Source organism: Aliirhizobium sp. YIM B11859, assembly GCF_057163345.1.
On record NZ_JBXHAY010000002.1, the window covers coordinates 729,595 to 843,477 of the forward strand.

Sequence of the window (113,883 nt, forward strand, 5' to 3'; positions counted from 1 at the left end):
TCCCCCGGCCTACCGCCTTCGGCGGCAGCCAACTACCGCACAATTCCCGTCATCGGAACCGAATACATTCCCAGGCACCCATGTCGATCAGCGCAGTGATCGATCAGGGCAAAACGGCCTAAAGGCCGAAAACGGCGCCGCCAGAGGCGGCGCCGTGTCGTTCATTACATGGTCTTGCCAGCTGCGAAGTCCTTGCGGACCTTTTCGCGCTGATCGTCCGGAGCGGCAACCAGGCCGTATTCAGCCAGCGGGCTTTCCGGGCCAACCATGTCGTCAGAGATGAAGAACTCGACATATTCCTTCATGCCCGGGACAACGCCGAGATGGGACTTCTTGACGTAGAAGAACAGCGGACGGGAAACCGGGTAGGTGCCGTTCGAGATGGTTTCCGTGGAAGCCGTGATCCCGTTGACGGTCGCGACCTTCAGCTTGTCCTTGTTGTTTTCATAGAAAGCGAGACCGAAAACGCCGAGACCGGTCTTGTTGGCGGCGATACGGGCAAGCGTCTCAGGATAGTCGCCGTCGATGTCGACAGCAGCGCCGTCCTTACGGATGGCAACGCACTTGGCAGCAGCCTGCTTGGCATCGGTGATTGCAGCCTTGATGACGTCAACAGCACCGGCTTCCTTGCAGCCTTCAGCCATGACCTTCTCTTCGAAGACTTCGCGGGTGCCGTGCTTGGTGCCCGGGATATAGGCAGCAATCGGGCCCTTCGGCAGAGTCGGGTTGATGTCCGACCAGTTCTTGTAAGGGTTGGCAACAAGCTTGCCGTCAACGACGACTTCAGCTGCGAGAGCCTTGTAAATGTCCTTCGGCTCGATCTTCATTTCGCCGTTGCTGGAGTCGGTTGCGAATACGATACCATCGTAGCCGATACGGATTTCCTGAACTTCGGTAACGCCAGCGGCCTTGCAGGCCTCAAGCTCGCTCTTGCTCATCGGACGCGATGCATTGGCGATGTCGATGGTGTCTTCGCCTGCGCCCTTGCAGAGTTCCTTGATGCCGGCGCCGGAGCCGCCCGATTCAACGACCGGCGTCTTGAAGTTAGGGAAGGTCTCGCCGAAGGTTTCGGCAACGATCTTTGCATACGGCAGAACCGTGGAGGAGCCAGCAACCTGAACCTGGTCACGTGCAGCGGCAGCGCCGGCAAATGCGACAGAGGCCACGAGGGCAGCTGCGGAAAGTTTCAACATGTTCATCAATATTCTCCCATGATGGGTTTTGTGAAAGCGTCTGTCGCCGGCTTTCGCGCTTGCCGGCTTCTGGCCCGCTGGTATTAGCGGCCCTTGACCTCAGCTTTTATGTCACTTCGATGAAACATTTGTGACAAATTAAAATATTGATTTTACTTACAAAAATCATCGCACAGCTGTGCAGTGCGAATTTAATATGTCAGAATCTGACGGTAAAGTCGGAACCCTTGCCAAGTTCGGACTTCACGACAAGCCGGGCACGGTGGCGCGTGAGGATATGCTTGACGATGGCGAGCCCCAGACCGGTCCCCTTTTTCGATCGGCTGTCGGCGACGCTAACCCGATAGAAACGCTCGGTAAGTCGCGGGACATGCTCAGCCGGAATGCCCGGGCCGCGATCGACGACGCTGACTTCGACCGGTTGCGAAGGCGCGTCGCGCAGGAAGACATCGACGAATTTACCCTCCTGGCCGTATTTGCAGGCATTCTCGATGAGATTTTCGAACACTTCGACCAGTTCGTCACGATCGCCCAACACCTCGACCTTTTCTTCCGGCAGGTGGAGACGGATTTCCACACCAAGCTCTTCGGCAAGCGGCATCAGCGCGTCGCGGACATGGCCGATGACCGGGCGCAGATCGACGGACTGGTCAGGGGCGATATGAGACTTCAGCTCCAATCGCGACAGCGACAAGAGATCGTCGACAAGGCGGCTCATCCTTGTCGCCTGATCAAACATGATGGCGAGAAACCGTTCGTGGGCGGCGGGGTCGGACTTGGCCGGCCCCTGAAGGGTCTCGATGAAGCCGCGCAGCGAGGCAAGCGGCGTGCGCAATTCGTGGCTGGCATTGGCGACGAAATCGGAGCGCATGCGATCGAGGCGGCGCAGCTCTGAAATATCGCGAAAAGACAGAAGGAAAAGCTCATCGGCCGGTTCCTGATCATCTGCGATCGGCGCGATGCGCAGGAGATAGACCCGCTCGGAGGGTAACCGCTCGGAATATTCGATCTGGTTAGGCTCTCCCGTTGCCATCGTCTCCTTGACCATATCAAGGATGCCGGGCGAGCGCAGGCGTGCGGAAAGATGCGAGCCGATGGGCAGCAGGCCAAGCGCCCTTTCAGCCGCCTTGTTTTCCCACAGGACCACCGCTTCGGCATTAAGAACCAGAACGGGGATATCCAGGGCAGACAAGGTGGCGGCGATGCGCGGCAGCGGATCCGGCGGCAATTCTTCGTCTTCGGCTTCTTCGGGCAGTTGAACGACTGCGCCGGCAGGTCGCCTTGCAAGCGTTGCGATCACCAGGATCAGCCAGCATGGCAGGACGGCAAACCACACGCCGCCGACAGCCACCGCAACAAGCGCCACGAGCGTCAACAGAAAAAGCAGAAGCCATTCCCGCCTCATCGCAGCGATGAGACCTCCTTCTACCTGCTCTGCGCTCGACGCCATGACAACCCCAACTGAAACCCCCGGCGAAATCGCCGGTATCTGCCTGATAAACACGTGGTCATATAAGCCTTGCATGACACTTGTGCATCAAGGCCTATGGAAAACCTATGGCGGAATGCCACCTTTCGGATAGCGTGACCCCGACGTGGATCGCGATATCGTCATAGGCACCAAAGGCAAGAAGGAGAACAAGCATGTCAACAGGCGAAAGCAGGACGGTCGATCTCAAGATCGGGGGCAAGAAGCGCCAGTTCGACATCGATGACCCAAAGCTGCCGGACTGGATCGACGACCAAGCGCTGGCATCGGGCAACTTTCCCTATGACGACAAGCTGAACCGGGACAAATACGAGAAGCAACTGGAAAAGCTGCAGGTCGAACTCGTCAAGATGCAGTTCTGGATGCAGGCGACGGGCAAGCGGCTGATGGCTCTGTTCGAGGGACGGGATGCCGCCGGCAAGGGCGGCACGATCTTCTCCATCAGGTCCTATCTCAATCCACGCACGGCGCGTGTGGTGGCACTGACCAAACCCACCGAAACAGAGGCCGGGCAATGGTATTACCAGCGTTACGCAACACATTTTCCGACCAATGGCGAAATCGTGCTCTACGACCGGTCCTGGTATAACCGTGCCGTGGTGGAGCCGGTGATGGGGTTCTGCACGCCGGCGCAATACGACAGCTTCATGAAGGCGACGCCGCGTTTTGAAAAGCTGCTCGTCGAGGACGGCATTCACTTCTTCAAGTTCTGGCTCGACATCGGGCAGGAAATGCAGCTGAAGCGCTTTCATGACAGACGCCATGATCCGTTGAAGATCTGGAAGCTGTCGCCGATGGATATCGCCGCACTGTCAAAATGGGATCAATATACGGACAAGCGCGACCGGATGCTGGAAGAGACCCACACAAAGGACGCACCGTGGGCGATCCTGCTTGCCAATGACAAGCGGCGCTCGCGGTTGAACGCGATCCGCCACATCCTGCTATCGCTCGATTACGAGGGAAAGGACAAGGAAGCGATTGGTGAGATCGACGACAAGATCCTCGGCTTCGGACCGAAATTTCTGAAATAGATGTGTTGCGGCAAGACGGTTTCGCACTCTTGCCGGAATTGCTTTCGGGGCCGGCGGCAGAAATGCTGCCGTCCCGCCAGTCGCTTATTGACCCGGCAATGCCCGGACGGAATAGATGAAGACCGGATTGGCGCCACCGCCGACGCCGGTATTGACGATCAGCCGGCCCGGCGCATTGGGCGCCATGGTGCGGTCGAAGCTGACCCTGAACAGGGCGTCCTGCAGTTCCTGTGTCGCGGTGAAGCGATGGCGCGAGCAACTGCCGAGGCTGCCGAAATCGCAGCGGACCGAAAGCTGCGAATGCTGGTTGCCCGCCGACTGGACGGTGATTGCCAGCGTCGAACTTTTGCCGGCGAGTTCCCGCAGGATTTCAACAGGCACCTCGATCGTCACGTCACCCGCCGCAGTCGGACTGGCGGAAGTGACCTTGAGCGCCTGCCCTTCGGAACCGGCGGAAATCTGGGCCTGAGCCTGGGTGCCGGCCTTGAACGCGGTGCCATCCTTGGGTTCGAATATATCGGCCCACTCTTCCGAGAACCCACCCCGGGATGACAGCGCCGACGGCCCCTGGCCCGAAGACTGCAGTGCTGAGGACCGGCTTGCGCTGCGCATCGCCTCGTCGATGATCGACTGAACCAGGCCGGACTGGTAGAAAATCCAGCAACCCACCGCGACAACGCCGAGCGTGATGATCCAGGTGATCAGGCGGGAGAGAAGGCTGCGCTTGCTGCGGCCTCTCCTGCTGCGCTTCACAGGCGCTTCCGGCGAAACCTTGCCTCTCTTCCCGTCCGCCTTGAGCTTGCCGTTTCGAGCCGGCTTGCCTACCTCGGGCGCGTCCGGCAGAGGAACGGCGACCGGCACGTCACGATAGGCTGCCGGAATATCCGTCGGCATGACGGACGGCGTGGCCGGATGCTGTTCGACAGCGCCGGACCGGGTTACGCCGCCGATCGCCAGGGAACCGGCCGGGGCGGCGGCAGTCGATGCCGTCGGCGGTTCGACTGCCATGGTGTCTTCAGCTGCTACACGAGACGTTGAAGGCCCGGCGTTCGGGCCGGGGCCTGCAGAGCGATCGGACCGGACCACCGGATCGAGCAGAAACGGATCGACCTGCGTCCCAAGAGGCGGGTGGGCATGCTGCGCCAACCGGTCGATTTCCTCGTCCTCGATCTCGCGGATCTTTTCTTCCAGGCGCTTACGCTGCTGCATGATGACGAGATTGTCGCTAACGCCCTGCTTGCGCAGACCGGCATCGAGTGCCTGGCGAGCCGACTGATAGATGCGGGCCCGCACCTGGCCGTCGCCCCTTTCGGCACGATCCAACGCGTTTCTTATGGCTGTCTCAAGGCCGCTCACTGCCGGTCCTTCCGGTTCATTTCACTTTCGGCACGCTCTTGTCACGCAGCCAGATTTTAACCTCTCGGTAACGTCTCCACCGCCGAACTGCAAGAAGGCGTCGCCGTTCTTCCCCTGTCCATCCCCTCGCCTGCCTCTGTCTTATCGTGCCGAGACGGCCGGAACATGGTGGCAAATCCATGACAATCAGGAAGCGCCAGGCACAATCGCGGCGGCTTCCCCCGGAGAAATTCATCTGTTACACCATCTTACGTAAAGGTAATTCGAGAGGTTCCCTCATGCTTCCAGCGATCCTCAAGGACGGGATGCGGCTGCCGGTCGTGGCATCGCCGCTGTTCATCATCTCGCATCCCGAACTGACGCTCGCCCAGTGCAAGGCGGGTATTGTCGGTGCGTTTCCGGCGCTCAATGCGAGGCCGGAAAGCCAGCTGGACGAATGGCTGGCGCAGATCACGGAAGAACTCGCCGCCCACGATGCGGCAAACCCAGACCTGCCGGCCGCCCCGTTTGCCGTGAACCAGATCGTCCACACGTCCAACAGGCGGCTGGAACACGACCTGATGATGTGCGTGAAATACAAGGTGCCGATCGTCATCTCCTCGCTCGGCGCCGTGCCGGAGGTGAATGCCGCCGTGCATTCCTATGGCGGCATAGTGCTGCATGACGTGATCAACAACCGCCACGCCAAATCCGCCATCGCCAAGGGCGCAGACGGGCTGATCGCGGTGGCGACGGGTGCCGGCGGCCATGCGGGCACGCTGTCTCCGTTCGCTCTCGTTCAGGAAATCCGCGAATGGTTCGACGGGCCGCTGCTGCTGGCCGGCGCGATCGCCACAGGCGGCGGCATTCTTGCCGCGCAGGCGATGGGCGCGGACATGGCCTATATCGGCTCGCCCTTCATCGCGACCCATGAGGCACGCGCCGCAGAAGACTACAAGCAGATGATTGTCAGCTCCAATGCGGCCGATATCGTCTATTCCAATTATTTCACCGGCATTCACGGCAATTACCTGAAGGGCTCGATTGCGGCCATGGGCCTTGATCCGGCTGCACTGCCGGACGCCGATCCATCGAAGATGGATTTCGGCAATGCTACCGCAGGGGCGACAACGGGAGCGAAAGCCTGGAAAGAAATATGGGGGGCCGGCCAGGGCGTCGGTGCGGTGAAAAACGTCTTGTCGGTTGCAGAACTGGTCGACCGCCTGACCGGCGAATATGCGCAGGCCAAGCGAAGGCTTGCACTCTAGCGGCGAAATGCCGGCCTTGTCGGGAAAAACGAAACTATCGTCAAAACCGGCTTGAAATCGGGATTGGTTGCCTGTATCAGCGCATCACTCGCAGCTTGGCGCCTGTCGCCGCTGCCGGGCCGCTTTAGCTCAGGTGGTAGAGCACATCATTCGTAATGATGGGGTCGCAGGTTCGAGTCCTGCAAGCGGCACCACTATTTCTCAATCTCACAGCTGAAAGCTCAGTCGGTAACCCTTTCGCGGACAGACTTACGCGCGACAAATTTTCGAGTAATTTGGCTCGACTGAAAATTCGACGGCAATACTCCGTCTTCTGGACGGAGGAGTACCATCCAGCACCACTCGAATGGCGCTCTCACGGATTTCAGGTGAAAAACCTGTCCGTCGTCTTGCTGATATCGGGCTCCACTTTTTCAGAAGCCAGAGCCTCGGGCGAACCGGATGCGGTTGAGGTCGATAAAACGGCGACCCGTTCTCGGGCCAAGCCCACCATTTAAAACCGGGAACTATCGGCCCTACAGTCTGTATTCCTTCGGGCCTGCCTTGCTCGGCGCAACGCAAGCATTTCCTTCGGAAACAACTTTGCTCGAAATGGTCAATGCGGGATCCCTTCGACGCGAGAACATTCCGCGGACAAAGCCGACTGAATAAACCATCCAGGAGCACACGGAAAATACCCCGCCGGCAATCGACCTGCGTTTAATCGACATTGATATGAATGGAATCAGCAGCGCCAACAAAGATACGAAAAAGTTGTCGAACAATTCCAGAGATACAACGGCGGACAGCCAGAGGATCAAAAACAGCAATACGCGGAGAATTTTCAGCTCCCTCAAAAGAGCAAAAAAATGCGGTTTGCCGATAGCGGCGCGGAAAACTTCGCCCGCACCGTTCGCGTATCTCGACAGCAACCGCCGCCATAAGAGTGCGTATGATCCGACCATTCGATGGTGATGATCGACCGCTACGCTGCCAAGCCGCCACAGCGTGAAACCGTTGGCGCGAAGCCGAAGGCCCAGATCCAGCTCTTCGTAACTGTGAAGGTTTCGATCCGAGAAATAACCCAATGGCTCGATGGCGGAACGGCGATACAACCCTCCGCAATCCAACTTGAGGACGCGCCCAGCGCTGTAAATGTCCTGCTCGCGCTGCCGTCGATGGTGAAATTCCAAGTTGCCGGCGGATATATCGTTGATTATTCCTCCGACGCTGGCAACGTTTTTATTTTCCTCAAGATACGAGATTGCCTCCGCCAGAAACCCTGGTCGGATAATCATGTCTCCATCGATGAGATATATGTATTCGCCGGACGAATGCTGAAATGCCAACTGCGCGCCCGCACCGCAACTGCGTTCCTGGGCGTCGACGAACGATACGATTCGAACTGGAAAACGCTTGGCCAGGGCTACGGTCTGATCACTCGAGCAACTGTCGGCCAGAATTACTTCCGCGCAAATTCCTTCAAGCTCAGCGAAACAGGCCATCAGCGCTGCTTCGATGTTCAGTTCCTCGTTGTAAGCCTTCATCAAAATGCTGAGCTTCATGCGTTACAGTTCCAACAGGCCGCACTGACGATGACTTGAATTCCGCGTTGCAGACGGGGATTACTCATAACAGGTCATACAGAAAATTTTCCCAACTCCAATTCAAACGACCTCCCGCCTCCGACAATTGTACATCGTAGTTAAATTAACGGCGCGGCAACACGAGATGAGACCGCATATCTCCAAGGATTTCGAAGCGTCGCTCAAACACAAATCACGGCAATAGAACCCTCTGATCAAAATATCCATCCAATCGAAAAATCAGAAAATTATTCGGATATGCGTAATTAAGTAATATTTACTGCAATGGATCACAGGATTCTCATTATTCTCTCTATTGGCAGGTTTATGATGATGAGATGCAGGGACGCATAGATGATGGCCAGGTAACTTGTTTCCCCACCTACCTGCGCAAGAAACGATACCAGAGAAAAACAGGGCGGTCGTGAAACCCCGGCACCTCGGTTTGCAAGGATCCCGAGCAAGGCGCGCACGAGCCGCCAGCATCCGTTCGAAACCTCATGAGCGTCGGGTTATCCTCCGACTGACCGTCGTCACAGACCTGCGGCCCGGATACCGGCTTTACCGGCCCGCAACTCGAGTTCGGATCTCTTCTTCGCTCAACGCTTTCAGCGGATCAGCGCGGAGAATCGCTCTTTACCCGACACTCTCAGGACGGGCAAAGCTGACCTGAGATTTCATCTTGAGAAAGCGCGCTTCGACTACCGGGGAACCGAACTCAGCTCACTCGTTTCGGTGCCGATCGTCATGGCGTTACCACGCCAGTCGAAGGAGCCGCTCAGCCAGCTTCTGGCCCAGACCATGGGCAGCATCACATCCCGCACCAGCATGGCCGGCAGCGTCCAGAATGAAAAGCGCCAGTTCTTGGTCCAAATCAAAGCGAGTTCCGGCAGATAGATGGCGGCCGCGACCGCGAATGCGACCGCCGTAAAGGACATTTCCGTCGTCGACATTGCTGCAGCCGCAAGCGCAAGACCAAGTGGCGGTGCGCAACCGAGCAGAATTTCCGGGGCAAAGTAGGCGGGGAAAGTAACCCGGCGCAGGCGAGCCCAACGCGCCTGCCGCGACCAGATCTGGCCGAGCTCACGCCTGCCGAGCGGCTGCTCGAAGGGGGATGCCACGAGATGGACCTTGCGGCCAAGACGGCGGACAAGCTTGGTCGCGGCCGCATCCTCGGCAATTTCGGCGCCGAGTGCGGCAATCCCGCCCTCGGCATCCAGCATCGGCTTCAACCACAACATGCTTTTGCCCTGGGCAAAACCGAGGCCGATGGCCTCGCCGGCATATTGCCAGCGCGCCTGCTGGGAATTCAGGAAGGCGCATTCGACTTCAGCCCAGAAGCCATCCGGGCGAGAGCCGAGCGGTGTCGAGCAGACAAGGCCGGTATTCTTGCGCCGGGCAATCATGAGATGGGCAATGTAATCGCTCGGCATCAGGACGTTGGAATCGGCCAAGATCACCCAGTCATTGGCCGCGGCGCGCCAGCCCTTGATGCAGTTGTTGAGCTTGGGATTGGCGCTGACACGATCATCGCCAACGAGCAGGCTTGCCGTTACGCCGGGGTGGCAGGCCATTGCCTGTTCGATTGCCGGGATAACGGGATCCTTGGCGTCAGCCACGCAGAAGATCAGTTCATAATGCGGCCAATCCAGAGTAAATGCGCGCTCCAGTGTCAGACTGGTAAAGTTTTCAATGCCGCATACCGGAATAACGACCGAAACCGGCGGCTTCTCGGCCGGTTCCGGCGCCCGTGCACCATTGCGCGCGAGACGTCCCATCGCGATGCCGATGCTCACCCCGTTGGCGACGATAAGAGCCCCGGCAGCGGCGGCGAGGAAAAGCGACATCGGCAGTCTCCGTTGAGCCCGGCATAGTCAGCTTTGGCAACCGCCTGCGACGGCGCAGCTCGTAGGGCTTGGCGCAGGAGGACATCACGCAGAGATGTCAGACGCATGACAGGCCATCGGACAGCTCATGCGAGCCCAACGCCGTCCACCGCTTTATGCTCCGGCCAGCCGCCAGACTTCATCTGCGATTGCCAGGGACGAGGTCAGTCCCGGCGATTCGATACCGTAGAGCGCGACGTAGCCCTGATGCCCGGTTGTCTCCGGCCCCTGGATGATGAAGTCTCCGCCGCCACCGCCATCCGGCCCGACGGTTTTCGGCCTGACGCCGGCATAGGCCGGCTGAAGGGCAGCGTCCTTCAGATGCGGCCAATATTTGCGAATGGCGGCATAGAATTTTTCCGAACGGGCCTGATCGACGTCGTAGTTCGGCGTGTCTACCCACTCGACATCCGGGCCAAAACGCGCCTGACCGGCAAGATCGAGCGTCAGGTGGGTGCCGAGGCCGCCCGGCTCGGGGACCGGGTAGATCAGTCGCGTGGCCGGCGCCCTGCCGACAAGCGTGAAATAGTTACCCTTGGCATAGGAGCGATGCGGGATCGTTGCGGGATCGAGCCCCTGCAGGTTTTCGGATACCGACCAGGCTTCGAGGCCGGCCGAGTTGACAACCAGCCGGGCTGTCGCATCGAAGGGATCGCCCCCTCCGACGGAGAGCTGCAGGCCAGTGGCCGTGAATGCACCCGATAGAACAGGCGAATTAACGACAACAGTGCCGCCATGGAGTTCAATATCGGCAATATAGGCGTCCATCAGGCCGTGGCTGTCGATAATGCCGGTCGAGGGCGAAACGAGCGCTGCATGGCCTGCAATCTGCGGCTCCAGTGCATGGAGTTGCTTGGCGTCGATCAGATAACAATCGTCCACGCCATTGGCCACGGCCTGTTTCAGCAGCTTTTCGAGATAGGCGACCTCTGCCGGATTGGAGGCGATCACGAGCTTGCCGCATTGCCGGTGCGGGACGTGGCGCTCGCGGCAATAGGCGTAAAGCGCCTCCTTGCCCCTGACGCAGAGTTGCGCCTTGTGGCTGCCGGTCGCGTAATAGAGGCCCGCATGGATGACCTCGCTATTGCGCGAGGACGTGATGCTGCCGGTCAGCGGCTCGCTTTCGAGGACGACGACTTCACGGCCGGCAATCGCCAGCCGGCGGGCAATCGCCAGGCCCACCACACCGCCACCGATCACGACGCAATCGAGGTCGAGAATTTCCCCCATGCAAGTTCCCCCACCCTGTTCTCGGGCTTTCGCGATGATGCGATTGATGCAGGACTACATTCCTCAAACAGCTTCGTTTTGAAATCAAGCGGCAACTAATTGTCCAAGGGCAGCAGGCTGCTAATCACTTTCTCCATCGCGACATGATCGGGCCGTTCGTCTTGCCTCGCCGGAGATGCCTATTCGGCGATATCTCGAAGTGGAAAACCGGGTTTAGCGAAAGATTCAGGTCTTTGGTGCAAGGTCGGTCCATGGGTGATGGTGGCCCCGCGTCTTGAGTTCGCATGATCGGCCGCCCTATGGGGAAGGCCTGTTCTATGACCGAAAAGCTCAAAGCTGCCGTGCGCGAATTCGTTGCCGAGAACTTTCTGTTCCGCGCCGATGCCGAACTGGATGACGACCAGTCGCTTCTGGAAAGCGGCGTGATCGATTCCACCGGGGTGCTCGAAGTCATCGCATTTCTGGAGCAGACATTCGGCATCTCGATCGCCGACGAAGATATCGTTCCGGAAAACCTCGACAGCATCAACAACATGACGCGGTATCTGGCGGGCAAGCTGCCGGCCGCAGCGGCCTGACCGGCCCGGAGGCCGCGCCGTGCGTATCGAGGATCATCTTCGCCACAATGCCGGCCGGTTCGGATCGAAGACGGCACTGATCGCGGGCGAAGCCAGCCTCAGCTACGCGGAACTGGATCAGCTGTCGGATCGACTGGCGATCGGCCTGATCGCGCAAGGGGTCGGCGAAGGCGACCGGATCCTGATGATTTCGGAAAATTCCGCCGAAGCGGTCGTCGCATTTTTTGCCGCCTGGAAGGTGGGTGCCGTGCCTTGCCCGCTCCATGCGTCCATCAAGCCGGACAAGCTGCGTACCGTCATCGACAGTACGGCGCCTTTAATGGTCATGGCACAGGCGCGGTTCACGCCGGTGGTCGAGGCGAGCTTAACCGGCGCAAATTACGTGCCCGCGAAGATCCTGTTCGGCGGATCGCCAGCGACAAGCGCGGATGGCTGGCTTGCCTACGAAGAGATGATGAGCCACGCCTGCGAAGCATTGTCGCTGCGTTTGCAGAGTGACGAGGCACTCGCACTGTTGATCCACACATCAGGCTCGACGGGTGTGCCGAAGGGCGTGATGCACAGCCATGCCAGTCTGCTTTTCGCCTGCAGCTCGGTCATCGACTATCTGGAAAATACCGCAGACGACGTGGTGCTCAGCGTGCTGCCCATCTCCTTCGGTTATGGCATTACCCAGATCCTGACGATGATGATGGTCGGTGGCACCCTGGTGCTGGACAAAAGCTTTGCCTTCCCGCGCAGGACGTTGCAGCGGCTGGCCGAGATGAAGGCGACCGGTTTTCCACTCGTACCACCGATGGCGGCACTGATTGCCGGCATGCAGGATCTTCAGCCCGGCTTCCTGCCGGATATGCGCTACATCACCAGCGCGGCGGCTGCAATGCCACCCTCCCTCACTACGCGACTGCTTACACTGCTTCCAGATTCCCGGCTGTTTCTGATGTATGGCCAGACGGAATGCATTCGCGCCACCTATCTGCCGCCTGATGAAGCCGCCCGCCGCCCGCTTTCGGTCGGCCGGGCCATCGGTGGCACACTTGCCTTCGTGATCGACAGCGGGGGGCGCACCGTTCCACCCGGAGAAATAGGCGAACTGGTGGTCGAAGGACCTCATGTGATGCGTGGGTACTGGGGCGACCCGTTGACCTCAGCAGCTGCGCTGTTTCCGGCCACTGGCGGGCGCCGCTTGCATACCGGCGACCTGTTCAAGGCCGACGACGAGGGTTTTCTCTATTTCGTCAGCCGGCGCGATGATATCATCAAGACACGCGGAGAGAAGGTCAGCCCGCAGGAAGTCGAGCGGGTACTCTATGCCCTCACCGGCATTCGCGAGGCGGCCGTGGCAGGGATTGACGATCCGGTGTTCGGCCAGATGATCCGTGCCTATGTGGCTTTGGAACCGGGTGCCGCGCTTTCCGAAAAAGACATCCTGCGCCACTGCGCAGCGAGGCTCGAAGACTACATGGTGCCGAAAAGCGTCGAGTTTCGCGATGCCTTGCCGAAAACAAGCACCGGCAAGATACGGCTGAATGCCGAGATCTCCACCCCTTCCCCGTTTGCCCCCGAAATCGAGGACAATGTTGCATGACCCACGCCCGCACCCCGTCAGAGAAACATGCCGTTTTTTCCGCAAAGGACCTTGTGCTCGATGCCGAGGCGGAAATCGAGCGGATCTGCGACTGGTTGCGCGCCACGGTGCTGAAGGACCTGCGCAAGCGCGGCGCCGTGCTTGGCCTTTCCGGCGGGATCGATTCCAGCGTCACGGCAGCACTTTGCGCCCGCGCGCTCGGCAAGGCCAAAGTTACCGGCGTCTTCATGCCCGAGCATGACAGCGATCCCGACAGCCTGCGGCTCGGCACGGCGCTGGCGGAAGCGGTGGGCATCGAGACCGTGCTAGAGGATATAGGACCTTCGCTCGCCGCCCAGGGCTGCTATCTGCGCCGCGACGGCTTCATCCGCCAGGTCGTGCCGGATTTTTCCGAAGGTTGGGGCTGCAAGGTGGTGCTGGAAAATGCGCTGACCGGACGCGGCTACAATATTTCCTGGCTGGTCGTTGCCAATCCCGACGGTGAGCAGAGCCGTCACCGCATGCCGCTCGACGTCTATCTCGGGATGATCGCTGCCGCCAACATGAAGCAGCGGACACGCAAGCAGATCGAGTATTACCATGCCGACCGGCTGAACTTGGCGGTTGCGGGTACGCCGAACCGGCTGGAATACGATCAGGGCTTTTTCGTCAAGAACGGCGACGGGGCCGCCGATTTCAAGCCGATTGCACATCTCTACAAGACCCAGGTCTATCAGCTGGCAGAGGCGCTCGGCGTGCCGGAAGAGATCCGCCGACGACCGCCGACGACCGATACGTGGTCGTTGCCGCAGGGGCAGGATGAATATTACTTCTCGCTACCCTATGACCGGATGGACCTCTGCCTTTATGCGCTGGACAACAACATCTCGCGTGAGGAAACAGCGGCTGCCGCAGATCTCACGCCGGATCAGGTGGATGCAGTGTGGCGCAATATCGCCTCGAAGCGGAAGGTAGCAGACTATCTGCATGCCCAACCTATGACGATGCTCGGCTGAGAACACTCGAGGAATTCAGTCGAAATCGTCGCCGATCAGGCGCGTCCAGTTTTCACCGGCCAGGCCGCTGATCAGCCCCTGGCCGGACCTGATCGGCTCCAGCAGGCTTTTGTCCTTGGCATGGGCGACGAAAAAGGCGCGGCCGTAAAACAACGTCTTGCGGCTGATGAGTTCGGGCGTCAGCCAGGGATGGCCGGCGCCACGGATTGCGACACAGCCGGCAGCATCCGCATGCGCAAACAGGTCGTCGACCAATTCGCCGGCAACAGCCGGTGCACAGAGTGCCTGCAACAGCCAGCCGATACCGCCCGGGCGACCGTAATAGACGTAACAGCCCGCCAGTTCGCCACTTCTTGATTCAGCGATACGCCAGGAAGGCTTGCCGAACTGACGCTTGGCCTGCGCCTGATCCATGAACCATTCAAGCGAGGCGCGATCCCATTGCGGGCGCATGGGAAACAATTCCGCAAGTTTCAGCATCGCATCAGCGAAATCGTCCCGCGACGCATCCCAGAAATTCACCCGTCCAGCCCCTTGGATCGGCGGCGCGCGGAAGGACTTCAGGCCGGCGCGCTCGATCACGCCGTCGCCGAGTGAGGCCACGGGGCGCAGGAACCGAGCCGCCTTCAGTCCGCGTTCGGCGATCTGAACCGCGGTGCCGGCCGGGCGAAGTATGCGCAGCCAGTTGAGACTGTAAGCAATATCGAGCGGCAAAGCGAGTTTTTGCCACATGCCGAGCGCGAGGGCATTTGCGGTCTCGGTCAGCGATATATCCTGCGGCCCAGAGAGAAAAGAGCGCAAAAGGCGTGCACCGGCCAGCGGATTTTGCTCGTGCCGATCAACCATCATCGAACCGGCAAAAGCGGCGCGGAGAGGGCGTCCATCGATCTCAAGGCGAGATGGGAAAACGCCGATGAAACCTTCTATCGTGCCCACGGTGCCAACGAAGACCTTGGAGCGAATTTCCTCGTCATACCAAGGGTGATCGAAGAGCGTTTCGCGGAGATAGTGGATCATCGAGGGCCGCACGGGTTCGGATCGACGAAAGGTCTTCTGGAAAAGTGCAGCGACAGAGGGAAGATCCTCCCGCTCCAGATTGCGCACTCCACCTGCCACGTTCTGCACCATCAAACACGCCCCACCGGCTCAAAACGCCGCGTCGGAACCGTGCCAGAAGAGGCTTAATCAAACGAAAAGAGGCCCCGATCGGGGCCTCCGCCAGTCTTTCCGGTTCGGACTACATCCAATAAGGCGGGACGCCGTAATAGTCGTAGATCGTCCTGTCCTTACCTCGATAAAAGCTGTCGTCATCGAGATCATGATATTTCGGCGCACCGGTGATCTGGTCCTTGGTCATATCGATCCGGTAGCCGTCGAGTTGGTCATCGTAACGCAGCTTTTCCCAAGGCAACGGGTAATAGTCGTCGCCGATTCCAAGAAAGCCGCCGAAGCTCAGGACAGCATAACCTACCCGGCCACCGCGCTTTTCCAGAAGAATGCGCTCGATGGAGCCGATCCGCTTGCCGTCCGCGCCATAGACTGCGGTACCTTCGACCTTGTCGCTGGCGATCAGCGACGATGTCTCTTTCACATAGGGATCCTGCCCTGCACGCGGTTCCTGATGCAACATAATGCACCTCCTTCGCTTGTTATTCATGTCACACAAATAGAACTCGTTAAATTCGATATCGTTCCACTTTTGCCGCTGTCTGGAGGCCAAACCGCGACAATTGACGCTTACGTTAATGTAAGATAGCTGTTCGAGAATGGGGCGGTCTTTCCGTTCTCATGCGAATAGCCTAATGTAGGTCATGGAAAAGTGGAGGACTTTTCCGTGACCTTGCGATACTGCAACGAGCATGGAGGATGCTCTCATGAACGAACAGGCGGCGAGAGCCCCGACCAATCCGCACAAGATCTGGTTCGCATCCTACCCGCCCGGCGTGCCGGAAGAACTGCCGCCCATGGCGCATCGTTCGCTGGGGGATCTGTTTGAAGACAGTTGCTCGCGTTATGCCGACCGCCCGGCCTTTACCAGCATGGGCAAGACGCTGACATTCCGGCAACTGGAAGCGGCGAGTGACCACGTCACCGCCTGGCTGCTGGACAAAGGCTTGACGAAGGGCGACCGTGTTGCGGTGATGCTGCCGAACATCCTGCAGAACCCGGTGATCGTTTACGGCATCCTTCGTGCCGGACTGGTGGTGGTCAATGTCAACCCGCTCTACACGCCGCGCGAGCTCGAATACCAGCTGAAGGATTCCGGCGCCAAGGCGCTTTTCATTCTCGAGAATTTCGCAGCAACGGCACAGAAGGTGCTGCCAGCCACGGACGTGAAGCATGTGGTCGTTGCGACGATGGGCGACATGCTGGGCATCAAGGGCCATATCGTCAATCTGGTCGTCCGCAAAATAAAGAAACTGGTGCCGGCATGGTCCCTGCCGGGACATACGAGCTTCACGGCAATGCTCTCAGATGGCGCCGGCAAGAGGGCCAAGGCACGGACGCCGTTCGATGTCGGACCTCACGATATTGCCTTCCTGCAATATACCGGCGGCACGACCGGCATTTCCAAAGGCGCCATGCTGACCCATGCGAACCTGCTCGCCAACAAGGAGCAGATGGGGACGTGGCTGGAGACGGCGTTCCTGACAAAACCGCGCCCGCACCAGCTGCAGTTTCTCTGCGCGCTGCCGCTCTACCATATCTTCGCGCTGACGGTGAATTCGCTGATGGGGGTTGCGACCGGCAGCCACAATCTGCTGATCGCCAATCCGCGCGACATTCCCGCCTTCGTCAAGGAAGTGCAGAAACACCCGGTTCATATCTTTCCGGGGCTGAACACGCTTTTCAATGCGCTGATGAACAATGCCGACTTCCAGAAGCTCGATCATTCATCTCTGATGCTTGTATTCGGCGGCGGCATGTCGGTCCAACGTCCTGTGGCCGAGCGTTGGCTGGCGATGACCGGTTGCCCGATCACGGAGGGTTACGGCCTGTCCGAAACCTCGCCGGTTGCGACCGCCAACAGGCTCGACACCAAGGAGTTTTCAGGAATGATCGGTCTGCCGATCTCTTCGACCGAGGTCTCCATCCGTGACGACGATGGCCATGAGGTCGATCTGGGCGATGTCGGGGAAATCTGCATCCGCGGCCCGCAGGTCATGGCCGGCTACTGGAACCGCCCCGACGAAACCGCAAGGGCAATGACCTCCGACGGTTTCTTCCGCACCGGCGACATGGGCTATATGGACGCCCGCGGTTACACCAAGATCGTCGATCGCAAGAAGGACATGATCCTGGTTTCGGGCTTCAACGTCTATCCGAACGAGGTCGAGGAAGTGGCCGTCATGCATCCCGGCATTCTCGAATGTGCGGCGATCGGCGTTGCCGATGCGCATTCCGGTGAGGCCGTGAAGCTGTTCGTAGTCAAGAAGAATCCGAGCCTGACGGAGGCGGATGTCAAAGCCCATTGTGCGGCCAACCTGACCAATTACAAACGGCCACGTTTCGTCGAATTTCTTGATCAGCTGCCGAAATCCAATGTCGGGAAAATATTGCGGCGCGAACTGCGGTGACGCGGGCCTGATCGGCGCGGCGTTGCATCATGGCGACAGGTGGCGACCAAGCGCGATACTATCTGTGCGAGAAGCGGGTTTAGCGGTGGACGCCACCGGCTGGCTCCGTTAGCGCTTCTGACGGAGCCGGGGAAAGCTGTTGGAGTTCGCTTGCAAGACCGTGCCGGATTTTCGTTTCGCCTGATTGCTGTCGTTATCATGCTCGCCGCGCTTTCGAGCTGCGCCGGAAGGCCAGAGGGTGTGCTGATCCCAAGTAAACTTGCCGACGCCAAGGGCGCGACCAAGGTCGACGTTCTGGTGGCAACGACACGACGACCGAGCAACGTGCCCGGCATCCTGTTTTCCGGCGAACGCGGGCCGGAGCCTTCTGTTACGGAAATCTCGGTCTCCATCCCGCCTGACGCCAACCGCAAGATCGGTCAGGTGCAGTGGCCGAAAAGGCTTCCGGCCGATCCAGCCAAGGATTTCGCCACGCTCTCGGTGACGCCGATGAAGACGAGCGATGCGCGGACATGGCTGCACCGCAACCTGACGAAGAGCCGGCGGGTGATGGTTTTCGTCCACGGCTTCAACAACCGCTACGAGGACGCCGTTTATCGGTTTGCCCAGATCGCTCATGATTCCAAAGCGGATGTGGCGCCGGTCCTGTTCACCTGGCCGTCGCGCGGCAGCATCTTTGCCTATAATTACGACAAAGAAAGCACCAACTATTCGCGAGACGCGCTGGAAAACATGCTGAGGCGGCTCTCCACCGACCCGAGTGTTGGCGAAGTGACGATCATGGCCCACTCGATGGGATCGTGGCTGACCGTCGAGGCGCTTCGGCAGATGGCGATCCGCGACGGGCGCGTGGCGCCGAAGATTACCAATGTCATCCTCGCCTCCCCCGATCTCGATGTTGATGTGTTCGGCCGCCAGTTTGCCGAACTTGGCCCCAAACATCCGCATTTCACCCTGTTCGTGTCGCAGGACGACCGGGCACTCAGCCTGTCTCGGCGGATTTCGGGCAATATCGATCGCCTGGGCCAGGTTGACCCGACCGTGGAACCCTATCGCAGCGAATTCGAGAAGGCGGGCATCGTCGTCCTCGATCTCACCAAGCTTCGCGGCGGCGACAGCCTCAACCATGGTAAATTCGCCGAAAGCCCGGAAGTGGTGAAGCTGATAGGGAACCGGCTGATCGACGGGCAGACCGTGACCGACAGCGATGTCGGCATCGGCGAGCGGCTGGGAGCCGTCGCACTCGGCACGGCACAGACGGTCGGCGGCGCGGCAAGCGTCGCGGTCAGCGCCCCGATCGCGGTGTTCGATCCGACGACACGGCGCAATTACAACGAACAGGTCGGCCGGTTCGGCCAGGCGCTCGGCAATACGGTGGAGACTGCGACAGGACAATAGGGCGAACAATTGTTTTGCCAGTCACGCAAAAGACGCATGATCGCCGCTTGATTTGGACAAGAAAGCGAATACGTTCCCGTACATCATTCTGCAGAATGCGAGGAAATCATGCAGACCATCGTCAAAGAGCTCAAGGCCACCGCAGACGCTACCAAGGCGACGGACATCCGTGCCGCTTTCGCCAAGGATACCAGCCGCTTCGAAAAATTCAGCGCCCGCCTCGACGACCTCACCATGGACTATTCGAAGACCGCAGTGAACGAGGAGATCGTCGCGCTCTTTGAAAAGCTGGCCGAGGCCGGCGGCGTGGCGAAAAAGCGCGAGGAAATGTTCTCCGGCGTTGCCATCAACTTTACCGAGGACCGAGCCGTGCTGCATACGGCGCTGCGCAACCGGTCGAACACGCCGGTTCTCGTCGACGGCCGCGACGTGATGCCGGATGTGAATGCCGTGCTCGCCGCAATGGGCAAATTTTCCGATGGCATCCGCTCGGGTACGCTCAAGGGCGCGACCGGCAAGAAGATCACCGATGTCGTCAATATCGGCATCGGCGGCTCCGATCTCGGACCCGTCATGGCGACGCTGGCGTTGGCGCCTTTCCATGACGGGCCACGCGCGCATTTCGTCTCCAATGTCGACGGCGCCCATATCGCCGACACGCTGAAGCTGCTGGATGCGGAGACGACGCTGTTCATCATCGCGTCGAAGACGTTCACGACGATCGAGACGATGACCAATGCCGCCTCGGCACGCAGGTTCATCGCCGACGCGCTGGGCGACGCGGCGGTGAAACACCATTTCTGCGCCGTCTCGACCGCGCTCGACAAGGTCGCCGCCTTCGGCATCGATACCGACCGCGTGTTCGGCTTCTGGGACTGGGTCGGCGGCCGTTATTCTATCTGGTCGGCGATCGGCTTGCCGCTGATGATCGCCGTCGGACCAGAGAATTTCGGTTATTTCCTCGACGGCGCGCATGCGATGGACAACCATTTCCGTACCGCACCGGTGCGTGAAAACCTGCCGATGCTGCTCGGCCTGATCGGCTTCTACCATCGCAACGTGCTGGATTATCCGACCCGCGCTATCCTGCCATACGACCAGCGGCTCCTACGCTTCCCGGCCTATCTGCAGCAACTCGACATGGAATCGAACGGCAAGGGTGTGACGATCGACGGCACGCCAGTCGAGGGCAATTCCGGTCCTGTCGTCTGGGGCGAGCCCGGCACCAACGGCCAGCACGCCTTTTACCAGCTGATCCACCAGGGCACGAGCATCATCCCGGCCGAATTCATGATCGCGGCGAACGGTTTCGAACCCGAGCTTCGGCACCAGCATGATCTTCTGATCGCCAATTGCCTGGCGCAGTCGGAAGCATTGATGAAGGGCCGCACCTTCGAGGAAGCCAAGGCGCAGCTCACCTCAAAGGGCATGGAGGACAAAAAGGCCGACTTCATCGCGCCGCATCGGGTCTTCACCGGCAATCGCCCGTCGATCACCTTCGTGCATGACAAGCTGACGCCGTTCGCCTTCGGCCGGCTCGTAGCGCTTTACGAGCACCGCGTCTTCGTCGAGGGCGTGCTGTTCCGCATCAATTCCTTCGACCAGTGGGGCGTCGAGCTCGGCAAGGAACTGGCAACCGGCCTGCTCCCGGTCGTCGAAGGCAAGGAAAGCGCGGCGAGCCACGACAGCTCTACCCAGGGTCTGGTGAAGACGCTGGCCGGACTGAAGAAATAAATTTGAGGGGGCTTCGGCCTCCCCTATTTCACCTGGAGGGCGATCGCGCCCTTCATCCGCCTGCCGGCACCTTCTCCCCGTAAACGGGGCGAAGGACCAAGCGTTGCGAGTTCTCCGTCCCTCTCATGCCTATCGCGTGGCACGTCCCCTCGCCCCGGTTACGGGGAGAGGGCTAGGGTGAGGGGCAATTTTTCGGAAAACCGGCTCTTACAGCCCGATCTCATACGCAAACGGCGGATTTGCGCCGGCCCGCGAGACCGTGACGGCTGCGGCCTTGGCGCCGAGAGCCAAAGCCGTGGCGATCTGGTCCTCGGTAAGGTTTGCCACCTGCGCCTTGGTGAGCAGGTTCTGCATCTTCAACGAGGCCAGGATGCCAGCATCGAATGTGTCGCCGGCGCCGACCGTATCGACCACCGTCACCTTCTCGCTCGGCACCGTGACCTTGTGGCTCGCGGTATAACCAACAGCGCCATCCGCGCCGCGGGTGACGACGACGAGCTTTGCGCCATGATGCAACCAGTGGCGGGCGAGCGTATCTTCGTCGCCCTCCAGCCCGAACCAGGCCAGGTCCTCATCGGAGAATTTGACGATATCGGACATGGCCGCCATGCGACGGATGCGGGCGAGATGGGACGCCTTGTCCTTGATGAAGCCGGGGCGGATGTTCGGATCAAGCGAGATGACACGCTTTTCATGTTCGCGGACCATCAGCGCCTCGTAGGTAGAGCCGCAAGGTTCGGGGATGAGGCTGATCGCACCGAAATGCAGTGCTTCACACTCGTCGCCAAGCGCCGGTAGATCGGCCTCGGTAATCATCCGGCCAGCCGTGCCCTCGTCGTAGAAGGCATAGGTCGCGTGGCCGTCCACCAGCTTGACGAAGGCGATGGTCGAAGGCCGCGACGCCATGGCGCAATAGCTGAAATCGACATGGCTCTGGCGCAGCGTGTCGCGCAGGATGTCGCCCATCATGTCATCGGCCAAGCCGGTGAAAAAGGCGGCTGGGGCGCCAAGGCGTCCCAGCGCAATCGCGGTGTTGAAGACGGCGCCACCGGCATAGGGAGCAAAGCCCGGTTCGCCGAGTGTCGTCTCACGCGGAAGCATGTCAATCAGGGCTTCGCCGCAGCACAGGATCATCGATTTCCTCCCGAAATCATTGTTTCGCTCATCGATACCTGAGCTTTTATATCAATGCTAGAGCGAAAGCTCAGTGATGCCACCATGACGGCCGGACCACGCGAGCGGCGCGTCGAGGAAGGATTCTACTTCCGACAGGGTGTTCTCATCGAACAGCTTTTGCTCTCGGGCAACGGCCAGAACGTTGCGCCAGGTGGCAATATGATGGAGCTGGACCTTGCCATTGGCGAAACGTTCGGCGACCTGCGGATACATGTCGTAGAAGAACAGGCCAAGGCCATGTTCGACGACGCCGCCAGCAGCGCGGATGGCATCGATGAAGGTGAACATGCCGCCACCGACGGTGACCAGATCCTCGATGACCAGAACACGTGCGCCTTCCGGCAGATGACCTTCGATCTGAGCTGCGCGGCCATGGCCCTTCGGCTTCTTGCGGACATAGATCATCGGCAGGCCGAGACGCTCGGAGAGGAAGGCGGCGAAGGGAATGCCGGCGGTCTCGCCGCCTGCGATGCAATCGAATTTTTCAAAACCCGCTTCGCGCATGACGGTCGCGGCCGCGAAGTCCATGATCGTCGAGCGGATGCGCGGATAGGAAATCAGCTTGCGGCAATCGATATAGACCGGGCTCATCATGCCGGAGGAGAGCTTGTAGGGCTTGTCGGCGCTGAAATGTACCGCTCCGATTTCCCAAAGCATCTTGGCCATCAGTTCGGCCATTACGTTCCGGTCGATAAATGTGGTCTGGATCATGCGCCCGCTCCTTGCCTGAATTGCTTTTTCTCACCGCAAGCCCGTATGCAGAACCGCTCTCGCGCCTTTGCCGGACATTGCTCAGAACCACGCGCCGCAATAGCAGCATGGTGAAGCCTTAGCCAGAAAAACAGCGGCGGTTCCCGAAGTTTTCAGGCGGGTCAAGCGGTCGTGCGATTGTCGGAAGCCGGAGGGGTGGGAATGGACCGGAGATAGGATGCAAGTTCGACACGATCGCGCCCCGCATTCTTGGCGTCGTAGAGTGCAGCGTCGGCGAGGTTCAGCACCGTCTCGAAAGGCTGTCCTTCGGGGCGCCCGACGGCGACGCCGCCGCTGACGGTGCAGCGAAGGACCTCGCCAGCGATGACGATGTCGCGTGCCGCGAAGCGTTTCCTGACCTCGTTGGCAATCCGCTCGGCCCGGCCGGGCATGACTTCGGTGACGATCATGGCGAATTCCTCACCGCCGAGCCTTGCGGCGCTGGCGGTCGGGGTCATCTCCGCCATCAGGTCACTCGCAAAGATCCGCAGAACCTCGTCACCGGCGGAATGGCCATAACGATCGTTGATCGTCTTGAAGCGGTCGATGTCGAAGACGATCACGGCGGTAGACGCGTTGAAGCTGCGACCGCCGAAACGATCGAAAAGGGCACGACGGTTCAAAAGCTCGGTCAGGGCATCGGTCATCGCTTCGTGCCGGTGGAGAGCCGCCATGCGCCACTGATGCAGAGCAAGCGACAACGCACCGATGCCCGTCATGCCGGCAATGCAGACGCCGATATTGAGATTTTCCGCCCAGTTCTCCGGAGCATGGCCGAGGCTCAAATTGCCGTCGGCGATCAGTACGCCAGCGCAAAGCGCAAACGAGAAACCGCTGATGACATAGAGGACGACCATGCCGCCAAGCGGGCCTGGAGCCTCCCGTCGCGCCGACCAATATTGAAAGCCGGTTCCCACCAGGAGGACCGAAGTCAGGACATTCATCATGATGATGCCAAGACCATCGAGACCGGTCAGGATCAAGGGTAGGCCGAAGGCCATGCTGACCAGCGACAGGTAAGCCGCCAATGTCCACGGCCGCGTTCCCGTGCGGAACTGGACGGATGCCGCATAGATCATCGAGAAGCCACACATCAGCAAGGCATAGGCGACCGCAGCGGGACCGAGGCCGGATTCAGCCGTGTAGGAACTGTAGGCAATGATGCCTGCGACGACGAGGCAAAGGGAAACAACGAGGGTCAGGAGAAAGGAGTCGGCCCGGCGCGAATACCAAGTACCGAACAATGTAACCATCAGACATGCGGCCGAAACGCCGAGCGCAAGCAGAAGAGATTGATAATCGAGCATCATGCCTGAATTCTCTTCGAAGATTTATTTAGTATGTGGGCGAAAGCTAAAGCCGGAATCTCTCCAAAGAGTTACCGCCGCTCTACGCAACTTTAATAATTATCGGCAAGTCGCAAACAACTTAAAACTTCAACCCGCAACATTCCAGAATATCTGAAAACCGGGATCGAAAACTGTGATCAGGCCTTCTGTCGTGTCGCGCTTGGACGGGAAGGCCACCGGGCTTTCCTGCCTTTCAAGCGTCATCGTCTCTTCGTTTGGCGCAAGGCCATACCATGCAGGGCCATTGAGCGATGCAAAGGCTTCCAGCTTGTCAAGCGCACCATCGTCTTCAAACACATGCGCAAGGCAGCTCATCGTGTTGAGCGATGTGTAAATGCCGGCGCAGCCGCAGGCGCATTCCTTGAGCGGATCGAGATGCGGCGCGGAATCGGTGCCGAGGAAGAAACGACTGTCACCGGAGGTCGCCGCGGCCCGCAGAGCAAGACGGTGGCTCTCGCGCTTGGCGACCGGCAGGCAATAATAATGCGGCCGGATGCCGCCGACGAGGATGTCGTTGCGGTTGATGATCAGGTGATGGGTGGTGATCGAGCCCGCAAGATTGGCTGTTGCCGACTTGATATAGTCGATGCCGTCCGCCGTCGTCACATGCTCCATGGTGATTTTCAATTCCGGCAGGCGCTTGCGCAGCGGCTCAAGCACGGTCTCGATGAACACCGCCTCGCGGTCGAAAATATCGACTTCGGGCGTGGTGACCTCACCGTGCACGCAGAGCGGCAGGCCGATCTTCGCCATCCGTTCGAGAACAGGCATGGCCTTGTCCATGTCCCGGACGCCGCCGTGGGAATTGGTCGTGGCACCGGCGGGATAAAGCTTGACCGCCGTAATCAGGCCGCTCTTCTTGCCTTCCTCGACATCATCCGGGTTCGTATGCTCCGTAAGATAGAGGGTCATCAGCGGCTCGAACGTATGTCCGGCCGGCAGGGCTGCCATGATCCGGGAGCGGTATGCCGCGGCGTCCGACGTGGTGACAACCGGCGGCACGAGGTTCGGCATGATGATCGCGCGGGCGAAATGAGCACTCGTATCGGCTATCACCGCTTGCAGGACCGCGCCGTCACGCAGATGCAGGTGCCAATCGTCCGGGCGGCGAATCGTGAGCGTTTTCATCGAGCTGTTCCGTTGAGATTTTTTCTTCGCTTAACATCAAAGCATGTCGGAAGACAATCTCGGTGTCGGTCTCTCGGCCCACGCGGCAACATCGGAACGTCCTATAACGTATGGCTGACCCGCACTATCGTTCACGACATCGTGCAGGTTGCAAAGTCGCCAAAAGGCACTTCATCGAAAAGATGACGGAACAAGCGACGCGATGCGGCGTTCTTCAAGCAATCTGAAATTGATTTGAGTCGGAGCACACCATGAGTCCCCGGGCCATGAAAGTCAACAAGGGTTTGGCGATTACCACAGGTGCAGCAGTCGCGCTTCTCGCGCTGACAGTTTCACCGGACGCCGCGGAACGTAACAACCTGATTCTGGCATCGGTGCAGCAGAACGACTGTGACCGTCTTGCAGGCAGCCCTTACGACCAACAGCGGAACGGCGAATTTGCTCCCGTCAACATCGCCGATATCGGCAATGGTGCGGTCGAAGCATGTCGGCTGGCCTTCGACACAACGGGAAATCCGCGTTTCGCCTATCAGCTGGGCCGTGCGCTGAACGGTGCCGACGAACCCGACCAGGCAATGAACGCCTACGACACAGCCGTGAAGGACGGTTATGCTGCAGCAATGGTCAATTACGGCATGCTGATGGGCCGCCTCGGCGACGACAAGACCGAGTTCAAATATTACCAGCAGGCGGCCGATAGCGGCAATGTTCTGGCCGCCTACAATCTCGGCGTCGCCTATCGCGACGGGCTCGGCATCAAGCCGGATGTCAGCAAGGCACTCGACTGGTTCGGCAAGGCTGCTGCCGCAGGCGACGACACGGCTGCTTTCAATATCGGCGCCATTTACGACGAGGGTCATCTTGTGACCGCAGACGACCAGACGGCAATCGCCTGGTACGATCTTGCCGCCCAACGCGGCAACAAGGATGCGATGATCAACCTCGGCATCATGTACGAAACGGGCGAAGGTGTCGCTGCCAATGCCCAGAAGGCGGCGGAGATGTACCGTCTGGCAGCGGAAAAAGGCGACATGTTTGGCGCCTATAAATATATGCAGTTCCAGGAACTCGGCATTGTTCCCGCACCTTCGCAGGAGGGTGTGGAAGGCGTAAGCTCGCTGGTGCTCAAGCAGGGCGACGTCGAGAAGCCTGCCAATGCCGGCAGCGAGATCTGATCAGACCCCGCTGTCGGAATTGCTGGCCCTCAGATATCTCCTGCAGAAGGTCCCCAGACGTCTGTCATGGCAAAACCGTCCGCAAGCGGATCAAAGGGGTCGAGCGCGACCTGATGCAAGCCGAAGGTAAATCCGCGACCGGCGATGGTCGGGACGATTGCCGGCCTTCCGGCGACCTCCGTCTCGGCAGAAAGCCCCACTTCGAACTGGGTTCCGATGATCGAGCGCGACAGGAACATGTCCCCGACCTTTACCTTGCCGCGCGCATGGAGCGTGGCAAGGTTTGCCGAATTGCCCGTGCCGCAGGGCGAGCGATCGGCCCTGCCCGGCCACATGGTGGTGCAGGTGCGTACAGTGCCATCAGCTTCCGTATCGCGGAACATGATATAGGCGACGCCTGAGATCGCCGGAATTTCCGGGTGAGCCACCGGGATCTGCCGGTTGACCAGATCCTTCAAGACCATGCCAGCCTGCACGAGTGCCGCTGCATTTTTCTTGTCGATGGTGAGCCCGATCTGCGCCACGTCGACAAGTCCATAAAAGATGCCGCCGTAGGAAATATCGAGCGTGATCTCTCCCCATTCCGGCGTCTGCAGTTTCACATCCAGTTCATGGACGAACGACGGCACCATGGTGAGCTTCACCTTTTCACAGCGACCGTCGCGGCAGGTGGCAACAGCCCTGACGAGACCGGCAGCGGTTTCGAGCGTGACGACCGTTTCCGGTTCCTTCATCTCGACGATGCCAGCCTCCAGAAGTGCCGTCGTGGCGCAGATGGAGTTCGATCCCGAACTCGCATGAGCCTGATCGGGCTGGAGAATGACGAAAGCAGCATCCGCATCCGGATGTTTCGGCGGCAGCAGGAGGTTGACGGAGCCGATGGGCGTGCCGCGCGGCTCAAGGCAGAGAAAGCGGCGCAGTTCCTGACCTTTGGGATCCGAGTTCAACCATGCCAGCTGCTCCGCCACACTGTTGCCCGGGATCTTCGGCACGCCACCGATGGCGACCCGGCCAATCTCACCCTCTGCATGGACATCCAGCAACTGGATCGTACGCTTCCATCTCATCTGTCCGAACTCCGCATGGATCGCGCCGCCGCAGGCGAACGCGACAAATCTTACTCACAGCTCCGATCTGGATAGCGCAAGCAACACGCCATGCCTATCGGTGACGTGCGGAATAATGAAAGGGAATTTTCCGGGCAACAATACGAAGCACAAAGGCGCCATCATCAGGCGCCCAAGGACATATCGTTCACATGTTCACGAAGAGAAAAGAAATGGCGCACCCGAAGAGATTCGAACTCCTGACCCCCAGATTCGTAGTCTGGTGCTCTATCCAGCTGAGCTACGGGTGCGTCTGCAGCGGAGTGTTCCGCTTGCGTGGCGATCCTCTAAAGGCTGCCGCAAAAGATTGCAAGCGGTTTTCCGGAAATTAATGTCATTTTGCCGTCACGAATAATTCAAATTGTTGATTTCACAGCATTTTTTACAATGCCCGGGCGCGATAATCCTCAAGCGACACCGGACGGTCGGGAATTTCGATCCTGAACTGCGTGCCGGGGCCGGGCTTTTCGACCAGCGCGATCGTGCCGCCATGGGCCAGCACCAGCTCGCGCGCGATGACGAGACCGAGGCCCGTACCGCCGGAGCGCGCCGAACCACGAAATGCGGAGAACAGGTTCTCGCGTGCCTTGCGCGGCATGCCGGGCCCTGTGTCGTCGATGGTGATGCTGACGACGCTGCCGAGCCGATGCGCGGCGATCGTCACCCGTCGGCCCAGCTTGGTATCCTCTGGATCGGATGCCAGCAGCGCCTGGACGGCATTGCGGCAGAGATTGTGAATGACCCGGAAGATCTGCTCGCCGTCGCAATCGATTTCCAGATCGTCGGAAATCTGCTCAACGAACTCGATCCGCGAATCGGGATCAAGCGCCAGCATGTCGCGCACTTCCTGGCAGAGTTCGGAGACATTGACCCGCCGCCGGCGCGGGGCCGCCTCGGAGGCCTGGCCATAGGCCAGCACCTCGTTGGTATATCCGACGGCTCTGTCTATCGTGCGCAAGAGCTTCGGCGCGAAGCTTCGAACCATCGGATCCTCGACATCCGTCAGGCGGTCCGACATCAGTTGCGCCGAGGCCAGAATATTGCGCATGTCGTGGTTGATCTTCGACACGGCAAGGCCAAGGTCGACCAGGTTCTTCTGCTGTTTCATGGTGCGCTGAAGCTGGCCCTGCATGGAGGCGAGATGCCGGCCGGCGACAGCAAGTTCCCCGCGCGACCGATCGCCGGTAAAGACGCGGGACGGGTCATCCGGCTTCTCGGAAAAAAGCTGCATACTGTGCGTAAGGCGCCGGATCGGCGAAATCATCATGCGATTGATGGCAAGGAAGATGAGGATCGCCGTGATCAGCGAGATCAGCAAGGAGATCAGAAACATCGTCTTCGAATATTTCAGCATGTCCTTGCGCAGCGCCGTGTCGGTCATGACCAATTCTATGATCATGTCGCTGTCACCGATCGGCCCAAAGACACGCATCACCCGATCACCGCCGAAGACCAGCGTATCGAGCGCATCACGCATGGAGCCGACAAAAGACGTGTGCGCGAGATCATATTGCGCATCAATTTCCGGCGGAACCTCGGTCGCGGCAAGCAGCCGCGAGGTACCGTCCTTGCGAAGCGCTAGAACCTTGGTTCCTGTCGCGAGAAGCGTGTCATTCTGCACCGCGCGTGGTAATTCGGCAGGCTGCAGACCATCGATGACGATGCCGGCGGCTGCAGCGGTATCCAGACGGTCTCGAAGCCAGTTCATCCGCACGCCGGCAATGGACGGCATGAAGATCAGGATTTCCGCCAGCATGACGAAGATGACCGTCAGCCACAGCAATCGTCCGGACAGGCCGCGCAAAACCGTCGGCATCGGTTCCGGCCCGGCGCCATCCGGCAACACTTCCTTACGGTCCGAGGTGTGAACCTCGCTATCCATACGGATCTCCAATTTCGGGCGCGATTATCCATGCCCCTTGCATGAGGGCATTTTATCGCATCACCGAGATTTGAACAGTCCTGGGCCGGGGCGGCCGTTTTCCGCCGGGACGACGGAACGGGCGACCGATAGGCTCTCAGGCCAGCTTGAGAAAATGCATCCGGATCATGGGGAGAAGCGGTGATCGAAGTCATTGCCACGGCTGAAGCCGGAAGCCAATCCGCAGCATAAGCCTCTGAAAAACATTGCGAACACGGATATTCTCCGGCAGCCTTCCGGTCGAGATATCATCCGTCTTGATGGAATGGTTCATCATCGCGAACTGCCTGTGCGCAGCTGCCAAAACGGAAAGGCGGAGGCACTCGGACCTCCGCCTTAAATTTTTGTAATGTTTGCGTTCTAGATCAGAACTCTTCCCAATCAGCAGAAGCGGTGGCCGCTGCGACAGCAGCACTTCCACCGAAGGCTTGCCTCAGAGCACCGGTCATCACCCTGACGGGTGAGCGGCGCGGGCTATTGCCTGCATTGAGCAAGGCAGGACTTGCGGACCATTCAGCCTTGCGTTCACCGGCGGCATCTCCGCTGATCGTAAACTGCGATACGAGCCGGTAAAGCGCATCCGCCTCAGATGAAAGCTTGCTGGTGGCCGCCGAGCTTTCTTCTACCATGGCAGCGTTCTGCTGGGTGACCTGATCCATCTGGTTGACGGCCGTGTTCACCTCGGCAAGCCCGGTTGCCTGCTCACGCGAAGCGACCGCAATCGAATGGATGTGGTCGTTGATACGACCGACGCGAGCCTCGATCTCCGACAAGGCTTCGCCAGTCTTCTGCACCAGCTGGACGCCGCCGGCGACTTCTTCCCCAGACTTGCCGATCAGCGACTTGATGTCCTTCGCCGCACTGGCGGAGCGTTGCGCCAACTCGCGCACTTCCTGGGCGACGACCGCGAACCCCTTGCCAGCCTCGCCGGCGCGAGCAGCCTCGACGCCTGCGTTGAGTGCGAGGAGATTGGTCTGGAAAGCGATCTCGTCGATGACGTTGGTGATCTGCGCAATCTCACGCGAGGCCTGCTCTATGCGCCCCATGGCAGCAATCGCATTGCGCACGACCGCTGCAGACTGAACGGCACTTTCCTTGGCTTCGCCAACCATCAAGGTTGCCTCGTTGGCACGCTCCGTCGACGTCTTGACGACGGAGGTTATCTGATCGAGAGCGGCAGAAGTCTCTTCCAAAGCCGCCGCCTGCTGTTCGGTGCGCCTCGACAGGTCGTTGGCAGCATTGCTGATCTCGGCGGACCCGCTGTTCATCGCGCCCGTTGCGTCGCGAACCTTGCCCATTGTGGAGCGCAACGTCTGCATCGTGCCGTTGACGTTTTCCTGAAGCTCGGCAAACGCACCCTTGAAATCGCCACGCATGCTGTCGGTCAGGTCACCATCGGACAGGCTTTTTACGACCCGTCTCGTCTCGGAAATACCGGCGTCGACACTTGCGATCAGCTGGTCGATATTGCGGCCGACACGGTCAAGGCTTTCGACGCCCCACTGCCTGTCGATGCGGCGGGTGAAATCGCCCTCGGCAGCGGCCGAGACGACGGCGGACATACGCATCTGCAGATCGTCGTTCTTGGCTTTCAAACCGGCTTCTGCATGCGTCATGCGCGACACCTCAAGACCGTTCGTCTTGAACACCTCGACTGCGGCTGCCATGTCGCCGATTTCATCCTTGCGGCCGGCAAACGGCACATCGGCGGCGTAGTCGCCCTTCGCCAGGCGCTCCATCGACGATGTCAAACCGAGGATCGGCTGACTGATCTGACGGCGACCGAGATAAAGACCAAAGGCCAGTCCCCCACCCACGCCGAAGATTGCGACGGCAAGGACGGAATAGAAAATGAGATCGCCGAAAGAACTCATCTGCGCGCTCAAGACATCGAGTTCGGCCAGATCCGAGGCCACCACCTTGTCGATATCGGCCTGGTAAGCCTTGCGATTGGCACGGTTGGCGTCGTTATTGCCCTGGATGTTGGCGGCCGGCGGCCCTTCCGTCGCGCCGAGACGAACCGTCTCTGTGCGGAAGACCTTGAACTCCCGAAATCCTGCCGTCAGCTTGTCGAACTGCGACTTTTGCGCCGGGGGAACAACTGCCACCCAGTCAGCGATCAGTTTTTCCATATCGCCGAGGCTTTTCGTCACGCCATCACCAAACGGCCTGGCGGAATCGACATCCTTTGCCGCGTACATGCCGCGCGCATCCATCACAACCGCCGTCACCAGGCGGTTCAGCCTTTCGCCCTTGTAGACGCGATCGGCGATATCCGCGTAAGCGCTTTGCTTGCGGTTATATTCAGTCACGGCAAAGACGGAAAGTGCTGCGATCGCGCACGCGACAAGGCTCATCAACCCTACAAGAAGGTTGATCTTTACTCCAATTTTCACGGTTACCCCCTCCAAAGACATCAGAACAACCGCCAATCCCGGCATCTGTTCTTGATGAAAATGAAAATTAGCAGAAATCCGTTAACAACAGCTAATCGGCAGCCCGACGAATACAGAGATAAGGGCGCAAAAATATCGCGCCGATCCAGCTTTACTCAGATATATATTTTCTCATGACTTGAGCTATTGCCCATAGAATGGAAAATATTGGCCGAAACGCACAATCAGAGGGAATCGATTCCGGCCACATATGTATTGATAATTGAATTCAAATTTACTTAAATACACAACCCGAAAGCGCGCGATCCGGCCAATCAGGGCCTGCCGATTGACTTTCAGCCCCAACCTGAACTATATGCCCGCGCGCTCCAGCGGCGGGTTGCCTCGGCATATCCGCGCCCCGCGCATTTTTCCGAAACGCTGTTGCTTCCCAGAAGCAATTCCCAAGAAGGGCCGCACACCGCGGTATTAAATAAATGAAGCGTACCTACCAACCGTCCAAGCTTGTTCGCAAGCGCCGTCATGGTTTCCGTGCCCGCATGGCAACCAAAGGTGGCCAGAAGGTTCTCGCAGCTCGTCGCGCACGCGGCCGCGCTCGTCTGTCGGCCTAACGGCCGACTTGCCCGGATAGGGCAGTGACGAAGATAGAAGACAAGAAAAACACTGTCGGGCGGCTGAAAAGCCGGCCGCAGTTTCTTGCTGTTCGCAAGGGCGAAGCGCGACGCGGGAGAACCTTTCTCCTCGAAGTCCTCGACCGAAAGCAGCCGGAGGAGCCACCACGCGTCGGTTTCACCGTTACAAAAAAGCATGGCAATGCTGTCGAGCGGAACCGCATGCGCCGGCGCCTGAAGGAAGCAGTGAGAACTTCTGCCGGGTTTGCAATGCAGAGCGGACACGACTATGTGGTTGTCGCGCGCAGGGAGGTGCTCGGCATTTCCTTCTCCGATTTGACCGAACAGCTTGCAGCACGCATCGAAGGCAGGCAAAAGCCCAAGCCTGTCTCAGGAACATCCCCCAGGAAAGCATGATGGAAAAGAACCGAAATTACTTCATCGCGATCGGCCTTTCGGTTGTGATCGTCCTTGCCTGGCAGTTCCTTTATATGAATCCGCGCATGGAAGCGCAGCAGCGCGCCGCCGAAGCTCAGCAGGCGCTTGAGCAGCAGCAGGCCGCAAACAACCCGACCGCCACGACGGCTGCGCCGGGCACGACAACAACGACCGGCAATCTGCCCGGTGCCGGCCAGGTTCAGGCGACGGCAACCCGCGAACAGGCACTTTCGAAATCCGAACGCGTGCAGATCGACACTCCTGCGCTTTCCGGCTCGATCAACCTGACCGGCGCACGCTTCGACGACCTCAAGCTTCGCGACTATCATGAGACCGTCGACGACACGAGCCCGATCATCACGCTGTTTTCGCCGGCCGATACGGCAGAAGGTTATTACAGCGAAGTCGGTTATGTCGGCAGTGACACAAGCGGTGCCACGCCCGGTCCGGGCACCAAATGGACGGTCGCAAACGGCGACAAGCTGACGGCTGCAACGCCGGTGACGCTGTCGTTCACCAACGACAAGGGTGTGGTGTTCAACCGCACGATCTCGATCGACGACCACTACATGCTGACGGTCGACGACAAGATCCAGAACCCGACCGGCGCACCGATCACGATATCCTCCTATGGTCGCGTGACGCGCAACAACAAGCCGACGACCCCGTCCGTCTGGGTCATTCATGAAGGCTTCCTCGGCTATATCGGCACTGATGGCAGCCTCAGCGAGCACACCTACTCGAATATCGAGAAGGAAGCCGTCAACAACGCCAAGGCGACCGGCGGCTGGCTGGGCATTACCGACAAATACTGGGCCGCGACGCTTATCCCGCCGCAGTCAATGGCCTACGAATCGCGCTTCACGCATTTCACCGACGGTCAGCCGCGTTACCAGGCGGACTACAAGGGCGATGCGCTGACTATCCAGCCCGGTCAGACGACCGAAGTGAAGAACATGGTGTTTGCCGGCGCCAAGGAAGTGCCGCTGATCGACCAGTATCGCGACCAGACAGGCATTCCGCATTTCGATCTGGTGATCGACTGGGGCTGGTTCTACTTCATCACCAAGCCGATGTTCATGCTGATGGACTTCTTCTTCCGTCATGTCGGCAATTTCGGTGTGGCGATCCTTCTGACGACGGTTGTCGTGAAGCTGATCTTCTTCCCGCTGGCCAGCAAGCAGTATGCGTCGATGGCCAACATGAAGCGCATGCAGCCGAAGATGGAAGAGCTGAAGGCCAAGCACGGCGACGACCGCGTGGCGATGCAGCAGGCGATGATGCAGCTCTACAAGGAAGAAAAGATCAATCCGATCGCCGGTTGCTGGCCGGTGCTGTTGCAGATCCCGATCTTCTTCTCGCTCTACAAGGTGATCTACACGACGATCGAGATGCGTCATGCACCGTTCTTCGGCTGGATCCAGGACCTTTCCGCACCGGACCCGACCTCGCTGTTCAACCTGTTCGGCCTGCTGCCCTACGACGTGCCGCATTTCCTGATGATCGGCGTCTGGCCGCTCGTCATGGGCATCACGATGTTCCTGCAGATGCGCATGAACCCGACGCCTCCGGATCCGACCCAGGCGATGCTTTTCACCTGGATGCCGCTGGTATTCACCTTCATGCTGGCTTCGTTCCCGTCGGGTCTCGTCATCTACTGGGCCTGGAACAACACGCTTTCGGTCAGTCAGCAGGCTGTGATCATGAAGCGCCATGGCGCCAAGATCGAGCTCTTCGACAATCTCAAGGGCCTGTTCAAGCGAAAACCAGCGCCGACGAAATAACGCTTCGAGAACCCCGGCATCGTCCGGGGTTTTCTTTTGGCGGTAGATAGGGCATCCGCGCATCGAAGGCCCGACCCTTGACATTGCCGGCCAAAACCCGGAATCCAACCGCTGACCACGAGAAGGACAGAACATCTGATGGCAGACGACACGACCACCGGCGGGCGCCCGCTTTTCGGCCGTCCCTGGATCTTCATCCGCGGTGTACCTTCGATGAAGTTCCTGCCGCCGGAAGGACCGCTGGAAGTGGCCTTCGCCGGCCGTTCGAATGTCGGCAAGTCGTCGCTGATCAATGCGCTTGTCGGACAGAAGGGGCTGGCTCGTACGTCGAACACGCCCGGGCGCACCCAGGAACTCAACTATTTCGTACCGGACGGCTATTCCGGCGAAGCCGGCGACATGCCGCCGATGGCGCTGGTGGACATGCCGGGCTACGGTTACGCGCAGGCGCCGAAGGAACATGTCGATGCCTGGACGAAACTCGTCTTCGACTATCTGCGCGGCCGCGCGACGCTGAAACGCGTCTATGTGCTGATCGACAGCCGCCATGGGCTCAAGAAAAACGACGACGACGTGCTGGACCTGCTCGACAAGGCGGCCGTCTCCTACCAGATCGTGCTGACCAAGACCGACAAGATCAAGGAACCGGCAGTGCCGAAGCTGCTCGCTGAGACGCTGGAAAAGATCCGCAAGCGTCCGGCCGCCTATCCGTTCGTGCTGTCGACCTCATCCGAGAAAGGCAAGGGACTGGACGAACTGCGCGCGGCAATCGTCGAGGCGGTCAGCTAAGGCAATCTAAAAATGGAAATCCGGCCGCACTCAAGAGAGCGGCCGGATCTCGATGCAAGCAGCAGGTTCGGGCAAACCGCGCTTACATCTTGGGAAGCAGAACCTTGTCGATGACGTGAATGACGCCGTTCGACTGCTTGACGTCGGCGATCGTCACATGGGCAACGCCGCCCATTTCATCGGTCAGGGTGATCTTGCCCATGCTTTCCTTGGCTTTCAGGATGCAGCCGCCGACGGTCTTGACGTCATGGGTGCCCTTATCGTCCTTGATCATCTTTTCGATGGTCTTCGACATCGCATCGGCGGCAACGACGTGGCAGGTCAGGACCTTGACCAGCTGAGCCTTGTTTTCCGGCTTGAGCAGAGTATCGACGGTGCCCTTCGGCAGCGCCGCAAAAGCCTCGTTGGTCGGCGCAAAGACCGTGAACGGCCCCTTGCCTTCAAGGGTCTCGACCAGGCCAGCCGCCTTTACGGCCGCGACCAGCGTCGTGTGGTCCTTGGAGTTGACCGCGTTCTCGATGATGTTCTTGTTTTCGTACATGGCTGCACCGCCCACCTTGGGGTTGGCGGCATGGGCGCCGACTGCGATGGCGGAGACTGCGGTGACGATGGCAAGTGTACGGAGTGTGGACTTGAACATGACTTCTCTTCCTCCCGAAGGATCTGTCGCCCCAGCGCGGATGCGCGCCGTTCAAAGGCCTGCCGCCCCAATCAGAGCGGCGACATAACAACAGACGGGATGCAGGAGAAAAGAGTTTCAGATGCCATGAAAAAAGCGGCCTGATATTATCAAGCCGCTGAATTCAAAATCGTATTTTCAGGCTAGATGCCTTGAGCCTTACCCGCCGCGATGACCGGGCCGGTGGGCTGGCCGGTGGGAGAGCCGCCGAAGGGCTCGAGGCTGACGGCGAAGGTGACACCCTCCTTAAGGCGTGGACGCAGGTCGGCCGGGATATCGACCGCGCCCTCGCCGGTCTGCGGCAAGATGCCGAGCGAAACCGGCGCCGCGCCGCCATCCGGCACCAGCCAGAGCTGAAGCGAACGGGCGTCATCTGCCTTGGCTGCAACCGGCAGAAGCTGCAAGCGGCCGTTTCCGGTATCGTAACGGGCCAACAAGCCGACGGCTGCACCGGCATTGCCGCTCAACTGCGCCACCAGCGTCTGCGACGATGGTGCTTCTCCGATCAATCCAGACTGGAAGGATGCGTAGCTGACGAGCGTCGCAAGCGACGCGAGCGCCAGCCCGCGCCACAGGGCCAGCGAATTCCACCAGCCCCCGGACAGACGCAATTGCTGCTTGAATGTTCTCGTGGGAAAGAGCCGTGCCTCTATGCCGGAAAAGGCACGCGGAGGCGGCGCCTGTTCCTCGTAGTCGGCATCGAATGCAGAAAGGTTTTCCTGCCAGTTCGCCACCATGGCCGCAAACGAGCGGTCTTCCGCCATACGCGCCTCGACCCGGCGCCGATCGGCCTCCGACAGGACACCCAGGACATATTCCCCGGCCAAAAGCTGGTCGCTGGGGCGATCACCTTCGCTTTGTTCCGGCTTGCTCATCGATCGAGACACTCTCTCAGTTTCAGGAGGCTGCGTCGCAGCCACGTCCGCATTGTATTGATCGGGACATCATATCTTTCAGCCAATTCCTGGTAGGTCAGACCGTCGACATAGGCACTACGAACTGCAACGGCACGATCAGAATCCAATTCCTCCATGCACCTGTCAATGCGCTTGCCTTCCCATTTCATCATCGCGGCATGTTCGGGACCCGGCGCCGGATCGGCGATCTGCCAGTCATCATCGGGGCTTTCGCCTGTTGGTCTACGCGCCCGCAATACGTCAATAGAATGGTTTCGGGCGATCGTCACGAGCCATGCCATCACACTATGGCCTGCCGCGGCAAAACGCCCTGACCTTTGCCAGATCTTGACGAAGACTTCCTGCAAAGCGTCTTCCGCCTCGCCACGATCTCTAAGGATACGAAGGCAGACGGAAAAAAGTTTCGGCGCGACCTGCGAATATAATTCCGCAAACGCCGCCCTGTCGCGCAATGCCACGCGCCCGATAAGGGCGGCGATGTCGCTTTCCGATGCCAAATCAACCTCCCGAGCCGATGGATGATCGCGCGATTCACGCTCTCCAACTGCTACGGCCAAATCTTTCCACCAGATTGTTTCATCTGTCAAAAAGATGCGCTAAAAGCGCCGCACCTTTGATGTGAGGGATTTTCATGACGACGTCCGACAGCGAACTCCAGGCCAAGCTCCTCGCCCAGGCTCTGCCCTATATGCAGCGCTATGAAAACAAGACGATCGTGGTGAAATACGGCGGCCACGCCATGGGCGATACCGAACTCGGCAAGGCCTTTGCCGCCGATATCGCACTTTTGAAGCAGTCGGGCGTCAACCCGATCGTCGTGCACGGCGGCGGCCCGCAGATCGGCGCTATGCTGTCCAAAATGGGCATCGAATCGAAATTCGAAGGCGGTCTTCGGGTGACCGACCAGAAGACGGTCGAGATTGTCGAGATGGTTCTCGCGGGTTCGATCAACAAGGAAATCGTCGCGCTGATCAACCAGACCGGCGAATGGGCGATCGGCCTGTGCGGCAAGGACGGCAATATGGTCTTTGCCGAAAAAGCCAAAAAGACGATCATCGATCCCGACAGCAATATCGAGCGTGTACTCGATCTGGGCTTCGTCGGCGAAGTGGTGGAAGTCGACCGCACGCTGCTCGACCTGCTTGCCAAGTCCGAGATGATCCCGGTCATCGCACCGGTTGCTCCGGGCCGCGACGGCGCCACCTACAATATCAATGCCGATACGTTTGCCGGCGCGATCGCCGGGGCGCTGCATGCGACGCGCCTGTTGTTCCTCACCGACGTTCCGGGTGTGCTCGACCGCGACAAGAACCTGATCAAGGAACTGACGGTTGCCGAAGCGCAGGCGCTGATCAAGGACGGCACGATTTCCGGCGGCATGATCCCGAAGGTCGAGACCTGCATCGACGCGATCCGCGCCGGCGTTCAGGGTGTCGTTATTCTCAACGGCAAAACGGCCCATTCGGTGTTGCTCGAAATCTTCACAGAGCATGGTGCGGGCACGCTGATCGTTCCCTGATCGGGCGATATTTGGATTTAGAGGAGGCGCCGCGAGGCGCCTTTTCCGTTTCAGCCGACAAGCAGTCCCAGAATGCCGGCGACGATGAACAGGCAGCCGGCGATTTCCATACGGTTGATGCGCTCGTGGAAAAGGAAATAGGAGGCCATGAAGGTGAAGACGAGTTCGATCTGGCCGAGCGCCCGGACATAGGCAACCTGCTGCAGCGTCATCGCGGTAAACCAGCAGGCCGAACCGAAGACGCTGGCGAGGCCAACCAGTGACGACGAGCGCCAGGTTCTGATCACCGTGACGATCTCGCTCTTGTCCTTCCACAGCATCCAGACCAGCATGAAGGCCGTCTGGAAGGTGGTGACGCAGGCAAGCGTCATGGCCGCCTGCATGATCGAGTTGGGTCCTTCCAGCGCCAACGAGGCGCTGCGATAGGCGACCGCGGAAATGCCGAAGACGGCACCGGAGGCGATACCGACCAGTGCGGTGCGGCTGGCGAGTGCCGAGATGGTGTTTTTCCATGACAGCGGCAAACGGGCCATCGAGATCAGCATCACACCAATAACGCCGACGATGATCGCGCCGATGGCGCCCACTGTGAGCCTTTCGCCGAGCAGGATGAAACCGAAGATCGCTGCTTGGACCGGTTCGGTCTTGGAGTAGGCAGTGCCGACCGCGAAGTTTCTCAACGAGAAGAGATGGACCAGCATGATGGTGGCGAAGATCTGCGCCAGACCACCGATCACGGCCCAGATCGCAAAGGTCCAATTGAGCTGCGGAAATGCGAACCCTGCCAGCAGGTGGAGCAGGACGACATAGAGGATCGCCACGGGGAAACCGTAACCGAAACGGACAAAGCTTGCGCCGCGGGTGCCGAGCTTGCCCTGGAGATGCTTCTGCAAGGCGGAGCGCAGGTTCTGCAGGAAGGCGGCGGCGATGGTGATGGGGATCCAGAGTTCCATTCCACTGCCGGTATCACGCGGCCCGATCCATAGCCAAGGTCGCATCACGGCAAAACGGGTCGGCTTTTATCGTTTTCTTTGAGCGCTCGGCAGTGCATAAGAAAATCATGGACAAGACACCCAAGACCTCGCCGAAAACCACACCCGACGCTGCCGATTTCTTGAATATCCGCGACTGGGTGTTCGACCTCGACAACACGCTTTACCCGCATCACATCAATCTGTTCTCCCAGATCGACGTGAACATGACGGCCTATGTGCAGGAACTGCTGCAGCTCGAGCGGGAAGAAGCCCGGGCGCTGCAGAAACGTTATTACCACGAACATGGCACGACGCTTCAGGGGCTGATGCTGAACCACGGCATCGATCCCGACGGGTTTCTGGAAAAGGCGCATGCGATCGATTATTCGGCGTTGATGCCGGACCCGGACCTGGGCGAGGCGATCAAGGCGCTTCCCGGCCGAAAATTCATCTTCACCAATGGCAGCGTGCCGCATGCGGAAGCGACGGCTCGGGCGCTCGGTATTCTCGACCATTTCGACGATATTTTCGATATCGTCGCGGCAGACTACGTGCCGAAACCGGCAGGAGCCACCTACGACAAGTTCGCAAGCCTGCACCGTGTCGATACGGCCAATGCGGCGATGTTCGAGGATCTGCCGCGTAATCTCAAGGTTCCCAAGACGCTCGGCATGCGGACCGTGCTGCTGGCGCCCCGCAATCTCGGCGAGGTGCTGATCGAGCGCTGGGAGAGGTTTTCCGACGAGGACGATCATATCGACTATGTCACGGAAGACCTCACCGGCTTCCTGAAGGGTCTGCCGCTCGGCTGAGCCATCTGCGTAACAATGCTACCCAGCATTACAAAGATTTCATCCACATTACGGGAGTTTAAGTGGTCGGCAGCGGTCGACCGCCATACCTTGAGGTTATCGAAATAACCGGAAAGGAACCCGTCTATGACTGCAAAGAAGATCGTTTTGGCGACCCTCGGAGCCGTATTGGTCGCAGGAGCCGCAATCCCGGCATTGGCCGCACCCGAGCGGCCCAAGCATGGTCCAGGCCGCCCCGGTGGTCCCGGCCCGATGGAGCACGGGATGATGATGGACATGACCTTCATCCGCCTGCTTAAAACCGCCGACACCAACAAGGACGGCAAGATTTCCAAGGAAGAAATGGCGGCCCGACAGGAAGCACTGTTCACCGCCATCGACGCCAACAAGGACGGCGTGATCACCCGCGGCGAGCTTCTCGACTATCGCATCGCCCAGCGTGACGCGTTTGAAAAGGCACATCCTCGCCCCGAAATGGCCGATAACGAAGACCGTCCGGATGGCCCGCGTGGCGATCGCAAGGATCGTGATGGTCCGCGCCACGAACATGCAGATCGTGACGGCCCTCGTCATGACGGCCGCGGTCCCCGCGAAGCACGTTTCGAGCATCACGGTCCCGGCATGGGCGGCGGACGTTTCTTCCGTATGGTCGACGAAGACCATGACAACAAGATCACCAAGGCCGAAGCATCCGCTGCCAGCGACAAGCTATTCGCTCGCATGGATACCAACAAGGACGGCGTGATTTCCATCGACGACCTGCCGGACCGCCCCCTCTAGTTCCCTGCCCCCCCATTTACGGAACTAGCCCGGCAATCGTCGTGCAAAGGGCCCGCCTTTCCCCCGAGAGGCGGGCTCTTACCGTTTGACCGTCAGGTCTTGTAGAAGTCCCGGATCACTTTCCAGGCCTCTTCGGCCGTTTCGACGAAATTGATCAACTCGATATCTTCCGGCGCGATCGTGCCGAATTCCGCCAGCGCTTCGAAATTGATGATGCTGCGCCAGAATTTTTCGGCAAACAGGATGAGCGGGATGCGCTTCATGCGTCCGGTCTGGATCAGGGTCAGCGCCTCGAACATTTCATCCAGGGTGCCGAAACCGCCCGGAAACACAGCAACCGCCCTTGCCCGCATCATGAAATGCATCTTGCGGATAGCGAAATAGTGGAAGTTGAAGGCGAGATCGGGCGTCACATAGGGGTTCGGTGCCTGTTCATGCGGCAGCATGATGTTGAGGCCGATCGTCGGGGCACCGGCTTCCGATGCACCGCGATTGCCGGCCTCCATCACGCCCGGACCGCCGCCGGTCACAACGACGAATTCCTTGTGGTCGAACTTTGCCGAATGGGCAGCGCAGAGCGCGGCAAATTTACGCGCTTCCTCGTAATAGACCGAGGCGGCCTGAAGGTTGTTGTGCTGGGTCTCGTTATGGGCCGCCCAGGGTTTCTGGCCTGGGGCCGGAATGCGGGCTCCGCCGAACAGCACGACCGTGGACGCAATGCCCTTTTCCGACAGGATCATTTCGGTCTTGAGCAGTTCCAGCTGCAGCCTGAGCGGCCGCAATTCCTTGCTGCAGAGGAAATCCTCATCGGCAAATGCAAGGCGATAGGAAGGCGACTGCGTCTGCGGGGTTTTGGGCTGGGCGGCTGCCGCGTGCTTGTCGGCGGTGCTGTCCTTCAGCGGATCCCATGCCGCCTCGACCGCGACCTTATCCTTGGACTTAACCTTTGCCATAAACTTCGTTCCTTCCCGCGCACGACCAGGGTCGGCGCCAATTCGCATTGACGCTTGAGTGGCGGTCGCTTAGAGCAAATGGGACCAAATGACCACCTTTCCAGCCATCACGATACCGCGTGACGTTTAAGGATCTTCCATGAGCACGTTCGACCTCGCCACCCTCGAAAAGACAATCGAGACCGCTTTCGACAACCGCGACAGCGTCAGTGTTTCGACCAAAGGCGAGGTTCGTGATGCGGTGGAAGAATCGCTTAACCTGCTCGACGGTGGCAAAGCCCGTGTCGCGGTTCGCGGCGTCGACGGCACCTGGACCGTCAACCAGTGGCTCAAGAAGGCCGTTCTGCTCTCCTTCCGCCTGAACGACATGGAAGTCGTCAAGGGCGGACCGGGCGCCTCCACCTGGTGGGACAAGGTACCGTCGAAGTTCGAGGGTTGGGGCGAAAGCGAATTCCGCGCCGGCGGTTTCCGCGCCGTGCCGAATGCCGTCGTGCGCCGCTCGGCCTATATCGCCAAGAACGTCGTGCTGATGCCGTCCTTCGTCAATCTCGGCGCCTATGTCGATGAAGGCACGATGGTCGATACCTGGGCAACGGTCGGCTCCTGCGCCCAGATCGGCAAGCATGTGCATCTGTCCGGCGGCGTCGGCATTGGCGGCGTTCTGGAGCCGATGCAGGCCGGCCCGACGATCATCGAGGACAATTGCTTCATCGGCGCCCGCTCGGAAGTCGTCGAAGGCTGCATCATCCGCGAAGGTTCGGTTCTCGGCATGGGCGTCTACATCGGCAAGTCGACCAAGATCGTCAATCGCGCCACCGGCGAAGTGAGCTATGGCGAAGTACCGCCCTATTCCGTGGTCGTTGCCGGCTCGATGCCGTCGGGCAATGCGACGATGCCGAATGGCCTGGCCACACCGAACCTCTACTGCGCCGTGATCGTCAAGACGGTCGATGAAAAGACCCGCTCGAAGACGGGTATCAACGAGCTGCTGCGCGATTAAGCCAGGAAACCATCTTGATGTCCGTTGCAGATCCAATCGCAAACCTGCGTGACCTGATCCGTTGCCCTTCCGTCACCCCGGCGGAAGGTGGTGCGCTTTCGGCACTGGAAGCGATGCTTGCGCCGCTCGGCTTTACCGTTGAGCGCATCGTTGCGACGGAACCCGGCATGCCGGACATCGAAAACCTTTATGCGCGGCTCGGCACCGACGGGCCGCACCTGATGTTTGCCGGGCATACCGACGTCGTGCCCGTGGGTGACGAAGCGTCCTGGAGCCATCCTCCCTTTGCCGCCGAAATCGCCGGTGGCGAGATGTTTGGCCGCGGTGCCGTCGACATGAAGGGCGGCATTGCCTGCTTTGCCGCAGCCGTTGCCCGCCATATCGAAACCCACGGCGCGCCGAAGGGCTCGATCTCCTTCCTGATTACCGGCGACGAGGAAGGCCCGGCCGTCAACGGCACGGAAAAACTGCTGAAATGGGCGGCTGACAAGGGCGAGCGCTGGGACGCCTGCCTTGTCGGCGAGCCGACCAATCCGGATCAGCTCGGCGAGATGATCAAAATCGGCCGGCGCGGCTCGGTCTCGGGCCGGGTGACGGTATTCGGCGTGCAGGGCCACGCCGCCTATCCACATCTGGCAGATAACGCGGTGCGCGGCCTGCTGCCGCTTGCCGCGGCGCTGATGGACCCGGCTTTCGATGACGGCACGCCGGAATTTCCGGCTTCCAATCTGGAAGTGACGACGGTCGATGTGGGCAATCCGGCCACCAATGTCGTGCCGGCCAAGGCGACATTCGCCTTCAACATCCGCTTCAACGACACATGGACGGCCGATACGGTGAAGGCCGAGATCGTCCGCAGGCTCGATGAGGCCGCCGGCGATCCCGTGCTTCGCCCGGGTCGTGATCCGGTCCGCTACGAGATCATCTGGGCGGAACGGCCGAGCCATGTCTTCCTGACCCGCAACAATGCGCTGATCGGATCGCTTTCGGCAGCGGTCGAGGCGGTCACGGGGCGGCAGCCGCAGCTTTCGACGACCGGCGGAACATCCGATGCGCGGTTCATCAAAGACTACTGCCCGGTGGTGGAATTCGGGCTTGTCGGACAGACCATGCATATGGTGGACGAACGCGTGGCCCTTGCAGATCTTGAGACGCTGACCCAGATTTACGGAACCTTCCTCTCCCGCTGGTTCGGCGATGCCATCCTTTCTTGAAGTCAAACATTACATCAGCGGCCTCTGGCTGCTCTTCAAAGGTGACAGACAGGGGCTGAAGCACCTGGACCTGACCGACCGCGGCATGATGCGCTCGTTCTGGGCGTTCGTCTGGTGCCTGCCGGCGATGTTCATCTACTGGACGGGTGTGAGATACGCGTTTCTCGCCAGTTGCCCTCCCGGCACCAAGGCGGGGCTGCTCTTCTACCTTCGACTGTTCATGATCGAGGCGGTGAACTGGGTCTTGCCGCTCATTCTGCTGGCGGTGTTGTGCCTGTTCCTCAAAACCGAGCGGAAATTCCCGCCGATCGTGGTTGCCACCAACTGGCTTTCGGTGCCGATCTCCTACGCCTATGCGGCGCTGACGCTGATACTGTTTCTGGTGCCGCCACTGGCCGGCATGATCGCGCTTTTGCAGCTTGCCCTGCTGGTCGCAACGATTTTTGCGATATCCCGCTTCGTGAGGCAGATTTGCGGGCCGCAGCCGCTGGTGATCGCGGCCACGCTTCTGGTTCTGCTGGTGCCGAGCCTGATCATCTCTGACCTGTTGCAATCCTATCTCCGCGTTTCGCCTTATTAGGCGTCGCCCGGATAATCGACCTTCATGAAATACAAGCCTTCCGGCGGCGCGACCGGGCCGCATTGCTTGCGGTCGCGGGCTTCGAGTGCGTTTCGCACGTCGTCCGGCGTCATCTTGGCCTCACCTGCGAGTTTCAGCGTGCCGGCGAAGGAGCGGATCTGGTTGTGCAGGAAACTCTGGGCGCTGGCGCGGATCTCGATCAGATCGCCGCTGCGGCTCACATCCAGACGGTCGAGCGTGCGGACCGGGCTTTTCGCCTGGCAATGGGCCGAGCGGAACGTGGTGAAGTCGTGATGGCCGACCAGCATCTGGGCGGCGGCATGCATCGCTTCGTGATCGAGCGGCTTCGGCACCCACCAGGCGTGACCCGCCTCGACGGCCAGTGGCGACGGGCGATTGATGATGCGGTAGAGATAGTGGCGTTTCACCGCCGAAAACCGCGCATCGAAGCTGTCATCTACCTGCGCGGCGTCGATCACCGACACTTTCTCACCCGCCATCATCAGATGGGCATTCAGTGCATTGCGCAGTTTGAACGGAGCCCAGTCGCGTGACAGGTCGGCATGAATGACCTGGCCGAAGGCATGGACACCGCTATCTGTGCGGCCGGCGCCGCGGATCGATACGGTTTCGCCGGTCAGCGACAGGATGGCTTGCTGCAGCGCGGCCTGAACCGAATGACCGTTTTCCTGCATCTGCCAGCCGACATAGGCGGTGCCGTCATATTCGACGATCATGCGAAAGCGCGGCATCAGGCGGACCCGAGCGGAAGGATGGTGCCCTTGGGCAGCGCGGTGCCACGCAGGAAATCGCCGGCATTGAGAGGTTTGCCACCGGCCTTTTGCAAGCGGGTCAAGCGGACCGCACCCTCGCCACAGGCAATCGTCAGCGCGTCGTCGAGAACCTCGCCAGTCGCGCCGGCACCCTGGCCAATCGCAGAGGAGAGAACCTTGATGCGCTCCGGCTTACCGTTGATCTCGGCCTCAAACCAGGCGCCGGGAAAAGGCGACAGGCCGCGGATGTGATTGTGGACGTCCCTCGCCGGTCTTGCGAAATCGATGCGGGTCTCACCCTTGTCGATCTTTGCGGCGTAGAGCACACCCTCTTCCGGCTGCGGTGTCAGCGGCAGGTCGCCGGCTTCGAGCTTCTCCATCGCTTCGACCATGGCGCGGGCGCCGACCAGCATCAGCTTGTCATGCAGTTCACCGGCGGTCATCGCTTCGTTGATTTCCACTTCCTTGGTCAGCGCCATGGGGCCGGTGTCGAGGCCCTTTTCCATCTTCATGACGATCATGCCGGTCCTTGCATCGCCAGCCATGATCGCCCGCTGGATGGGGGCTGCACCGCGCCAGCGCGGCAGGAGCGAGGCATGGCCGTTATAGGCGCCAAGCCGCGTGCCTTCGAGAATGGCGACCGGCAGAAGCAGGCCGTAGGCGACGACCACCGCGACATCCGCATCGAACTCGCGAAAGGTCTGACGATCTTCCTCCGCCTTGAAGTTCAGGGGTGTGAGGACCGGAATGCCAAGCAATTCTGCCGCCTGATGCACCGGCGATTTGGTAAGGTCGAGCCCACGACGGCCGGCCGGCCGGGGTGGCTGACTGTAGACCGCAACGATCTCGTGGCCGGCCTGCTTGAGGCTCTGTAGCGTCGGCACGGAAAAATCTGGCGTACCCATGAAGATGATGCGAAGAGACATGGGAGCTTCCACGCCCAAACAGGCGCGCCTTCTGATTTCAGCTTGCCAATTTCAGCCGGCCAAACCGGCGTTTCAGACAGCCTTGGACTTCGCCGCCTTGGTGAACCTCTTGATCACCATTTCCCGCTTCAGCCGCGAAATATGGTCAATGAACAGAACGCCGTTGAGGTGATCGATCTCATGCTGGAGGCAGGTGGCCAGCAAGCCGTCCGCCTGCAGTTCGTGCTGCTTGCCGTCGCGCCCGACATATTTCACGCCGATCGTCGCCGGCCGCTCGACCTCGGCATAATATTCCGGGATAGACAGACACCCTTCCTCGTAAACCGAACGCTCATCCGAAGAGGTGACGATTTCCGGATTGATGAAGACCTGCGGGCTCTTCTCGTCTTCTTCGCGCGAGACATCAATGACCAGCAGACGTCTTGGCACGCCGATCTGGATAGCGGCAAGACCGATACCCGGCGCATCGTACATCGTCTCCAGCATGTCATCGGCAAGCTGAAGCAAGGCGGCATCGACGGTTTCGACCGGCTTGGAGATCTGACGGAGCAGCGGATCGGGGAGAATGATGAGAGGCTTGATGGTCATATCGCCCCATAGCGCATCTTTTGCCCGGATGGAACAGGGTATTGCGCAGGTTTGTCGCGCAATGTTCATGTTTTGATCTTTCAACGGACGCCTGATCTGCTAGAGTACCTGAATGAGCGAGCAACTGGTCCATCTTCTCACTTCCAACACCAACCTTCCGATCCTGCTGACGGTGGCCGTGCTTGCCGTCGTCATCATCCTTCTCATTGTCCTGGTGGCAATCCGCTCCGGTCGCCAACGGGAGGAGAGTGCATGGCGGGCGGCCGATGCGGAAGCGCGGCTTGCCGAACTCGTGCGGATGCAGGGAGAAATGCATGGGCGCGTGGCCGCTATGGCAGAGACCATCGTCAATCGCCAGGCCGAACTCAACCAGACGGTCAACCAGCGGCTCGATGGGATGAGCCACCGGCTGGGGTCGACGATCACCGAACAGACGAAATCGACGCATGAGAACCTGCGCAAGCTGCAGGAAAGGCTTGCGGTGATCGATGCGGCGCAGAACAATATCCAGACGCTTGCCAAGGACGTGGTTGGCCTTCAGGCGATCCTCTCCAACAAGCAGACGCGTGGCGCTTTCGGCCAGGGCCGGATGGAAACGATCGTTGCCGACGGCCTGCCGCACGGCGCCTATTCCTTCCAGTCACCATTGTCGAACGGCACGCGCCCGGACTGCGTGATCCGGATGCCGAATGGCGCACCGCCGCTGGTAATCGATGCGAAGTTTCCGCTGGAGGCCTGGACTGCCTTTCGCGAAGGCGCCTCCCCCGAAGCGCGGCGCGCAGCCGGGCAACAGTTTCGCCGCGATATGGAAGTCCACATAAAGGACGTGGCGGAAAAATATCTGATTGCGGCAGAGACGCAGGATACGGTGCTGCTTTTCGTGCCGTCGGAATCGATCTTCGCCGAAATCCACGAGCATTTCGACGCTGTGGTGCAGAAGGCGCAGCGCGCGCGCGTGGTGATCGTATCGCCTTCGCTCCTGCTGTTATCGATCCAGGTCATCCAGGCGATACTGCGCGATCAGCGGATGCGCGAGCAGGCGCATCTCATCCAGGGTGAGGTCAGCCTGCTGATGGAAGATCTCGGACGGCTGGACGACAGAACCCGCAAGCTGCAATCGCATTTCCAGGCGGCGGAAAGGGATGTCGAGCAGATCCTGACCTCGACTGAAAAGCTGACGCGCCGTGGCAACCGGATCACTTCGCTGGAACTGGAGACGCCGATGGCCGCGACACAATCCGCAGAGACTGCTCCGCAGAAATCCGTCGAAAGCCGCACCGGCCTGCTGCGGTTGAGGGTAGTTGACGAGGAGTGATCCTGTCGGGCAGTGTCCTTGCGAAGTTCAACACGCATGGCAGGCATCATATGATCACCGTCTTCGGCTCCATCAACATGGATCTCATCGCCACTACGGCGGAATTGCCGAAACCGGGCGAAACGGTTGCCGGATCGGGATTTTCGACCGCAGCCGGTGGCAAAGGCGCAAACCAGGCACTAGCGGCGAGACGTGCGGGAAGCACGGTCAAAATGGCCGGCGCTGTCGGAAACGATGGGTTTGCCGAGCCGGCGCTCAGCCTTTTGAAGCAGGCAGGAACCGATCTTGCCTCGGTGCTGAAGGCCAGCGAGCCGACCGGCACAGCGCTGATCCTGGTTGGCGGTGACGGCGAAAACATGATCGCCGTCGTGCCCGGTGCCAATGGCACGCTGACATCCGACGATGCAGCGAGAACAATCGACACCATGACGGCGGGCGACATTCTGATGTTGCAGCTGGAGATCCCCGCCGCTGCTGTGGAGGCGGCACTCAAGGCTGCGCGCGAAAAGGGTGTGACGACAATGCTCAACACCGCGCCTTTCACGGCCGAGGCAAATCGGCTTTCCAGCCTCGCAGATATCGTCGTTGCCAATGAGACGGAATTCGATGCCCTGGTCGGCGCGCCATCGACCAACGCGGCCGAACGCATCGAGGCGCTCCGCAAGCTTCATTCAGCAAGAAAACAGACGATCGTCGTCACGCTTGGCGCCGACGGCGTGATCGCCATCCGCGACGGCGCGATCCTGTCGGCCAAGGGCCTGGTGATCGAGCCGGTCGATACCGTGGGCGCCGGAGACACATTCTGCGGTTATCTCGCAGCCAGCCTCGACCAGGGAGCCGCCTTCCCCAGTGCATTGCGCCGCGCAGCCGTTGCCGGATCGCTTGCGTGCCTTGCCCGCGAGGCGCAACCTTCCATTCCGCTCGCCGACGCGGTCCACAACGCCGTCAACAGCGCCACGTAGACTTTGCCTGCCGGCTCAGCCGAGGAAAAAGCCGCGGTTGTCGCCGGCGTTATGGCGCCCGTTACAGGCGGCCGACGCGCTCGGTCAGGAGTTCGAAAAAGCCGTCCGCGTCGACATTGCGCATGAAGGTGGCATTGGGCTTGCGGTCGGTGACATGCCACCAGTCGACCACGGTCATGCCGACGGTCAATTCGGACTGGACTTCGATCTCGACATTGCAGTAGCGTCCTGAAAACAGCTCCGGTTTGAGGATATAGGCAATTACGGTCGGATCGTGCAGCGGACCACCATCGGAGCCGTATTTTTCGATGTCGAAACGCTCGAAAAAGGCCAGCCACTCGACAAGAACCTGCGCCGGGCGTGTCCCGAGTGCTGCAATTTTTGCGACGCGTGCCTTGGTGGTCAGCAGCTGATGGGTCACATCAAGCGGCATGATGACGGTCGGGATACCGGCGTCGAAGACGATCTTCGCGGCTTCGGGATCGACGTAGATGTTAAATTCGGCGGCCGGCGTGATGTTGCCACCCTCAAAACAGCCTCCGCCCATCATCACCAGTTCGCGGATCCGTCCGGCAATCTCCGGCGCTTTCTGAAGTGCCAGAGCGAGGTTGGTCAGCGGTCCAAGCGTGCAGATGGTGACGGTTCCAGATGGCTCCCGCGTCAGCGTGTCGATGATGAAGTCGACCGCATGTACGGGCTGCGCCTCCATCACCGGTTCGGGCAGTTCGGCGCCATCGAGGCCGGTGCGGCCATGAACGTGCTCGGCCGTCACCTGTGGCCGGTTGAGCGGTTTCAACGCGCCTTCATAAACCTTCGCATCCGGCTTGCCGCATAGTTCGCAGACGATGCGCAGGTTGCGGCTGGTGAAGGACAAGGGGACATTGCCGGCAACAGCGCAGAGACCGAGGATCTCAAGCTCTTCAGGACTGGCAAAGGCCAGCATGAGCGCTGCCGCATCATCCTGCCCCGGATCCGTATCGATGATGATCTTTCTTGGCGACATTTTCCACTCCCCGCTATCGGGCGATTGGTGGAGTGAGGCGCCTGCTTTGTCAAGCACGGCCCCGGTCGCATCTGCCGCCGTTACAGGCATCTCCGGCTTGCGATCACCGCCGCGACAACCCATATACGATACTCTCACGGCGCGCCTTTCGGGCGCCGGCCTGGTCGCTTGATGCAAGGACTGAACGATGAGCAGAATGACACATTTCGCGAGCCCGCTTCTTTTGGGCTTCGACGCGATGGAGAAAACGCTTGAGCGGCTTGCCAAGGCCAACGAAGGGTACCCGCCCTACAATATCGAGCGGATCGGAGCGACGACCGATGAAGGCCCCGAGATGCTGCGCATCACGCTTGCGGTTGCCGGTTTCTCAGAGGATGAACTGGATGTCACTACCGAGGAAAACCAGCTGATCATCAGGGGCCGCCAGATCGAGCCATCGGAACGTGACTATCTCTACCGCGGCATCGCAGCGCGCCAGTTCCAGCGGGTGTTCATGCTGGCTGACGGCATGGAAGTGTCTGGCGCCATTCTGAAAAACGGACTGCTGTCGGTTGATCTCATCCGTCCCGAACCGCGGCGTGTGGTGCGAAAAATTAACATTTCCGTCTCAGACTAGGTCATCGGCATCAATGCCGGTTACCCTCAAGTCCGGAGGATGGGATGCTCCTTAAAGAAGCGAATACGCGTTTGTCGCAATCCGAACTCGCGCATCTCGGCGCCGGTGAAGTCGGCTATATTCGCAAGATGCGGTCGGAAGAGGTTTCCCGCTGCTTCCCGGAGGCCCCGGATATCGATCCAAGTCTCGACCTCTGGGCGCTGTTCGGCGCCGACGGTACACCGATCCTCCTCACCGACAATCGCTCCAGCACTTTTTTCAAGGCTGCGGAAGACGATCTGAAGACGGTCAGCCTCCACTGAATGCCCGCATATTCTGTCAGACCTTTATGAAGGTCAGATAGGCGGATGAGCGACCTTCACGGCGCGCCTTGTTCTCATAGCGTGTGCCCGGCCAGCCGGCATAGGGTGTAAGCCAGTCGGACGATTGACCGGCCTGCCATTCGAAACCGCCATGGTCGCGGCAATGGATCAGCGTGTGGTTGACATAGGTATCAATGTCGGACGCGAAGCAGAACACACCACCGGGTTTCAACACGCGATGGAACCGAGACAGATTGACTTGCGAAACGAAGCGGCGCTTCCAGTGTTTCCGTTTCGGCCAGGGATCCGCGTAGAGAAGATCGATGTGATCGATCGATGCGTCCGGAAGCCAGTCGAGAACCTGGGTGGCATCATCGTCATAAACACGGATGTTCTTGAGGCCTGAGGCCTCTATCTCCCCAAGCAGCTTCGCCATGGAGTTGACGAAAGGCTCGACGCCGACAAAGCCCGTTGCGGGATTTTCCTTGGCGCGGTGGGCGAGATGTTCGCCGCCGCCAAAGCCGATCTCCAGCCTTATGCGCTCCGCGGTAAATGGAAAAAGCGAGGCGAGATCTGCCGGCGCGGGCGCGGCCAGATCAAGTTTCAGGACCGGCAGCAGGGTTGCCATACCTTCGGCCTGGCGCTCCCTGAGCGCCTTTCCCTTGCGGCGGCCATAAAACGCCTCGGTCGCCCTGGTCGGGTGCTGCTGATCGTCACTCATTAAGAAGTCTTCCAAAAACAAAGAAGCGGATGCCCGCAGAAGGCACCCGCTTTAACGTGTCATAACCGGATCGGTAAAGACCCGATCGGAAAAGCCTTACTCGGCAGCCACCAGAAGGTCTTCCTTCAAGGCGTCCTTCAGCGGCTTCACCAGATCGGTCTTCTCCCAGGAGAAGGAACCGTCACGACCGGATTTGCGGCCGAAATGACCATAGGCAGAGGTCTTGGCGTAGATCGGCTTGTTGAGGTCGAGATGACGACGAATGCCGGTCGGGGACAGATCCATCACCTTGCGGATCGCGTTCTCGATCTGGTCTTCCGTGACGTTCTTGCCGGTCTGGTGCAGATCGACATAAATCGACAGCGGCTGGGCAATGCCGATCGCATAGGCAATCTGGATCGTGCAGCGATCGGCGAAGCCGGCGGCCACAACGTTCTTTGCAAGGTAACGGGCAGCGTAGGCTGCGGAACGGTCAACCTTGGTCGTGTCCTTACCGGAGAAAGCGCCGCCGCCATGCGGTGCAGCACCGCCATAGGTGTCGACGATGATCTTGCGGCCGGTGAGGCCCGCGTCACCATCCGGACCGCCGATGACAAACTTGCCGGTCGGGTTGATGTACCACTTGCAATCTTCGGCAATCGGAAGATCGCCCAGCGCTTCGCGGATATAGGGCTCAACGACCTGACGAACCTTCTTGCTGTCCCAGCTGGCATCGATGTGCTGGGTGGAAAGAACGATCGAGTCGACCGAGGTCGGCTTGCCGTTTTCGTAACGAACCGTCACCTGGCTCTTGGCGTCTGGACCGAGTTTGGCGGCTTCACCCTCGCCCTTCTTGCGGGCGGTTGCGAGCAGCTGCAGGATCTTGTGCGAATAATAGATAGGTGCCGGCATGAGGTCCGGCGTTTCCTTGCAGGCGTAACCGAACATGATGCCCTGGTCGCCAGCACCTTCGTCGCCCTGCTTGTCAGCGGCGCTATCGACGCCCTGGGCGATGTCGGCCGACTGCGAATGCAGCAGCACGTCGATCTTTGCTGTCTTCCAGTGGAAACCGTCCTGCTCGTAGCCGATGTCGCGAATCGCCTTGCGCGCCGCCGACTTGAACTTTGAAGGGTTGATGACGTCGTTGCCGTGCTTGTCCTTCTTCATCAGGCTCGGCGGCAGGCGCACTTCGCCGGCGATAACGACGCGATTGGTCGTTGCCAGCGTTTCGCAGGCGATGCGAACGTTCCAGGGATCGACGCCGGTCTTGGCGGCCTCGCGGTAGACGAGATCGACGATTTCATCGGAAATACGATCACAAACCTTGTCCGGGTGGCCCTCTGCCACGGACTCGCTGGTGAACAGGTAATTGGCGTGCATGCGGGATTCCCCTCAAAGAATGGACGGCAAATGTTTAGTCAGTTCGACTGACAAAAACAAGAACACAACGACATAAATATATCTTTATGCGTAAAAACGATTTTTCAATTCGCCGATACAGGCAAAAAAAAAGCGGCTCAAACGAGCCGCTTCCTCCTCCCCGCCTCCAGCGAGCGCCTATTCCTCGGCTTCGGCAGCCAAAGCCTTGACGAGGTCGACGAGCTTGCGGCGAACCTTCGGGTCGGCGATCTTGACGAAGGCGCGGTTGAGCTGAAGACCTTCCGAGGACGACAGAAAGTCTACGACGTAGTTGGAGCTCGACGCTTCGGCCATGCCCGTGGTACCGCCGGCCTGATCGCCCGGGGCATCTTCGAAGAAGAAGGATACCGGAACGTTGAGAATGCTCGAAATGTTCTGCAGACGGCTTGCGCCGACGCGGTTCGTGCCCTTCTCGTATTTCTGGATCTGCTGAAAGGTAATGCCGAGGCTTTCGCCCAGCTTTTCCTGGCTCATGCCAAGCATTGTTCTGCGCAAGCGAATCCGGCTCCCGACGTGAATGTCGATCGGGTTCGGCTTTTTCTTGTTTTCAATCATAATGGGGGTCCTGGTGAAGTTGTAGTTACGTTTCAACCCGGTCCGCGTATGGAGGCTACACTTCTTGCACTTGGGACGACAGAACCAAACCAAGAAGCATATGGCGAGACGGTAGGCGTTCTCACTATGCAATTTTGGGGGTTTTTGGTCAATTCGTGCGGGATTTAAAACCTAGACGCGAGATCGCTGCAATTAGAAACATCATTGTCACAACCAACCAGAAGTACCATTGGCGCGTGTTATTACCCCAACCGGCAATTTTCGCGCAATTTATAGTAGCATCAATCACACCCTTTTGATTGTATGCGAGCCCTCGCACTACACGCCCAAATGGGTCAATAACCGCTGAAATACCAGTGTTTGCGCCCCGAATCAGGAACATTCCGGTTTCGACGGCTCTCAGGCGAGCCTGCTGAAAGTGCTGGTAAGGTCCGGGAGTTGCACCAAACCAGCCATCATTCGTGACGTTCAGGAGCGCCGCAGCGCGGTTCACTTCATCGCCGATCTCGCCCGGAAAGATCGCCTCGTAACAAATCAGGGGATAGAGCAGAGCACCTCCCGGCAAGGTCAGGAGCGAGCGCGACGAAGCTGCGGTAAAACCACCCGGCATGGCAATCGCGTTGGTGACGCCAAGCGACGCGAGCAGGCTTTCATAAGGAACATACTCACCAAAGGGGACGAGATGGACCTTGTCCGAGGCAGATAAAATTTGCCCTTCACTATCAATGACATAAATCGAGTTGTAATAGCGAGGCGCGACACCTGCACCGGCATTTTCCGACCGGACCGCACCTGCGACAAGCACCTGACCGTCCTCCAAAACGTCGGCAATGCGGGCAAGCGCATCGGGATTTTCGGTGAGGATGAAAGGGACCGACGTTTCCGGCCAGACAACGATATCCGGTCGTTTCCCCCCCTCTTGCGGCGGCAATGCAGTCAGGCGAAGATGCTCTTCGAAGATCTCGACGCGATTGCTATCGTCCAGCTTCTGTGCCTGGTCGACCATCGGCTGAACAATACGTATGGTTGTATTTTTGCCGTCTGCGACAGCAAGCTTTCGATCTGCGTCATTTAGTCGCGACATGCCAAATCCGACATGAAAAACGATCAGAAGACCTGCCGCGGTCAGGCCAAGCGCCCTTCCCCTTACGGTTCCGAGCAGGGCGGGTGCGGAAAAAACGAATACTGCAAGCGTGCTGACGCCGAATAGGCCCAGAACGGCCGCCGACTGCATCATCAGCGGGACGGGCATCGCGCCATAACCGATGGCATTCCATGGAAAGCCGGTCAGCACGAAACTGCGAAGCCATTCCGCCACGCCGAAGGCTCCGGCAAGCGCCGCAATCCGGCCAATTCCGTCCGACCAGAAGACGCGAGCAAGTGCAGCAGCAAGACCATAAAAGAGCGCGAGAAAGGCCGGCACGCCCAAAACTGCGAGCGGAAGCGCCCAGGCGAACTCATCCGCGTCGATCAGCAGCGCATGGCCAAGCCACCACAGACCCGCAACGAAATAACCGAAACCGAACAGCCAGCCGATAATGAAGGCGGAGCGCAGACGGCTGAATATGCCTCCCTGCGGGTTACCGGTCGATCCGTCCAGCAGCCAGACCAGAAGCGTGAAAGAAACAAAAAGGACAGCGAACACGCCGAAGGGCGGCATAGCCAGCGCCCCGATCGCTCCTGCAAGAAATGCAAGGGTGATACGGGGAAACCCCGAAACCAGCATGACCCTGTTCGCCAGCCGCTCCATGGGCACCCCTTTTTTTCACGAATCAACAGCCGCAGTCTTTCAAAAAAACTGCGCGCTGTCGCCGGTCGGCATAACCGGGAAAGCGCCAGGCGCCCGCCCTTAGGCGTCGGGGCGTGACGAGCCGGCCTCCGCCGGCGGCGCCAGCAAGGCTGCCGGCGGGGTGGGGGCGGGCAGCAGCGCCTCGCCATCGCCCTTCACCTGACGGCGGCGGGCCAGTGCACGCTTGCGCAATATCTTGACGCGCTTGATGCGGCGCGGGTCGGCGTCGAGGATCTGGAATTCGAAACCCGGAACAGCCTGCACCACTTCGCCACGGACCGGGATGCGTCCCAGCGCCGAGAAGATCAGGCCGCCGAGCGTGTCGACATCCTCGATACGATGGCGCACATCGAAATCGGGACCGATCGCCTCGGCGATCTCCTCCAACTCGATACGAGCATCGGCCACGAACACGTCATCCGCGGTCTTGGAGAACATAACTTCGTCATTGTCATGTTCGTCCTCGACATCGCCGATAACCATTTCAACGATGTCTTCGTGCGAAACAAGACCGTCGGTACCGCCGTATTCGTCGATGACCAGAGCCATCTGCGTGCGTGCCGCCTGCATGCTGCGCAGCAGGTCCGAGGCGAGCATGGATGGCGGAACGAACAGCAGCTTGCGGACCAGCCCGGCTTCGGCAACGGTCTGCTCCAGGTTGACGCGTCCGAGATCGAATGCCGCCTTGGGGCTGCGAACCGGCTTTTCAGTCCCGTTCACCGCAGCAGAGAGCTGCACGGTCGGTGCCTTCGAGCTGACGCGACGCTTGTTGCGCGCCTGCTTGGCGAGATAGGAGAGTAGGTCGCGAATGTGTACGAAGCCGCGGGCATCATCGAGATTATCGATATAGACCGGCATGCGCGAACGCCCGGTCTCTTCGAAATGGATCATCAGCTCGCCGATGGTCATGTTCATGTCCACCGCTTCGATATCGGCACGGGGAACCATGATGTCCTCGACGCGCACCTCACGGAAGCGAAGGATGTTGTGCAGCATGGCCCGCTCGTCCGGCGAAAAGGCGTTGCTGACATTGGTATCCGTCATCAGCGCATCGGCGAGGTCCTCACGGAGCTGCTCGCCTTGCGATGGCCGGAGCAGGCGCAGAGCCCGCGACCAAAACGAATGGTTGGATTTGGGATGATGTTCGGACCTTGCCGAACTACTGCCCTCGTCCGACGAGGGTGAGTCCGAACTGTCCTTGCCCTCTCGGGCGACATTGCTCGAATATTCGTTCATTGTTCCAAACTACACTATCGGGTCCTGCCCCGCATAGGGGTCAGATAGGCCGAGACCAGCCAAAATGCGAGTCTCGAGTGCTTCCATTTCCTCAGCCTCGTCCTTTTCCAGGTGGTCGTAACCGAACAGATGGAGGAATCCATGGACAAGCAGATGGGTCAGATGATCGTCGAAAGTCTTGTCGAGATCAACCGCCTCGCGCTCGACAGTTTCCCTCGCAATCACGATATCGCCAAGCATGGGGCCCGGCATATCACCAGGTTCCAGCGGAAAAGCAGGGAAAGACAAGACGTTAGTGGGCTTGTCCTGATCGCGCCATTCGGCGTTAATTTGTTGGATGGAATCGTCGTTGGTGAAGACCAGAGACAGTTCCGGTGCCATTTCCGGGAAGGGTTGCTCTCCTTCGCGGGCAAGATAGTCGGCCGCTGCACCCAGCACTCGCTCGCTCAAAGAACCGAGAACGGCCTCGGTTGGCCAACCGCCGTCTTCTACGCTGATCTGTATGTCTAGTTCGGGCATGAATGGTGGCCCGACCGGATCACCGGTCGAGGTCTCCCTCGCTTTCGTCGTGAACGGCATATTGCGCGTCATAGGCCCTGACGATGCGTCCGACCAGCGGATGGCGCACGACATCAGTGTCCTTGAAGCGGATGACGGAAATACCCTCGACGCCCTTGAGGATCTGCAACGCCTCGACCAGACCGGATTTCACACCACGCGGCAGGTCGACCTGGCTTGGATCGCCGGTGATGATCATGCGGCCGTTTTCGCCGAGACGCGTCAGGAACATCTTCATCTGCATCGATGTGGTGTTCTGCGCCTCGTCGAGAATGATCGCGGCGTTTTGCAGCGTACGACCGCGCATGAAGGCGAGCGGGGCGATTTCGATGACGCCGGCAGTGATCGCGCGGTCGACCTTGTCGGCCGGGATCATGTCGTAGAGCGCGTCATAGAGCGGTCGCAGATAGGGGTCGACCTTTTCCTTCATGTCGCCGGGCAGAAAGCCCAGACGCTCGCCCGCTTCGACAGCCGGTCGGGTGAGGATGATCTTGTCAACGGCGCCGCGCTCGAGAAGCTGGGCTGCGTGGGCGCAGGCGAGATAGGTCTTGCCGGTACCGGCCGGGCCGACGCCGAAGACCAGTTCAGCGCGCTCGAGCGCCCGCATATAGGCGTCCTGCGTCGGGGTGCGGGCCTGAATTGTCTTCTTGCGGGTGGAGATCTGCGCCATGGAAAGCTTTGCCTTGCGCTCCAGCGTCGGGAGCGTCAGCTGATCGTCGGCCGCCTGGGCCATACGAATTGCACCTTCGACGTCGGAAGCTTCCACGGAACCGCCTTTCTGCAAACGCTCATAGAGGAAATCGAGGGCGCGTCTCGCCTGATTGGTGGCTATGACATCGCCGGAAATTGAAACGGAATTGCCACGCGGCCGGGCATCGATATTGAGGCGCTGTTCGAGAAGCTTGAGGTTTTGGTCGAACTGACCGAAGAGCTCGCTTGCCAGCCTATTATTCTCGAACGTCAGGACAAAGTGGTTGGCGTCGGTCGCTGCTGATCGGTGCTGGCGCGCTGTCGAAGAAACCAATTCTGTTCCGTTCAAGTAAGCAAGCTCCTCAACTTGATTCAGGCCCCGATTAAACTCCCTGCCGGTTCGGCAAACAAGCTGTTCGGGCCGGTCCCGATGATTCGTACACTGATAATCTCACCGATTTGCGATGTTTTTGCATCAACATTCACAGACTGCAGCCAGGGAGAACGTCCAATGACCTGCCCTGGCATGCGGCCGGGCTTTTCCAGCAGCAAGTCGATCACCTTTCCGACGCAGGATGTGGCGAAGTCGGATTGCTGTTTCAAGAGCAGGGCCTGAAGCCGTTCCAGTCGTTCGGTCTTCACATCCTCGGCAACATGATCGGCCAAGTCGGCGCCGGGCGTGCCGGGACGGCTCGAATATTTGAACGAGAAGGCCGAGGCGTAGTTCACCTCTTCGACAATCTTCAGCGTATCCTCGAAGTCCTGATCCGTCTCGCCGGGGAAACCGACGATGAAATCGCCCGACATGGCGATATCCGGACGGGCAGCGCGGATGCGCTCGATCAGCCGCAGATATTCGGCGCCGGTGTGGCGGCGGTTCATGGCTTTGAGGATACGATCCGAACCCGACTGAACCGGCAGATGCAGGTAAGGCATGAGATTGCGCAGGTCACGATGGGCACCGATCAGACGGTCATCCATGTCGCGCGGGTGGCTCGTCGTGTAACGCAGCCGCGCGAGACCCGGAATTTCGGAGAGACTGTAAAGGAGATCGGCAAGACCGAGATCACCGCCCTTTCCATCATCGGAGCTCCAGGCGTTGACGTTCTGGCCGAGCAAGGTGATCTCGCGCACGCCGGCATCAATGAGCCGCTTGGCTTCGTCGACAATCTGGCTGACGGGACGGGAAACTTCCGAACCGCGCGTATAGGGCACGACACAGAAGGTACAGAACTTGTCGCAGCCTTCCTGCACGGTCAGAAAAGCGGTCACGCCGCGTGCGCGGATCACCTTCTTTTCCGTCGCCGGAAGATGCTCGAACTTGTCCTCGACGGCATATTCGGTATCGACGACCGGTTTTCCGGCACGGGCTTTTCGCAGCGCATCCGGCAATCGGTGGTACGTTTGCGGACCGATCACCACATCGACAGCCGGCGCCCGGCGGATGATTTCCTCACCTTCGGCCTGGGCAACGCAGCCGGCGACGCCGATCATCAGTTCCCTGCCTTCGGCCGCACGGGCCTTCTTCATGTCGCGCAGACGACCGAGTGCGGAATAGACTTTTTCCGCCGCCTTTTCGCGGATATGACACGTGTTCAGCAGGACGAGATCGGCTTCCGCCATATCTTCCGTCGTTACATACCCCTCGCCGGCAAGCGCGTCGCCCATGCGGGTACTATCATAGACATTCATCTGACAGCCGTAGGTCTTGATAAAGACCTTGCGGGTGTTGGGACGGCTGTCCGGACAGTGGGCGGCCTCGTCGGCCGGCGCGGGAATGGAAACATGTTCGTTCATGCCGCTTCCATATCCCAAGAAGCGCGGGAAATGAAGCGGTACGTGAACCGATGATTAGCTGGCGTCGTATTCCCGCTGACGCAAATGCCGGATCAGCATGCGACGGAGCTGGGCGGTGACGTTCTGGCTCAAATGCTTGCGGTTATCACCGGTGCGAAACTCGACCGTATCGCCAAACGCGACTTCGACATCGAGCGCACCTTCCTTCAACACGCCGATCAGATGTGGCATCAGCTCGATATCGCCCGGCCAGGCGGCGATCGGGCGATGATAGCGGCCCATCGCCATGCCGTGAACACGGGTATAAGCAATCGCCACCGGCTGGACATGGACGACACCATGCGGCGTGTGCGGCACGGCTGCGGCCGCGGCGCCAAACAGCGAGGACTTGATCTCCATCAGACGGTTGCCGTCCGAAGTCGTGCCTTCGGGGAAAAGCACGACGATTTCGCCCGCGGTCATGCGCGTGGCAATCTCGTTGACCTGGTCGCCGGCGCGGCGCTTTTCCTCGCGCACGATGAAGATGCTTTTCTGCAACTTGGCGAGCGTGCCGAAAACGGGCCAGTTCGCGACCTCGGCCTTGGCGATGTAAACGACATCTGCCACCGCGCCAAGCACCAGGATATCCTTCCAGGAGACGTGATTGGCGGCGAGCATAAGCGGTCGACGGCGATCCAGTTTTCCATGAACATTGATCCGGATGCCGAGAAGCCAGCAGGCTGACCTGTGCCAGAGACGCGGAATGATGCGGCGGATCTTCCAGTCGAAGGCAAGGCCCAGAAGCTGGAATGGGAGAAGGATCAGCGTCACGAGCACGAGACAGATGACGATCAGGCCGATCCGGATGGAAGTGATCACTGCTTTGCCCTGCCGGTTCCGCTCAACTGTCATCCTTGTCGAGCGGTATGCCGTAAAGCTCGAGCCTGTGACCGACCAGCCTGAACCCGAGTTCACGGGCGATGCGCTCCTGCAGTGCCTCGATCTCGGCCGACTGGAACTCGATGACGTGGCCGGTGTTAAGGTCGATCATATGATCGTGATGTTCTTCCGGCACGGTCTCGTAACGGGAACGACCGTCGCGGAAATCGTGACGCTCGATGATTCCCTCATCCTCGAAGAGTTTTACCGTTCGATAGACAGTCGAAATGGAGATGCGCGGATCGACTTTTGAAGAGCGGCGATAGAGCTCCTCGACATCCGGATGATCGTCGGATTCCTGCAGAATCCGGGCAATGACTCGACGCTGGTCGGTCATGCGCATGCCCTTGTCGGCACACAGCTCTTCCAGTGTCTTGGAAAGGTCCGTCATGACGTTATGGCCTTCGAAATATTCACGGTATGCTGAGGGACTAGCGAAGAACGCGGCTCATGACAAGCGCTGCAGTCCGCCGCCCGTCTGTGCCCAGATAATATGCAGGCCTTTCCGCCACCTTGGCGAAACCGAGCTTGCCGTAAAGCCCGACCGCCGGCTTGTTTTCCGCCTCGACTTCGAGAAACATGCTGTCGGCGCCGCGGGAGACCGCTTCGCGCAGGGCAGCCTGCATCAGACGCCAACCGAGACCGAGGCGGGCGAATTTCTCGGAGGCCGCGACGGTCAGGATTTCAGCCTCGCCGCCAGCCTCGCGGCTGAGGACGAAACCGCCCATCGGTTTTGAAAAAAATGCATTGGTCTGCCGCGCGACAAAACCGAAAACGTTCTGTTGCATCAAAAGATTCTGGAACTCGCCATCGCTCCACTGACGTGGAAAGCGGAGACCATGCAGGTCGGACACTTCGCGGCAGTCGTCTGCCTCCATGGGCACGACTTCGAAAAACGGCTTCCAGCTCAGATAGTCGTCGAACATCGATCAAGCTCTTGCGAGTGCAAATCCGGTCTGCGGCTTCGCATCCGGTCCGCGCAGATAAAGCGGCTTCGGGCGGGTGCCGTCAGCCTTCTTCGCCGCACCTAACCGTGCCACCATAGCAATATCGAAACGATCGGTGAACTTGCCGGCCCAAGAGCCGCTCAAATCGGCGGAAAGCGAGGCCGCCAGTCGCTCGAGATCGTCAGCAGAAAGTGCGGCGGGTTCGCTCAGCGGAGAGCCGTCAGTCGCAAAGCCCTGTGCATAGATCTCATCGCGCTTCGCATCGATGGCAACGACGACCGGTTTTCCATTCCGTGCCTCAGCAAGGTGAACGGCAGCCAGTGCTTCCAGCGTCGAGACGCCGACACATTCGATGCCGAGCGCAAGCGCAAAACCGCGGGCCGCCGCAACGCCGACGCGGATACCGGTGAAAGAGCCTGGGCCGATCACGACGGCGATCTTTTCCACGGCATTGATCTCGACCTGCGCCTCATCCAGCACCTGATCGATGACGGCCATCAGCCGTTCGGCATGGCCTTTGCCAATCTCTTCGGAGAAGGCAGACAGGATCGTGCCCGCAGCACTGTCAAAAAGTGCCGCAGAACAATCTATGCCCGCAGTGTCGATAGCCAATACGATCATGAACAGTCGTGCCGAGCGTCAGAGAGCTTCGACTGCCTGCACTTCCGGTACGAAGTGCTTGAGCAGGTTCTGGACACCGTGCTTCAGCGTCGCCGTGGAAGATGGGCAACCGGAGCATGCACCCTTCATGTTCAGGTAGACGGTGCCGTCCTTGTAACCCTTGAAGGTAATGTCGCCGCCATCCTGGGCAACCGCTGGGCGCACACGGGTTTCCAGCAATTCCTTGATCGTCTCGACGACCGTCTCGTCGCCCTCGTCGAAAAATTCACCCTCTTCGTCAAGATCCTCAGCCATGGCCGACCCGCCCCCCATGACCGGCTGGCCGGACATGAAGTGCTCCATGATCGAACCGAGGATTGCCGGCTTCAGATGCTGCCATTCACTATCGGACTTGGTGACGGTGATGAAATCATAACCGAAATAAACGCCGGTGACGCCCGAGACGGAAAACAGCCGAAGTGCCAGCGGCGAGGCTGCCGCCTCCTGCTCGTTGCGGAACTCGGCCGTGCCCTTTTCCAGAACCACTTTGCCGGGAAGAAACTTCAGGGTCGCCGGGTTCGGCGTGGCTTCGGTCTGGATGAACATGGGCTTGCTCCTGGCCGGCGAGCGGCGCTCAGTTTAGAATTCTTCCAAAGAAGATAAGCATTCTCATCTTTGGGTTCAAGTGCGCCTTTGGTCGCTTGCGGTCAAGAAATTTATGCGAGCGCCTCGATTTCCTCATCCGACAGGGTATCGGGCAGAACCGTAACCGGGATCGGGAAGGCCGTGCCACGGCCGGCAATAGCCGCAACCAGGGGGCCGGGACCTTCCTTGGCGGAACCGGCGGCCAGCACGAGGATGGCAATGTCGCGATCCTCCTCCACCAGACTGTTGATCTGCTCCGGCGCACTGCCTTCGCGGATGACGATTTCGGGATCGATGCCGATCGTCTCGCGTACCCGGTGAGCGGCCTTGGCCATGACGGCTTCAGCTTCCTCCATCGCCTCGGCGCGCATGATCTGCTCGACGCCCAGCCATTGCTGGAAATCGCCTTCAGCGATGATGTAGAGAAGCACAAGACCGCCATTGGAATTCTTGGCGCGGCGGCCGGCATAATGGACCGCCTTTTCGCATTCCGGCGTGCCGTCGATGACCGCCATGAACTTGCGCCTGTGGCCTTCCAGCCGCGAAAGTCTCTTGGAAACCATAGCGCCCCCTTACCCTGGATCACCTTCCGAAGCAGTCGTGCCGCGGACCTTATACGAACCGGAAAAAATGAAAACCCGCCGCTTGCTGCGGCGGGTCGATGCATGTGTCGGTTCTGAAAATCAGCGCAGGAAGCCGATGATATCGCAGACTTCGTTCATGACTTTCTCAGCCCTTGCACCGGCGCGTTCGCCGCCATCCTTGAGAATCGCGTCGATATGCGAGGTGTCGTCGAGAAGACGACGCATTTCGGCGCTGATCGGGGCCAGAACCTCGACGGCAAGATCGGCAAGCGCCGGCTTGAACACCGAGAACTGCTGGCCGCCATATTCCTTCAGGACGTCGGCTTTGGTGCGATCGGCAAGAGCCGCATAGATGCCGACGAGATTGTCGGCTTCCGGCCGGCCAGCCAAACCTTCGATTTCGCTCGGCAGGCCTTCCGGATCGGTCTTCGCTTTGCGGATCTTCTTGGCGATCTCTTCGGCGTCATCCATCAGGTTGATGCGCGACAGGTCGGAAGGATCCGACTTCGACATCTTCTTGGTGCCATCGCGCAGCGACATGACGCGCGGCGCCGGACCGTCGATGAGCGGCTCGACCAGCGGGAAATAACCGTGGATCGGTTCTTCGCCGACAACCATGTCGACGCCTGTACCAGTGGTGCGGATCTTCTCCTGGAAGTCGATGTTGAACTTCTGGGCGATGTCGCGGGCAAGTTCCAGATGCTGCTTCTGGTCGTCGCCCACCGGAACGTGGGTGGCGCGGTAGACGAGAATATCGGCGGCCATCAGGCTCGGATAGGCAAGCAGGCCGAGCGAGGCGTTCTCGCGATCCTTGCCGGCCTTGTCCTTGAACTGCGTCATGCGGTTCATCCAGCCGATGCGGGCGACGCAATTGAACACCCAGGCAAGTTCGGCATGCTGCGGCACGGCCGACTGGTTGAAGACGATATGCTTCACCGGGTCGATACCCGAGGCGATGAAGGCGGCGGCGATCGAACGGATCTGGCCACGCAGGTCGTCATGCACGAGCTGGGCGGTGATCGCATGCAGGTCGACAACGCAATAGATGCAATCGTTGTTTTCCTGCAGCGCCACGAATTTGCGGATCGCGCCGAGATAATTGCCGAGATGGAGATTGCCGGTCGGCTGAACGCCGGAGAAAACGAGCGGCTTAAAGGTGTTCATAATGTCCTCGAACAGGCGGTTGGAAGGCCTCAGACCTCAAGGTTGCGTGTCTCCGGCAGGTTTGAAGTCTCCGGTGGTCACGTCCCGCGGGCCATGTAGCTAACCCCGCGCTCTAAGCACGGCTTCTGGGGCAGAATCAAGGGCTCAGCGTGCGGCGTGCTCAATCAAATCCCAGCTGTTGCCGTAGGGATCGGCAAAGACTGCGACCGTGCCATAGGCTTCATGGCGCGGCGCCTCGACGAAGCGGACGCCGCGGGCGAGCATCGCCGCATGATCGCGGGCGAAATCATCGGTCTGCAGAAAGAAGCCGACACGGCCGCCGGTCTGATTGCCAATCGCCGTCTTCTGCCTTTCGTCGGCCGCCTGCGCCAAGAGCAGGCCTGCGCCGGCGCAACCCGGCGGCCTGACCACGAGCCAGCGCTTTCCATCCGGGAGCGCCACGTCATCCGTGCAGTCGAAACCGAGGAGATCACAGTAAAACGCCTTGGCCCGGTCATAGTCATCGACGACGAGGGTGACGAGAAACAGCGATTGTACAGTCATCGGAAACTCCCGGTTTGGCGGCGTCAACGATCGAGATGACAGCAGACTCCGCCATGGCGAAGGCAATTTCACCCCTTTTCTGGCTTTTCACCCCGAATATTTGGGGGTGCCCACCGACTATCCGGGACACAGTGCACTTGAACGCATGAGCGGGGCGTATGTAACAGTTTTATAACGAAGATTTTCCGCCACAAAAGCAAATAGAACCCCCTCCAAATCTATCATTAGTTAATGAATATTAAGATATTCGGCCCATTAATCTCAATTTAGAGTAAATCCCTCCTTATTCACGTCACTTTTCGGAAAGAAATACCTCGCCACGACGAAGCCGACCGTCATGACGACCGGTCTTTTCCTAGGGGACATCCATGCGCATCTTTTCTCGCGTCGCGCTGGCCTGCCTTTTGGCGTTTAGCATGAACGCCAACGCCGAAGCAGCAGGCAAGAACGACAAACGCCGCGGCACCACGATCGAACACGATTATTCCGCTTTCTACACCGTGCAGCGGGTCAGCGTGCGCACCGGCTGTTTTCCGGAAAAGCTCGAAGCCATCCTTGCCCATATCGCACAGGAAACCGGCCATAAGCCGATGGTGACATCCGGCCATCGTCCGCATTCCGGCAAATCGCAGCATAGCCGCTGTTATGCCGCAGACATCCGCATTCCGGGTGTCTCGGAGAAGCGCATTCTGGCGGCGGCGGCCAGTGCGCCGGGGATCGGCGGCATCGGCCGTTACTGCAACGGCATCGTGCATGTCGATATCGGTCCGAAACGTCACTGGGCCTATTGCGGCAAGGGCAAGCGCGGCGGTGGCGGACTTGCCAATCTGAAGCGCAAGTCCAATGGCGACGATACGTGATCGAGGCGGCTTTTAGAGCATTTCCGCCTTTCAGGCCGGCGTCTTCGGCTTACGCTTGATATTGCGGCGGATCATGCCGAGATCGGCGCCGCCGATCAGGAAAGCCACGCCGAAATAAACGATCATGGCAATACAGATCAGAATGCCAAGGGCTGCGACCTGGCTTAAGAGATGCGCGCCAGGCGCCAGCCATGACCCGGCATAGGGCAAGGCGTAGACGAGCGCCCCTGCCATGACGGCCGTCGAAACCAGCAGGAGCGCGGTCCGCTTTGCCATCTGCCACTCCCACAGAAGATCGCCCCGCCAGACCAGCGTCGAGAACAACAGGATTGTGTTGATCCAGCCAGCAGTTGCCTCTGCCGTGGCGATGCCGCGTTCGGCGAGAAGCGGGAAGAGCGAGATGGCGAGGCCCGAATTGACGACCACCGACAGCATGGTGAAGCGCATCGGGGTTTTGGTGTCTTCGCGGGCATAAAAGCCCGGTTGCAGCGCCTTGATCAGCACGAAACCCGGTAGGCCGAGGCCGTAAATGGCAAGGATGCCGCCGACCACGGTCGTGTTTTCCGCAGAAAAAGCGCCCCGCTCGTAGAGCACGCGGATGATCGCGTCCGACAGGACCCAGAGACCGGCGGCTGCGGGAAGCGTCAGGAACAGGACGAATTCGATCGAACGGTTCTGGATATTCTTCGCCTCCCTCACCTGCCCGCCTTTCAGCGCACGGGAGAGCTCGGGCAAAAGCACGACGCCGACGGCGACGCCGACGACGCCGAGCGGCAGCTGGTAGATACGGTCGGCATATTGGAGGGCGGCGATGGCGCCTTCCTTGCCGGATGCGATCGCCTGGCCGATGAGCTGGTTGATCTGGGTAATGCCGCCGGTGACGGCGGCCGGCACTGCCAGCCAGAGCAGGCGCTTGACGTTGGGCGTCATACGCGGGCGGCGGAAGCCGATATTGATGCCCGCATGGCGAACGCCGAGATAGACAACGGCCAATTGCAGCACGCCGGCGACCAGCACGCTCCAGGAGAGGTACCAGGCGATTTCGCGTGGATCGGCACCGATCCACAGACCGTAGAACAGCGCCGCGATCATCACCACGTTCAAGAAAACCGGTGCAATCGCTGCGGCAAAGAAATGGTGCAGCGAATTCAGCATACCGCTCATCATCGCGGTCAGCGACATGCACATCAGATAGGGAAACATCACCGCCGCCATGCGGATCGTCAGCGAGGTCTTTTCAACATCGTCGGCAAAACCCGGCGCGATGATGAAGCGTACCAGCCAAGGCATCATCAATTCCATGACGATGGTGATGATCAGCAGCGCCGAGAACAGGACGCCGAAGACTTCCTCCGAAAAGCGCTTGGCGCCTTCGACGCCATTCGCCTCGATTTCCTTGGAAAACAGCGGCACGAAGGCGGCGTTGAAGGCGCCTTCGGCAAACAGGCGGCGAAACAGGTTGGGGAAGCGGAAGGCCGCATAGAAGACATCGGCCATCGGGCCGGTGCCGAGTGCCGCCGCCATTGCGGTCTCGCGGGCGAAACCGAAAATGCGGCTGCCGAGCGTCGCACCGCCGACGGTGGCGAATTTCTTCACAAGGCTCATTTCAATTCACCCATTGCGCCGGTCACGCGCTTGCCTTGCTCTTGCGCGGCGGCTGTTCCGCAACCGGGACCGAAGCGGCGGATGCCTTCGCCTTGGCTTCCTCGTCCTGATCGGTCATCACCGCCTTCAGCCGATCGACGATGGCGTTCTGGCGGTTCTCGTTGGTCAGTTTGTGGCCGACGAGATCGGTGACGTAGAAGGTGTCGATCACCTTTTCGCCGAAGGTGGTGATGCGGGCCGACTGGATGTCGAGCGACAGGTCGGCAAGGCCGGCGGTGATATCGGCCAGAAGGCCGGTGCGGTCGAGGCATTCTATCTCGACCACGGTGAACTTGTTGGACAGGCCGTTCGATAGCGTGACCGAGGGCGGAATGTCGAAGGCCCGGTTTTTCTTGCGCGTCTTGGCACGGGTGGCGATGACTTCCGGCAGGCGGCGCTTGCCGGACAGCACATCCTCGATCATCCGGCCGATCGTGCCGGCACGGCGCATCTCGTCCTCGTCGACCGAAAATTCCCGGTTGATCAGGATCGTATCGACCGCCCGGCCATCGCCGGTGGTGAAGATCTGCGCATCGACGATGTTGGCGCCGGCTGCCGCGCAGGCGCCGGCGATGACGGAAAGCAGGCGCGGATGGTCAGGCGCGAGGACGGTAATTTCGGTAATCGCCCGGAAGGCATCGGTGCGCACCATTGTGGCGAGCGCCTGGCCGGCACGGTCGGTATCGCGGATGAAGCCTGCGTGACGGATCTGGTCGTCTAGCGAGACGGCCAAGAGATAGGGCTGGTAGTGAAGTGCCGAATAGGTCTTGCGATCCTTTTCGTCCCAATCCGACAGCGCCTTGTAGAGCGCTTCTTCCGCCACCTGAGCACGTTCGCGGCGCGGGGTTTCGGAAAAGCCGCCAGAGAGGAGAATTTCGGTCTCGTAATAGAGCGTGCGCAGGAGCTGGCCCTTCCAGCCATTCCAGACACCGGGGCCGACGGCGCGGGTATCGCAGATCGTCAGGATCAGCAGCAACTTCAGCCTATCCATCGACTGGACCACATCGGCGAAGTCGGTGATCGTCTTGCGGTCATGCAGGTCGCGCGTCTGCGCGGTCATCGACATGACGAGATGTTTTTCGATCAGCCAAACGACGATTTCCGTCTGCTTCTTGTTGAGCCCGAGCCTGGGGCACAGCTTGCGTGCCATGCGGGCGCCGGCGATCGAGTGATCCTCCTGCCGTCCCTTGGCGATATCGTGAATCAGCACGGCGACATAAAGCGCCTCACGCTCCTCGATGCCGGGCATCAGCTTCGAGGCAAGCGGATGAATTTCCTCCACCTCGCCCTTGTCGATCTCCGACAGGGCCTCGACGGAGCGGATCAGATGCTCGTCGACGGTATAGTGATGATACATGTTGAACTGCATCATCGCCACGACCTTGCCGAATTCGGGGATGAAGCGGCCAAGCACGCCAGCCTCGTTCATTCGCCGCAACATCAGCGCCGGGTCGCGGCGGGAGGTGAGGATCGACAGAAACAGTCGATTGGCTTCCTCGTTTTCCCGCACACTGCTGTCTATCAAGGAGAGAGAGCGCGTCATCTTCTTCAGCGCGTCGGGATGCAGTTCGAGCTGGTTGATGTCTGCGACATGGAAGAAGCGGATGATGTTGACAGGGTCGCGAGCAAAGACATCCGGTGAGGCGAGTGTGATGCGGCCGCGGTCTGTGACGAAATCCGTCGTACCGGCGATCTTGTGCAGCCGCTTGGTGAACCGCGACATCACACGGGTCGCGAGACCCGGTGCTGCCTTGGCCTGCTGTTCTTCCAGCGCCGAGCAAAAGATGCGCGTCAGGTCACCGACATCCTTGGCGACGAGGAAATAGTGTTTCATGAAGCGCTCGACCGATGAAAGGCCGGGGCGCGCGTGATAACCAAGCGAGGCTGCGATGTCGCGCTGGATATCGAAGGACAGCCGCTCTTCCGACTTGCCGGTCAGGAAATGCATGTGGCAGCGGACTGCCCAAAGGAAGTCGTCGGCCTTTTCGAACAGGCGGATTTCCGAGCGGGAGAAGACGCCGAGCTTGACCAGTTCGGCGGTATCCTTGACCCGGTAATAATATTTGGAGATCCAGAACAGGGTCTGCAGATCACGCAGACCGCCCTTGCCTTCCTTGACATTGGGCTCGACTAGATACCGCGTATCGCCGGACTTCTGATGCCGCTGATCACGCTCGGCGAGTTTCGCGGCAACGAATTCGGCGCCCGTATCGGCCACGACTTCCTTGTCGAAGCGCTGTTCGAGATCATCAAACAGTGCCGCGCAGCCGCAAATGAGGCGCGCCTCGAGAATGGCTGTACGGATCGTCATGTCGGTCTTCGACAGCCGGATACATTCTTCGACGGTGCGCGTCGCATGGCCGACCTTGAAGCCCATGTCCCAGAGAATATAGAGCAGGAACTCGACGGCCTTGCGCATCTCGTCGGAATTTTTGGCCGGAAGCAGGAAAAGCAGGTCGATATCCGATCCGGGCGCGAGTGTCGCACGGCCGTACCCGCCGACAGCTGCGACGGTGATCTCCTTGCCCTCGGGATACACGACGGTCGCCACGGTCTCATGCAGGACGCCGATGATCTGGTCCTGGATCCAGGAGATCCGGCGGGCGCAATTGAGGCCGCTGCCATCCGCATTCAGCAACGCTTGGGCATTGTTGCGGCCTTCGGTGCTTGCGCGGCGCATGATCGGCAGGAGCGCTGTCCTCAGTTCGAGATGCGGACGGCCCTTCTTCATGACCGAGCGGCACTCGGCCTTCAGCGCGTCAACGTCGAGGAGTTCTGAAAAATCGATATCGTGTCTGGCCATGTCATCCTGCCGGTGCCAGTTTGCCGGGGAGGCTTTAGCGAATTTGCGGCACCTTTACCACCGATTATGGCGATAGGTCGTTTCAAAGTTGTTGCCTTGAGCAGCCAAGTTCAAGGGGCGGCATTTTTCGGCTTGGTTTCCTGCCTCGCCTTCGCTCGCCACTGGCGCGGGCTCATGCCGGTCACCCGGCGAAATTCGCGATTGAAATTGGATTTCGTCGAGAAACCGACATCGAGCATGATGGAGGTCGCGGATTTGCGGGTCTGCTCCAGAAGGCGGCAGGCTTCGGCGACGCGCCGGTTGTTGACGAATTGCGAGACGTTGAGGCCACTCGCGCGGTTGACGGCCGCCGACAGATCGCGCGCCGGCATGCCTGCCTTGCGGGCAATCTTTGCAAGGCTGAGATTTTCGTCCCTGTAGAGTTCGCCGTCCTCAAGAGCAGCCAGAACCCGGGCGATGATCGCCTCGTCCTGCGGGCCGGGCGTAACTTGCTTGCCAGGCGGCTCGGACATGCCGGCTGCAGGCGGCATTATCGAGAACAGGATGCTCGCCGCCAGTGCGACTAGATTGATGACCGCGACCACGGAGGGAACGATCGCCGTGCCCCGGAACGCTGCATATATGGCAATGCCTGCATCGGCTGCGGCAAACAACAACATCAGCGCCGCCGTCAGCCGCGCGGCGCGAAAGGCGGGCCGCATGCGCTGCAGGCTTGCCTCGGCCATGAGTTCCTCGCCGTCGCTCCGGGTCAGACGCCATAACGCCACGCCGTAGACGACGAAGATCGCCAGCAACAAGGGATCGATCAGCACCGGCAGGATGAGAACCGAAAGAACCATCAGGACCGGCGGCCAGAAATGGCGCCAGGGTTGCGGCACATCTGCGCCCGTCAATCCGCGAAAGGCGAGAAAGGCGAGTGGCGGCATGACGGAAGCGGTGATCGGCTGGATCGACCCAAGCGTTGCAACGCCATAGCCGAAATGAATGCCGACGATCATGCCCTGCAGCGCATAGATAAGCAGGAAGGCGACGAAATAGCGCCGGCTGCCCAGCGCTTCGACGCCCTTCAGGCTGTGATGCAGCACAAGCACGAAGACCAGTCCGGCAATGAGAGGCAGGGGTATGGAAAGCAAGGAAATACCCGAAGGATGGTCTGAAACGTGCTTTGCGGCTGACTATATCAGGTTCGAGGGGCAAAGGCGGAGATTTAAAGGCTTTGGCCGCCGTTACCTACTCGGCCAAAGCTGCTCGGCCGATCAAAGGCCCGCGCCAGCGAGCCTTTGATCGGTGAGATCAGCCGGCAGCCGGATCGGCTTCGGCGAGAGCTTCCTTCACCGCGATCTCGGCCATCGCAAGGGCAGCTTCGCGGGAGGTGGCGGCAGCAATGAAGCGACCGTTATGGCAGAAGGTTGCGCCTTTGATGCCGGAGGCGGCTTCGAGATCACCATTGGTGAGGCCCGCCCAGGATTTCGGCAGATCGGCACGCAATTCGAAGCCGTCGTCTGCACGGCGGATACCGGTGACGCACCAGTCCTTGCCGTCACGTGGGTGGACGACGAAGAGCAGATGATCGGCGCCTGCCTTGATGATCGCCGGGCGGAAGGGCATGCCCATCGGCAGTTCAAGAATGCGGCCTTCGCCGGTTTTCGCGATCGCCTGAAGCACCAGCGTCTCGGCGCGCAGTTTGGCGGCGCGCTTGCCGATACCGGCCTCGACGAAAGACCGGGCGATGACGAGAGCCGAATGAAAGGCACGATCGTCGGCGCCGGGCTCGTTCTCGTCGAAGGAGGGCTTCAGGGTTTCGAGAAGGCTCGACAAGGTCAGGCCGGCAAGCGGGCCGGCAATCGACGGGCTGAGCGCGCCGTTGTCCATCAGATCGATCGGCAGGACGAAGCTCTTGTCGAAGGAGGCATGCAGCGCCTCGATATGGTCTTCAGGGATATTCATCGCCGTGAGATAGTCGCGACCGTAATGTTTCCAGATCAGGCCGAAGGAACTGTAGGGGGCTTCGTCATCGCGCAGCGGCGCACCGCGCTGATGGTGGTCGAAAATCCGCGCATCCGCGTCATAGGCGCCGCCGACGTCGTAGATGATGCGATCGGAGCCGGGCGTGATCCAGTCCGGCGCGCGGCTGCGGACGATTTTCGCCTCGGGGAAAAGCCGGGTGAGAATAACGCTGGAAAGAAGTTCGTCGGCATGGAAGCCACCGGAATGGGTGACGAGATAGTCTGGTGTCATGCCGCAATGGCCTCTGTTTGCTTGGGAGAGAACCAGATAGCGGCTGATGCGGGCGTTCACAAGCGGCGCGGCCGGCAGAGCGCGCAAGCTGATTACGAAATCGTGATGATTTCGAGTTCTTGGTTACCGACGGTGACGACGTCGCCTGCCGCCTTGCCTGTAAGTGCCCTTGCGACCGGTGAGACGTAGGAAATCGTCCCTGCCTTGGGATCGGCTTCATCCTCGCCGACGATGCGGTAGGCCTGCTCGCGTCCGTCGTCCCGGCTGAAACGGACAGTCGCACCGAAAGACACCACGTCGTTCGAGGGCGGCGCTGGCATAAGCTGGGCAGTGTGAACCCTTTCGGCGAAATAACGTGCGTCACGCGCCGGCCCAGCAGCCTGGCGGCGGCGCTCGTTGACGTCTTCGATGGCATTAGCGGCCTCATAAGCGTCACGCGCAGCCTGGAGCTGGGCCTGCAGCGCCTCCAGGCCGGTTTCGGTGACGAAGTTCGGATGCACCGAGATCGGCCGGTCGGGCAGAACCGTTTCGGCAGCCGTCTCGGCACTTTCTTCCTTGACGAAGGCAACGCTCACGCGTGAAATCCTCTTCCCATCCGTTTCACCCGCTCCGTGATCACCGGCGGGCGTAATCTGATGCCCCTACATGCTATATGAGACATTCCGCAAGCGCCAACCCGCAATGCCGATGGCGCTTGAGATCAGGATGGCGCATGTCCATTGACGGTTTCGAGAGCGGAAAAACAAGTTTCGTCGTCACAGGGCATGTTGATCGGAACGTTGATATCCTTTGCCGTCGATAAAAGGGAATGGATCAACACCTCCCTGATCTGGAGCTTGTTCAACGGGCGGCCTTGAACGAACAGAAGCAGTCGCCATGCACTCCGGCCAACAACGACGACCGTCATTTCAACATTGATATCCTTCGCCTTTGTCTCAATGCCGGTGACACGTGCAGCATCGAAACCGTTCATCTTGAATGGCACCCATTTGCTGTCGAAGGAAATATCCTCTGCGACCGCGCTCTGCAACGCCTCACCGTAGGCGACCGGATCTACGGATGGCGCATCCATCGGCTCGTAACCGAACAGGACTTCGGAAGATAGGTTGCCGGCGCTGAAATGATAGAGCTTGCCGCTCTCAGCCTTGAGTTCGTCGAAGACCCATACGGACCAGAGATCCGCTCGCTTACCGGTGGCGGGATTAATCCAATAGCGATAGCTGGATGCCATGCGCTTTTCTAACGACAGAAAGTTCAGGTAACCGATCGACATGACGGTCAGGGTCAATGTTGCAGCCACTGCTGCGGCGGCCGCGGCGGAGCGGGAAAGCCTGCCCGTTCCCCGGACGATGGCCACCCCTTCGTCATACCAGGTGGGCCTTCCCCTTGAAACACGTCGGTATTGCAGGATGCAGGGTATGATCGAAAGATAGGGAATGCCGGCGGTGCCGATAAACAGCCAGAGCCTGAACTCACGCTTCATGTAGAACTGCCAATCAGGCATGCCGGAGATGTTCTCCACTCTCACCCCTGCGACCAGCTTTCCAGGAGTGGTGCCGAACATCGTCATCGATAACCACAAAACAACGCTCGTTGCGGAAGCAACAGAAACGGCCGTTAGAAGAGCATCCGCTGCGGGGAAATTTCCGCCAATTTCCGGCAGGTGAGGCTGAATAAGATACGCAAACGGTATGCCGATCACAGCCGCCAGGATCATCTCATCAAGAAAACGGGCCCAGCAGCGCGACCACGGTCCGGCAAGCGCCGGATCGCGCGAAGTTTCGGGCGCAGCTTCGGGAATTTCGCGCTCAAAGGGGAGGCTCAGTTCCGCAGCTTCCGAAGCCTTCATCCAATCCGCAAGACCTGCGTGCCAGAGCAACGTTTCCGGCCTTATCGTCCCTTTGCCTGCCAATACGGCAAGGTCTTCGGCAGAAACAGGGCCACCCTGTTTCCGACCCAGCTTATAATACCAATAGGTCATTTAAATCAGTCATATCCCCGTTTCCCCGACAGACGAGGTTACAGGAGCATCCAAACAGGATGCAAATGCCAAGTTGTATCATCCAATGCCGGGCAGACTGTTTTTTCCGTCCCGGCAGCGGCGCGAAAACCCGGATCAGGTTTTCTCGCCGGCCTGCTTCTTCAAGGCATAAAGCGCGTCGAGCGCCTCGCGTGGTGTCATGTCGTCCGGGTTGATGGCTTTCAGCGCCTCTTCCACCTTGGACGGTCCGCGGCGCGTGTCCTCCTTACGGACGGCGACCTGGAACAGCGGCAGGTCGTCGATCAGCTGGCTTGCAGGGTTCTTGCGGTCGGAATCCTCAAGTTTTGTCAGTACGTCGCGGGCGCGGGTGACGACGGCGTCTGGCAGACCGGCAAGGCGCGCCACCTGGATGCCATAGGAGCGATCGGCCGCACCGGGGCCGACCTCATGCAGGAAGATCACCTCTCCATCCCATTCCTTGACCTTCATCGTGGCATTGGAGAGGCGCAGGAGCTTTTCCGACAGAACGGTCAACTCATGGAAATGGGTGGCGAAGAGGCCGCGGCAGCGATTGCCCTCATGCAGGTGTTCGACCGAAGCCCAGGCGATGGACAGGCCGTCGAAGGTCGCGGTGCCACGGCCGATCTCGTCGAGGATGACCAGCGAACGGTCGGTCGCCTGGTTGAGGATCGCCGCCGTCTCGACCATTTCAACCATGAAGGTGGAGCGGCCGCGGGCAAGATCATCGGATGCGCCGACGCGCGAGAACAGCCGGTCGACGATGCCGATATGGGCCGAAGCCGCCGGCACGAAGGACCCCATCTGGGCAAGAATGGCAATCAGCGCATTCTGGCGCAGGAAGGTCGACTTACCGCCCATGTTGGGACCGGTGAGAAGCCACAATGCACCGAATTCACCGCCGTTGCGGGGCGACAGATCGCATTCATTGGCAATGAAAGGACCGGAGGACTGGCGGCGCAGCGCCTGTTCGACCACCGGATGGCGACCGCCTTCGATCGCAAACATCCGGCCATCATCGACGATCGGGCGGCGATAATCCCACTCTTCTGCCAGCATCGCGAGGCCGCCGGCGACATCGATAACCGACAGCGCCCGGGCACCGGCCTTGATCGCCTCGGCTTCCGCGGTCACGGCCGCAACCATCCTGTCGAAGGCGGCGAGCTCGATCGTCAGCGCCTTGTCGGCGGCGTTGGCGATGCGGCTTTCGAGATCGGCGAGCTCGGTGGTGGTGAAGCGCATGGCGTTCGCCATGGTCTGGCGATGGATGAAGCGTGCCTTGGCTTCCGGCGTATCGGTCATCGGGCCCGCATTTCCGGCGGTCACTTCGATGAAATAGCCGAGCACATTGTTGTGCTTGATCTTCAGCGACTTGATGCCGGTTTCGTCGGCATATTGAAGCTGCAGCCCGGCGATCACCTTGCGGGACTGGTCGCGCAAGGCGCGAACCTCGTCGAGTTCGGAATGGGCGCCGTCGGCCAGAAATCCGCCATCGCGCTTCAGCAACGGCAGGTCTTCCGCAAGCAGGTTGCCGAGCAGCGATTCGACCGTGACCGGCAAAGCTCTCAGGCCGGCCAGCGCCTCGGACAGTTCGTCGGGCAACATGGACTGATCGAGAAAAGCGACAACGCCACGGGCGGCTTCAAGCCCGGCGAGGATAGAACCGAGATCGCGCGGACCACCACGATCGAGCGCCAGCCGTGACAATGCGCGCGGCATGTCCGGCACGTGTTTCAGCGAGGCGCGCAAATCGGCGCAGAGCGACGGCTCGTCCTTGAGGAAGGAGATCGAATCCAGCCGTCGATTGATGCGGCCAGGGTCGGTCAGCGGCGACATCAGCCGTTCTGCGAGAAGCCGGGCGCCGCCACCGGTCACGGTGCGGTCGATCGCCTTCAGAAGCGTGCCTTCGCGTTCGCCCGACAGTGTCTTTGTCAGCTCGAGATTGCCGCGGGTTGCGGGATCGATAAACAGGGTGGAAGCGCCGCTTTCCCGCTCCGGCCGGCCCAGTGGCGGGCGTTCGGCGATCTGGGTCTTCTCGACATAGGAAACGGCTGCGGCTGCCGCGGCAATTTCGGCGCGCGAAAAGGTACCAAAACCATCCAGCGTGCCGACACCGAAATAACGGGCGATGCGCCCTTCCGAGGTGGCGCTGTCGAACAGGACCGACGGCTGCGGAACGGCGATGCGGCCGAGCACATCAAAGACAGGCTTCAGCTCCGGATCATGAAACATGCTGTCCGGCATGATCAGTTCGCGCGGCTCGATGCGGAGGATATCGGCCAGCAGGCGCGTGGCCTCGGTTTCGGCAACACGAAACACACCGGTGGAGATATCTATCCAGGCGAGTGCCATCATGGCCTCTGCCCCGCCCTTGATACGGGCGAGCGTCATCAGGTAATTCGATTCCGAAGCAACGAGGAGTTTTTCCTCGGTGATCGTGCCGGGTGTAACAAGGCGGACGACGTCACGCTTGACGACCGATTTTCCGCCGCGCTTCTTGGCTTCCGCCGGATCTTCGATCTGTTCGCAAACGGCAACGCGGAAACCGAGCCCAATCAGCCTTTGAAGATAATCATCCGCGGCATGCACCGGTACGCCGCACATCGGGATATCCTGCCCCATATGCTGGCCGCGTCTGGTGAGCGTGATGCCGAGCGCCCGTGACGCATCAATCGCGTCCTGGAAGAACAACTCGTAGAAGTCGCCCATGCGATAAAAGAGCATCGAACCAGGGTTGTTGGCCTTGATCTCGATAAACTGCTCCATCATCGGCGTGGCCGAAGCACGGCTCTCCTCCGAGGCAAGCTGGTCGGCGGTCAGGGCGTCAATTGACGATCTTTCAAACTGGGTCACGGAACCGATTTTTTGTTGCGCAGATTTTTGATTGCGTATGGAAAGTGGCGACACTATCGGTGAAGGCCCTTTAAAGACAACATTTGCATTGGCCTTGAGGAAGGCTGCCCACAAGAAGCTGGAGAGGAGACGCCCGTGAACGACAAGACAGGTAACACGCGTACATCGGTAACCGACCAGGAGGCGCTCGACTTTCACGCCGACGGACGTCCCGGCAAGCTGGAAATCACGCCGACCAAGCCGATGGCGACGCAGCGCGACCTGTCGCTCGCCTATTCGCCGGGCGTTGCGGTGCCGGTCCTTGCCGTCGCCGCCGACCCGGCCAAGGCCTATGACTACACGACGCGCGGCAACATGGTGGCGGTCATCTCCAACGGCACGGCCATTCTCGGGCTCGGCAATCTGGGGGCACTCGCCTCAAAGCCGGTCATGGAAGGCAAGTCGGTGCTGTTCAAGCGGTTCGCCGACGTGGACTCGATCGATCTGGAGGTCGATACCGAGAATGTCGACGAATTCATCAACTGCGTGCGCTATCTCGGGCCATCCTTCGGCGGCATCAATCTCGAAGACATCAAGGCGCCGGAATGCTTCATCATCGAAAGCCGGCTGCGTGAACTGATGGATATTCCGGTCTTCCACGACGACCAGCATGGCACTGCGATCATCGCAGCAGCCGGGCTGATCAATGCGCTGGAACTGACCGGCCGCGACCTCAAGACCACCAAGCTCGTCTGCAACGGCGCGGGAGCTGCCGCGATCGCCTGTATCGAACTGATCAAGGCGATGGGCTTCAACCCGGCCAACATCATTCTCTGCGACACCAAGGGTGTGATCTACCAAGGCCGCACCGAAGGCATGAACCAGTGGAAAAGCGCGCATGCTGTCAAATCCGACAGCCGCACACTGGAAGAAGCGATGAAAGGTGCCGATGTCGTGTTCGGGCTCTCCCAGAAGGGTGCGTTCACGACCGACATGATCCGCTCGATGGCCGACCGGCCGATCATCTTCGCGATGGCAAATCCGGACCCGGAAATCACCCCGGAGGAAGTGGCGCGGATTCGTGACGACGCGATCATGGCGACAGGCCGGTCGGACTATCCGAACCAGGTCAACAACGTGCTGGGTTTCCCTTACATCTTCCGAGGCGCACTGGACGTGCGCGCGCGCCAGATCAACGATGCGATGAAGATCGCGGCTGCCCAGGCGCTGGCCGATCTTGCCCGTGAAGATGTGCCTGACGACGTGGCCGCCGCCTATCAGGGGGTTCGGCCGCGTTTCGGCGCCCAGTACATCATTCCCGTGCCGTTTGATCCACGGCTCATCTCCGCCATTCCCGTTGCCGTTGCCAGGGCTGCGATGGAAAGTGGCGCTGCCCGCCGCGAGATCGCCGATCTTGCAGCCTATGGCCGCGAGCTTTCGGCGCGCCGTGACCCGATTGCCGCAACAACGCAGAACATTTACGAGCGCGTTCGCCGCTTCCCGAAGCGGGTGGTGTTTGCAGAAGCGGAAGAAGAACAGGTGATGCGCGCAGCAATCTCCTTCTGCAATCAGGACCTCGGCACTGCAATCCTGCTTGGCCGCGACGACGTGATCCGATCGACGGCAGAAAAGGCCGGCATTGATCTCGATCGACCCGGCATCGAGATCGTCAACGCCCGCATTTCCAATCGTACCGATGCCTATATCGATTATCTCTATGAGCGCCTTCAGCGGGAAGGCTTTCTGCTGCGTGATGTGCAGCGGCTGATCAACAACGACCGCAACCATTTCGCCTCGGCCATGGTGGCAGTCGGCGATGCGGATGCGATGGTAACGGGCACAACCCGCAACTATGCTTCAGCACTTGCCGACGTGCGGCGCTGCATAGATACCAAGCCTGGGCATCGCGTAATCGGTGTATCGATCGTGGTTGCCCGCGGCCGGACGATCTTCGTTGCCGACACGGCCGTCCATGACATGCCGAATGCCGAGGATCTGGCCGATATCGCAGTCGAGGCGGCCCGCGTTGCCCGCCGCATGGGTTATGAGCCTAGGGTAGCAATGCTCGCCTATTCGAATTTCGGCCAGCCGATCGGTGAACGGTCCGAACGGGTACGCGAGGCGGTGAAGATCCTCGACGGCCGCCGCATCGATTTCGAATATGACGGGGAGATGGCCGCCGACGTGGCACTCAACGCGACACGGCTTGAACAATACCCGTTCTGCCGCCTGTCCGGCGTCGCAAACGTGCTGGTCATGCCGGCGATCCACTCTGCCTCCATCGCAACTCGAATGCTGCAGGAGATCGGCGCATCGACGGTGATTGGCCCGCTTCTCGTCGGCCTCGACAAGTCGGTGCAGATCACCCAGATGGGCGCCAAGGATTCGGAGATCGTCAACATGGCAGCGATCGCCGCCTACAATGCCGGGTCGTAACGATGTCTTGAAGAGGTTGCTTCCGGGTGGACTATGTTCAGTGAAACAAGTCCACTCGGAGCGCTAGATGAAAACCGTCTATATCCCAAACGGGCAAGGCCCCGGCAAAGGGATCAGCTCGAAAAACGGCCTCCATCGGCGCCGAAGTGATTGATGTAACGGCCGGCGATATCGGCGATCGGCAGGACGATCAGCACGTCGGTGGTGTTGAATGCCTGGTCGACCACGGCACCGTCGCCGATCATCGCACCCAGACGCAGATACCCCTTCACCAGCGGTGGCATGGCCGACAGCGCCTGGCGCGGATTGATGTCTTCGGCCGGCATCAGATCCATTTTCTGATAGAGATCAGCATTCGCCGACACTTTCCACTCGTCTTTCACCAGCGAATTGTGATGCAGGAACGACAGAGCAAGCGCATGCTCTTCGGGAAGAACGCCGGGGAAAGATGCGCAGCCGAACATGGCGCCCATGCCGTGCCGGACGGAATAAGACCAGTTGCCCTGCCACAACAATTCGACTGTCCGCTTGGTGCGATAGTCGGGCAGCACACAGGAGCGGCCGAGCTCCATGAACTGCTTGTCGGGATGGCGGGCGAGAAGCGGCGCAATATCGAATTCCGAGGCCGAATAGAAACCACCGTTGGCCATGGCAACTTCCTGACGCAACAGGCGATAGGTGCCGACGATCTGATCCTCGATTTCACCTTCGATGGCATTGTCGACAACGAGGAGGTGGTCGCAGATGGCGTCATAGCTGTCGAAGTCTCGCTTCAGCAGCATGGCTTCGGGAGGAAGCACTGCATTCATCTCTTCGACGAACACGCGGAAGCGTACCGCCTGCGCAGCCTCAATCTCGCGGCTGTTGCGTGCAAGCCGTGTTTCGAGCGAGCCTATGCGGCCGAATACATCGCCATTTCCCGTAGGCGGCGGCGTCGAAGGGATGTCGAGTGTCAATTCACGGTTCAGGAGTTCGATTGCCATGGTGATTTGCCCGTCCCGGTTGGATCACCGTCATAAATCACGTCTCTACGACAGGAACGTGACGTTGATTGTCACATTAGGATGGCGCCCCAAGTCCGTCAACGGCTTCCCTGACGGTCGAGTTCTTCGCCGAGCAGATTACGGATTTCATCCAGAAGTCTTTCCGGTTCAATGGGCTTTTGAAACACCCTGTCAGCGCCTGCGGCAAAAGCGCCCTGCAGCAGACCTTCACGACTTTCACCGGTCAAAACGACGACGGGGATTGCCGGAAGCTGCGACATTTTTTCCCTCTTACGGAGGCCAACGATGACATCGAGCGGCTCTCCACCGGGCATATTCATGTCCGAGATGATCAGGTCCGGTGGCGCACCGGCCCCGCCGATGAGATCGGCGAAGCTCGGCACATCGGCGACCCAGCGGACCCTGTGTCCGCTTTTTTGAAGCGTCGCACGCAGGAGCGTGGCGCTGATCGGGTCATCTTCGGCCAACACGATATCGAGGTTTTCGAATTGGCCGGCTTGAGTGACGATCGCCCTCGCCGTGGGGGCGACGGCTGCCGGGGCGGAAACTCGCTGTGTACCGGAAATTCTTCCGAAGCCGCGCATGCGCCCGCTCAGCACGTCGATCAGCGACCGCTCGCGCAGGGGCCGGATCAGCCATGCATCGAAAAGATCCTGCGGTTGCGATGCCCGCTCTTCCGGGTTGACGAGGAGGACGCGATGCAGCGGATGATGCTGAGGCTCCAAAGCATAATCGGATGCCAGACGATGGTCGACGACCAGATCGGTGAAGGGCGTCATACCTGCGGCGGCACGGTCGATCAACATCGACACGTCGCGTGCGGCAGCAACATGATGGCACCGTCCGCCGAGCGCCTCGATCGTTGCGACCGTCGCCTGTGCCGAGGGACCATGCGGAGCCAGGAGTACGACGCGGGACCGCGCCAGCATGCCGCTGCGATCCGTGTCGCCGGCAGCGACATCCTCGGCCAGCCTGACGGGGAAGCGGATGGTGAAGGTGCTGCCCTCGCCCTTGCGGCTTCTTACCGAAAGCGAGCCACCGAATTCCGTCAGGATCCGTGATGCGATACCGAGGCCGAGGCCCGTGCCGCCGCTTCGCGCTTCGGCCGATCCCGCTTGTTCGAATTCGCCGAAGATTGTCGCCTGTTCCTGAAGCGTCATTCCCGGCCCGGTATCGATCACCGCGATCTCGACATTGCCTCCGGCGATTTCGACGCGAACCAGCACCCCGCCGATGCCGGTGAACTTGACCGCATTGCCAATGACGTTGAACAGCACCTGGCGCAGTCGGGCGGGGTCGAAGTCCAGCAGGTCGGGCAAATCGGCGGCAAACGTCGCAGCGACCTCGATCCGTTTCTCGTGGGCACGCGGAGACAGCATCTCGACGACGCTTTCCAGCAGCTGCCGAAGGTTTTCGGCGCGGGTGTTGAGCCGGAATCGACCGGCTTCCATCGTCGAAAGATCGAGGATGTCGTCAACGAGCTGCGCCAAAAGATGCCCAGACTGGCGGATACCACTCAGGTAGTTCTGCTGCTCGGCCGTCAGCTTCGTCTGGCTGAGCAGATGCGTCATGCCGAGAATGCCGTTCAACGGCGTCCGGATTTCGTGAACCACCGTCGACAGCCGTCGCGATTTGGCCTCGCCTGCGGCTTCCGATTGCTTCAACCGCCCCATGAGCGAGCGATTGCTGCGGCTCGGTGACCAGCCTTGCAACTGGGAGAAAAGATTTTGAAGCGGGCCAGGACGGCGCGACGACGCCCCGGGACGACCTTCGATACTTTCCGACGGGCGAATGACGATTTCGCGCGATTGCTCCGCAGGGTCCCCTGCGAACGATTTCGAGGAGAAGGCCTTGGATATGCGATCGTGCAGTTCAGCAATGGTGCGCATGGGACAAGCCTACACGGGCTTTCCTTCGCAATCCTTATGCCGTCCCCCTAATAATGTATTAATCGGCTCGCTTCGATCCGACCAGCTCGTCCAGAATAACCAAGCCCGCTCCGATAGTTATGAAGCTATCAGCGAGATTGAAGACGGCAAACGACCACGTCTCCGTATGAAACAGGACGTAATCGATGACGTGACCATAGATCAAACCGTCGATCAGATTGCCGATCGCACCGGCAATGATCAGGGCAAAGCCGGTATGCGCGAAGGTTCGCGATACCGGTGTCCTGCGCCAGAGCCAGATCACGACGGTGACGATCACCAGGCGCATGCCGATGATGAATTCCCGCTCCATGCCAGACAAGAGCGAGAAGGCAACACCGAGATTGTAGGTGCGGAACAGCGCAAGGAAGGGCACGACCGGCACAGCCTCGTGCATTGGCAGATAGGCTTCGACGGCAAGCTTGATCACCTGGTCAAGCAGGATAGCGATCACGATGACGATCCCGGCGATCAGCGGGCGGGACATGTAAGCTGCGCGTTGCGTCATTTTCTTTCTTCCAGGGCAAGGAGGTGGCGACGCGCTTCGAACAACATGACGGCGGTGGCAACAGCGAGATTGAGACTGTCCGCCCTGCCCTGCTGGGGAATCCGAACCGTGCGATTTGCCGCCTTGGCAAGATTATCCGGAAGGCCGGATTGTTCATTGCCCATCAGGATGACGACCGGTTTGCTTTTGTAATCGGCGGTCCGATAATCGATCGCGCCGGCAAGGTGCGTGGCGACCACCTCGACGCCTGAGCGCTTCTGCCAGCTCAAAAACTCTTCGGCCGAGCATTTTACCAATGGCAGAGCGAAGACCGAGCCCATCGTGGCACGAACGGTTTCAAGCGAAAACGGATCGGTGCAGTCACCAACGAGAATGACGGCAGACGCGCCTGCGGCATCGGCGGTGCGGATGATCGTGCCGAGATTGCCCGGATCGCGCACCCGATCGAGCGCGACGACCGTCTGGTCCTTGGAGGGCACCAGTTCGTCGAGCCGCATCCAGCGCTGTTCGAAAATGCCGACCACCATCTGCGGATTGTCGCGACGGGTCACCGACGACAGGACCTTTTCCGAGACCTCGAGAACCAGACCGCCATTCGCCACGGTGCGTGTGGCAACCTGCTCGACCAGCGGCTTGCCCTTGGCGGCCTTGGCGTAAATCAGCGTGCGGATTTCCCAGCCGAGTTCGAGCGCGTCGATCACAAGCTTCAGACCTTCGGCCATGAAGATGCCGGCAGCTTCGCGGTCCTTCTTGTTGGACAGCGCCTTGATGTCCTTGATGATCGGATTGGCAAGCGAGGTGACTTCCTTCACCTGGCCGACCTTGCGGGCACCCGGTTTTCTGAATTCGTCTGTCATCGAGAAACCCAACGGCTGAAAAGTGAGGTGGAAAGAGCGCGCCCGTGACCTGAACCATCCTGGCCCGTCTCGCGGATGACGAGTTCGCCGGACTCCACCATTCCGCCTGCGCCACGCATGGTTTCGCGCATCAGCTCATGGATGGAGTAGAAACTCGCCCGGATCGAATAGGCGGTCAGCACAAGACCGACGGCATCCTTCGACAGAAGCTCACGGCAGACATCAAGCATTACCGGCACATGTTCGAACAGTTCCCAGACCTCGCCATTCGGCCCGCGGCCGAACTTCGGCGGGTCGGTGAGAATGATGTCATAGGCGCTGCCCCGTCGTTCTTCCCGAAGGATGAACTTCATCGCATCCTCGCAAATCCAGCGGACAGGCGCCTTGTCGAGGCGAGATAGAGCCTGATTTTCCCTGGCCCAGCCGATCGCCTTTTTCGACGCGTCTACATGGGTCACTTCCGCGCCGGCTGCAGCGGCCACCAGCGAGGCAACGCCGGTGTAACCGAACAGGTTGAGAACCTTGAGCGTACGCCCCTTGGCCTTGGCTTCCTCGACGCGGTCCTTCACCCAGGCCCAATGGACGATCTGCTCTGGAAAGAAGCCCATATGCCGGAAGGCCGTGAAACGACCGAGGAAATCGATATCCAGCAGCGTCAGCGGCCAGGTTTCGCCGAGAGCCTCATGCGGAAATTTCCACCGTCCCATACCGTCTTCGTCGGTGTTGCCGGTGAAAACTGCATCGGCCCTATCCCAAACACCTGCAGGCAGCGACGGTTGCCACAACGCCTGCGCCTCGGGTCGAACGACGAAATAAGGGCCGTATTTTTCAAGCTTCAGGCCGCGGCCACTATCGACCAGATGGAAGTCGCCGGCGTTTTGCGATTCCAGAATGACGGGCACGTTTTCCCGCGGCAGATCCCCTGCTCGCGGAAGAAGTGCACGCACCGGCACGGCCTGTTGGGGTGCCGACTTTGGTTCGGCGGCGCTGTTTTGTCGAGCTCTGCCTTCTCTGTCGGCGATCTCCCTGGGCCGGAGATCAACAGCCTTCGGGCGCATTGCGACAGCCGGCGTCTTGGGTTTTGCACCCGCGCCATGCCGATCGACGGCCTTGCCTCCCCGGGGCGCTCCCTTGGGGGGCTCCTTCTGCCCGGTCCGCTTGTCTCTGCTCTTCAAAGAATGATCCTTCGCTTTCATCCGCGTGCAGATAGCATCTGACGCGCATTCGGCAAAGCCCATGCAACGATGATGCAAACCAGCCGCCATAAGCTCGATGACTGACGGGAGCTTTCAGGGATTTACAGAAAGGATTTCAGAACATCCTGCGGGGCCGACGCGAGGCGCATCAGCGTCTCTGGACGACCGCCTTGTGCTCGCTTTGCCACTTCACCGCTTCCTTGGCCTCGACGCGGGCCTGGCGGCGATAACGCCCCTGCCTCCACCACGTCACCGAGGCACCGATCGCCATGCCGACGAGGAGAGCCAGAAAGACAAACACGAAAAAGGGCGCCGAGAGGGACAACACGCTGTCCTGCGGCTGGAAAGGATTAAGCGCCAGGGTGACGATCTGCCGGTTGGCAACAGCCAGCACGATCAGAATGATGCCAATCGGCACGAAGACGACAAGCGAAAGGATACGCTTCAGCTTTGTCATGAATACCTCCGGCAATATCTCATTATCGCAAAACAGATCGGGCCGAATGCCGAGGTTTCAAGCCCCCGCGGCGATTTCAGCCTCAATCGTCCTCGTCGGCCATGCCCGGGTTGAGCCGCTCGCGCAGCTCCTTGCCGGTCTTGAAAAACGGGACCCACTTCTCCTCGACAAAGACGCTTTCGCCGGTTCGCGGGTTGCGCCCCGAACGAGACGGACGGTTCTTTACCGAAAATGCGCCGAAACCGCGAAGCTCGACCCTGTTCCCGCCCGCGAGCGCATCCGTGATTTCATCGAGCACGGCATTGACGATGTTCTCGACGTCGCGATGGTAGAGATGCGGATTGCGTGCTGCAACGATCTGAACCAATTCAGACTTAATCACGGTTGCCCCCTGAAAGAATTAGATTTTCAACCTTTGCCAACCTGCCAAACCGAGACAAGACCGTCAAGGAACAACTTGCTGGGATCCCATCCGTCGAGTGCATCCGGCGTAATAGGTATCGTGATGCCGGCATAGCGGAAAAGGCCCACAAGCGCATGGGCGAACCAATAGGAAGACGAGGCTTCGCTGTCCTTCCATTCGACGATCGGCAGATCGCGCGAAACGTCGCGGCTCTCAAGATAATCGAGGATATCGTCATCGCCACCGAGCTTGTCGATCAACTTGACGCTTAAAGCCTGCCGGCCAGTGAAAATCGTGCCGTCGGCAAGCTTCAAGACCTCGTCTCGCGAAAGCTTCCGGCGCTCCGCCACCAGATCGACAAACCAGCCATAGCTATCCATGATCATGTTGCGGATCATGGTCTTGGCTTCCTCGCTCGCCGGATGGAAGGGCGACGGTTCGGCTTTCAACGGCGACGACTTGATCTCCTCCAGCGAAACGCCGATCTTCTTCATTACCTCATCAATCTGCGGGTACTGGAAGATGACGCCTATCGAGCCCGTGATCGAGCTCTCGCCGGCCACGATCGTATCACCGGCTGTGGCGATCATGTAGCCGGCGGATGCCGCCAGGGTACGGACATCGGAGACCACGGGTTTCTTTTCGGCTACCTTGCGGATCGCCTGAAAGAGGCGCTCGCCGCCATAGGTCGTGCCGCCGGGGGACGAGATGGACACGATCAGCGCCTTGGCTTGGCTACTGTCGGCAATCCGCTGAAGGCGGTCGAGCAGTTCACGGTCATCGGTGATCATGCCCGAAATCCGGACCCTTGCGATATGCGGCGCGGCCGATCCGGAGCGATCACCGGCGACCAGCAGATAGGAAACGAACCCGATGGCAACCAGAAAAAGAAGGGCTGCGATGCGCCAGAAACTGAGCTTGCGGCGCAATTGACGCCGATCTGCAATTGCCATGTGGTCCATAAAAGTCCCTTGTCCGCTTAGTATCCCGGAAACCACAAACTGGCTCCGCATCACCTGTTGAAGCCGCTCCTATCACGTTTTTATGTTCTTCGTTATTGTTTGTTGATGGATAAAAACCATATTGGCGGTCGACGATCGTGCAACGGCTCCTAAAAGCCGGAGCTATCCGATTGCCGGAAAGGAACAAACGGGACATCATGCTGCAGCATATCCAAAATACGGGCAATACGCTTGGCGCCTCCACTCCGACGCCGGCCAGCCCCTATGATGCGGCGCTTGCCCATTCCTCGCGTGTCGGCAGGCTCAAGGTCCTGTTGCCGATTGCTGCCGGAGTGATCTCGCTTCTTTTCGTCGGGGTCGCGGTCATACGCACCTACCTGCCGGAAAACCTTTCGATCGAAAGCGCAAAGATAGAAGACGGCAAGATCGTCATGGAGCGGCCGGCGATATCGGGCCGCAACAGCGACGGGATCAGCTATTCGATGCTGGCGACGAAAGCGCTTCAGGACATCCAGAACCCCAATCTGATCACGCTGCAGGACGTCAAGGCGGCGGTGCCGATCAATGACGATATCGTTGCGCGGGTGACGGCGAAAAGCGCCGATTTCGATCGCGGTGCCGATGTGCTCGACCTGACGGCACCTTTCGACGTCAACCTCAGCAATGGCATTACCGCGCATTTTATCTCGGCGCATCTCGACATTCCCGGCGGAACCATGAATACGTCCGATGCGGTGAATATCTCGATGACCGAAGGGTCCATTGTTGCAGATTCCATGAAGATCACCGATAAGGGGCATACCCTCACGTTCACCGGCAAGGTTCGGGTCCATCTCGATCCGACCGCCATCCGCAACAAAGGCAAGTAGAGCCCGGCGCCATGATGCTTAGTCGCTTTTCCCCACGCATTTCTGCCGCGACCGCGGTGGCCCTTCTCTGCTGTTTCGGCACGTCCGCTTATGCTCAAGCGACAACGAGCAAGATGGACGGCCTGAAACTCTCCGGTGATCAACCAATCCAGATCCAGAGCGACCAGCTCGAAATCAAGGATCAGGAAAAGAAGGCATATTTCACCGGCAACGTGAACGTCGTTCAGGGAACGACGACGCTGAAGGCCGGCAAAATGACCGTACTCTACAAGGAAAAGGCAGGCGGAGACGGCAGCGCTGCCTCGATCTCCAGCGGCAACGCCGATATCGACAAGATCTTTCTGGACGATACCGTGTACCTGAACTCGGGCACCCAGCAGGCGACTGCCGATAATGGCCAGTTCGACATGGCGAGCCAGACGTTTGTCCTGACCGGCAAGCAGGTCGTGCTTTCCGACGGACCGAATGTCTTCAGGGGATGCAAGTTGACGGTTCAGATGGCAAGCGGCGAAGCCAAGCTCGACAGCTGCGGCGGACGGGTCGAAATCATGCTCGATCCGAAATCGCGCCCCAAGCAATAGACACCAGACACGTGAAACTCCCCCTTCTCTCCCGTTTGCAGGCAAGGACGCCCGCCTCGCCAGAACCGTTCACGGCGCGCGACAAGACGCGCTATGAAGGCACACTGGTGGCGCATGGCCTTTCCAAGACCTATGACACAAGACGCGTGGTGAACGGCGTGTCGCTGGTCGTGCGTCGCGGCGAAGCTGTCGGGCTTCTCGGTCCGAACGGCGCCGGCAAGACCACCTGTTTTTACATGATCACCGGTCTCGTCCCCGTCGACGAGGGTATGATCGCGATCAACGGCAACGAAGTGACCCGCATGCCGATGTATCGTCGGGCGCGGCTCGGGGTCGGCTACCTCCCCCAGGAAGCGTCGATCTTCCGTGGCCTTTCGGTCGAGGACAATATTCGCGCCGTGCTGGAAGTTCACGAGCCGAACCGCGACAAGCGCGAGGCGAAGCTCGACGAGCTGCTCGAGGAATTCCACATCAGTCAGCTGCGCAAATCGGCGGCCGTCGCGCTTTCCGGCGGTGAGCGACGTCGTCTGGAAATTGCCCGCGCTCTGGCGACGGACCCGTCATTCATGCTGCTTGACGAACCTTTTGCGGGCGTCGACCCGATTTCGGTTTCCGACATCCAGAACCTTGTTCGCCACTTGACCGCGCGTGGTATTGGGGTACTGATAACCGACCACAACGTACGCGAGACGCTTGGCCTCATCGATCGTGCGTATATCATCCATGCCGGCGAGGTGCTGACGCATGGGCGGGCGTCGGACATCGTGAACAACCAGGATGTGCGGCGGCTGTATCTTGGCGATAAGTTCAGCCTCTGAAATCGCCGCGAAATAACCTGCGCGCCGCTTGACCAAATCTCATAAAAAAGCAATTCTTGTGCCAGATGCGCTGATGGCGGCTGAGCGATGATTGCTTAGCCAGGGGTTTTTGGGAGTTTAGCGTCCACCATGGGTTTAACCGCCAGCCTTTTCCTGCGACAGACCCAATCACTTGTGATGACACCGCAGCTGATGCAGTCCATCCAGCTGCTGCAAATGACGCATTTCGAACTGAACCAATTCATCGCCCAAGAGCTGGAAAAGAATCCATTGCTCGAAATTGCGCCAGCGGATGGCGAGAGTGGCGCAGAATTAGGCCATGACGTCGCGCCGGAGCATGACATATCCGAAGGCGATTCCAGCGCAAGCAGCTGGCAGGACGATCCGGGGATCGTCATTACCGAGACCTTCGGAGACGGGCTCGATGGCGGCACCGAGAATGTATTTCCAGACGACATGCCGGAGCGACGCGCAGATGCGCCCGAACTTCTTGGCCAATGGAAGTCCATGCCGGGAGGTGAAGCCGGCGAAGACTATAATTTCGATGATTTCATCGCGGGTGCGGTCGGTCTGCGCGAGCATATCAACCAACAGATACCGCTTCTGCTGAAAGATCCGCAGGATCGGCTGATTGCCCAGCAGCTTACGGACGAGCTCGATGATGCCGGATATCTGCAGGCAGAAACAGGCGAGGTTGCCGCAAGGCTCGGAACCGATGTCGGGCATGTCGAAGGCGTTCTCGAACGCCTGCAGACACTCGATCCGGCCGGCATTTTCGCCCGCACTCTTGGGGAATGCCTGGCTATCCAGCTGAAATACAAGGATCGACTTGACCCCGCCATGGAGGCACTGGTCAATCATCTGGAACTTCTGGCCAAACGGGATTTCGCCAGCCTGCGCAAGTTGTGCGGCGTGGATGACGAAGACCTTCTCGACATGCTGGCAGAAATCCGGCAGCTCAATCCGAAGCCAGGCGCCGATTTTGCCGGCCAGGTCGCCGACGTCATCTCTCCCGATATCGTGGTACGCCCCGCAAACAGCGGCGGCTGGGCCGTCGAACTCAATCCCGACACACTGCCACGCGTGCTCGTCAACCAGTCCTATTTCCAGCAGGTCTCGAAAGGCTGCCCGAAGAGCAGCGAGGATTACGTCTTCCTGTCGGATTGCCTGCAGAACGGCAACTGGCTGACACGCAGCCTCGACCAGCGCGCCAAGACCATCATGAAGGTGGCAACCGAGATTGTCCGGCAGCAAGATGCCTTCCTGATGCACGGTGTCGATCATCTGCGTCCGCTGAACCTCAAGACTGTCGCCGAAGCGATCAAGATGCACGAGTCGACGGTCAGCCGCGTCACCTCGAACAAATACATGCTGACGCCGCGCGGCATGTTCGAACTCAAATATTTCTTCACCGTATCGATCGGATCGGCGGACGAAGGTGGTGACAGCCATTCGGCAGAGGCCGTGCGCCACAAGATCCGGATGCTGATTACCCAGGAAGCCCCGGAGGCGGTTCTTTCCGATGACGATATCGTGACCAGCCTCAAGCATGCCGGCGTCGACCTGGCCAGACGCACGGTCGCCAAGTACCGGGAAGCCATGAACATTCCCTCGTCGGTGCAGCGCCGCCGGGAAAAGCGGGCCGTGGCACGCGCCGCAGCCGTGTGACCACCCCAAGACACACATCCACAGGTAGTGCCGTTGACATCCCATCCATCCAAGGCTAGAAGCCCCGCCGCGGCTGGACGGGACCTGTTACGCCGACTGGATAACCGAGGCAGACGCGCTAATTTGCAGCAATCGGCGCGAACGGCTTGGATGCGCCAGCGGCTTGGCGTAGACTGGAACATGCAAGTCACGACAAGAAGGAATAACTCCATGAGTGTTCGTGTATCCGGTAAACATATGGAAATCGGAGATTCTTTCCGCCAAAGAATCGAGGACCATATCGGGGAGGCGATAACCAAATACTTCGATGGCGGCTATTCAAGCCAAGTCATCGTCGAGAAGTCCGGGCCGCGGTTTTCGGCAGATTGCAAGGTGCATCTCGATACCGGAATTGTGTTCCACGCGGCCGGTGAGGCCAATGATCCGCAGGGCAGCTTCGATGCTGCCGCCGTGCGGATCGAGAAACGTTTGCGCCGCTACAAGCGCCGCCTGAAGGATCACCACGCCGGCAACCAGACCAACGGTTTTGCCGAAGTGGCTTATACGGTCATGGACCGCATACCCGACGAGGATGACGATGTGCCGGACGATTTCGCTCCGACGATCGTTGCCGAAACCACCAAGCAGTTGCGGACCATGTCGGTTGCGACCGCGGTGATGGCCCTCGATATGACCGACGAACCTGTGCTTCTTTTCCGCAGCGTGGGTGACGAGAAGCTTAACATCGTTTACAGGCGCCACGACGGCAATATTGGCTGGATCGACTCCACCAACATCAAGAACTAAAGAAACTCGGGAGGCGTCGGCAACGGCGCTTCCCACGCCATTGCGGCACAAAGGATTAAAAGAATGGCATTGGCAGATCTGCTGCATCCAGATGCGATTATCCCTGCCTTGAAAGTCTCCTCCAAGAAACAGCTTCTGCAGGAATTGGCCGCCAGGGCAGCCAAACTGACGGGTGTTTCCGAGCGGGAAATCTTCGACGTCATCCTTCAGCGTGAACGGCTGGGATCGACGGGGGTTGGACATGGCATCGCCATCCCGCATGGCAAGCTGAGCGGCATTTCGTCGATCAACGGCATTTTCGCGCGGCTGGAAAGCCCCGTCGATTTCGAAGCGCTGGACGATGAGCCGGTCGACCTCGTCTTCCTTCTGCTTGCTCCTGAAGGTGCAGGAGCAGACCATCTCAAGGCATTGTCGCGTATTGCCCGCGTGTTGCGCGACCAGGAACTTGTCGCCAAGCTGCGCCAGACCGATTCCGCATCCGCCCTCTACGCCTTCCTCAACGAAGAGCGCGCCAATAACGCCGCCTGAGCGCGGCTTTTTTCCTCAAGAAATGAGTGATCAGCAGGCGAGGTCGGCAACGACCGCGTCGAGGATCAGCATGCCGCTCGGCGTGCAGCGCAGCCTGGAATTGCCCAGCCGTTCGATGAAGCCATATTCGAGCAGGCGTTCTTCGCGCACCGGATCAGGGTCGCGGCCGGAGAGCTCCTGCCAGCGGGCGAGATCGACACCCTCCTTCAGACGCAGACCCATCAGCAGCAGTTCGTCCGCCTGTTCCTCATAACCGAGGATTTCCTGATCGATCATGCCGTGGCCTTGCGCTTCCACCTGTTCCAGCCAGGTCTCCGGCCGGCGTTCGGTGGCGGTGGCAATCTTGTTGCGGCCGCGGCTGAGCCGCCCATGGGCACCCGGGCCGATACCGGCATATTCGCCATAACGCCAATAGGTGAGGTTGTGCCGGCTTTCGGCACCGGGCCTGGCGTGGTTTGAAACCTCGTAGGCCGGCATGCCGTGACGGGCGGTAATCTCCTGGGTCGCCTCGTAGAGTGCTGCCGACTTGTCGTCATCCGGCACGATCAGCTTGCCTGCCTTGTGCAGGCCGTAGAAGGGCGTGCCTTCCTCGATTGTCAACTGGTAGAGCGACAGGTGGTCGACAGCATAGGAGATCGCTTCCTTCAGCTCCGCCTCCCAGGCCTCCACCGTCTGCTTCGGCCGGGCATAGATGAGATCGAAGGATATACGCGGAAATATTTCCCGCGCCAGCCGGATCGCCTTCAACGCATCCTCGACGTTGTGCAGGCGACCGAGGAATTTAAGGTCGGCATCATTGAGCGCCTGGACACCCATCGACACGCGGTTGACGCCAGCCGCCCTATAGCCGCGGAAACGCTCCGCCTCGACGCTCGAAGGGTTGGCCTCCATGGTGATCTCGATGCCGTCGGGCACGCTCCAGTGGCGTGCGATACCATTCAGGATCGCCTCCACGGTCGAAGGGGCCATCAGCGACGGGGTGCCACCGCCCAGGAAGATACTGGTGACGACCTTCGGGCCACTCATCTTCCGCATCGTTTCCATCTCTTTCAGGAAAGCGGCAGTGAAACGGGCCTGATCGACCGGCTGGTGGCGGACGTGGCTGTTGAAGTCACAATAAGGACATTTGGCAGCGCAGAACGGCCAATGAACGTAAACGCCGAAGCCCGGCTCGCCCGTATCGGGCAGCAGCGTATCGTGAGCGAGAGGAAAAACGGCGTTCACGGAAAATCAGGCCTCCAGGCAGGTCTCGACGAAAATCTTGAAGGCGCGGGCGCGGTGGGAAAGCGCCTCGGCATCACCCGGTTTCCAGCCGTGCTTTTCCTCGCTCGTCATCTCGCCGAAGGTCGTCTCGTAACCTTGCGGCTGAAAGATAGGGTCGTAACCGAAGCCGGCAGTGCCACGCGGCGGCCACGCGATCGTTCCTTCAACCTCGCCGCGGAAAATTTCGGTATGGCCATCCGGCCAGGCAAGGCACAGCACGCTGACGAAACGGCAGGTGCGCTTGTCAGGCGTGACGGCGCCCTTTTCCTTCAGCGCGTTCTCCACCTTTGCCATGGCCATCTGGAAATCGCGGCTGCCATCCTCGCGTTCCGCCCAGTTGGCGGTGTAGACGCCTGGCGCACCACCCAGCGCATCGATGACGATGCCGCTGTCGTCCGATAGAGCCGGCAGGCCAGATGCCTTGGCGGAGGCATGTGCCTTGATCGCCGCATTTTCCTCGAATGTCGTACCCGTCTCGTCCGGCTCGGCGAATTTAAGCTCCGCCGCCGACTTGGCCGAAAAGCCGAAAGGGCCGATCAGCTCGGCGATCTCCTGGATCTTGCCGGCATTGTGACTGGCAACGACGATGGTCTTGGTATCGAGCTTGCGCATGGTGTTCCGTTTAAACGTGATGATGACGGCGGTTGCCCTCATCCTAGCCCCTTCGCCGTAACCGGGCGAGCAGATTTACCCCGTGATACACCGCGTTCTCCGCAAGACGACGGGGGATATCCTCCTCCCCACATTAGGGAAGGAGGTAAGCGGCCGAATAAACGGCCGCCGCTTCCGGGTTCTTCAGCCGATAGCCTGCTTTTGCAGCGTGACCAGTTCCTGGGTACCGGCCTGCGCCAATGCAAGAAGCTGGAGCAGTTCATCCTGGCTGAACGGCTTGCCTTCGGCAGTGCCCTGGATCTCGACGATCCCACCGGAGCCGGTCATGACGAAATTGGCGTCCGTTTCGGCCGCTGAATCCTCAAGATAGTCCAGGTCGATTACCGGCTGATTGGCAAAGATGCCGCAGGAGATGGCAGCGACATGGTCCTTCAGGACCTTGTCGAGCTTGATCATCGAGCGCGTTTCCATCCATTTGAGGCAATCGTGCAGTGCGATCCAGCCGCCGGTGACGGAGGCCGTGCGGGTGCCGCCATCGGCCTGGATGACGTCGCAGTCAATGGTGATCTGCTTTTCGCCAAGCGCTTCGAGATCGACGACGGCGCGCAGCGAGCGGCCGATCAATCGCTGGATTTCCTGCGTGCGACCGCCCTGCTTGCCGGTTGCGGCCTCGCGCTTCATGCGATCGCCGGTGGCGCGCGGCAGCATGCCGTATTCCGCCGTTACCCAGCCCTTGCCGGTGTTACGCAGCCACGGCGGCGTCTTTTCCTCAAGGCTTGCCGTGCACAGCACATGCGTATCGCCGAACTTCACCAGACAGGAGCCCTCGGCGTGCTTGGAGAAATTGCGCTCAAAGGAAACCTTGCGCATCTGGTTTACTGGTCTGCCTGAAGGCCGCATGCATCACTCCCTATATACAATCCCTGCCTTCTAAGGTCGTCGGGCGCCATTTGCAAAGAAAAAGCCGACCTGGCGATGAGCAGTGACAATCGGCGCCGGTTTGGCGATTTCTCTTTTGAGGCGCCGCATTCACCGACTATATTTCGAAGACGACCAAATCGAGGTGACGTGAAAAGATGGAGTTTTCGGCGACTATGGGCATGGATGCCGGTTCGATGCTTGACGATCGCTCGCGTGAAATCTTTCGCCGGATCGTGGAGGGTTACCTGGAAACGGGCGAGCCACTGGGATCACGCAATCTCTCCCGCCTGCTGCCGATGTCGCTTTCGCCAGCCTCGGTGCGCAACGTGATGAGCGATCTGGAACAGCTTGGACTGATCTATTCGCCACATATCAGCGCCGGCCGCCTGCCCACGCAGAGCGGGCTGCGTTTCTTCGTCGATGCCTTCATGCAGACGGGTAGCCTTTCGGACGAGGAAAGAGCCAGCATCGACCGGCAGATCAGGCCGGTGGAACGCGACCAGACGCTGGAAAACCTGATGGCGGATGCCAGCCTGATGTTGTCCGGTGTGTCACGCGGTGCAGGGATCGTCATCACCACCAAAAGCGATCCTGTGCTCAAGCATGTGGAGTTCATCCGGCTGGAGCCGACCAAGGCGCTGGCCGTGCTTGTCGGCGACCACAACCAGATCGAAAACCGCATTATCGAACTGCCGGCGGGTGTCACCTCATCACAGTTGATCGAAGCGGCCAACTTCCTCAATGCTCATCTTGCGGGCCAGACATTGCCGGAATTCCGCGGCCAGCTGAAGCGGCTGAAAGCGCAGGTCCAGACGGAAGTCGATGCGCTGGCGCAGGACCTGATCGAGCGCGGACTGGCGGTATGGTCGGGCGACAGCGAGGAAGGCAAACCCACACAGCTGATTGTCCGGGGACGCGCCAATCTGCTGGAAGGGCTGGCCGAGACCTCCGATCTCGATCGGCTTCGGCTGCTGTTCGACGACCTTGAGAAAAAGGACAGCCTGATCGAGATCCTCGAACTAGCCGAGGCAGGCTCTGGCGTGCGGATCTTCATCGGGTCTGAAAACAAGCTGTTTTCACTCTCCGGCTCGTCGCTCATCGTGGCACCCTACCGCGACGGCGAGGATCGCATCGTCGGCGCAGTCGGGGTGATCGGCCCAACGCGGCTCAATTACTCCCGGGTGGTGCCGATGGTCGACTATACGGCCCAACTCATCGCCCGCCTGTCGCGAGGGGTGGTGTAAGTAGAGCTGAATGGGGTAAGTGGAAGGCAATAGGCGCAGAAGCCTTGATTTTTCCGCCGCAAACCTCGATATCCAGCGCAAAATTCAAGACACTGCAGCATCGTTGGCCAAATATGGCGCACAAATGATGCTGTAGCCTCATAGACCTGCGCGTCGCCCTTTCCGAATGCCAATCCGGGCCTTCGGGTCGACGCGCCCAGTAATCGGAGAACGTCATGACCGACGAAACCAAGAAGACCGGACCTGACGCAGCTTTCGCCGAAAATGCGGAAGCCATGGTGGACGCACTTGATGACGCAGCCGATCAGGATGCTGCAGAGATCCCGGCGTCGGAGCCCGATCCGATCGACGTGCTGAGAGCGGAAAACGGCGACCTGCGCGATCGCTTCCTGCGGCTTGCCGCCGACATGGACAATCTGCGCCGCCGCACCGATCGCGACGTGAAGGACGCCAAGGCTTATGCCGTTTCCGGCTTTGCCCGCGACATGCTGGCCGTGTCCGACAACCTGCGCCGTGCGCTGGATGCCGTGCCGGCCGATCAGCGCGCGGCGGCCGATGCGACGCTGACGACGCTGCTTGAAGGCGTCGAGATGACGGAACGCGCGATGCTTTCGACGCTTGAACGCCACGGCGTCAAGAAGATCGATGCCGAAGGTGAAAAGTTCGATCCTAACTTCCACCAGGCGATGTTCGAAGTTCCGAACCCGGCCGTTCCGAACAACACGGTCATCCAGGTCGTGCAGGCAGGCTTCACCATTGGTGACCGTGTGCTGCGCCCCGCCATGGTGGGCGTTGCCAAAGGCGGACCGAAGACCGAACCGGCAGCATAAGGTAGCCAATACGGCTGCAGCCTTCAGAGGAAGCGTGGCTCAGCGCTTCCTCAATGGGCCGTTTCGAGAGCCGAGCTCGCCAGAGAGCGGATCAGCGCAAGTTCCTGTTGCAGGTGTCGACGGGTGAGACGGTCGGTATCCGCCAGTGCACTGCCCTCATCGGCAGCAAGGGCGAATATTATATCGAGTTCGTCGAGCAAGCCGGGGTCCTTGATCGCCAGCAGAGTGATGACTGCTTTCAGAAGTTTGTCGTTCGCTGCGATCCGGGCACGCGCTTCGTCATTCATGATCGTCCTCCAGACATTCGATAAGAGATGTGGCGCCTTTGTCCAAAGCAAAGGGGTTGTCGGATGTTCCATCGAAAGAATTTCTGTTGACGATCATTTAAATGGCGGCGCCTAACGCTTGGATTGTACTTTGCCAGCGCAGAACAAACAGGGCGCGCAAAAGACTAAGCGTTAAGCTCTTGCGGCGGTAACGTGCAACCACCCGGTCGGCTGGCCGTCATAACCTCCGCCGGCATTTTCGGAGACCTCGATTGACGACCAGGGCAGCCGGCCATAGGTCGCCTCAAGCCAGCGGCGTTCCGGATTGTTGTAATAGCGGCCGAGACCATCCGCCCCTTCGACACCACCACTCTTGTAAGTCGCGTAGAAGAGACCGCCCGGCCGCAATGCACGATGAATGCGCGCGAGAATTCCGGCAAGCTCCGGCCGTGGCACATGGAGAAGGCAGGCATTCGCCCATATCCCATCAAACGCCCCGACGTTTTCGATGTCGCCGAACCGCAGGACCTGCACCTCGATGCCGAGACGGCGCTCTGCCTCTTTTGCCATCTGCTCAATGCCATCGGTCGGCGTTACACGAAAGCCGCGCTTAATCATCAAGGCGCTGTCTCGGCCGTTGCCACAGCCGAGTTCCAGAATTTCAGCCCCAGGTACCAATCTGGACAGGAAGGCGTCGATATGGCGGGTGGAGGGTTCGGATCGGTAATCGGCATAAACGGACGCATTTTCGGCGTAGAAGCGGACCGTGCCGTCGTCATGGGCCGACATGGCGTTCACTCAACGCTGAGACAGAAGCAGTTTCGTGCCGAAACCGACAAAAACCGTGGCGACACCCAGATCGATTTTGCGTTTTGCCTTCAGATAACCTGCCGCGACCCTCGGATGGGTAATGAGCGAGACCAGGCAAATATAATAGAGGCTTGAAACGGTGACCATGACGGCAATTGCCGCCAGCCCGTAGTGAAACGGCGTTCCTGCAGGCATGGTGGCGGCAAAAAGCGAGGCGACGAAAAGAGCCGATTTGGGATTGGCAAGATTTGTTGCCAGACCCATGCGATAGGCCGTCCTCAACGGGATATCGATCTTACCGGGGAAAAGATCAGGCGTCGCCCTTGCCCTTCGAACGTCGAGAAAGACGCGGATACCCAGCCATAAGAGATAGAGACCTCCGGCAATCTTCAATGCGAGATAGGCGAATGGAGCGGCCTGGAAAAGCACGTTGATGCCGAGCCAGCCGGCTATACCCCAGCACAGGGTTCCAGTGATGGTGCCAAGAGCGGCAAAGACCGCCGCCCGGCGAGGTGCGGTCAGGCAATAGCGGATTACAAGAAGCGTGTTGGGACCTGGCGTCACACAGGCAACGGCCCAGATCATGGCGACGGACAGAAGAAACACCAACGCGCCTCGCTGCTAAAACAATCCCTAGCAGAAACGCATGCGCCTTCGGGCTATGGCCCGTCAAGCAATAACGCGAGATTCAAGAACCGTTCGGCCCGCAACGAAAAATGGACCGCCCTTGTGGGGCGATCCATCGAAACGGCTTCAATCAAGCAAAGTGATCAGGCGTTGTTTTCGTTGATCAGGCGCTTCAGGAGTTCGACCTCATGGCCGAGCTTCGTGTCTGCACCAATCAATTCCTCGATCTTGCGCACCGCATGCAGCACGGTGGTGTGATCGCGACCACCAAAACGGCGGCCGATTTCCGGGAACGAACGCGGGGTCATGGTCTTTGCCAGATACATAGCAATCTGGCGCGGCTTGACAATCACGCGGGTACGGCGGTTCGAAACCAGTTCCTGGCGCGATACGTTGTAATGACGGGCAACGACGCGCTGGATATCTTCGATACGGACACGACGAGCTTCACCGGCACCGACAAGATGCGCAAGAAGTTCGTCGACGCGCTCGATCGAGAGCGACGGTTCGAACGAACGACGGAACAGAAGCTGGTTGAACGCACCTTCCAGTTCACGGCCGCTGCTGGCCACATTGCGCGCCACATGCGACAGAATTTCGGCCGGAATGTCGAGCGACGGGTCATCCTGCTTGGCGCTTTGAAGGCGACCCTTCAGCATTTCCAGGCGCATGTCGTATTCGGGTGCCTCGAGCTCGATGGCAACACCGCCCTGAAGGCGTGAACGAACACGCGGATCAAGCGATTCCAATTCCCAGGGCGCACGGTCAGCCGCAACGACGACCTGCTTGGCACTGTCGAGCAGCATGTTGAGAAGATGGCAGAACTCGTTCTGGATCATCTTGCCCTGCAGGAACTGCATGTCGTCGATGATCAGCAGATCAATGTGACGCAGCGAGTCCTTGAGTGTCAGGGCATCGTTGTCGCGGATGGCGGTGGCAAAGCGCCACATGAAATATTCGGCGGTCAGATAGACGACCCGCGGATTGCGGGCACTGCCGACGGCCGCGTTGGCGATCGCCTGAAGAAGATGCGTCTTGCCGAGACCGACATTGGAATGAATGAAAAGCGGATTGAAACGAACCGCTCCGGCACCCGCCTCGGCGATCGTCTTTGCAGCGGCAAGTGCCACGCGGTTGGACGAGCCTTCGATGAAGGTTTCAAACGTGTAGCGGCTGTCGAGCGGCGAACCAAACAACGGTCCGGACTGTGGGTTGCGCATGACGGGCGCTGCAGCCGGCGTCGGAAACGCGGCGATCTTGCCGATTTCGCGAGGCTGGGAGCTGCGCGCGACATTGGCAGCAGCACCACTCTCGATGGCCCGAGGCCGCTCGTCCTCGACACCTGCAATCCTGGTAACGCGGCTTGCGGTGCGCACGAGGATTTCCACTTTGAGGATTTCCTTGTCTTCCGCCTGGAAGATCGTGGTGATGAGGTCGAGATACCGGTTGTTGATCCAGGACTTCAGAAAAGTCGTCGGAACAGTCAGCCTGACCACACTCTTCGATACGGAATGGAGCTTAAGCCGGGCAAACCAGCTCGCATAGACATCCTGACCGACCTGTGCCTTCAAACGTATGCTGAACCGCTCGAAAAGAGCATCATGCTGCATTTCCGCTGTTTCCCCTGCCGCTTGCGGGCAAACTGAATCGAACCCCTGTCGCGCATGGTCCCCTTTACCAAGTGCACGAGCCGATACGGTATTCATCTGCATTAGTTGCCGCCTTTTGAATGGAGCCTGGCGAATTCCTTTCGCCAGACATAATCTTGAATTCCACGGAAGCCCTTCCCCTGTCGGAGAAAGGCCATAACCCTCCCTGGTCCCACTTCATCCGCCAGAACGAAGTTCGCCGTCCGACCACCTCGCAACGGTCAGCTGGCATGGGTCTTCCGAGGCGCCTCATCCTCGACATGACGCGCCAATATACATTCGATCCCCGACGACCACCGAGGCGATCCGCGGGCACAAAACGACTGCCTCCGAAAAGCGGGTAGCTTTTCGGTGTGCAACCGAAGGTTTATGGGAAACGGGCATATCCATCCCGCAGCAAGGAACACGAAACTACCGCTGCCACCTCTCGACGAGGCAGTAAACGAAAGCTCCTGAAGTTGTCCCCGAGCCCCTTGCTGAAGCCATTTAGGCAGGATCACCTGGCAAGATCAACAGCGTTTTTTACCCAAAATTAATGGCCAGCCGTTGACTCTTGCCGCGTGTTTCAAATGTCGCAGGGGGCGTCAGAAAGAATCGCTGTTGAATCAATGGGATTCAAATTTGGCTATCTCCAGCCGTCATGATTCACAGGAAAAATAAAAAATCGCTTGACTCAAATCCACCCCGAAGAGGGAGGGGTCAGCCCCTCACGGAAGTTCAACTACCTCCCATAAGCCTCTAATTAATATGAGTTTTTTCTGTCACGACCTTGACACTAATTTGTTATTGAGCCGGACAATGACCGATAATTCTGGCAGAATCACAGAAAGCCCGGTCGCGAGACCAGGCTTTCATAAAAGACTAAAATAGTTAGCCGGATTAAGCTGCGAGAGCCTTCACACGAGCAGCAAGACGGGACACCTTGCGGGATGCCGTGTTGCTGTGAAGGACGCCCTTGGTAGCGGCGCGAGCGATCTCCGGCTGGGCAGCCTTGAGTGCTGCTGCAGCAACGGCGACATCGCCCGTTGCGATAGCTTCTTCAACCTTGCGGATGAAGCCACGGACACGCGAACGGCGAGCCTTGTTGACTGCGGTACGGCTAGCGATCTTGCGGGTCGCCTTTTTAGCCGAAGTTGTATTGGCCATTTCATGCCTCTCTACGAATTCGAACCAACACTCCACGGTTGCCGCCGGTCCTGCGACCCATTATCCAGCAATTCGGGAGCAACGGAGGAAGCCATGAAGAGGCTTTCCCAACTGTGGGCGGGCATATAGCGGGAATAGCCGGCCCAGTCAACGCGCTTTTTAGGCTGCTAGCGGTTGGAAAAGGCAGGTTTGCGCTTTTCAACGAAGGCGGCCATGCCTTCCTTCTGATCGGCGGTGGCAAAAAGTGACTGGAACAGCCGCCGCTCGAAACGCAGGCCTTCCGCCAGCGTTGCTTCGAATGACCTGTTGACGGCCTCCTTGGCCATCAGAACGGATGCGCGGGAAAAACCTGCGATCTTCTCTGCAGCAGCCAGCGCCTCGTCCAGCTGCTTGCCCGCATCGACCACACGCGAGACCAACCCTGCGCGCTCCGCTTCGGCTGCATCCATCATCCGGCCGGTCAATAGCATGTCCATCGCCTTGGCCTTGCCGACAGCGCGCGCCAGACGTTGCGAGCCACCAATCCCCGGAATGATACCCAGGGTAATTTCCGGCTGACCAAACCTTGCCGTATCAGAGGCGATGATGAAGTCGCACATCATGGCCAGCTCGCAGCCGCCGCCAAGCGCAAAACCCGACACCGCGGCGATCAAAGGCTTGCGAAAACGAGAGATCGCATCCCATCCCGAGATGAAGTCGCCGACATAGGCGTCAACGAAATCAAGCGACTGCATTTCCTTGATGTCGGCACCGGCGGCGAACGCCTTGTCCGAACCCGTCAGCACGACGGCAGCCACACCGTCATCCTTGTCATAGGCGGCAAGTGCCGCCGTCAGCTCGGCCATCATGGTGGAATTCAAGGCATTGAGGGCTTTGGGACGGTTCAGCGTGACGATCGCGACAGCGTCACGGGTTTGCGTCAATATCGTTTCGTAGGTCACGGGTTTCCTCGTTACTTCTGGCAGGTGGCGCAATAAAATGTAGACCGGCCGGACTGGGTGATGCGGGCGACCGTACCGGCGCATCCGGGCATGCGGCAAGCTCCGCCTTCCCGATCGTAGACGGCGAAGGAATGCTGGAAGTAACCGAGCGATCCGTCCGTCTGGATGTGATCGCGCAATGACGACCCACCTGCGGCGATGGCGTCGGCGATAACGGCGCGGATTGCGTCCGTCAGGTGCAGCAGCTCCTTTTTCGGCTTTCCGCCGGGAGTGACGAGCGAGCCCGACTGACGCTTGGGCGACAGATGCGAACGCCATAAAGCCTCGCAGACATAGATGTTGCCAAGACCGGCGATGACGCTCTGGTCAAGCAGTGCACCCTTCAGTGGCTGGCTCTTGCCCCGTAAACGAGCGGCTAGATAATCGGCATCGAGAGCGTTGCCGGTCGGCTCCGGCCCCAGTTCGGCAAAGGCCGGATAAAGATCGAGGCCACTGCGCTTCCACAGATGCATGAAGCCGAAACGGCGCGGATCATTATAGATGACCTTGCGCGCACCGGCCGCACCCTCAAGATGGATGACGACATGGTCGTGTTTTGCATCCTTCGAACGAGCGTGGTGAAACTCGCCCTGAACCTCCTCCTCGATGCGGAACGATCCCGACATGCCGAGATGGCTGATCAGCGTCAGATCGTCTTCCAGGTCGATCAGCAGATATTTGGCCCGCCGCCCAAGCGAAACAATCTTCCGGCCCACCACTTTTTCAGCAAAGGCATCCGGCAGCGGAAACCGCAGATCGGGGCGATTGAGCTTGAGCCCGGTGACGATTGCGCCTTCCATCACCGGGGCGAGCCCGCGTCTGACCGTTTCGACCTCTGGCAATTCGGGCATGAATACCTAACTTCCTGTTTCAACGACGGCGCCGGTGATCTATAGACCGGACTTAAGATTACAATTCATCCATAGAGCCATCCATCAGATAGCGATCGGCAATCCTTTTCGCTACGGTCGAGCGGCTTAAGACAAGACATCAAGGAGCAGTCGATGACCGAAGCCCGAACCGGCGCCCAGGGCGGAATGGAAACCTCCTATGGCTTCCGCCAGGTGGCAGACGGAGAAAAACAGGGTCTGGTCAACGACGTCTTCCACAAGGTCGCCAAGCGCTACGATATCATGAATGACGTGATGTCGGCCGGCATGCACCGGGTCTGGAAGGATGCAATGATCGCGGCGCTCTCGCCACGCAAGGAAGAGGGCTACAAGACGCTGGACGTTGCCGGCGGCACCGGCGACATCGCGTTTCGCATCGTCGAAGCGTCCGGCCGCCGCGCGCATACGACCGTACTCGATATCAACGGTTCGATGCTGGCCGTCGGCGCCGAGCGCGCGGTAAAGAAGAAGCTTTCCGACAATCTCGATTTCGTCGAGGCGAATGCGGAATCTCTGCCCTTCGAAGACAATTCCTTCGACGCTTACACGGTTGCCTTCGGCATCCGCAACGTGCCGCGTATCGATGTGGCGCTGTCGGAAGCCTATCGGGTGCTGAAGCGCGGCGGCCGTCTGCTGGTGCTGGAATTTTCCGAAGTCGACATGCCGCTGCTCGACAAGTTCTATGAGGAATGGTCGTTCAAGGCGATCCCGCAATTCGGCAAGATGATCACCGGCGAGGCCGAACCCTACCAGTATCTGGTGGAATCGATCCGCAAATTCCCCAACCAGGAAAATTTCGCCGCGATGATCCGCACTGCCGGTTTTTCGCGCGTGACCTATACGAATTACACCGGCGGTATCGCCGCGCTGCATTCCGGCTGGAAACTCTGAACGCATGAGCACGATCGGCGCTTATTTCCGGCTCGCCCGCGTCGGCTGGGTTCTTGTTCGCGAGGGTGTGGTTTCCGCACTACCGACCGAGGACATGCCGCCGGCTGTCGGCTTTGCCAAATCGCTCTTGGAGCCGCTTGCCCGCTTCCGGGCCAAGAAGCAGGCGCGCAGCGAGCGGCTGACGCGGGCCGTCGACAGGCTCGGGCCTTCCTATGTGAAGATCGGCCAGTTTCTAGCCACCCGTCCGGATGTCGTCGGCGTCGACTGGGCCGTCGATCTTGCCATGCTGCAGGACAGGATGGCGTTTTTCCCGACCGAGGCTGCGAAATCCGCAATCCAGGCTTCACTCGGCCGGCCGATCGACGATCTTTACACATCCTTCGAGGAGCCGATCGCGGCGGCCTCGATCGCTCAGGTTCATCCGGCCACAGTCCACGGCAAAAAGGTCGCTGTGAAGGTCGTGCGTCCGGGCGTGCGCCAACGTTTCGCCCATGACATCGAAGGCATGTATGTGGTCGCCCACATGCAGGAGCGGCTGATGCCCTCCAGCCGGCGGCTTCGCCCGATCGAGGTGACGCGGACGCTGGAACAGACGACCAAGATGGAGATGGACCTGCGCCTTGAGGCCGCGGCCCTTTCCGAAATCGCCGAAAACACCAAGGACGATCCCGGCTTCCGCGTGCCGGTCGTCGATTGGGAACGCACCGGCCGCGACGTGTTGACCATGGAGTGGATCGACGGCGCCAAGATGAACGATATCGAGGCTCTGCGCGCCGCCGGCCACGATCTCGAAAAGCTTGCCGAAGTGCTGATCCAGTCCTTCCTGCGCCACACGCTGCGCGACGGCTTTTTCCATGGCGACATGCATCCGGGCAATCTGTTTGTCGATGCGTCGGGCACGATCATCGCCGTCGACATGGGCATTACCGGGCGGTTGGGAAAGAAGGAAAGGCGTTTCCTCGCGGAAATCCTGTTCGGCTTCATCACCCGCGATTACATGCGCGTCGCCGAGGTCCACTTCGAGGCCGGCTACGTGCCGGCACATCACGATATTGCAGCCTTTGCCCAGGCGATCCGTGCGATCGGCGAGCCGATCCATGGTCAGCCGGCGGAAACAATCTCCATGGCACGGCTGCTGGCCCTGCTGTTCGAAGTGACGGATCTGTTCGAGATGCAGACCCGGCCGGAACTGATCCTCTTGCAGAAGACCATGGTCGTCGTCGAGGGCGTCTCGCGCATGCTGAACCCGCGTTTCAACATGTGGAAGGCATCGGAACCTGTCGTTGGACAGTGGATCCGTGACAATCTGGGTCCCAAGCGCATCGTGTCCGATCTCAAGGACGGCGCCAAAGCGGCGATCAAGCTTGCCGAAGCCCTGCCGGAGATTGCGATCAAGACCGAGACGCTGCACCGAGAACTGGTCGCCATGAGCGAAAACGGGCTGCGCTTCGACCCCCAAACGGCCGAAGCAATCGGCAAGGCGGAAGCACGCCACAGCCGTTACGGCCGGCTGGCTCTGTGGATCATCGCTTTGTCGCTGCTTTATATCGCCATTACCCATTGAGGCGGTGCGGCGCGATCGGGTTGTCCGTATTTTGGGATATCCCGCATGGTGCCGCGTGCAATAGTGTGGCACCGGCCTGAATGAGGAAGCCGATGCCGCAAACCCAGATCCATATTGAACTCACCGGTCAACCGCTTGGCTTCGCGGAACTGCTGGTAATCGGCGATGGTAGCGCAAGGGTTACCGCCGATCGCCAAGGCATGGCCCGCGTGGTGGCTGCGCGCGCCGTGCTGGAACAGGCGATCGCAGACGGCATGCCCGTTTATGGCGCGACGACCGGCGTCGGTGCGATGAAGGATATCGCCTGGTCGAATGACGAACTCGACCAGTTCAATCTCGGGCTGGTGCGTGCCCATCATTTCGGCACGGGCGAACCTTTTCCGATCTCGGTCGTGCGCAATGCGATCGCGCTTCGGGTCAATACCGCGCTGTCCGGTTATGTCGGCTGCACGCCGGAACTGGTGGAAAGTTATCTCGAGCTGCTCAAGGCCGACGTGATCCCGATCGTGCGGCGTACCGGTTCGATCGGCTGCGCCGATATCGGCCTGATGGGGCAGATCGGCGCGGTGCTGACCGGTGTCGGCGAGGCCGTCTACCGGGGCCAGCGCATGCCGGCGGCCGAAGCGTTCAAGGCGGCCGGAATTCTGCCGCAGCGTATGGCGCCACGCGACAGCCTTGCCTCGCTCAGCGTCAATGCCGTCAGCTTTGCCGCAGCGGCCCGCACGATGCGGGGTGCCGCCGGTGCGCTGAGGGTGCTGCTTGCCACCGGTCTTGCCTCATCCGGCGCCATGGGTGCCTCACGCGATCCCTGGCTTGCGGTCACCCATCTGGGCACCCCGCGCGAAGCGATGATCGGCTCCTGGCTGCTTACTGCATCACAGGGCTGGGCCTGGCCGAGCGGGACCCATGTGCAGGACCCGCTCAGCCTCAGGATGATACCCCAGGTGTTCGGTGCCGTTTTCGAAAGCGTACTGAGTTCCGGCCACAAGATTCTTGCCGCAACAGGGCGCTCGGACGACAATCCTGTCATCGTCGAGGGTCGCGTGCTGACCTCCGGAGGATCGCTGCCGCTCGACGTCACCGTGCTGATGGAATCGGCGGTGTTGTGCATGGCACATGCGGCACGCAACTCGTTCAACCGCTGCGTCCTGCTCGGCAGCGGCCAGCGGCGCGACCTGCCGGTCAATCTGGTGCCGCCGGGTGTGATCGCCACCGGTTTCGGCCCGATCATCAAGCTTGCTGGCGATATCTTCTCGCGGGTGCTGTCGATGAGCAATCCGGTTTCGGCCCAGTCGCTCGTCGTTGCCGGCGGGATGGAGGACGAAGCGGCCTTCCTGCCGCTCGTCATCGAGCGGTTCGAGCGGCAAGTGCGGGCGCTGCGGCGCCTTGCAGGGCTGGAGGCGCTGCTTGCCGCGCAGGCGATGGATATTCACGGCGACGAACCGGGAGGTGCGGTCGGGCTGATCTACGAGGTGGTGCGCAAACATGCCGCCTTCTATACCATCGACCGGGCGTTATCGGCCGAGGTGGAAGCGATCGAAGAGGAGCTTGCCTCCGATGAATTCCTCGAAAGGCTGATTGCCATTTCGCCCATCCATGCCATCGACGATTTCTTCGCGCTTGGTGGTTTCGGCATGCAGGGGATCGAGGCGTAACCTCGTTTTGATTGCAAAATAAGCTGCCGGCGCCGCCTGCCCATCGACTGACGCAACCGGGCCTTGATTCCGCCAGCTTCTTCATCACTTCTTTGAGGAATAGATTCCTCTTTCGGAGACCGCCCATGGCGCTCGGCGCATCGCAGCGGCTGAATGACGGCATCGCCGCCGTCGAAACCATGACCCGTTTCGCGCTTGCCGTGCTGGCGCTCGCTTCCGGCGTCTATACCTATCTCGGGGTGCGCTCGATCCTCGACGGCTCGCCGACCGGGGTGTTTTTTGCCGCCATCATCTATTCGGCCTCGGTTTCGGTCGGCATCTACGCCTTCTGGTCCTACATGGCGCGGTTCTATCCGCATGTGACCAGCCGGACCGGCAGGACCGGGATGCTTTTCGTCATGGCCTGCGGTGCGGCGATGATCCTTGCAATGTCGAGCTGGCTCAATGCTGCAGCACTTGCCGGCTCGGCCGCCGTCGAACAGCATCTCTCCGAGACGGTGGAAGGTTATACTGCCGATCTCGACCGCGCCCATCAGAATGCACTGGCGGCTCAAAACCTGCTGCCCGATATCCAGCGAGCTTCGGAGCGGTTCGCCCAGCTCTCCGCCGTCGAGCGCCAGTCCGGCTCGCTGACCGGCACGACAGGATCGGGCAGCGTGGTGCAGCTTCTGTCGCAGATGTCGGCACAGATGAAATCGCTCGAAGCGAATATCAACACGTCGCGCGAACAGGTGGAGGAGCTTTTCCAACAAGGCCAGAAGCGACTGGAGACGATGCGGGCGCTGGTCACCGCTCCTGGCCTCGTCGAGCCACGTGCCGACCAGTTTTCGACCGAGGCGGTGGCGCTGACCGGCATCATAGGCTCGCTGGCCCAGACCTCGATCGCGCCATCGATCCGCCGTGCCGCCGACGACCTGTCGGTGGGTTTCATTGCGCCGGTGGCCGATGGCAGCGATGCCAATCTGATCAACCGCCAGGACCAGGTGATGGCAACGGTCAGGACGTCGGTCGCAGCGCAATCCAAGGCGCTTGCCAAGGCCGCCGACGAGATCCTTGCCCGACCGCCGGTGGTCGAGCGTCGGTTCGTGCCGCTCTCTTCCGCCGAAGCCGTGCTGACCTATGCGCAGGACTTCATTCCCGCATGGGCCGGTGCGATCTCGATCGATCTTCTGCCCGGCGTGCTGGTCTTCATCCTTGCGGTCGTGCATGGCGCGATCCGCCGGCAGGAGGAAAAGCTGCCGTTTGCCGAGCGCATTACCGCTGCCGAATTGTTGAGGGCACTCGAAGTCCAGCGCGCGCTTGCCGCCCATGGCATTGATCTCGAAAAGGCCGTTGCCGAAGCGGAGATAGCCGCTGTTAAAGAGACGGACACGGCAAACGCGGAGATGAAGCGAGACGAGATAAAAGCGGAAGACGGCGACAGCCCGGAGGGGCAGAACAATATCACCACCATAGACACCCGCTCGCGTCGGGACCGGCTGCATGACGATCGCTGACGCCATCCGCCGTATCGATGACGGTATGGTGATGCGCTGTGCTTTCTATGCGCTGCTGGCCGCATCTGTAATCTTTATCGTAACCGATGTGCGGGAGATGCTGGAAGCAAAGACCGAAATTCCCGGTTTCGACCCGATGCATGAAAGCGAACCGGTATTGCCACCGGCGCTGACGGATGGACGCCCCGCCTCCCCGCCGGTGGAACCGGCAAGCCCCAGCGAGGTGTTGCGCCGGAAGATGACATTCGAGCTGAAGCCCGGCGGCGTGATGATGGCGGAGGGAACGATCGATCCTGGGGCCGGCACCCGCTTTGCCCAGGAGATCGAGGCACGCGGCGAATATGTGAAGAGCGTGCAGCTCAATTCTCCGGGCGGCTCGGTCGATGATGCGCTCGCCATGTCGGCGCTGATCCGGGAGAGGAAGCTGTCGACCAAGGTGGGTGCGCGGGCGCTGTGTGCCTCGTCCTGCCCGATCGTGTTTGCCGGCGGCGTTCAGCGGGTGGCGGAAAAGGATGCGATCATTGGTGTGCATCAGGTGTTCAACGGCAGCCGGGAGCGGCCTTCGGCCGAGCAGGCAATGTCTTCGGCGCAGGCGACGACGGCGCGGGTTGCCCGGCATCTCGAACAGATGGGGATCGGCACGGGCCTCTGGCTGCATGCGCTGGAGACACCACCGGACCGGCTCTATTATCTAAGCGAAAAGGAGATGGCGGAGTTCCTGCTGGTTACCCAGCCGATCCAGACGCCCCGCCCGGCCGGATCCAAGGCTCCGGCCAAGGGGTAAGGCGCGGATCAGGATCGGCGGCTGAGGATATAGGACGTCTGTCCGGCGACCAGCGCCAAGGCCAGCATGATGCCGGTGAAGGTAATGACCGCCGACCAGCCACCGGCGCTCCAGAACTTGCCGCCGACGGAACCGGCAATGCTTGAGCCAAGGTAATAGGCCAGCAAATAGAGCGCCGAGGCATGACCTTTGTTACCTCGCGCCAGGCGCCCGATCAGTGCGCTTGCCACCGCATGGGCCATGAAAAAGCCTGCCGTCAGCATGGCGATACCGACGATGACAAGGGGAAGCGGGGCGGCCAATGTGGTCAGGACACCGGTAAACATCAGGATTATGCCCGCCATCATTACGGGATAGCGGCCGAAACGATCGCTCAGCGTACCGCCGACCCAGGAGGAACCGACACCGAAGAGATAGGCGGTGAAGATCAGGCCAAGTTCGGTCTGGTTTAGGTTATAGGGAGCAGCGACCAGCCGGAAGCCGGCATAATTGTAGATCGTCACGAAGGAGCCCATCAGCAGGAAACCGATGACGAACAGCAATGCCAATGCAGTCTGGTTAAGATGACCGAGCCAGGCCGAGATGTGATAGCTGGCATTGGAGCGGCGCGGCTTGAAGTTGCGCGACGGCGGCAACAGGGTGAAGAAGCCGATGGCGGCGGCGATGCCGAAGACACCGATGACGCCCAGTGCTACACGCCAGGACAGGAATTCCGCCAGAATGCCGGTGAAAACACGGCCCGACATGCCGCCGAGCGCATTGCCGGCGATATAGAGGCCCATGGCGGCGCCGATGCCCTTCGGATCGATCTCTTCCGACAGATAGGCCATGGCAACGGCCGGCACGCCGCCGAGAAGCAGCCCCTCCAGCGCGCGGATGGCGAGAATGAGCGTCCAGCCGGGCATGACGGCGCAGGCGAGCGTGCAGAGCGAAGCACCCGTCAGCGAGCAGACCATCAGGCTGCGGCGACCGAAACGCTCAGATATCGCCGCTGCGCAGAAGATCGCCAAGGCAAGCAGGCCGGTGGAAAGCGACAGCGACAGCGAGCTGATGGCCGGGCTGACGCCGAATTCCTGCGAGAAGATCGGCATCAAAGGCTGCACGCAATAGAGCAGCGCGAATGTCGAATAACCGGAGAGGAAAAGGGCAAGGCTTGCCTTGCGATAACCGGCAGAGCCGCGCGTCAGGTAAAGCTTGGGAGGATCTGCTGGCGGCTCGGCTTCGAGCGGCTGGACGAGGATGATTTCGGGATCGAGTGACTGGCTGACGGCGGCGGAGGGCATGGGAAAGAGACCTTTGCAGCATGTCCTGCCCGACAGCCTCGATCGGCTTTCAGAACGGCAGGACATACCAATTTTCGAATCTCGCAGCGTCGCTTTCGCGGATAACCGGCGCGGTGTTGCGATGACTTCAATCTAGCCAGACTGCGCCTATGTGTCCAATATATGGAAGATGCGTTTGTGATAGGTTTCACATATGGAGCTAAGACATCTTCGTTATTTCGTGGCCGTGGCGGACGAGATGAATTTTACACGCGCCGCCGCAAAGCTTGGCATCGGCCAACCACCGCTCAGCCAGCAGATCCGCGATCTCGAAAACGAGATCGGTTCGCCGCTGTTTCACCGAGTACCGCATGGGGCGGAACTGACTGCATCGGGTGCCGCATTCCTGGCAGAGGCGAGGATCACGCTTGCGGCGGCGGATCGGGCAAAACTTGCCGCACAACGGGCGGCACGCGGTGAAACGGGGCGGCTGGCACTGGGCTTTACCGCGTCGGCCACATTCAATCCGGCCGTGACGGGTGTGATCCGCCAGTTTCGAGCGCGGTGGCCGGAAGTGGCTTTGTCGCTGATCGAAATGAACAGCAACCTGCTGATGGAAAAGCTGATGCGCGGCGAGCTTGATGCCGCCTTCATCAGGCCTCCCGTCGACGATCCGGCGGGTGTGCGCATCAAGCGCATGGCAGACGAACCTTTGCTGGTGGCACTTCCGGCCGGCCATCCGCTTGCGGCACAAAGCCGCGTGAAGCTGGCAAGCCTTGCCGGCGAGCCGTTCATCATCTTCCCGCGCAATATGGGTCTCAGCCTCTATACGGATATCCAGCGGGCCTGCAAGGAAGCCGGTTTCGAGCTGAACGTAACGCAGGAGGCGCCGCAGATCCCATCGGTCGTCAACCTCGTTGCAGCCGGGCTCGGTGTGTCGATCGTGCCGAAATCGCTGGCCAAGATCGAGATCGACGGCGCCGTCTTTCGTCCGATTGAAGGTCCGCCGCTGATGGCGCGGCTTGGGATCGCCGTGATGAAGGGACAGCGATCGCCGATCACACTCAATCTGTTCGGCCTGCTATAGGCCTTGTGTGGCTAGGCCTTAATCTCGCGCTCACAGAAGGTGATGCGGTTGCTGAACGGATCGATAACGGTCACTTCCAAGCCCCAATCCGCCTGTTCAAGTCCCGGCCGCATATAGGGATAATTTTTGCCGATCAGTTCCTTCTGGAAGGCTTCCGCTCCCGACATGGGTACGAAGACGCGGGCGCCCGGAGAGGCATCACCTGCATGTTCGGACAGATGGATCAGCATGCCGCTGCGCGACATCTGGCAATAGAGCGGCGCGGTCGGTGCAAACCGGTGTTCCCAATCAACCGAAAACCCAAGAAAATCCCGATAGAACTCCATCGCCTTCGTTACATCAAAGATGCGGAAGATCGGGATGGCGGGCTGGATCGTGATCGACTCCCGACGCTTTTCTGCCGGTGTGGCGGCCTCGATCTTAGCGGACAGCACGTTCCAGTCGTCATAACCGAACTGGGCGGCGACCATTTCCAGTGCCTTGCTGTGGGGAAGATCGATATCCTGTTCGGCAAGGGCGGCCTTGAGGCTCTTCGCCATCAGTTTGGCGTCGCGAAAATCGCGCATGTGGGCATCCTTTCAATGGACGAAAAGGTCGATCAGGCCCCGCATTGCTGATCCGTTCGTCATCATTGTCCGGATGGCGAGGATGAAGGTCGGGTGGATGCATTCACCATGGCGAACGTGCCGCGGGCGGCTGGCCGCATCCGGCCATCGCCGATTGGTAACGCAGGGCCGCGCGCCGATCAAGCGATGCGGGAACCTGTTCACCACGCGACGGATAAGACGATTGCAAGTTGAAGGTCAAAACCTTAGCTTCCGGCCAATCGGCAGGCAGGCCCGGCAAGCAGGCCCGACAACCAGGCAAGATCATGGAACTGAACGGCAAGCGCATTCTCCTTATCATCTCCGGCGGGATCGCGGCCTATAAAAGCCTCGACCTGATCCGTCGCCTGCGCGAGCGCGGCGCCGAGGTGC

Annotated in this window: 107 protein-coding genes and 2 tRNA genes (1 of these 109 only partly in view); 41 read left to right on the forward strand and 68 right to left on the reverse strand. The window is 59.9% G+C overall.

Annotation, left to right across the window (positions count from 1 at the left end):
- Nucleotides 1-164: 164 nt before the first annotated feature.
- Both AC2GXZ_RS09740 and phoR read right to left on the reverse strand, forming a co-directional pair.
- The gene (locus tag AC2GXZ_RS09740; RefSeq protein ID WP_483758950.1) at nt 165-1,199 is read right to left on the reverse strand and encodes a substrate-binding domain-containing protein; all 1,035 of its coding nucleotides are present in this window, start codon (nt 1,197-1,199) and stop codon (nt 165-167) included.
- Nucleotides 1,200-1,392: 193 nt separating this feature from the next.
- Nucleotides 1,393-2,607, reverse strand: a complete 1,215-nt coding sequence (phoR, locus tag AC2GXZ_RS09745) for a phosphate regulon sensor histidine kinase PhoR (RefSeq protein ID WP_483759396.1) — start codon at nt 2,605-2,607, stop codon at nt 1,393-1,395.
- A 230-nt stretch (nt 2,608-2,837) separates the two neighbouring features.
- Here phoR and ppk2 point away from each other — a divergent pair, with 230 nt between their 5' ends.
- On the forward strand, nt 2,838-3,716 hold the full coding sequence (ppk2, locus tag AC2GXZ_RS09750; RefSeq protein WP_483758951.1) for a polyphosphate kinase 2: 879 nt from the start codon (nt 2,838-2,840) through the stop codon (nt 3,714-3,716).
- An 84-nt stretch (nt 3,717-3,800) separates the two neighbouring features.
- Here the strand turns inward: ppk2 and AC2GXZ_RS09755 are convergent, their stop codons facing one another.
- A complete protein-coding gene (locus tag AC2GXZ_RS09755; protein ID WP_483758952.1) occupies nt 3,801-5,039 on the reverse strand; it encodes a hypothetical protein in 1,239 nt (412 codons plus the stop codon).
- Nucleotides 5,040-5,350: 311 nt separating this feature from the next.
- Here AC2GXZ_RS09755 and AC2GXZ_RS09760 point away from each other — a divergent pair, with 311 nt between their 5' ends.
- Nucleotides 5,351-6,319, forward strand: coding sequence for an NAD(P)H-dependent flavin oxidoreductase (locus tag AC2GXZ_RS09760; RefSeq protein WP_483758953.1), 969 nt, complete (start codon nt 5,351-5,353; stop codon nt 6,317-6,319).
- A 118-nt stretch (nt 6,320-6,437) separates the two neighbouring features.
- Nucleotides 6,438-6,513: transfer RNA gene (locus tag AC2GXZ_RS09765), tRNA-Thr, on the forward strand.
- Between the two features lie 321 nt (nt 6,514-6,834).
- On the opposite strand, the gene AC2GXZ_RS09770 is transcribed toward AC2GXZ_RS09765, so the two are convergent.
- From AC2GXZ_RS09770 to AC2GXZ_RS09780, 3 genes are all read right to left on the reverse strand, one after another.
- A complete protein-coding gene (locus AC2GXZ_RS09770) occupies nt 6,835-7,863 on the reverse strand; it encodes a glycosyltransferase family 2 protein (RefSeq protein WP_483758954.1) in 1,029 nt (342 codons plus the stop codon).
- Nucleotides 7,864-8,585: 722 nt separating this feature from the next.
- The gene (locus tag AC2GXZ_RS09775; RefSeq protein WP_483758955.1) at nt 8,586-9,731 is read right to left on the reverse strand and encodes a ceramide glucosyltransferase; all 1,146 of its coding nucleotides are present in this window, start codon (nt 9,729-9,731) and stop codon (nt 8,586-8,588) included.
- Nucleotides 9,732-9,884: 153 nt separating this feature from the next.
- Nucleotides 9,885-11,000 (reverse strand): NAD(P)/FAD-dependent oxidoreductase, encoded by a 1,116-nt coding sequence (locus AC2GXZ_RS09780; protein ID WP_483758956.1) that lies wholly within the window; start codon nt 10,998-11,000, stop codon nt 9,885-9,887.
- A gap of 317 nt (nt 11,001-11,317) precedes the next feature.
- On the opposite strand from AC2GXZ_RS09780, the gene AC2GXZ_RS09785 reads away from it, so the two are divergent.
- From AC2GXZ_RS09785 to nadE, 3 genes are read left to right on the forward strand one after another with little or no spacing between them, the layout of a single operon-like run.
- On the forward strand, nt 11,318-11,578 hold the full coding sequence (locus AC2GXZ_RS09785; RefSeq protein ID WP_483758957.1) for an acyl carrier protein: 261 nt from the start codon (nt 11,318-11,320) through the stop codon (nt 11,576-11,578).
- 19 nt (nt 11,579-11,597) lie between these two features.
- Nucleotides 11,598-13,166 carry a class I adenylate-forming enzyme family protein gene (locus tag AC2GXZ_RS09790; RefSeq protein WP_483758958.1) on the forward strand — a complete coding sequence of 523 codons (1,569 nt, stop codon included), beginning with the start codon at nt 11,598-11,600 and terminating at the stop codon, nt 13,164-13,166.
- Nucleotides 13,163-14,161, forward strand: coding sequence for an NAD(+) synthase (gene nadE / locus AC2GXZ_RS09795; protein WP_483758959.1), 999 nt, complete (start codon nt 13,163-13,165; stop codon nt 14,159-14,161). Before AC2GXZ_RS09790 ends, nadE begins: the two co-directional genes overlap by 4 nt.
- A 15-nt stretch (nt 14,162-14,176) precedes the next feature.
- Here nadE and AC2GXZ_RS09800 read toward each other — a convergent pair whose 3' ends face one another.
- Nucleotides 14,177-15,289: a hypothetical protein gene (locus AC2GXZ_RS09800; RefSeq protein ID WP_483758960.1), complete on the reverse strand. Its 1,113-nt coding sequence runs from the start codon at nt 15,287-15,289 to the stop codon at nt 14,177-14,179.
- A 109-nt stretch (nt 15,290-15,398) separates the two neighbouring features.
- Nucleotides 15,399-15,791, reverse strand: a complete 393-nt coding sequence (locus tag AC2GXZ_RS09805; RefSeq protein WP_483758961.1) for a PRC-barrel domain-containing protein — start codon at nt 15,789-15,791, stop codon at nt 15,399-15,401.
- A gap of 244 nt (nt 15,792-16,035) precedes the next feature.
- Here AC2GXZ_RS09805 and AC2GXZ_RS09810 point away from each other — a divergent pair, with 244 nt between their 5' ends.
- The 3 genes from AC2GXZ_RS09810 (at nt 16,036) to pgi (ending at nt 20,871) form a co-directional block, all read left to right on the forward strand.
- Nucleotides 16,036-17,739, forward strand: coding sequence for a long-chain-fatty-acid--CoA ligase (locus tag AC2GXZ_RS09810; protein ID WP_483758962.1), 1,704 nt, complete (start codon nt 16,036-16,038; stop codon nt 17,737-17,739).
- Between the two features lie 198 nt (nt 17,740-17,937).
- The gene (locus AC2GXZ_RS09815; protein WP_483759397.1) at nt 17,938-19,137 is read left to right on the forward strand and encodes an alpha/beta hydrolase; all 1,200 of its coding nucleotides are present in this window, start codon (nt 17,938-17,940) and stop codon (nt 19,135-19,137) included.
- A 108-nt stretch (nt 19,138-19,245) separates the two neighbouring features.
- Nucleotides 19,246-20,871, forward strand: a complete 1,626-nt coding sequence (gene pgi / locus AC2GXZ_RS09820; RefSeq protein WP_483758963.1) for a glucose-6-phosphate isomerase — start codon at nt 19,246-19,248, stop codon at nt 20,869-20,871.
- A 207-nt stretch (nt 20,872-21,078) separates the two neighbouring features.
- Here pgi and AC2GXZ_RS09825 read toward each other — a convergent pair whose 3' ends face one another.
- The 4 genes from AC2GXZ_RS09825 to pyrC all read right to left on the reverse strand — a co-directional run bounded on the left by AC2GXZ_RS09825 (nt 21,079) and on the right by pyrC (nt 25,274).
- Complete coding sequence (locus tag AC2GXZ_RS09825; RefSeq protein WP_483758964.1) at nt 21,079-22,005, reverse strand: carbohydrate kinase family protein; 927 nt, start codon at nt 22,003-22,005, stop codon at nt 21,079-21,081.
- Between the two features lie 57 nt (nt 22,006-22,062).
- Complete coding sequence (locus tag AC2GXZ_RS09830) at nt 22,063-22,758, reverse strand: orotate phosphoribosyltransferase (RefSeq protein WP_483758965.1); 696 nt, start codon at nt 22,756-22,758, stop codon at nt 22,063-22,065.
- 161 nt (nt 22,759-22,919) lie between these two features.
- The gene (locus AC2GXZ_RS09835) at nt 22,920-24,107 is read right to left on the reverse strand and encodes a GGDEF domain-containing protein (RefSeq protein ID WP_483758966.1); all 1,188 of its coding nucleotides are present in this window, start codon (nt 24,105-24,107) and stop codon (nt 22,920-22,922) included.
- Nucleotides 24,108-24,233: 126 nt separating this feature from the next.
- Nucleotides 24,234-25,274 (reverse strand): dihydroorotase, encoded by a 1,041-nt coding sequence (gene pyrC, locus AC2GXZ_RS09840; RefSeq protein ID WP_483758967.1) that lies wholly within the window; start codon nt 25,272-25,274, stop codon nt 24,234-24,236.
- A 251-nt stretch (nt 25,275-25,525) separates the two neighbouring features.
- Between pyrC and AC2GXZ_RS09845 the strand changes: the two genes are divergently transcribed.
- Nucleotides 25,526-26,449 (forward strand): tetratricopeptide repeat protein, encoded by a 924-nt coding sequence (locus AC2GXZ_RS09845; RefSeq protein WP_483758968.1) that lies wholly within the window; start codon nt 25,526-25,528, stop codon nt 26,447-26,449.
- Between the two features lie 29 nt (nt 26,450-26,478).
- Here the strand turns inward: AC2GXZ_RS09845 and AC2GXZ_RS09850 are convergent, their stop codons facing one another.
- The 4 genes from AC2GXZ_RS09850 to AC2GXZ_RS09865 form a co-directional block, all read right to left on the reverse strand.
- Nucleotides 26,479-27,516: a 4-hydroxyproline epimerase gene (locus AC2GXZ_RS09850; protein WP_483758969.1), complete on the reverse strand. Its 1,038-nt coding sequence runs from the start codon at nt 27,514-27,516 to the stop codon at nt 26,479-26,481.
- Between the two features lie 213 nt (nt 27,517-27,729).
- Nucleotides 27,730-27,806 (reverse strand) — tRNA-Arg (locus AC2GXZ_RS09855).
- Between the two features lie 131 nt (nt 27,807-27,937).
- Nucleotides 27,938-29,437: an ATP-binding protein gene (locus tag AC2GXZ_RS09860; protein ID WP_483758970.1), complete on the reverse strand. Its 1,500-nt coding sequence runs from the start codon at nt 29,435-29,437 to the stop codon at nt 27,938-27,940.
- A gap of 404 nt (nt 29,438-29,841) precedes the next feature.
- Nucleotides 29,842-31,872 (reverse strand): methyl-accepting chemotaxis protein, encoded by a 2,031-nt coding sequence (locus AC2GXZ_RS09865; protein ID WP_483758971.1) that lies wholly within the window; start codon nt 31,870-31,872, stop codon nt 29,842-29,844.
- 476 nt (nt 31,873-32,348) lie between these two features.
- Between AC2GXZ_RS09865 and rpmH the strand changes: the two genes are divergently transcribed.
- The 4 genes from rpmH to yihA all read left to right on the forward strand — a co-directional run bounded on the left by rpmH (nt 32,349) and on the right by yihA (nt 35,494).
- Nucleotides 32,349-32,483, forward strand: coding sequence for a 50S ribosomal protein L34 (gene rpmH, locus AC2GXZ_RS09870; RefSeq protein ID WP_092996667.1), 135 nt, complete (start codon nt 32,349-32,351; stop codon nt 32,481-32,483).
- 24 nt (nt 32,484-32,507) lie between these two features.
- Nucleotides 32,508-32,900: a ribonuclease P protein component gene (gene rnpA, locus AC2GXZ_RS09875; RefSeq protein WP_483758972.1), complete on the forward strand. Its 393-nt coding sequence runs from the start codon at nt 32,508-32,510 to the stop codon at nt 32,898-32,900.
- On the forward strand, nt 32,900-34,705 hold the full coding sequence (yidC, locus tag AC2GXZ_RS09880) for a membrane protein insertase YidC (protein WP_483758973.1): 1,806 nt from the start codon (nt 32,900-32,902) through the stop codon (nt 34,703-34,705). The genes rnpA and yidC overlap by 1 nt, the downstream gene beginning before the upstream one ends.
- Nucleotides 34,706-34,843: 138 nt before the next feature.
- The gene (yihA, locus tag AC2GXZ_RS09885) at nt 34,844-35,494 is read left to right on the forward strand and encodes a ribosome biogenesis GTP-binding protein YihA/YsxC (RefSeq protein ID WP_483758974.1); all 651 of its coding nucleotides are present in this window, start codon (nt 34,844-34,846) and stop codon (nt 35,492-35,494) included.
- 82 nt (nt 35,495-35,576) lie between these two features.
- On the opposite strand, the gene AC2GXZ_RS09890 is transcribed toward yihA, so the two are convergent.
- The 3 genes from AC2GXZ_RS09890 to AC2GXZ_RS09900 form a co-directional block, all read right to left on the reverse strand.
- Nucleotides 35,577-36,134 carry a fasciclin domain-containing protein gene (locus AC2GXZ_RS09890; RefSeq protein ID WP_483758975.1) on the reverse strand — a complete coding sequence of 186 codons (558 nt, stop codon included), beginning with the start codon at nt 36,132-36,134 and terminating at the stop codon, nt 35,577-35,579.
- 182 nt (nt 36,135-36,316) lie between these two features.
- Nucleotides 36,317-37,048: an anti-sigma factor gene (locus tag AC2GXZ_RS09895; protein ID WP_483758976.1), complete on the reverse strand. Its 732-nt coding sequence runs from the start codon at nt 37,046-37,048 to the stop codon at nt 36,317-36,319.
- Nucleotides 37,045-37,587, reverse strand: coding sequence for a sigma-70 family RNA polymerase sigma factor (locus tag AC2GXZ_RS09900; RefSeq protein ID WP_483759398.1), 543 nt, complete (start codon nt 37,585-37,587; stop codon nt 37,045-37,047). The genes AC2GXZ_RS09895 and AC2GXZ_RS09900 overlap by 4 nt, the downstream gene beginning before the upstream one ends.
- Nucleotides 37,588-37,721: 134 nt before the next feature.
- Between AC2GXZ_RS09900 and argB the strand changes: the two genes are divergently transcribed.
- Nucleotides 37,722-38,609 (forward strand): acetylglutamate kinase, encoded by an 888-nt coding sequence (argB, locus tag AC2GXZ_RS09905; RefSeq protein ID WP_483758977.1) that lies wholly within the window; start codon nt 37,722-37,724, stop codon nt 38,607-38,609.
- Between the two features lie 50 nt (nt 38,610-38,659).
- Here argB and AC2GXZ_RS09910 read toward each other — a convergent pair whose 3' ends face one another.
- Entirely contained in the window at nt 38,660-39,562 is a 903-nt protein-coding gene (locus tag AC2GXZ_RS09910; protein WP_483758978.1) for an EamA family transporter, read from the reverse strand.
- 107 nt (nt 39,563-39,669) lie between these two features.
- Here AC2GXZ_RS09910 and AC2GXZ_RS09915 point away from each other — a divergent pair, with 107 nt between their 5' ends.
- Complete coding sequence (locus AC2GXZ_RS09915) at nt 39,670-40,395, forward strand: pyrimidine 5'-nucleotidase (protein ID WP_483758979.1); 726 nt, start codon at nt 39,670-39,672, stop codon at nt 40,393-40,395.
- A 126-nt stretch (nt 40,396-40,521) separates the two neighbouring features.
- Complete coding sequence (locus AC2GXZ_RS09920) at nt 40,522-41,175, forward strand: EF-hand domain-containing protein (RefSeq protein WP_483758980.1); 654 nt, start codon at nt 40,522-40,524, stop codon at nt 41,173-41,175.
- 92 nt (nt 41,176-41,267) lie between these two features.
- Here AC2GXZ_RS09920 and AC2GXZ_RS09925 read toward each other — a convergent pair whose 3' ends face one another.
- The gene (locus AC2GXZ_RS09925; protein ID WP_483758981.1) at nt 41,268-42,128 is read right to left on the reverse strand and encodes an LOG family protein; all 861 of its coding nucleotides are present in this window, start codon (nt 42,126-42,128) and stop codon (nt 41,268-41,270) included.
- 139 nt (nt 42,129-42,267) lie between these two features.
- Here AC2GXZ_RS09925 and dapD point away from each other — a divergent pair, with 139 nt between their 5' ends.
- From dapD to AC2GXZ_RS09940, 3 genes are read left to right on the forward strand one after another with little or no spacing between them, the layout of a single operon-like run.
- On the forward strand, nt 42,268-43,128 hold the full coding sequence (dapD, locus tag AC2GXZ_RS09930; RefSeq protein ID WP_483758982.1) for a 2,3,4,5-tetrahydropyridine-2,6-dicarboxylate N-succinyltransferase: 861 nt from the start codon (nt 42,268-42,270) through the stop codon (nt 43,126-43,128).
- Between the two features lie 17 nt (nt 43,129-43,145).
- Complete coding sequence (dapE, locus tag AC2GXZ_RS09935) at nt 43,146-44,342, forward strand: succinyl-diaminopimelate desuccinylase (RefSeq protein WP_483758983.1); 1,197 nt, start codon at nt 43,146-43,148, stop codon at nt 44,340-44,342.
- On the forward strand, nt 44,326-44,922 hold the full coding sequence (locus tag AC2GXZ_RS09940; RefSeq protein ID WP_483758984.1) for a hypothetical protein: 597 nt from the start codon (nt 44,326-44,328) through the stop codon (nt 44,920-44,922). The genes dapE and AC2GXZ_RS09940 overlap by 17 nt, the downstream gene beginning before the upstream one ends.
- Here the strand turns inward: AC2GXZ_RS09940 and truA are convergent.
- The 3 genes from truA to def form a co-directional block, all read right to left on the reverse strand.
- On the reverse strand, nt 44,919-45,674 hold the full coding sequence (truA, locus tag AC2GXZ_RS09945) for a tRNA pseudouridine(38-40) synthase TruA (protein ID WP_483758985.1): 756 nt from the start codon (nt 45,672-45,674) through the stop codon (nt 44,919-44,921). The genes AC2GXZ_RS09940 and truA overlap by 4 nt on opposite strands.
- Entirely contained in the window at nt 45,674-46,621 is a 948-nt protein-coding gene (fmt, locus tag AC2GXZ_RS09950; protein ID WP_483758986.1) for a methionyl-tRNA formyltransferase, read from the reverse strand. Before fmt ends, truA begins: the two co-directional genes overlap by 1 nt.
- A gap of 72 nt (nt 46,622-46,693) precedes the next feature.
- Nucleotides 46,694-47,209 carry a peptide deformylase gene (def, locus tag AC2GXZ_RS09955; protein ID WP_483758987.1) on the reverse strand — a complete coding sequence of 172 codons (516 nt, stop codon included), beginning with the start codon at nt 47,207-47,209 and terminating at the stop codon, nt 46,694-46,696.
- A 112-nt stretch (nt 47,210-47,321) separates the two neighbouring features.
- On the opposite strand from def, the gene AC2GXZ_RS09960 reads away from it, so the two are divergent.
- Together AC2GXZ_RS09960 and AC2GXZ_RS09965 are read left to right on the forward strand one after the other, a co-directional pair.
- Entirely contained in the window at nt 47,322-48,524 is a 1,203-nt protein-coding gene (locus AC2GXZ_RS09960) for a DNA recombination protein RmuC (RefSeq protein ID WP_483758988.1), read from the forward strand.
- A gap of 50 nt (nt 48,525-48,574) precedes the next feature.
- Nucleotides 48,575-49,486, forward strand: coding sequence for a ribokinase (locus AC2GXZ_RS09965; protein ID WP_483758989.1), 912 nt, complete (start codon nt 48,575-48,577; stop codon nt 49,484-49,486).
- Between the two features lie 61 nt (nt 49,487-49,547).
- Here AC2GXZ_RS09965 and AC2GXZ_RS09970 read toward each other — a convergent pair whose 3' ends face one another.
- Nucleotides 49,548-50,489, reverse strand: coding sequence for a nucleoside hydrolase (locus AC2GXZ_RS09970; protein ID WP_483758990.1), 942 nt, complete (start codon nt 50,487-50,489; stop codon nt 49,548-49,550).
- A gap of 187 nt (nt 50,490-50,676) precedes the next feature.
- Between AC2GXZ_RS09970 and AC2GXZ_RS09975 the strand changes: the two genes are divergently transcribed.
- Both AC2GXZ_RS09975 and AC2GXZ_RS09980 read left to right on the forward strand, forming a co-directional pair.
- The gene (locus AC2GXZ_RS09975; protein ID WP_483758991.1) at nt 50,677-51,105 is read left to right on the forward strand and encodes an Hsp20 family protein; all 429 of its coding nucleotides are present in this window, start codon (nt 50,677-50,679) and stop codon (nt 51,103-51,105) included.
- Between the two features lie 44 nt (nt 51,106-51,149).
- On the forward strand, nt 51,150-51,407 hold the full coding sequence (locus tag AC2GXZ_RS09980) for a BQ00720 family protein (RefSeq protein ID WP_483758992.1): 258 nt from the start codon (nt 51,150-51,152) through the stop codon (nt 51,405-51,407).
- Nucleotides 51,408-51,423: 16 nt separating this feature from the next.
- Here the strand turns inward: AC2GXZ_RS09980 and trmB are convergent, their stop codons facing one another.
- The 16 genes from trmB to AC2GXZ_RS10060 all read right to left on the reverse strand — a co-directional run bounded on the left by trmB (nt 51,424) and on the right by AC2GXZ_RS10060 (nt 65,552).
- Nucleotides 51,424-52,128 (reverse strand): tRNA (guanine(46)-N(7))-methyltransferase TrmB, encoded by a 705-nt coding sequence (gene trmB, locus AC2GXZ_RS09985; protein ID WP_483758993.1) that lies wholly within the window; start codon nt 52,126-52,128, stop codon nt 51,424-51,426.
- A gap of 96 nt (nt 52,129-52,224) precedes the next feature.
- Entirely contained in the window at nt 52,225-53,487 is a 1,263-nt protein-coding gene (metK, locus tag AC2GXZ_RS09990) for a methionine adenosyltransferase (protein WP_483758994.1), read from the reverse strand.
- 177 nt (nt 53,488-53,664) lie between these two features.
- Nucleotides 53,665-54,081 (reverse strand): helix-turn-helix domain-containing protein, encoded by a 417-nt coding sequence (locus AC2GXZ_RS09995; RefSeq protein WP_483758995.1) that lies wholly within the window; start codon nt 54,079-54,081, stop codon nt 53,665-53,667.
- A 148-nt stretch (nt 54,082-54,229) separates the two neighbouring features.
- Nucleotides 54,230-55,831 carry an apolipoprotein N-acyltransferase gene (lnt, locus tag AC2GXZ_RS10000; protein WP_483758996.1) on the reverse strand — a complete coding sequence of 534 codons (1,602 nt, stop codon included), beginning with the start codon at nt 55,829-55,831 and terminating at the stop codon, nt 54,230-54,232.
- 99 nt (nt 55,832-55,930) lie between these two features.
- On the reverse strand, nt 55,931-57,106 hold the full coding sequence (locus AC2GXZ_RS10005; protein ID WP_483758997.1) for a hemolysin family protein: 1,176 nt from the start codon (nt 57,104-57,106) through the stop codon (nt 55,931-55,933).
- A 9-nt stretch (nt 57,107-57,115) separates the two neighbouring features.
- Nucleotides 57,116-57,625, reverse strand: coding sequence for an rRNA maturation RNase YbeY (gene ybeY, locus AC2GXZ_RS10010; protein ID WP_483758998.1), 510 nt, complete (start codon nt 57,623-57,625; stop codon nt 57,116-57,118).
- A 19-nt stretch (nt 57,626-57,644) separates the two neighbouring features.
- Nucleotides 57,645-58,703, reverse strand: a complete 1,059-nt coding sequence (locus tag AC2GXZ_RS10015) for a PhoH family protein (protein WP_483758999.1) — start codon at nt 58,701-58,703, stop codon at nt 57,645-57,647.
- Between the two features lie 23 nt (nt 58,704-58,726).
- The gene (miaB, locus tag AC2GXZ_RS10020) at nt 58,727-60,151 is read right to left on the reverse strand and encodes a tRNA (N6-isopentenyl adenosine(37)-C2)-methylthiotransferase MiaB (RefSeq protein WP_483759000.1); all 1,425 of its coding nucleotides are present in this window, start codon (nt 60,149-60,151) and stop codon (nt 58,727-58,729) included.
- Nucleotides 60,152-60,205: 54 nt separating this feature from the next.
- Nucleotides 60,206-61,009, reverse strand: a complete 804-nt coding sequence (olsA, locus tag AC2GXZ_RS10025) for a lyso-ornithine lipid O-acyltransferase (protein ID WP_483759001.1) — start codon at nt 61,007-61,009, stop codon at nt 60,206-60,208.
- 22 nt (nt 61,010-61,031) lie between these two features.
- The gene (locus AC2GXZ_RS10030; RefSeq protein ID WP_483759002.1) at nt 61,032-61,460 is read right to left on the reverse strand and encodes a Fur family transcriptional regulator; all 429 of its coding nucleotides are present in this window, start codon (nt 61,458-61,460) and stop codon (nt 61,032-61,034) included.
- Nucleotides 61,461-61,500: 40 nt separating this feature from the next.
- Nucleotides 61,501-61,995, reverse strand: a complete 495-nt coding sequence (locus tag AC2GXZ_RS10035) for a GNAT family N-acetyltransferase (protein WP_483759003.1) — start codon at nt 61,993-61,995, stop codon at nt 61,501-61,503.
- A 3-nt stretch (nt 61,996-61,998) separates the two neighbouring features.
- Nucleotides 61,999-62,637, reverse strand: coding sequence for a tRNA (adenosine(37)-N6)-threonylcarbamoyltransferase complex dimerization subunit type 1 TsaB (tsaB, locus tag AC2GXZ_RS10040; RefSeq protein WP_483759004.1), 639 nt, complete (start codon nt 62,635-62,637; stop codon nt 61,999-62,001).
- A gap of 18 nt (nt 62,638-62,655) precedes the next feature.
- Nucleotides 62,656-63,222 (reverse strand): NifU family protein, encoded by a 567-nt coding sequence (locus tag AC2GXZ_RS10045; RefSeq protein WP_483759005.1) that lies wholly within the window; start codon nt 63,220-63,222, stop codon nt 62,656-62,658.
- A 110-nt stretch (nt 63,223-63,332) separates the two neighbouring features.
- On the reverse strand, nt 63,333-63,824 hold the full coding sequence (locus tag AC2GXZ_RS10050) for a universal stress protein (protein ID WP_483759006.1): 492 nt from the start codon (nt 63,822-63,824) through the stop codon (nt 63,333-63,335).
- Nucleotides 63,825-63,944: 120 nt separating this feature from the next.
- Nucleotides 63,945-65,009 (reverse strand): tryptophan--tRNA ligase, encoded by a 1,065-nt coding sequence (gene trpS / locus AC2GXZ_RS10055; RefSeq protein ID WP_483759007.1) that lies wholly within the window; start codon nt 65,007-65,009, stop codon nt 63,945-63,947.
- 144 nt (nt 65,010-65,153) lie between these two features.
- Nucleotides 65,154-65,552 carry a VOC family protein gene (locus tag AC2GXZ_RS10060; RefSeq protein ID WP_483759008.1) on the reverse strand — a complete coding sequence of 133 codons (399 nt, stop codon included), beginning with the start codon at nt 65,550-65,552 and terminating at the stop codon, nt 65,154-65,156.
- 368 nt (nt 65,553-65,920) lie between these two features.
- On the opposite strand from AC2GXZ_RS10060, the gene AC2GXZ_RS10065 reads away from it, so the two are divergent.
- Entirely contained in the window at nt 65,921-66,412 is a 492-nt protein-coding gene (locus AC2GXZ_RS10065) for a YcbK family protein (protein WP_483759009.1), read from the forward strand.
- A 30-nt stretch (nt 66,413-66,442) separates the two neighbouring features.
- Here AC2GXZ_RS10065 and murJ read toward each other — a convergent pair whose 3' ends face one another.
- The 7 genes from murJ to mutS all read right to left on the reverse strand — a co-directional run bounded on the left by murJ (nt 66,443) and on the right by mutS (nt 77,865).
- The gene (murJ, locus tag AC2GXZ_RS10070; protein WP_483759010.1) at nt 66,443-68,017 is read right to left on the reverse strand and encodes a murein biosynthesis integral membrane protein MurJ; all 1,575 of its coding nucleotides are present in this window, start codon (nt 68,015-68,017) and stop codon (nt 66,443-66,445) included.
- A 22-nt stretch (nt 68,018-68,039) separates the two neighbouring features.
- The gene (locus tag AC2GXZ_RS10075; RefSeq protein WP_483759011.1) at nt 68,040-70,859 is read right to left on the reverse strand and encodes a [protein-PII] uridylyltransferase; all 2,820 of its coding nucleotides are present in this window, start codon (nt 70,857-70,859) and stop codon (nt 68,040-68,042) included.
- Nucleotides 70,860-70,969: 110 nt separating this feature from the next.
- Nucleotides 70,970-71,992 (reverse strand): helix-turn-helix domain-containing protein, encoded by a 1,023-nt coding sequence (locus AC2GXZ_RS10080; RefSeq protein WP_483759012.1) that lies wholly within the window; start codon nt 71,990-71,992, stop codon nt 70,970-70,972.
- A gap of 160 nt (nt 71,993-72,152) precedes the next feature.
- Entirely contained in the window at nt 72,153-73,097 is a 945-nt protein-coding gene (locus tag AC2GXZ_RS10085) for an MYG1 family protein (RefSeq protein WP_483759013.1), read from the reverse strand.
- A 92-nt stretch (nt 73,098-73,189) separates the two neighbouring features.
- The gene (gene greA / locus AC2GXZ_RS10090) at nt 73,190-73,672 is read right to left on the reverse strand and encodes a transcription elongation factor GreA (RefSeq protein ID WP_483759014.1); all 483 of its coding nucleotides are present in this window, start codon (nt 73,670-73,672) and stop codon (nt 73,190-73,192) included.
- A 125-nt stretch (nt 73,673-73,797) separates the two neighbouring features.
- Nucleotides 73,798-75,078 carry an RDD family protein gene (locus tag AC2GXZ_RS10095; protein ID WP_483759015.1) on the reverse strand — a complete coding sequence of 427 codons (1,281 nt, stop codon included), beginning with the start codon at nt 75,076-75,078 and terminating at the stop codon, nt 73,798-73,800.
- A gap of 135 nt (nt 75,079-75,213) precedes the next feature.
- Nucleotides 75,214-77,865 (reverse strand): DNA mismatch repair protein MutS, encoded by a 2,652-nt coding sequence (mutS, locus tag AC2GXZ_RS10100; protein ID WP_483759399.1) that lies wholly within the window; start codon nt 77,863-77,865, stop codon nt 75,214-75,216.
- A 219-nt stretch (nt 77,866-78,084) separates the two neighbouring features.
- On the opposite strand from mutS, the gene AC2GXZ_RS10105 reads away from it, so the two are divergent.
- Nucleotides 78,085-80,364 (forward strand): NADP-dependent malic enzyme, encoded by a 2,280-nt coding sequence (locus tag AC2GXZ_RS10105; protein WP_483759016.1) that lies wholly within the window; start codon nt 78,085-78,087, stop codon nt 80,362-80,364.
- Nucleotides 80,365-80,477: 113 nt separating this feature from the next.
- Here AC2GXZ_RS10105 and olsB read toward each other — a convergent pair whose 3' ends face one another.
- The 8 genes from olsB to sppA form a co-directional block, all read right to left on the reverse strand.
- Nucleotides 80,478-81,347: a l-ornithine N(alpha)-acyltransferase gene (olsB, locus tag AC2GXZ_RS10110; RefSeq protein ID WP_483759017.1), complete on the reverse strand. Its 870-nt coding sequence runs from the start codon at nt 81,345-81,347 to the stop codon at nt 80,478-80,480.
- Nucleotides 81,348-81,445: 98 nt separating this feature from the next.
- Nucleotides 81,446-83,257 (reverse strand): hybrid sensor histidine kinase/response regulator, encoded by a 1,812-nt coding sequence (locus tag AC2GXZ_RS10115; protein WP_483759018.1) that lies wholly within the window; start codon nt 83,255-83,257, stop codon nt 81,446-81,448.
- Nucleotides 83,258-83,315: 58 nt separating this feature from the next.
- A complete protein-coding gene (gene lspA / locus AC2GXZ_RS10120; protein ID WP_483759019.1) occupies nt 83,316-83,804 on the reverse strand; it encodes a signal peptidase II in 489 nt (162 codons plus the stop codon).
- On the reverse strand, nt 83,801-84,661 hold the full coding sequence (locus tag AC2GXZ_RS10125) for a TrmH family RNA methyltransferase (protein WP_483759020.1): 861 nt from the start codon (nt 84,659-84,661) through the stop codon (nt 83,801-83,803). Before AC2GXZ_RS10125 ends, lspA begins: the two co-directional genes overlap by 4 nt.
- Nucleotides 84,658-85,836 carry a class I SAM-dependent methyltransferase gene (locus AC2GXZ_RS10130; protein ID WP_483759021.1) on the reverse strand — a complete coding sequence of 393 codons (1,179 nt, stop codon included), beginning with the start codon at nt 85,834-85,836 and terminating at the stop codon, nt 84,658-84,660. Before AC2GXZ_RS10130 ends, AC2GXZ_RS10125 begins: the two co-directional genes overlap by 4 nt.
- Before the next feature lie 169 nt (nt 85,837-86,005).
- Entirely contained in the window at nt 86,006-86,314 is a 309-nt protein-coding gene (locus AC2GXZ_RS10135) for a DUF1049 domain-containing protein (RefSeq protein ID WP_483759022.1), read from the reverse strand.
- 82 nt (nt 86,315-86,396) lie between these two features.
- Nucleotides 86,397-86,696, reverse strand: a complete 300-nt coding sequence (locus AC2GXZ_RS10140) for an integration host factor subunit beta (protein ID WP_112454414.1) — start codon at nt 86,694-86,696, stop codon at nt 86,397-86,399.
- Between the two features lie 26 nt (nt 86,697-86,722).
- The gene (gene sppA, locus AC2GXZ_RS10145; RefSeq protein WP_483759023.1) at nt 86,723-87,679 is read right to left on the reverse strand and encodes a signal peptide peptidase SppA; all 957 of its coding nucleotides are present in this window, start codon (nt 87,677-87,679) and stop codon (nt 86,723-86,725) included.
- Nucleotides 87,680-87,876: 197 nt separating this feature from the next.
- Here sppA and AC2GXZ_RS10150 point away from each other — a divergent pair, with 197 nt between their 5' ends.
- From AC2GXZ_RS10150 to ptsN, 6 genes are all read left to right on the forward strand, one after another.
- Nucleotides 87,877-88,548 carry an LPS export ABC transporter periplasmic protein LptC gene (locus AC2GXZ_RS10150; protein WP_483759024.1) on the forward strand — a complete coding sequence of 224 codons (672 nt, stop codon included), beginning with the start codon at nt 87,877-87,879 and terminating at the stop codon, nt 88,546-88,548.
- Between the two features lie 14 nt (nt 88,549-88,562).
- Complete coding sequence (locus AC2GXZ_RS10155) at nt 88,563-89,129, forward strand: LptA/OstA family protein (RefSeq protein WP_483759400.1); 567 nt, start codon at nt 88,563-88,565, stop codon at nt 89,127-89,129.
- Nucleotides 89,027-89,947: an LPS export ABC transporter ATP-binding protein gene (lptB, locus tag AC2GXZ_RS10160; protein ID WP_483759025.1), complete on the forward strand. Its 921-nt coding sequence runs from the start codon at nt 89,027-89,029 to the stop codon at nt 89,945-89,947. Before AC2GXZ_RS10155 ends, lptB begins: the two co-directional genes overlap by 103 nt.
- A 129-nt stretch (nt 89,948-90,076) precedes the next feature.
- Nucleotides 90,077-91,615, forward strand: a complete 1,539-nt coding sequence (gene rpoN, locus AC2GXZ_RS10165) for an RNA polymerase factor sigma-54 (protein ID WP_483759026.1) — start codon at nt 90,077-90,079, stop codon at nt 91,613-91,615.
- Nucleotides 91,616-91,825: 210 nt separating this feature from the next.
- Nucleotides 91,826-92,401 carry a ribosome hibernation-promoting factor, HPF/YfiA family gene (hpf, locus tag AC2GXZ_RS10170; protein ID WP_483759401.1) on the forward strand — a complete coding sequence of 192 codons (576 nt, stop codon included), beginning with the start codon at nt 91,826-91,828 and terminating at the stop codon, nt 92,399-92,401.
- Between the two features lie 63 nt (nt 92,402-92,464).
- Nucleotides 92,465-92,929, forward strand: a complete 465-nt coding sequence (ptsN, locus tag AC2GXZ_RS10175) for a PTS IIA-like nitrogen regulatory protein PtsN (protein ID WP_483759027.1) — start codon at nt 92,465-92,467, stop codon at nt 92,927-92,929.
- A 30-nt stretch (nt 92,930-92,959) separates the two neighbouring features.
- Here ptsN and hemW read toward each other — a convergent pair whose 3' ends face one another.
- The 3 genes from hemW to rph form a co-directional block, all read right to left on the reverse strand.
- The gene (gene hemW / locus AC2GXZ_RS10180) at nt 92,960-94,153 is read right to left on the reverse strand and encodes a radical SAM family heme chaperone HemW (protein WP_483759028.1); all 1,194 of its coding nucleotides are present in this window, start codon (nt 94,151-94,153) and stop codon (nt 92,960-92,962) included.
- A gap of 6 nt (nt 94,154-94,159) precedes the next feature.
- Nucleotides 94,160-94,804 (reverse strand): RdgB/HAM1 family non-canonical purine NTP pyrophosphatase, encoded by a 645-nt coding sequence (gene rdgB / locus AC2GXZ_RS10185; protein ID WP_483759402.1) that lies wholly within the window; start codon nt 94,802-94,804, stop codon nt 94,160-94,162.
- Between the two features lie 183 nt (nt 94,805-94,987).
- Complete coding sequence (rph, locus tag AC2GXZ_RS10190; RefSeq protein ID WP_483759029.1) at nt 94,988-95,704, reverse strand: ribonuclease PH; 717 nt, start codon at nt 95,702-95,704, stop codon at nt 94,988-94,990.
- A 176-nt stretch (nt 95,705-95,880) separates the two neighbouring features.
- On the opposite strand from rph, the gene hrcA reads away from it, so the two are divergent.
- A complete protein-coding gene (gene hrcA, locus AC2GXZ_RS10195) occupies nt 95,881-96,969 on the forward strand; it encodes a heat-inducible transcriptional repressor HrcA (protein WP_483759030.1) in 1,089 nt (362 codons plus the stop codon).
- A 215-nt stretch (nt 96,970-97,184) separates the two neighbouring features.
- The gene (gene grpE, locus AC2GXZ_RS10200) at nt 97,185-97,799 is read left to right on the forward strand and encodes a nucleotide exchange factor GrpE (protein WP_483759031.1); all 615 of its coding nucleotides are present in this window, start codon (nt 97,185-97,187) and stop codon (nt 97,797-97,799) included.
- A 50-nt stretch (nt 97,800-97,849) separates the two neighbouring features.
- Here the strand turns inward: grpE and AC2GXZ_RS10205 are convergent, their stop codons facing one another.
- From AC2GXZ_RS10205 to mutM, 7 genes are all read right to left on the reverse strand, one after another.
- Nucleotides 97,850-98,086, reverse strand: a complete 237-nt coding sequence (locus AC2GXZ_RS10205) for a hypothetical protein (RefSeq protein WP_483759032.1) — start codon at nt 98,084-98,086, stop codon at nt 97,850-97,852.
- A 171-nt stretch (nt 98,087-98,257) separates the two neighbouring features.
- Entirely contained in the window at nt 98,258-98,854 is a 597-nt protein-coding gene (locus tag AC2GXZ_RS10210; protein ID WP_483759033.1) for a class I SAM-dependent methyltransferase, read from the reverse strand.
- A gap of 9 nt (nt 98,855-98,863) precedes the next feature.
- Nucleotides 98,864-99,481: a LysE family translocator gene (locus AC2GXZ_RS10215; RefSeq protein WP_483759034.1), complete on the reverse strand. Its 618-nt coding sequence runs from the start codon at nt 99,479-99,481 to the stop codon at nt 98,864-98,866.
- Between the two features lie 164 nt (nt 99,482-99,645).
- Entirely contained in the window at nt 99,646-101,214 is a 1,569-nt protein-coding gene (gene dnaA / locus AC2GXZ_RS10220) for a chromosomal replication initiator protein DnaA (protein WP_483759035.1), read from the reverse strand.
- An 816-nt stretch (nt 101,215-102,030) separates the two neighbouring features.
- Nucleotides 102,031-102,297 carry a 30S ribosomal protein S20 gene (gene rpsT / locus AC2GXZ_RS10225; protein ID WP_483759036.1) on the reverse strand — a complete coding sequence of 89 codons (267 nt, stop codon included), beginning with the start codon at nt 102,295-102,297 and terminating at the stop codon, nt 102,031-102,033.
- A 167-nt stretch (nt 102,298-102,464) separates the two neighbouring features.
- Nucleotides 102,465-103,238: an enoyl-CoA hydratase gene (locus AC2GXZ_RS10230; protein ID WP_483759037.1), complete on the reverse strand. Its 774-nt coding sequence runs from the start codon at nt 103,236-103,238 to the stop codon at nt 102,465-102,467.
- 11 nt (nt 103,239-103,249) lie between these two features.
- Nucleotides 103,250-104,128, reverse strand: coding sequence for a bifunctional DNA-formamidopyrimidine glycosylase/DNA-(apurinic or apyrimidinic site) lyase (gene mutM, locus AC2GXZ_RS10235; protein ID WP_483759038.1), 879 nt, complete (start codon nt 104,126-104,128; stop codon nt 103,250-103,252).
- 153 nt (nt 104,129-104,281) lie between these two features.
- Between mutM and ubiE the strand changes: the two genes are divergently transcribed.
- From ubiE to AC2GXZ_RS10260, 5 genes are all read left to right on the forward strand, one after another.
- The gene (ubiE, locus tag AC2GXZ_RS10240) at nt 104,282-105,058 is read left to right on the forward strand and encodes a bifunctional demethylmenaquinone methyltransferase/2-methoxy-6-polyprenyl-1,4-benzoquinol methylase UbiE (protein WP_483759039.1); all 777 of its coding nucleotides are present in this window, start codon (nt 104,282-104,284) and stop codon (nt 105,056-105,058) included.
- Between the two features lie 4 nt (nt 105,059-105,062).
- Nucleotides 105,063-106,622 (forward strand): 2-polyprenylphenol 6-hydroxylase, encoded by a 1,560-nt coding sequence (gene ubiB / locus AC2GXZ_RS10245; protein WP_483759040.1) that lies wholly within the window; start codon nt 105,063-105,065, stop codon nt 106,620-106,622.
- A gap of 92 nt (nt 106,623-106,714) precedes the next feature.
- Nucleotides 106,715-108,277, forward strand: coding sequence for an aromatic amino acid ammonia-lyase (locus AC2GXZ_RS10250; RefSeq protein WP_483759041.1), 1,563 nt, complete (start codon nt 106,715-106,717; stop codon nt 108,275-108,277).
- Nucleotides 108,278-108,402: 125 nt separating this feature from the next.
- The gene (locus AC2GXZ_RS10255; protein ID WP_483759042.1) at nt 108,403-109,773 is read left to right on the forward strand and encodes a hypothetical protein; all 1,371 of its coding nucleotides are present in this window, start codon (nt 108,403-108,405) and stop codon (nt 109,771-109,773) included.
- Nucleotides 109,760-110,557, forward strand: coding sequence for a COG3904 family protein (locus AC2GXZ_RS10260; RefSeq protein WP_483759043.1), 798 nt, complete (start codon nt 109,760-109,762; stop codon nt 110,555-110,557). The genes AC2GXZ_RS10255 and AC2GXZ_RS10260 overlap by 14 nt, the downstream gene beginning before the upstream one ends.
- Nucleotides 110,558-110,565: 8 nt before the next feature.
- Here AC2GXZ_RS10260 and AC2GXZ_RS10265 read toward each other — a convergent pair whose 3' ends face one another.
- Complete coding sequence (locus AC2GXZ_RS10265) at nt 110,566-111,840, reverse strand: MFS transporter (RefSeq protein WP_483759044.1); 1,275 nt, start codon at nt 111,838-111,840, stop codon at nt 110,566-110,568.
- 193 nt (nt 111,841-112,033) lie between these two features.
- On the opposite strand from AC2GXZ_RS10265, the gene AC2GXZ_RS10270 reads away from it, so the two are divergent.
- On the forward strand, nt 112,034-112,906 hold the full coding sequence (locus AC2GXZ_RS10270; RefSeq protein WP_483759045.1) for a LysR family transcriptional regulator: 873 nt from the start codon (nt 112,034-112,036) through the stop codon (nt 112,904-112,906).
- A gap of 11 nt (nt 112,907-112,917) precedes the next feature.
- Here the strand turns inward: AC2GXZ_RS10270 and AC2GXZ_RS10275 are convergent, their stop codons facing one another.
- Nucleotides 112,918-113,472 carry a glyoxalase superfamily protein gene (locus AC2GXZ_RS10275; protein ID WP_483759046.1) on the reverse strand — a complete coding sequence of 185 codons (555 nt, stop codon included), beginning with the start codon at nt 113,470-113,472 and terminating at the stop codon, nt 112,918-112,920.
- A gap of 305 nt (nt 113,473-113,777) precedes the next feature.
- On the opposite strand from AC2GXZ_RS10275, the gene coaBC reads away from it, so the two are divergent.
- Nucleotides 113,778-113,883 carry the start of a bifunctional phosphopantothenoylcysteine decarboxylase/phosphopantothenate--cysteine ligase CoaBC gene (gene coaBC, locus AC2GXZ_RS10280; RefSeq protein ID WP_483759047.1) on the forward strand. It continues 1,103 nt past the right edge of the window, so only the first 106 of its 1,209 coding nucleotides appear in the window; it begins with the start codon at nt 113,778-113,780; the stop codon falls past the right edge of the window.

Excerpts from the sequence above, each read along its gene's own strand:
- AC2GXZ_RS09740 (WP_483758950.1), bottom strand. The coding sequence starts at position 1,199 with ATGAACATGTTGAAACTTTCCGCAGCTGCCCTCGTGGCCTCTGTCGCA.
- ppk2 (WP_483758951.1), top strand. The coding sequence starts at position 2,838 with ATGTCAACAGGCGAAAGCAGGACGGTCGATCTCAAGATCGGGGGCAAG.
- AC2GXZ_RS09760 (WP_483758953.1), top strand. The coding sequence starts at position 5,351 with ATGCTTCCAGCGATCCTCAAGGACGGGATGCGGCTGCCGGTCGTGGCA.
- AC2GXZ_RS09770 (WP_483758954.1), bottom strand. The coding sequence starts at position 7,863 with ATGAAGCTCAGCATTTTGATGAAGGCTTACAACGAGGAACTGAACATC.
- AC2GXZ_RS09775 (WP_483758955.1), bottom strand. The coding sequence starts at position 9,731 with ATGTCGCTTTTCCTCGCCGCCGCTGCCGGGGCTCTTATCGTCGCCAAC.
- AC2GXZ_RS09780 (WP_483758956.1), bottom strand. The coding sequence starts at position 11,000 with ATGGGGGAAATTCTCGACCTCGATTGCGTCGTGATCGGTGGCGGTGTG.
- AC2GXZ_RS09785 (WP_483758957.1), top strand. The coding sequence starts at position 11,318 with ATGACCGAAAAGCTCAAAGCTGCCGTGCGCGAATTCGTTGCCGAGAAC.
- nadE (WP_483758959.1), top strand. The coding sequence starts at position 13,163 with ATGACCCACGCCCGCACCCCGTCAGAGAAACATGCCGTTTTTTCCGCA.
- AC2GXZ_RS09800 (WP_483758960.1), bottom strand. The coding sequence starts at position 15,289 with ATGGTGCAGAACGTGGCAGGTGGAGTGCGCAATCTGGAGCGGGAGGAT.
- AC2GXZ_RS09805 (WP_483758961.1), bottom strand. The coding sequence starts at position 15,791 with ATGTTGCATCAGGAACCGCGTGCAGGGCAGGATCCCTATGTGAAAGAG.
- AC2GXZ_RS09810 (WP_483758962.1), top strand. The coding sequence starts at position 16,036 with ATGAACGAACAGGCGGCGAGAGCCCCGACCAATCCGCACAAGATCTGG.
- AC2GXZ_RS09815 (WP_483759397.1), top strand. The coding sequence starts at position 17,938 with ATGCTCGCCGCGCTTTCGAGCTGCGCCGGAAGGCCAGAGGGTGTGCTG.
- pgi (WP_483758963.1), top strand. The coding sequence starts at position 19,246 with ATGCAGACCATCGTCAAAGAGCTCAAGGCCACCGCAGACGCTACCAAG.
- AC2GXZ_RS09825 (WP_483758964.1), bottom strand. The coding sequence starts at position 22,005 with ATGATCCTGTGCTGCGGCGAAGCCCTGATTGACATGCTTCCGCGTGAG.
- AC2GXZ_RS09830 (WP_483758965.1), bottom strand. The coding sequence starts at position 22,758 with ATGATCCAGACCACATTTATCGACCGGAACGTAATGGCCGAACTGATG.
- AC2GXZ_RS09835 (WP_483758966.1), bottom strand. The coding sequence starts at position 24,107 with ATGATGCTCGATTATCAATCTCTTCTGCTTGCGCTCGGCGTTTCGGCC.
- pyrC (WP_483758967.1), bottom strand. The coding sequence starts at position 25,274 with ATGAAAACGCTCACGATTCGCCGCCCGGACGATTGGCACCTGCATCTG.
- AC2GXZ_RS09845 (WP_483758968.1), top strand. The coding sequence starts at position 25,526 with ATGAGTCCCCGGGCCATGAAAGTCAACAAGGGTTTGGCGATTACCACA.
- AC2GXZ_RS09850 (WP_483758969.1), bottom strand. The coding sequence starts at position 27,516 with ATGAGATGGAAGCGTACGATCCAGTTGCTGGATGTCCATGCAGAGGGT.
- AC2GXZ_RS09860 (WP_483758970.1), bottom strand. The coding sequence starts at position 29,437 with ATGGATAGCGAGGTTCACACCTCGGACCGTAAGGAAGTGTTGCCGGAT.
- rpmH (WP_092996667.1), top strand. The coding sequence starts at position 32,349 with ATGAAGCGTACCTACCAACCGTCCAAGCTTGTTCGCAAGCGCCGTCAT.
- yidC (WP_483758973.1), top strand. The coding sequence starts at position 32,900 with ATGGAAAAGAACCGAAATTACTTCATCGCGATCGGCCTTTCGGTTGTG.
- yihA (WP_483758974.1), top strand. The coding sequence starts at position 34,844 with ATGGCAGACGACACGACCACCGGCGGGCGCCCGCTTTTCGGCCGTCCC.
- AC2GXZ_RS09890 (WP_483758975.1), bottom strand. The coding sequence starts at position 36,134 with ATGTTCAAGTCCACACTCCGTACACTTGCCATCGTCACCGCAGTCTCC.
- AC2GXZ_RS09895 (WP_483758976.1), bottom strand. The coding sequence starts at position 37,048 with ATGAGCAAGCCGGAACAAAGCGAAGGTGATCGCCCCAGCGACCAGCTT.
- argB (WP_483758977.1), top strand. The coding sequence starts at position 37,722 with ATGACGACGTCCGACAGCGAACTCCAGGCCAAGCTCCTCGCCCAGGCT.
- AC2GXZ_RS09910 (WP_483758978.1), bottom strand. The coding sequence starts at position 39,562 with ATGGAACTCTGGATCCCCATCACCATCGCCGCCGCCTTCCTGCAGAAC.
- AC2GXZ_RS09915 (WP_483758979.1), top strand. The coding sequence starts at position 39,670 with ATGGACAAGACACCCAAGACCTCGCCGAAAACCACACCCGACGCTGCC.
- AC2GXZ_RS09920 (WP_483758980.1), top strand. The coding sequence starts at position 40,522 with ATGACTGCAAAGAAGATCGTTTTGGCGACCCTCGGAGCCGTATTGGTC.
- AC2GXZ_RS09925 (WP_483758981.1), bottom strand. The coding sequence starts at position 42,128 with ATGGCAAAGGTTAAGTCCAAGGATAAGGTCGCGGTCGAGGCGGCATGG.
- dapD (WP_483758982.1), top strand. The coding sequence starts at position 42,268 with ATGAGCACGTTCGACCTCGCCACCCTCGAAAAGACAATCGAGACCGCT.
- dapE (WP_483758983.1), top strand. The coding sequence starts at position 43,146 with ATGTCCGTTGCAGATCCAATCGCAAACCTGCGTGACCTGATCCGTTGC.
- AC2GXZ_RS09940 (WP_483758984.1), top strand. The coding sequence starts at position 44,326 with ATGCCATCCTTTCTTGAAGTCAAACATTACATCAGCGGCCTCTGGCTG.
- truA (WP_483758985.1), bottom strand. The coding sequence starts at position 45,674 with ATGCCGCGCTTTCGCATGATCGTCGAATATGACGGCACCGCCTATGTC.
- fmt (WP_483758986.1), bottom strand. The coding sequence starts at position 46,621 with ATGTCTCTTCGCATCATCTTCATGGGTACGCCAGATTTTTCCGTGCCG.
- def (WP_483758987.1), bottom strand. The coding sequence starts at position 47,209 with ATGACCATCAAGCCTCTCATCATTCTCCCCGATCCGCTGCTCCGTCAG.
- AC2GXZ_RS09960 (WP_483758988.1), top strand. The coding sequence starts at position 47,322 with ATGAGCGAGCAACTGGTCCATCTTCTCACTTCCAACACCAACCTTCCG.
- AC2GXZ_RS09965 (WP_483758989.1), top strand. The coding sequence starts at position 48,575 with ATGATCACCGTCTTCGGCTCCATCAACATGGATCTCATCGCCACTACG.
- AC2GXZ_RS09970 (WP_483758990.1), bottom strand. The coding sequence starts at position 50,489 with ATGTCGCCAAGAAAGATCATCATCGATACGGATCCGGGGCAGGATGAT.
- AC2GXZ_RS09975 (WP_483758991.1), top strand. The coding sequence starts at position 50,677 with ATGAGCAGAATGACACATTTCGCGAGCCCGCTTCTTTTGGGCTTCGAC.
- AC2GXZ_RS09980 (WP_483758992.1), top strand. The coding sequence starts at position 51,150 with ATGCTCCTTAAAGAAGCGAATACGCGTTTGTCGCAATCCGAACTCGCG.
- trmB (WP_483758993.1), bottom strand. The coding sequence starts at position 52,128 with ATGAGTGACGATCAGCAGCACCCGACCAGGGCGACCGAGGCGTTTTAT.
- metK (WP_483758994.1), bottom strand. The coding sequence starts at position 53,487 with ATGCACGCCAATTACCTGTTCACCAGCGAGTCCGTGGCAGAGGGCCAC.
- AC2GXZ_RS09995 (WP_483758995.1), bottom strand. The coding sequence starts at position 54,081 with ATGATTGAAAACAAGAAAAAGCCGAACCCGATCGACATTCACGTCGGG.
- lnt (WP_483758996.1), bottom strand. The coding sequence starts at position 55,831 with ATGGAGCGGCTGGCGAACAGGGTCATGCTGGTTTCGGGGTTTCCCCGT.
- AC2GXZ_RS10005 (WP_483758997.1), bottom strand. The coding sequence starts at position 57,106 with ATGAACGAATATTCGAGCAATGTCGCCCGAGAGGGCAAGGACAGTTCG.
- ybeY (WP_483758998.1), bottom strand. The coding sequence starts at position 57,625 with ATGCCCGAACTAGACATACAGATCAGCGTAGAAGACGGCGGTTGGCCA.
- miaB (WP_483759000.1), bottom strand. The coding sequence starts at position 60,151 with ATGAACGAACATGTTTCCATTCCCGCGCCGGCCGACGAGGCCGCCCAC.
- AC2GXZ_RS10030 (WP_483759002.1), bottom strand. The coding sequence starts at position 61,460 with ATGACGGACCTTTCCAAGACACTGGAAGAGCTGTGTGCCGACAAGGGC.
- AC2GXZ_RS10035 (WP_483759003.1), bottom strand. The coding sequence starts at position 61,995 with ATGTTCGACGACTATCTGAGCTGGAAGCCGTTTTTCGAAGTCGTGCCC.
- tsaB (WP_483759004.1), bottom strand. The coding sequence starts at position 62,637 with ATGATCGTATTGGCTATCGACACTGCGGGCATAGATTGTTCTGCGGCA.
- AC2GXZ_RS10045 (WP_483759005.1), bottom strand. The coding sequence starts at position 63,222 with ATGTTCATCCAGACCGAAGCCACGCCGAACCCGGCGACCCTGAAGTTT.
- AC2GXZ_RS10050 (WP_483759006.1), bottom strand. The coding sequence starts at position 63,824 with ATGGTTTCCAAGAGACTTTCGCGGCTGGAAGGCCACAGGCGCAAGTTC.
- trpS (WP_483759007.1), bottom strand. The coding sequence starts at position 65,009 with ATGAACACCTTTAAGCCGCTCGTTTTCTCCGGCGTTCAGCCGACCGGC.
- AC2GXZ_RS10060 (WP_483759008.1), bottom strand. The coding sequence starts at position 65,552 with ATGACTGTACAATCGCTGTTTCTCGTCACCCTCGTCGTCGATGACTAT.
- AC2GXZ_RS10065 (WP_483759009.1), top strand. The coding sequence starts at position 65,921 with ATGCGCATCTTTTCTCGCGTCGCGCTGGCCTGCCTTTTGGCGTTTAGC.
- murJ (WP_483759010.1), bottom strand. The coding sequence starts at position 68,017 with ATGAGCCTTGTGAAGAAATTCGCCACCGTCGGCGGTGCGACGCTCGGC.
- AC2GXZ_RS10075 (WP_483759011.1), bottom strand. The coding sequence starts at position 70,859 with ATGGCCAGACACGATATCGATTTTTCAGAACTCCTCGACGTTGACGCG.
- AC2GXZ_RS10085 (WP_483759013.1), bottom strand. The coding sequence starts at position 73,097 with ATGACACCAGACTATCTCGTCACCCATTCCGGTGGCTTCCATGCCGAC.
- AC2GXZ_RS10095 (WP_483759015.1), bottom strand. The coding sequence starts at position 75,078 with ATGACCTATTGGTATTATAAGCTGGGTCGGAAACAGGGTGGCCCTGTT.
- mutS (WP_483759399.1), bottom strand. The coding sequence starts at position 77,865 with ATGATGGAGCAGTTTATCGAGATCAAGGCCAACAACCCTGGTTCGATG.
- olsB (WP_483759017.1), bottom strand. The coding sequence starts at position 81,347 with ATGGCAATCGAACTCCTGAACCGTGAATTGACACTCGACATCCCTTCG.
- AC2GXZ_RS10115 (WP_483759018.1), bottom strand. The coding sequence starts at position 83,257 with ATGCGCACCATTGCTGAACTGCACGATCGCATATCCAAGGCCTTCTCC.
- lspA (WP_483759019.1), bottom strand. The coding sequence starts at position 83,804 with ATGACGCAACGCGCAGCTTACATGTCCCGCCCGCTGATCGCCGGGATC.
- AC2GXZ_RS10125 (WP_483759020.1), bottom strand. The coding sequence starts at position 84,661 with ATGACAGACGAATTCAGAAAACCGGGTGCCCGCAAGGTCGGCCAGGTG.
- AC2GXZ_RS10135 (WP_483759022.1), bottom strand. The coding sequence starts at position 86,314 with ATGACAAAGCTGAAGCGTATCCTTTCGCTTGTCGTCTTCGTGCCGATT.
- sppA (WP_483759023.1), bottom strand. The coding sequence starts at position 87,679 with ATGGACCACATGGCAATTGCAGATCGGCGTCAATTGCGCCGCAAGCTC.
- AC2GXZ_RS10150 (WP_483759024.1), top strand. The coding sequence starts at position 87,877 with ATGCTGCAGCATATCCAAAATACGGGCAATACGCTTGGCGCCTCCACT.
- AC2GXZ_RS10155 (WP_483759400.1), top strand. The coding sequence starts at position 88,563 with ATGCTTAGTCGCTTTTCCCCACGCATTTCTGCCGCGACCGCGGTGGCC.
- lptB (WP_483759025.1), top strand. The coding sequence starts at position 89,027 with ATGCAAGTTGACGGTTCAGATGGCAAGCGGCGAAGCCAAGCTCGACAG.
- rpoN (WP_483759026.1), top strand. The coding sequence starts at position 90,077 with ATGGGTTTAACCGCCAGCCTTTTCCTGCGACAGACCCAATCACTTGTG.
- hpf (WP_483759401.1), top strand. The coding sequence starts at position 91,826 with ATGAGTGTTCGTGTATCCGGTAAACATATGGAAATCGGAGATTCTTTC.
- ptsN (WP_483759027.1), top strand. The coding sequence starts at position 92,465 with ATGGCATTGGCAGATCTGCTGCATCCAGATGCGATTATCCCTGCCTTG.
- rdgB (WP_483759402.1), bottom strand. The coding sequence starts at position 94,804 with ATGCGCAAGCTCGATACCAAGACCATCGTCGTTGCCAGTCACAATGCC.
- rph (WP_483759029.1), bottom strand. The coding sequence starts at position 95,704 with ATGCGGCCTTCAGGCAGACCAGTAAACCAGATGCGCAAGGTTTCCTTT.
- hrcA (WP_483759030.1), top strand. The coding sequence starts at position 95,881 with ATGGAGTTTTCGGCGACTATGGGCATGGATGCCGGTTCGATGCTTGAC.
- grpE (WP_483759031.1), top strand. The coding sequence starts at position 97,185 with ATGACCGACGAAACCAAGAAGACCGGACCTGACGCAGCTTTCGCCGAA.
- AC2GXZ_RS10205 (WP_483759032.1), bottom strand. The coding sequence starts at position 98,086 with ATGAATGACGAAGCGCGTGCCCGGATCGCAGCGAACGACAAACTTCTG.
- AC2GXZ_RS10210 (WP_483759033.1), bottom strand. The coding sequence starts at position 98,854 with ATGTCGGCCCATGACGACGGCACGGTCCGCTTCTACGCCGAAAATGCG.
- dnaA (WP_483759035.1), bottom strand. The coding sequence starts at position 101,214 with ATGCAGATGAATACCGTATCGGCTCGTGCACTTGGTAAAGGGGACCAT.
- rpsT (WP_483759036.1), bottom strand. The coding sequence starts at position 102,297 with ATGGCCAATACAACTTCGGCTAAAAAGGCGACCCGCAAGATCGCTAGC.
- mutM (WP_483759038.1), bottom strand. The coding sequence starts at position 104,128 with ATGCCCGAATTGCCAGAGGTCGAAACGGTCAGACGCGGGCTCGCCCCG.
- ubiE (WP_483759039.1), top strand. The coding sequence starts at position 104,282 with ATGACCGAAGCCCGAACCGGCGCCCAGGGCGGAATGGAAACCTCCTAT.
- ubiB (WP_483759040.1), top strand. The coding sequence starts at position 105,063 with ATGAGCACGATCGGCGCTTATTTCCGGCTCGCCCGCGTCGGCTGGGTT.
- AC2GXZ_RS10250 (WP_483759041.1), top strand. The coding sequence starts at position 106,715 with ATGCCGCAAACCCAGATCCATATTGAACTCACCGGTCAACCGCTTGGC.
- AC2GXZ_RS10255 (WP_483759042.1), top strand. The coding sequence starts at position 108,403 with ATGGCGCTCGGCGCATCGCAGCGGCTGAATGACGGCATCGCCGCCGTC.
- AC2GXZ_RS10260 (WP_483759043.1), top strand. The coding sequence starts at position 109,760 with ATGACGATCGCTGACGCCATCCGCCGTATCGATGACGGTATGGTGATG.
- AC2GXZ_RS10265 (WP_483759044.1), bottom strand. The coding sequence starts at position 111,840 with ATGCCCTCCGCCGCCGTCAGCCAGTCACTCGATCCCGAAATCATCCTC.
- AC2GXZ_RS10270 (WP_483759045.1), top strand. The coding sequence starts at position 112,034 with ATGGAGCTAAGACATCTTCGTTATTTCGTGGCCGTGGCGGACGAGATG.
- AC2GXZ_RS10275 (WP_483759046.1), bottom strand. The coding sequence starts at position 113,472 with ATGCGCGATTTTCGCGACGCCAAACTGATGGCGAAGAGCCTCAAGGCC.